The organism is Blastococcus sp. DSM 46786, assembly GCF_900109665.1.
Taxonomy (GTDB): Bacteria; Actinomycetota; Actinomycetes; order Mycobacteriales; family Geodermatophilaceae; genus Blastococcus; species Blastococcus carthaginiensis.
In genome coordinates this window covers 1-113,380 of record NZ_FOAO01000013.1, presented here as the reverse complement: position 1 = coordinate 113,380, position 113,380 = coordinate 1, and the positions used below count along the sequence as shown (strand labels likewise).

Annotated in this window: 110 protein-coding genes, 1 pseudogene and 1 riboswitch (1 of these 112 cut by a window edge); of the genes and pseudogenes, 51 read left to right on the top strand and 60 right to left on the bottom strand. The window is 74.4% G+C overall.

Going from position 1 to position 113,380, the window contains the following annotated elements:
- Positions 1-897, top strand: the 3' portion of a protein-coding gene (locus BMW62_RS13420) for a methyl-accepting chemotaxis protein (RefSeq protein ID WP_091931357.1). The gene continues 1,254 nt to the left of window position 1, outside the view; the window shows 897 of its 2,151 coding nt (coding positions 1,255-2,151); its start codon lies beyond the left edge, outside the window; its stop codon occupies positions 895-897.
- 78 nt (positions 898-975) lie between these two features.
- Here the strand turns inward: BMW62_RS13420 and BMW62_RS13415 are convergent, their stop codons facing one another.
- From BMW62_RS13415 to BMW62_RS13405, 3 genes are all read right to left on the bottom strand, one after another.
- A complete protein-coding gene (locus BMW62_RS13415) occupies positions 976-1,461 on the bottom strand; it encodes a polyadenylate-specific 3'-exoribonuclease AS (protein WP_091931400.1) in 486 nt (161 codons plus the stop codon).
- 55 nt (positions 1,462-1,516) lie between these two features.
- Positions 1,517-2,803: a cation:proton antiporter domain-containing protein gene (locus BMW62_RS13410; RefSeq protein ID WP_091931356.1), complete on the bottom strand. Its 1,287-nt coding sequence runs from the start codon at positions 2,801-2,803 to the stop codon at positions 1,517-1,519.
- A 77-nt stretch (positions 2,804-2,880) separates the two neighbouring features.
- A complete protein-coding gene (locus BMW62_RS13405; protein WP_091931355.1) occupies positions 2,881-3,795 on the bottom strand; it encodes an SDR family oxidoreductase in 915 nt (304 codons plus the stop codon).
- A 102-nt stretch (positions 3,796-3,897) separates the two neighbouring features.
- On the opposite strand from BMW62_RS13405, the gene BMW62_RS13400 reads away from it, so the two are divergent.
- The 3 genes from BMW62_RS13400 to BMW62_RS22960 are packed head-to-tail and all read left to right on the top strand — an operon-like array spanning position 3,898 to position 7,008.
- Positions 3,898-5,445, top strand: a complete 1,548-nt coding sequence (locus BMW62_RS13400) for a flavin-containing monooxygenase (RefSeq protein ID WP_244524026.1) — start codon at positions 3,898-3,900, stop codon at positions 5,443-5,445.
- Entirely contained in the window at positions 5,442-6,395 is a 954-nt protein-coding gene (locus BMW62_RS13395) for an alpha/beta fold hydrolase (RefSeq protein WP_170852368.1), read from the top strand. Before BMW62_RS13400 ends, BMW62_RS13395 begins: the two co-directional genes overlap by 4 nt.
- Positions 6,396-6,411: 16 nt before the next feature.
- Positions 6,412-7,008, top strand: a complete 597-nt coding sequence (locus BMW62_RS22960; protein ID WP_091931353.1) for a TetR/AcrR family transcriptional regulator — start codon at positions 6,412-6,414, stop codon at positions 7,006-7,008.
- Here the strand turns inward: BMW62_RS22960 and BMW62_RS13385 are convergent.
- Complete coding sequence (locus tag BMW62_RS13385; protein ID WP_244524025.1) at positions 7,005-7,766, bottom strand: lysophospholipid acyltransferase family protein; 762 nt, start codon at positions 7,764-7,766, stop codon at positions 7,005-7,007. The two genes, BMW62_RS22960 and BMW62_RS13385, sit on opposite strands and share 4 nt — an antisense overlap.
- A gap of 110 nt (positions 7,767-7,876) precedes the next feature.
- Between BMW62_RS13385 and BMW62_RS13380 the strand changes: the two genes are divergently transcribed.
- From BMW62_RS13380 to BMW62_RS13370, 3 genes are read left to right on the top strand one after another with little or no spacing between them, the layout of a single operon-like run.
- The gene (locus BMW62_RS13380; RefSeq protein WP_091931352.1) at positions 7,877-8,695 is read left to right on the top strand and encodes an alpha/beta hydrolase; all 819 of its coding nucleotides are present in this window, start codon (positions 7,877-7,879) and stop codon (positions 8,693-8,695) included.
- Positions 8,692-9,372, top strand: a complete 681-nt coding sequence (locus BMW62_RS13375) for a hypothetical protein (protein ID WP_091931397.1) — start codon at positions 8,692-8,694, stop codon at positions 9,370-9,372. Before BMW62_RS13380 ends, BMW62_RS13375 begins: the two co-directional genes overlap by 4 nt.
- Before the next feature lies 1 nt (position 9,373).
- Positions 9,374-10,615 (top strand): ornithine cyclodeaminase, nickel-pincer nucleotide-dependent, encoded by a 1,242-nt coding sequence (locus BMW62_RS13370; RefSeq protein ID WP_091931351.1) that lies wholly within the window; start codon positions 9,374-9,376, stop codon positions 10,613-10,615.
- 163 nt (positions 10,616-10,778) lie between these two features.
- On the opposite strand, the gene BMW62_RS13365 is transcribed toward BMW62_RS13370, so the two are convergent.
- From BMW62_RS13365 to BMW62_RS13350, 4 genes are read right to left on the bottom strand one after another with little or no spacing between them, the layout of a single operon-like run.
- Entirely contained in the window at positions 10,779-11,777 is a 999-nt protein-coding gene (locus BMW62_RS13365) for an ROK family glucokinase (protein ID WP_091931350.1), read from the bottom strand.
- The gene (locus BMW62_RS13360; protein WP_091931349.1) at positions 11,774-12,097 is read right to left on the bottom strand and encodes a hypothetical protein; all 324 of its coding nucleotides are present in this window, start codon (positions 12,095-12,097) and stop codon (positions 11,774-11,776) included. Before BMW62_RS13360 ends, BMW62_RS13365 begins: the two co-directional genes overlap by 4 nt.
- Positions 12,094-13,242, bottom strand: coding sequence for an ArsA family ATPase (locus BMW62_RS13355; RefSeq protein WP_091931348.1), 1,149 nt, complete (start codon positions 13,240-13,242; stop codon positions 12,094-12,096). Before BMW62_RS13355 ends, BMW62_RS13360 begins: the two co-directional genes overlap by 4 nt.
- 6 nt (positions 13,243-13,248) lie before the next feature.
- Positions 13,249-13,680 (bottom strand): SRPBCC family protein, encoded by a 432-nt coding sequence (locus tag BMW62_RS13350; RefSeq protein WP_091931347.1) that lies wholly within the window; start codon positions 13,678-13,680, stop codon positions 13,249-13,251.
- Positions 13,681-13,837: 157 nt separating this feature from the next.
- On the opposite strand from BMW62_RS13350, the gene BMW62_RS13345 reads away from it, so the two are divergent.
- Positions 13,838-15,631, top strand: a complete 1,794-nt coding sequence (locus BMW62_RS13345; protein ID WP_091931346.1) for an AMP-dependent synthetase/ligase — start codon at positions 13,838-13,840, stop codon at positions 15,629-15,631.
- A 72-nt stretch (positions 15,632-15,703) separates the two neighbouring features.
- On the opposite strand, the gene BMW62_RS13340 is transcribed toward BMW62_RS13345, so the two are convergent.
- The 5 genes from BMW62_RS13340 to BMW62_RS13320 all read right to left on the bottom strand — a co-directional run bounded on the left by BMW62_RS13340 (position 15,704) and on the right by BMW62_RS13320 (position 21,858).
- Positions 15,704-16,840 (bottom strand): glycosyltransferase family 4 protein, encoded by a 1,137-nt coding sequence (locus BMW62_RS13340; protein ID WP_091931345.1) that lies wholly within the window; start codon positions 16,838-16,840, stop codon positions 15,704-15,706.
- A complete protein-coding gene (locus BMW62_RS13335; protein WP_244524024.1) occupies positions 16,837-18,102 on the bottom strand; it encodes a M48 family metallopeptidase in 1,266 nt (421 codons plus the stop codon). The genes BMW62_RS13340 and BMW62_RS13335 overlap by 4 nt, the downstream gene beginning before the upstream one ends.
- Before the next feature lie 148 nt (positions 18,103-18,250).
- On the bottom strand, positions 18,251-19,198 hold the full coding sequence (locus tag BMW62_RS13330) for a C40 family peptidase (protein WP_244524023.1): 948 nt from the start codon (positions 19,196-19,198) through the stop codon (positions 18,251-18,253).
- A 142-nt stretch (positions 19,199-19,340) separates the two neighbouring features.
- A riboswitch (cyclic di-AMP (ydaO/yuaA leader) is annotated at positions 19,341-19,509 on the bottom strand.
- A gap of 194 nt (positions 19,510-19,703) precedes the next feature.
- Positions 19,704-20,024, bottom strand: coding sequence for a hypothetical protein (locus BMW62_RS13325; protein WP_091931343.1), 321 nt, complete (start codon positions 20,022-20,024; stop codon positions 19,704-19,706).
- A gap of 88 nt (positions 20,025-20,112) precedes the next feature.
- Positions 20,113-21,858, bottom strand: coding sequence for a D-alanyl-D-alanine carboxypeptidase family protein (locus BMW62_RS13320; protein WP_091931342.1), 1,746 nt, complete (start codon positions 21,856-21,858; stop codon positions 20,113-20,115).
- Between the two features lie 209 nt (positions 21,859-22,067).
- Between BMW62_RS13320 and BMW62_RS13315 the strand changes: the two genes are divergently transcribed.
- Together BMW62_RS13315 and BMW62_RS13310 are read left to right on the top strand one after the other, a co-directional pair.
- Positions 22,068-23,849: a DEDD exonuclease domain-containing protein gene (locus tag BMW62_RS13315; protein ID WP_091931341.1), complete on the top strand. Its 1,782-nt coding sequence runs from the start codon at positions 22,068-22,070 to the stop codon at positions 23,847-23,849.
- On the top strand, positions 23,846-24,133 hold the full coding sequence (locus tag BMW62_RS13310) for an Lrp/AsnC family transcriptional regulator (protein ID WP_091931340.1): 288 nt from the start codon (positions 23,846-23,848) through the stop codon (positions 24,131-24,133). Before BMW62_RS13315 ends, BMW62_RS13310 begins: the two co-directional genes overlap by 4 nt.
- A gap of 57 nt (positions 24,134-24,190) precedes the next feature.
- Here BMW62_RS13310 and trpD read toward each other — a convergent pair whose 3' ends face one another.
- Both trpD and BMW62_RS13300 read right to left on the bottom strand, forming a co-directional pair.
- Entirely contained in the window at positions 24,191-25,252 is a 1,062-nt protein-coding gene (gene trpD / locus BMW62_RS13305) for an anthranilate phosphoribosyltransferase (protein WP_244524022.1), read from the bottom strand.
- Complete coding sequence (locus BMW62_RS13300) at positions 25,249-25,677, bottom strand: helix-turn-helix domain-containing protein (protein ID WP_170852367.1); 429 nt, start codon at positions 25,675-25,677, stop codon at positions 25,249-25,251. The genes trpD and BMW62_RS13300 overlap by 4 nt, the downstream gene beginning before the upstream one ends.
- A gap of 123 nt (positions 25,678-25,800) precedes the next feature.
- Between BMW62_RS13300 and BMW62_RS13295 the strand changes: the two genes are divergently transcribed.
- The 4 genes from BMW62_RS13295 (at position 25,801) to BMW62_RS13280 (ending at position 30,145) form a co-directional block, all read left to right on the top strand.
- Positions 25,801-26,424, top strand: coding sequence for an aa3-type cytochrome oxidase subunit III (locus BMW62_RS13295; protein ID WP_244524021.1), 624 nt, complete (start codon positions 25,801-25,803; stop codon positions 26,422-26,424).
- Between the two features lie 7 nt (positions 26,425-26,431).
- On the top strand, positions 26,432-27,274 hold the full coding sequence (locus BMW62_RS23490) for a cytochrome bc1 complex diheme cytochrome c subunit (protein WP_091931337.1): 843 nt from the start codon (positions 26,432-26,434) through the stop codon (positions 27,272-27,274).
- 73 nt (positions 27,275-27,347) lie between these two features.
- Positions 27,348-28,460, top strand: a complete 1,113-nt coding sequence (locus BMW62_RS13285) for a cytochrome bc1 complex Rieske iron-sulfur subunit (RefSeq protein ID WP_091931336.1) — start codon at positions 27,348-27,350, stop codon at positions 28,458-28,460.
- Positions 28,460-30,145, top strand: a complete 1,686-nt coding sequence (locus BMW62_RS13280) for a cytochrome bc1 complex cytochrome b subunit (RefSeq protein ID WP_091931335.1) — start codon at positions 28,460-28,462, stop codon at positions 30,143-30,145. Before BMW62_RS13285 ends, BMW62_RS13280 begins: the two co-directional genes overlap by 1 nt.
- 728 nt (positions 30,146-30,873) lie before the next feature.
- Here the strand turns inward: BMW62_RS13280 and BMW62_RS13275 are convergent.
- Together BMW62_RS13275 and coxB are read right to left on the bottom strand one after the other, a co-directional pair.
- The gene (locus BMW62_RS13275) at positions 30,874-31,278 is read right to left on the bottom strand and encodes a cytochrome c oxidase subunit 4 (RefSeq protein WP_091931334.1); all 405 of its coding nucleotides are present in this window, start codon (positions 31,276-31,278) and stop codon (positions 30,874-30,876) included.
- Positions 31,279-31,329: 51 nt separating this feature from the next.
- On the bottom strand, positions 31,330-32,229 hold the full coding sequence (gene coxB, locus BMW62_RS13270; protein ID WP_091931333.1) for an aa3-type cytochrome oxidase subunit II: 900 nt from the start codon (positions 32,227-32,229) through the stop codon (positions 31,330-31,332).
- A gap of 291 nt (positions 32,230-32,520) precedes the next feature.
- On the opposite strand from coxB, the gene BMW62_RS13265 reads away from it, so the two are divergent.
- From BMW62_RS13265 to asnB, 3 genes are read left to right on the top strand one after another with little or no spacing between them, the layout of a single operon-like run.
- Positions 32,521-32,886, top strand: coding sequence for a metalloprotease (locus BMW62_RS13265; protein ID WP_091931332.1), 366 nt, complete (start codon positions 32,521-32,523; stop codon positions 32,884-32,886).
- Positions 32,876-33,232 (top strand): DUF3817 domain-containing protein, encoded by a 357-nt coding sequence (locus tag BMW62_RS13260; RefSeq protein WP_091931331.1) that lies wholly within the window; start codon positions 32,876-32,878, stop codon positions 33,230-33,232. Before BMW62_RS13265 ends, BMW62_RS13260 begins: the two co-directional genes overlap by 11 nt.
- Before the next feature lie 42 nt (positions 33,233-33,274).
- Positions 33,275-35,206, top strand: coding sequence for an asparagine synthase (glutamine-hydrolyzing) (gene asnB / locus BMW62_RS13255; protein ID WP_091931330.1), 1,932 nt, complete (start codon positions 33,275-33,277; stop codon positions 35,204-35,206).
- 268 nt (positions 35,207-35,474) lie between these two features.
- Here the strand turns inward: asnB and BMW62_RS13250 are convergent, their stop codons facing one another.
- Positions 35,475-35,822 carry a HesB/IscA family protein gene (locus tag BMW62_RS13250; RefSeq protein WP_091931329.1) on the bottom strand — a complete coding sequence of 116 codons (348 nt, stop codon included), beginning with the start codon at positions 35,820-35,822 and terminating at the stop codon, positions 35,475-35,477.
- Positions 35,823-35,972: 150 nt separating this feature from the next.
- Between BMW62_RS13250 and BMW62_RS13245 the strand changes: the two genes are divergently transcribed.
- The 3 genes from BMW62_RS13245 to BMW62_RS13235 are packed head-to-tail and all read left to right on the top strand — an operon-like array spanning position 35,973 to position 38,425.
- Positions 35,973-36,587, top strand: coding sequence for a DUF3043 domain-containing protein (locus BMW62_RS13245; protein ID WP_091931328.1), 615 nt, complete (start codon positions 35,973-35,975; stop codon positions 36,585-36,587).
- Between the two features lie 33 nt (positions 36,588-36,620).
- On the top strand, positions 36,621-37,430 hold the full coding sequence (locus BMW62_RS13240; protein WP_091931327.1) for an MBL fold metallo-hydrolase: 810 nt from the start codon (positions 36,621-36,623) through the stop codon (positions 37,428-37,430).
- Between the two features lie 11 nt (positions 37,431-37,441).
- A complete protein-coding gene (locus tag BMW62_RS13235; protein WP_091931326.1) occupies positions 37,442-38,425 on the top strand; it encodes an aldo/keto reductase family protein in 984 nt (327 codons plus the stop codon).
- 37 nt (positions 38,426-38,462) lie between these two features.
- Here BMW62_RS13235 and BMW62_RS13230 read toward each other — a convergent pair whose 3' ends face one another.
- The gene (locus BMW62_RS13230) at positions 38,463-38,675 is read right to left on the bottom strand and encodes a hypothetical protein (RefSeq protein ID WP_091931325.1); all 213 of its coding nucleotides are present in this window, start codon (positions 38,673-38,675) and stop codon (positions 38,463-38,465) included.
- A gap of 123 nt (positions 38,676-38,798) precedes the next feature.
- On the opposite strand from BMW62_RS13230, the gene BMW62_RS13225 reads away from it, so the two are divergent.
- From BMW62_RS13225 to BMW62_RS13210, 4 genes are all read left to right on the top strand, one after another.
- Entirely contained in the window at positions 38,799-39,245 is a 447-nt protein-coding gene (locus tag BMW62_RS13225; protein ID WP_091931324.1) for a phage holin family protein, read from the top strand.
- Positions 39,242-39,700, top strand: coding sequence for a DUF3618 domain-containing protein (locus BMW62_RS13220; protein ID WP_091931323.1), 459 nt, complete (start codon positions 39,242-39,244; stop codon positions 39,698-39,700). The genes BMW62_RS13225 and BMW62_RS13220 overlap by 4 nt, the downstream gene beginning before the upstream one ends.
- Entirely contained in the window at positions 39,697-39,969 is a 273-nt protein-coding gene (locus BMW62_RS13215; protein ID WP_091931322.1) for a DUF4235 domain-containing protein, read from the top strand. Before BMW62_RS13220 ends, BMW62_RS13215 begins: the two co-directional genes overlap by 4 nt.
- Positions 39,970-40,050: 81 nt before the next feature.
- Complete coding sequence (locus BMW62_RS13210; protein WP_091931321.1) at positions 40,051-41,193, top strand: YihY/virulence factor BrkB family protein; 1,143 nt, start codon at positions 40,051-40,053, stop codon at positions 41,191-41,193.
- 21 nt (positions 41,194-41,214) lie between these two features.
- On the opposite strand, the gene gcvT is transcribed toward BMW62_RS13210, so the two are convergent.
- Positions 41,215-42,333 carry a glycine cleavage system aminomethyltransferase GcvT gene (gene gcvT / locus BMW62_RS13205; RefSeq protein WP_091931320.1) on the bottom strand — a complete coding sequence of 373 codons (1,119 nt, stop codon included), beginning with the start codon at positions 42,331-42,333 and terminating at the stop codon, positions 41,215-41,217.
- A gap of 288 nt (positions 42,334-42,621) precedes the next feature.
- On the opposite strand from gcvT, the gene BMW62_RS13200 reads away from it, so the two are divergent.
- Positions 42,622-44,136 (top strand): leucyl aminopeptidase, encoded by a 1,515-nt coding sequence (locus tag BMW62_RS13200; protein WP_091931319.1) that lies wholly within the window; start codon positions 42,622-42,624, stop codon positions 44,134-44,136.
- A 118-nt stretch (positions 44,137-44,254) separates the two neighbouring features.
- On the opposite strand, the gene BMW62_RS13195 is transcribed toward BMW62_RS13200, so the two are convergent.
- Positions 44,255-44,599: an oxidoreductase gene (locus tag BMW62_RS13195; RefSeq protein WP_091931318.1), complete on the bottom strand. Its 345-nt coding sequence runs from the start codon at positions 44,597-44,599 to the stop codon at positions 44,255-44,257.
- 151 nt (positions 44,600-44,750) lie between these two features.
- On the opposite strand from BMW62_RS13195, the gene lpdA reads away from it, so the two are divergent.
- The 3 genes from lpdA to BMW62_RS13180 all read left to right on the top strand — a co-directional run bounded on the left by lpdA (position 44,751) and on the right by BMW62_RS13180 (position 49,021).
- The gene (gene lpdA, locus BMW62_RS13190) at positions 44,751-46,130 is read left to right on the top strand and encodes a dihydrolipoyl dehydrogenase (RefSeq protein ID WP_091931317.1); all 1,380 of its coding nucleotides are present in this window, start codon (positions 44,751-44,753) and stop codon (positions 46,128-46,130) included.
- A 47-nt stretch (positions 46,131-46,177) separates the two neighbouring features.
- Entirely contained in the window at positions 46,178-48,031 is a 1,854-nt protein-coding gene (gene sucB, locus BMW62_RS13185; protein WP_091931316.1) for a 2-oxoglutarate dehydrogenase, E2 component, dihydrolipoamide succinyltransferase, read from the top strand.
- 84 nt (positions 48,032-48,115) lie between these two features.
- On the top strand, positions 48,116-49,021 hold the full coding sequence (locus BMW62_RS13180) for a TIGR01777 family oxidoreductase (RefSeq protein ID WP_091931315.1): 906 nt from the start codon (positions 48,116-48,118) through the stop codon (positions 49,019-49,021).
- A gap of 13 nt (positions 49,022-49,034) precedes the next feature.
- Here the strand turns inward: BMW62_RS13180 and BMW62_RS13175 are convergent, their stop codons facing one another.
- Positions 49,035-50,720, bottom strand: a complete 1,686-nt coding sequence (locus BMW62_RS13175) for a serine/threonine-protein kinase (RefSeq protein ID WP_091931314.1) — start codon at positions 50,718-50,720, stop codon at positions 49,035-49,037.
- Between the two features lie 93 nt (positions 50,721-50,813).
- Here BMW62_RS13175 and BMW62_RS13170 point away from each other — a divergent pair, with 93 nt between their 5' ends.
- The 3 genes from BMW62_RS13170 to BMW62_RS13160 all read left to right on the top strand — a co-directional run bounded on the left by BMW62_RS13170 (position 50,814) and on the right by BMW62_RS13160 (position 53,773).
- Positions 50,814-52,058 carry an NAD(P)/FAD-dependent oxidoreductase gene (locus tag BMW62_RS13170; protein ID WP_091931313.1) on the top strand — a complete coding sequence of 415 codons (1,245 nt, stop codon included), beginning with the start codon at positions 50,814-50,816 and terminating at the stop codon, positions 52,056-52,058.
- A 61-nt stretch (positions 52,059-52,119) separates the two neighbouring features.
- Positions 52,120-53,154: a lipoyl(octanoyl) transferase LipB gene (gene lipB / locus BMW62_RS13165; protein ID WP_244524020.1), complete on the top strand. Its 1,035-nt coding sequence runs from the start codon at positions 52,120-52,122 to the stop codon at positions 53,152-53,154.
- A 25-nt stretch (positions 53,155-53,179) separates the two neighbouring features.
- Positions 53,180-53,773, top strand: a complete 594-nt coding sequence (locus BMW62_RS13160; protein WP_091931312.1) for a carboxymuconolactone decarboxylase family protein — start codon at positions 53,180-53,182, stop codon at positions 53,771-53,773.
- A 50-nt stretch (positions 53,774-53,823) separates the two neighbouring features.
- Here BMW62_RS13160 and leuS read toward each other — a convergent pair whose 3' ends face one another.
- Positions 53,824-56,745 (bottom strand): leucine--tRNA ligase, encoded by a 2,922-nt coding sequence (gene leuS / locus BMW62_RS13155; protein WP_091931311.1) that lies wholly within the window; start codon positions 56,743-56,745, stop codon positions 53,824-53,826.
- Positions 56,746-57,070: 325 nt separating this feature from the next.
- Here leuS and BMW62_RS13150 point away from each other — a divergent pair, with 325 nt between their 5' ends.
- Both BMW62_RS13150 and BMW62_RS13145 read left to right on the top strand, forming a co-directional pair.
- A complete protein-coding gene (locus BMW62_RS13150; RefSeq protein ID WP_244524019.1) occupies positions 57,071-59,353 on the top strand; it encodes a putative bifunctional diguanylate cyclase/phosphodiesterase in 2,283 nt (760 codons plus the stop codon).
- A 105-nt stretch (positions 59,354-59,458) separates the two neighbouring features.
- On the top strand, positions 59,459-60,967 hold the full coding sequence (locus tag BMW62_RS13145; protein ID WP_139206262.1) for a GGDEF domain-containing protein: 1,509 nt from the start codon (positions 59,459-59,461) through the stop codon (positions 60,965-60,967).
- Positions 60,968-60,971: 4 nt separating this feature from the next.
- Here BMW62_RS13145 and BMW62_RS13140 read toward each other — a convergent pair whose 3' ends face one another.
- Positions 60,972-61,673, bottom strand: a complete 702-nt coding sequence (locus tag BMW62_RS13140; protein WP_091931308.1) for a winged helix-turn-helix transcriptional regulator — start codon at positions 61,671-61,673, stop codon at positions 60,972-60,974.
- A gap of 182 nt (positions 61,674-61,855) precedes the next feature.
- On the opposite strand from BMW62_RS13140, the gene BMW62_RS13135 reads away from it, so the two are divergent.
- Complete coding sequence (locus BMW62_RS13135) at positions 61,856-62,923, top strand: class I SAM-dependent methyltransferase (RefSeq protein WP_091931307.1); 1,068 nt, start codon at positions 61,856-61,858, stop codon at positions 62,921-62,923.
- 16 nt (positions 62,924-62,939) lie between these two features.
- Here the strand turns inward: BMW62_RS13135 and BMW62_RS13130 are convergent, their stop codons facing one another.
- Entirely contained in the window at positions 62,940-63,869 is a 930-nt protein-coding gene (locus tag BMW62_RS13130; protein WP_091931306.1) for an LLM class F420-dependent oxidoreductase, read from the bottom strand.
- A gap of 115 nt (positions 63,870-63,984) precedes the next feature.
- Here BMW62_RS13130 and BMW62_RS13125 point away from each other — a divergent pair, with 115 nt between their 5' ends.
- From BMW62_RS13125 to BMW62_RS13115, 3 genes are all read left to right on the top strand, one after another.
- Positions 63,985-65,121 carry a hypothetical protein gene (locus BMW62_RS13125; protein WP_139206261.1) on the top strand — a complete coding sequence of 379 codons (1,137 nt, stop codon included), beginning with the start codon at positions 63,985-63,987 and terminating at the stop codon, positions 65,119-65,121.
- A gap of 83 nt (positions 65,122-65,204) precedes the next feature.
- Positions 65,205-66,191, top strand: coding sequence for a lipoyl synthase (gene lipA, locus BMW62_RS13120; protein ID WP_091931393.1), 987 nt, complete (start codon positions 65,205-65,207; stop codon positions 66,189-66,191).
- 87 nt (positions 66,192-66,278) lie between these two features.
- Positions 66,279-67,124 (top strand): DUF4191 domain-containing protein, encoded by an 846-nt coding sequence (locus tag BMW62_RS13115; protein WP_091931304.1) that lies wholly within the window; start codon positions 66,279-66,281, stop codon positions 67,122-67,124.
- 57 nt (positions 67,125-67,181) lie between these two features.
- On the opposite strand, the gene BMW62_RS13110 is transcribed toward BMW62_RS13115, so the two are convergent.
- Both BMW62_RS13110 and BMW62_RS13105 read right to left on the bottom strand, forming a co-directional pair.
- Complete coding sequence (locus BMW62_RS13110) at positions 67,182-67,727, bottom strand: GNAT family N-acetyltransferase (protein WP_091931303.1); 546 nt, start codon at positions 67,725-67,727, stop codon at positions 67,182-67,184.
- A gap of 229 nt (positions 67,728-67,956) precedes the next feature.
- Positions 67,957-68,376: an RDD family protein gene (locus BMW62_RS13105; RefSeq protein ID WP_091931302.1), complete on the bottom strand. Its 420-nt coding sequence runs from the start codon at positions 68,374-68,376 to the stop codon at positions 67,957-67,959.
- Between the two features lie 191 nt (positions 68,377-68,567).
- Here BMW62_RS13105 and glnA point away from each other — a divergent pair, with 191 nt between their 5' ends.
- Entirely contained in the window at positions 68,568-70,001 is a 1,434-nt protein-coding gene (glnA, locus tag BMW62_RS13100; RefSeq protein WP_091931301.1) for a type I glutamate--ammonia ligase, read from the top strand.
- A 244-nt stretch (positions 70,002-70,245) separates the two neighbouring features.
- On the opposite strand, the pseudogene BMW62_RS13095 reads toward glnA, so the two are convergent.
- The 5 genes and pseudogenes from BMW62_RS13095 to BMW62_RS13075 all read right to left on the bottom strand — a co-directional run.
- Positions 70,246-70,479, bottom strand: a pseudogene (locus BMW62_RS13095) (OsmC family protein); the annotation flags it as partial.
- Positions 70,480-70,500: 21 nt separating this feature from the next.
- The gene (locus tag BMW62_RS13090; RefSeq protein ID WP_091931299.1) at positions 70,501-70,701 is read right to left on the bottom strand and encodes a hypothetical protein; all 201 of its coding nucleotides are present in this window, start codon (positions 70,699-70,701) and stop codon (positions 70,501-70,503) included.
- Between the two features lie 271 nt (positions 70,702-70,972).
- Positions 70,973-71,647, bottom strand: coding sequence for a TVP38/TMEM64 family protein (locus tag BMW62_RS13085; RefSeq protein ID WP_170852365.1), 675 nt, complete (start codon positions 71,645-71,647; stop codon positions 70,973-70,975).
- 201 nt (positions 71,648-71,848) lie between these two features.
- On the bottom strand, positions 71,849-72,850 hold the full coding sequence (locus BMW62_RS13080; protein ID WP_091931297.1) for an SDR family oxidoreductase: 1,002 nt from the start codon (positions 72,848-72,850) through the stop codon (positions 71,849-71,851).
- 46 nt (positions 72,851-72,896) lie between these two features.
- A complete protein-coding gene (locus BMW62_RS13075) occupies positions 72,897-74,717 on the bottom strand; it encodes a glycoside hydrolase family 15 protein (protein ID WP_091931296.1) in 1,821 nt (606 codons plus the stop codon).
- A gap of 631 nt (positions 74,718-75,348) precedes the next feature.
- On the opposite strand from BMW62_RS13075, the gene BMW62_RS13070 reads away from it, so the two are divergent.
- Complete coding sequence (locus tag BMW62_RS13070; protein ID WP_170852364.1) at positions 75,349-77,406, top strand: GDSL-type esterase/lipase family protein; 2,058 nt, start codon at positions 75,349-75,351, stop codon at positions 77,404-77,406.
- 10 nt (positions 77,407-77,416) lie between these two features.
- On the opposite strand, the gene BMW62_RS13065 is transcribed toward BMW62_RS13070, so the two are convergent.
- Complete coding sequence (locus BMW62_RS13065; protein ID WP_091931294.1) at positions 77,417-77,956, bottom strand: DUF1353 domain-containing protein; 540 nt, start codon at positions 77,954-77,956, stop codon at positions 77,417-77,419.
- A gap of 100 nt (positions 77,957-78,056) precedes the next feature.
- Between BMW62_RS13065 and BMW62_RS13060 the strand changes: the two genes are divergently transcribed.
- Complete coding sequence (locus BMW62_RS13060; RefSeq protein WP_170852363.1) at positions 78,057-79,070, top strand: iron-containing redox enzyme family protein; 1,014 nt, start codon at positions 78,057-78,059, stop codon at positions 79,068-79,070.
- 9 nt (positions 79,071-79,079) lie between these two features.
- Here the strand turns inward: BMW62_RS13060 and BMW62_RS13055 are convergent, their stop codons facing one another.
- The 7 genes from BMW62_RS13055 to BMW62_RS13025 form a co-directional block, all read right to left on the bottom strand.
- Positions 79,080-79,973 carry a bile acid:sodium symporter family protein gene (locus BMW62_RS13055; protein WP_091931293.1) on the bottom strand — a complete coding sequence of 298 codons (894 nt, stop codon included), beginning with the start codon at positions 79,971-79,973 and terminating at the stop codon, positions 79,080-79,082.
- A 162-nt stretch (positions 79,974-80,135) separates the two neighbouring features.
- Positions 80,136-80,441 carry a CDGSH iron-sulfur domain-containing protein gene (locus BMW62_RS13050; RefSeq protein ID WP_244524017.1) on the bottom strand — a complete coding sequence of 102 codons (306 nt, stop codon included), beginning with the start codon at positions 80,439-80,441 and terminating at the stop codon, positions 80,136-80,138.
- A 77-nt stretch (positions 80,442-80,518) separates the two neighbouring features.
- On the bottom strand, positions 80,519-81,580 hold the full coding sequence (locus tag BMW62_RS13045; protein ID WP_091931292.1) for an AMIN-like domain-containing (lipo)protein: 1,062 nt from the start codon (positions 81,578-81,580) through the stop codon (positions 80,519-80,521).
- Between the two features lie 115 nt (positions 81,581-81,695).
- Positions 81,696-84,791 (bottom strand): bifunctional [glutamine synthetase] adenylyltransferase/[glutamine synthetase]-adenylyl-L-tyrosine phosphorylase, encoded by a 3,096-nt coding sequence (locus BMW62_RS13040; RefSeq protein WP_091931291.1) that lies wholly within the window; start codon positions 84,789-84,791, stop codon positions 81,696-81,698.
- Positions 84,788-85,519 (bottom strand): type 1 glutamine amidotransferase, encoded by a 732-nt coding sequence (locus BMW62_RS13035; RefSeq protein ID WP_091931290.1) that lies wholly within the window; start codon positions 85,517-85,519, stop codon positions 84,788-84,790. The genes BMW62_RS13040 and BMW62_RS13035 overlap by 4 nt, the downstream gene beginning before the upstream one ends.
- Positions 85,520-85,596: 77 nt before the next feature.
- The gene (locus BMW62_RS13030) at positions 85,597-86,937 is read right to left on the bottom strand and encodes a glutamine synthetase family protein (RefSeq protein ID WP_091931390.1); all 1,341 of its coding nucleotides are present in this window, start codon (positions 86,935-86,937) and stop codon (positions 85,597-85,599) included.
- 123 nt (positions 86,938-87,060) lie between these two features.
- Complete coding sequence (locus BMW62_RS13025; protein ID WP_091931389.1) at positions 87,061-87,492, bottom strand: MarR family winged helix-turn-helix transcriptional regulator; 432 nt, start codon at positions 87,490-87,492, stop codon at positions 87,061-87,063.
- An 86-nt stretch (positions 87,493-87,578) separates the two neighbouring features.
- Between BMW62_RS13025 and BMW62_RS13020 the strand changes: the two genes are divergently transcribed.
- The 3 genes from BMW62_RS13020 to panB are packed head-to-tail and all read left to right on the top strand — an operon-like array spanning position 87,579 to position 91,259.
- On the top strand, positions 87,579-88,547 hold the full coding sequence (locus tag BMW62_RS13020) for a universal stress protein (protein ID WP_091931289.1): 969 nt from the start codon (positions 87,579-87,581) through the stop codon (positions 88,545-88,547).
- A 49-nt stretch (positions 88,548-88,596) separates the two neighbouring features.
- Positions 88,597-90,432 (top strand): NAD+ synthase, encoded by a 1,836-nt coding sequence (locus BMW62_RS13015; protein WP_244524016.1) that lies wholly within the window; start codon positions 88,597-88,599, stop codon positions 90,430-90,432.
- Entirely contained in the window at positions 90,429-91,259 is an 831-nt protein-coding gene (gene panB, locus BMW62_RS13010; protein ID WP_091931288.1) for a 3-methyl-2-oxobutanoate hydroxymethyltransferase, read from the top strand. Before BMW62_RS13015 ends, panB begins: the two co-directional genes overlap by 4 nt.
- Here panB and BMW62_RS13005 read toward each other — a convergent pair.
- Entirely contained in the window at positions 91,216-91,608 is a 393-nt protein-coding gene (locus tag BMW62_RS13005) for a DUF2784 domain-containing protein (protein ID WP_091931287.1), read from the bottom strand. The genes panB and BMW62_RS13005 overlap by 44 nt on opposite strands.
- A gap of 63 nt (positions 91,609-91,671) precedes the next feature.
- On the opposite strand from BMW62_RS13005, the gene BMW62_RS13000 reads away from it, so the two are divergent.
- Positions 91,672-92,277 carry a hypothetical protein gene (locus BMW62_RS13000; protein ID WP_091931286.1) on the top strand — a complete coding sequence of 202 codons (606 nt, stop codon included), beginning with the start codon at positions 91,672-91,674 and terminating at the stop codon, positions 92,275-92,277.
- Between the two features lie 7 nt (positions 92,278-92,284).
- Here the strand turns inward: BMW62_RS13000 and BMW62_RS12995 are convergent, their stop codons facing one another.
- The 3 genes from BMW62_RS12995 to BMW62_RS12985 all read right to left on the bottom strand — a co-directional run bounded on the left by BMW62_RS12995 (position 92,285) and on the right by BMW62_RS12985 (position 93,981).
- The gene (locus tag BMW62_RS12995; RefSeq protein WP_091931285.1) at positions 92,285-92,974 is read right to left on the bottom strand and encodes a helical backbone metal receptor; all 690 of its coding nucleotides are present in this window, start codon (positions 92,972-92,974) and stop codon (positions 92,285-92,287) included.
- A gap of 58 nt (positions 92,975-93,032) precedes the next feature.
- The gene (npdG, locus tag BMW62_RS12990; protein WP_091931387.1) at positions 93,033-93,728 is read right to left on the bottom strand and encodes an NADPH-dependent F420 reductase; all 696 of its coding nucleotides are present in this window, start codon (positions 93,726-93,728) and stop codon (positions 93,033-93,035) included.
- 70 nt (positions 93,729-93,798) lie between these two features.
- Positions 93,799-93,981 (bottom strand): hypothetical protein, encoded by a 183-nt coding sequence (locus BMW62_RS12985; RefSeq protein WP_091931284.1) that lies wholly within the window; start codon positions 93,979-93,981, stop codon positions 93,799-93,801.
- 174 nt (positions 93,982-94,155) lie between these two features.
- On the opposite strand from BMW62_RS12985, the gene BMW62_RS12980 reads away from it, so the two are divergent.
- Both BMW62_RS12980 and BMW62_RS12975 read left to right on the top strand, forming a co-directional pair.
- Positions 94,156-95,277 (top strand): GGDEF domain-containing protein, encoded by a 1,122-nt coding sequence (locus tag BMW62_RS12980; RefSeq protein WP_244524014.1) that lies wholly within the window; start codon positions 94,156-94,158, stop codon positions 95,275-95,277.
- A gap of 65 nt (positions 95,278-95,342) precedes the next feature.
- Positions 95,343-96,653, top strand: a complete 1,311-nt coding sequence (locus tag BMW62_RS12975) for a M24 family metallopeptidase (RefSeq protein WP_244524013.1) — start codon at positions 95,343-95,345, stop codon at positions 96,651-96,653.
- 46 nt (positions 96,654-96,699) lie between these two features.
- Here BMW62_RS12975 and BMW62_RS12970 read toward each other — a convergent pair whose 3' ends face one another.
- On the bottom strand, positions 96,700-97,128 hold the full coding sequence (locus tag BMW62_RS12970) for a ChaB family protein (RefSeq protein WP_091931282.1): 429 nt from the start codon (positions 97,126-97,128) through the stop codon (positions 96,700-96,702).
- A gap of 165 nt (positions 97,129-97,293) precedes the next feature.
- A complete protein-coding gene (locus BMW62_RS12965; protein ID WP_211435115.1) occupies positions 97,294-98,502 on the bottom strand; it encodes an endo-1,4-beta-xylanase in 1,209 nt (402 codons plus the stop codon).
- A 221-nt stretch (positions 98,503-98,723) separates the two neighbouring features.
- On the opposite strand from BMW62_RS12965, the gene BMW62_RS12960 reads away from it, so the two are divergent.
- Complete coding sequence (locus BMW62_RS12960; RefSeq protein ID WP_244524012.1) at positions 98,724-99,761, top strand: LacI family DNA-binding transcriptional regulator; 1,038 nt, start codon at positions 98,724-98,726, stop codon at positions 99,759-99,761.
- Positions 99,762-99,880: 119 nt separating this feature from the next.
- Positions 99,881-100,429 carry a DUF4240 domain-containing protein gene (locus BMW62_RS12955; protein WP_091931279.1) on the top strand — a complete coding sequence of 183 codons (549 nt, stop codon included), beginning with the start codon at positions 99,881-99,883 and terminating at the stop codon, positions 100,427-100,429.
- Here BMW62_RS12955 and BMW62_RS12950 read toward each other — a convergent pair.
- From BMW62_RS12950 to BMW62_RS12935, 4 genes are read right to left on the bottom strand one after another with little or no spacing between them, the layout of a single operon-like run.
- A complete protein-coding gene (locus tag BMW62_RS12950) occupies positions 100,414-100,809 on the bottom strand; it encodes an acyl-CoA thioesterase (RefSeq protein ID WP_091931278.1) in 396 nt (131 codons plus the stop codon). The two genes, BMW62_RS12955 and BMW62_RS12950, sit on opposite strands and share 16 nt — an antisense overlap.
- 1 nt (position 100,810) lies before the next feature.
- Positions 100,811-101,041, bottom strand: a complete 231-nt coding sequence (locus BMW62_RS12945; RefSeq protein ID WP_091931277.1) for a hypothetical protein — start codon at positions 101,039-101,041, stop codon at positions 100,811-100,813.
- Position 101,042: 1 nt separating this feature from the next.
- Positions 101,043-101,300, bottom strand: coding sequence for a DUF2795 domain-containing protein (locus tag BMW62_RS12940; RefSeq protein WP_091931276.1), 258 nt, complete (start codon positions 101,298-101,300; stop codon positions 101,043-101,045).
- Between the two features lie 29 nt (positions 101,301-101,329).
- Positions 101,330-102,463, bottom strand: a complete 1,134-nt coding sequence (locus BMW62_RS12935) for a baeRF2 domain-containing protein (RefSeq protein WP_091931275.1) — start codon at positions 102,461-102,463, stop codon at positions 101,330-101,332.
- A 170-nt stretch (positions 102,464-102,633) separates the two neighbouring features.
- Between BMW62_RS12935 and BMW62_RS12930 the strand changes: the two genes are divergently transcribed.
- Positions 102,634-103,002, top strand: coding sequence for a DUF8129 domain-containing protein (locus BMW62_RS12930; RefSeq protein WP_091931274.1), 369 nt, complete (start codon positions 102,634-102,636; stop codon positions 103,000-103,002).
- An 82-nt stretch (positions 103,003-103,084) separates the two neighbouring features.
- Here BMW62_RS12930 and BMW62_RS12925 read toward each other — a convergent pair whose 3' ends face one another.
- From BMW62_RS12925 to BMW62_RS12885, 9 genes are all read right to left on the bottom strand, one after another.
- Positions 103,085-103,987 carry a type II secretion system F family protein gene (locus BMW62_RS12925; protein ID WP_091931273.1) on the bottom strand — a complete coding sequence of 301 codons (903 nt, stop codon included), beginning with the start codon at positions 103,985-103,987 and terminating at the stop codon, positions 103,085-103,087.
- Positions 103,987-104,928, bottom strand: coding sequence for a type II secretion system F family protein (locus BMW62_RS12920; RefSeq protein ID WP_091931385.1), 942 nt, complete (start codon positions 104,926-104,928; stop codon positions 103,987-103,989). The genes BMW62_RS12925 and BMW62_RS12920 overlap by 1 nt, the downstream gene beginning before the upstream one ends.
- A gap of 2 nt (positions 104,929-104,930) precedes the next feature.
- A complete protein-coding gene (locus BMW62_RS12915; RefSeq protein WP_091931272.1) occupies positions 104,931-106,400 on the bottom strand; it encodes a CpaF family protein in 1,470 nt (489 codons plus the stop codon).
- Entirely contained in the window at positions 106,397-107,590 is a 1,194-nt protein-coding gene (locus BMW62_RS12910; RefSeq protein WP_091931271.1) for an AAA family ATPase, read from the bottom strand. The genes BMW62_RS12915 and BMW62_RS12910 overlap by 4 nt, the downstream gene beginning before the upstream one ends.
- The gene (locus tag BMW62_RS12905) at positions 107,587-108,333 is read right to left on the bottom strand and encodes a Flp pilus assembly protein CpaB (RefSeq protein WP_091931270.1); all 747 of its coding nucleotides are present in this window, start codon (positions 108,331-108,333) and stop codon (positions 107,587-107,589) included. Before BMW62_RS12905 ends, BMW62_RS12910 begins: the two co-directional genes overlap by 4 nt.
- A 12-nt stretch (positions 108,334-108,345) precedes the next feature.
- Positions 108,346-109,317, bottom strand: a complete 972-nt coding sequence (locus BMW62_RS12900; protein WP_091931269.1) for a TadE/TadG family type IV pilus assembly protein — start codon at positions 109,315-109,317, stop codon at positions 108,346-108,348.
- Positions 109,305-109,718 carry a TadE/TadG family type IV pilus assembly protein gene (locus BMW62_RS12895; protein ID WP_091931268.1) on the bottom strand — a complete coding sequence of 138 codons (414 nt, stop codon included), beginning with the start codon at positions 109,716-109,718 and terminating at the stop codon, positions 109,305-109,307. Before BMW62_RS12895 ends, BMW62_RS12900 begins: the two co-directional genes overlap by 13 nt.
- 92 nt (positions 109,719-109,810) lie before the next feature.
- The gene (locus tag BMW62_RS12890; RefSeq protein WP_211435114.1) at positions 109,811-110,044 is read right to left on the bottom strand and encodes a Flp family type IVb pilin; all 234 of its coding nucleotides are present in this window, start codon (positions 110,042-110,044) and stop codon (positions 109,811-109,813) included.
- Positions 110,045-110,221: 177 nt separating this feature from the next.
- Positions 110,222-110,881, bottom strand: coding sequence for a prepilin peptidase (locus tag BMW62_RS12885; protein WP_091931267.1), 660 nt, complete (start codon positions 110,879-110,881; stop codon positions 110,222-110,224).
- Between the two features lie 181 nt (positions 110,882-111,062).
- On the opposite strand from BMW62_RS12885, the gene BMW62_RS12880 reads away from it, so the two are divergent.
- Together BMW62_RS12880 and BMW62_RS12875 are read left to right on the top strand one after the other, a co-directional pair.
- Complete coding sequence (locus BMW62_RS12880) at positions 111,063-112,259, top strand: flagellin N-terminal helical domain-containing protein (RefSeq protein WP_091931266.1); 1,197 nt, start codon at positions 111,063-111,065, stop codon at positions 112,257-112,259.
- 83 nt (positions 112,260-112,342) lie between these two features.
- Positions 112,343-113,047 carry a class I SAM-dependent methyltransferase gene (locus BMW62_RS12875; RefSeq protein WP_244524011.1) on the top strand — a complete coding sequence of 235 codons (705 nt, stop codon included), beginning with the start codon at positions 112,343-112,345 and terminating at the stop codon, positions 113,045-113,047.
- 18 nt (positions 113,048-113,065) lie between these two features.
- Here the strand turns inward: BMW62_RS12875 and BMW62_RS12870 are convergent.
- Positions 113,066-113,380: sortase domain-containing protein (locus BMW62_RS12870; RefSeq protein ID WP_139206259.1), on the bottom strand; the 315-nt coding region annotated here is incomplete at its 5' end.

The following is a 113,380-nucleotide window of genomic DNA, read 5'->3' as shown; positions in this document are numbered from 1 at the left end:
GAGGGCGACCTGACCCAGCGGATGGACGACTCCCGCGACGACGAGGTCGGGCAGCTCTCCGGCGCGTTCAACCGGTTCGTCGACAAGGTGGCCGGCACGGTGCGCGACATCCACCGCTGCGCCCAGGAGGTCGCGTCGTCCGCCGCCGGGGTGTCGGCCGTGGCCGACGGGCTGGCGCACCGCGCCTCCCGCAGCCGCGACCAGGCCCAGGGGGCGCACGGCGTCGCGTCGGAGATCAGCAGCAGCGTCTCGTCGGCCGCCGCCGGCGCCGAGGAGATGGGGGCCTCGATCACCGAGATCGCCCGCAGCGCCGCCGAGGCGGCGGAGGTCGGCCGTCAGGCGGCCTCGCTCGCGGAGGCGACCGAGACGACGATCGCCGCGCTCGGGGCGAGCTCTGCGGAGATCGGCGACGTCGTGAAGGTCATCTCCGGCGTGGCCGAGCAGACCAACCTGCTCGCGCTCAACGCCACCATCGAGGCGGCCCGCGCCGGCGATGCGGGCAAGGGCTTCGCCGTCGTCGCCAACGAGGTCAAGGACCTCGCCCAGGAGGCGGCGAAGGCCAGCGAGGAGATCGCCCAGCGGGTCCAGGGAATCCAGTCCGAGACCACGGAGGCGGTCCGGTCCATCTCGCGCATCGCCGAGGTGGTCCGGGCGATCAACGACCACCAGACGACGATCGCCAGCGCCGTCGAGGAGCAGACGGCGACCACCCGCGAGCTCAGCCGCAGCGTCGCCACCGCCGCGGAGGGCGCCGGCGCCGTCACCACCACCCTCACCTCGGTGAGCAGGGACGCCGACGACAGCGCCTCGGACGTCGAGCGGGCGCGCTCGGCGGCGCAGGAGCTCGACGGGCTGTCCAAGGAGCTCAACCGGCTGCTGGGGGCCTTCACCGTATGAGGACCCCGCTGCCCCCCACGCTTCGCAGGCTCAGCGCGGGGCCCTGCAGCGGGGCCGCGACCGAGGCCGTCCGCGGGATCAGCCGCGGGCGGCCTCGATCGCCTTCCAGCGCGCCAGGTTGAAGCGGGCGTCGACCAGCGCGTCGTGCGTGCCCTGCGGCTTGGGCGGCAGCGGCGGCTGCCCGCGGTCGTCCCAGCGCTGGCGCAGCTCCCGGGTGAAGCGCGGGATCGGGCGCGGGAGCGCCGGCATCGCGCCCCACAGCTGGCAGAGCGCCACGTGGTCGTAGGCGGCGATCCACGCCCACAGCTCGATCTCCTCCCCCGGCGCGGTGAGGAAGGAGAGCAGGTCCTCGCGGATCCGCTCCCGGCTCCGCCAGGCCCGGTCCGCCGGCGGGGGCAGTTGGTCGAGGACGTTCCGGCGCACCCACGGGATCGCCCGGTCCGGGTCGAACTCCGTGCTGACCGCGTAGAACTCCCGGCCGGTCTCGTCCACGACGCCGATGGAGACGAGGTCGATGGTGGTGCCGTCCTCGATGAACTCGGTGTCGTAGAAGAAGCGCCGCACGGCGTCCACCGTAGGCGGCGGCACCCGGAGGACCGGTCGACGGCCGGCCCGCCGTTCAGAGGTGCGTGGCCGGCGCCCGGTCGCGGTCGCCGTACTCCTTCTGCGCGACCGCGGCCCGGCGCCAGTCGAGCCAGTGCATGACGGGGCCGGCGGCGAGGCCGTGGACGACCACGGAGCCGACGACGACGAGCACCGTCGTCGCCCAGAGCTCCTCGGCGCCGGGGACGTCGGCCTCGCTGAGCCCGTAGGCCATGTAGTAGAGGGAGCCGATCCCCCGGACGCCGAAGAAACCGATCACCCAGCGCTCCCGGCGTCCGGTGGGGCTGCCCCACAGCGCCAGCGCGCCGACGGCCGGCCGGATCACCAGCAGGAGCAACACCGCGAGCAGGACGTGCTCCCAGCCGACCTCCGCAAGGATGCCCCGGGCCACCGCCCCGCCCACCAGCAGCAGGACGACGACGGTGAGCAGCCGCTCGAGCTGCTCGACGTGCGCGTGCAGCACCCGGTGGCGGCCGTGCGCACGCTCGGCCGCGCGCACGGTGCAGGCGCACGCGAAGACCGCGATGAAGCCGTAGCCCTCGATCAGCTCGGCGACGCCGTAGGCCAGGAAGATGCCGGTGAGGGCCACGAAGGCCTCCGCACGCTCGGCCAGGTGGACCCGCTCCGCGACACGGGAGAAGAACAGGACGCGCAGCAGCCAGCCGACGGCGATCCCGGCCGTGACACCGGCGGTGACCCGCCACAGCAGGTCGACGGCGACCCACTCCCCCAGCCAGCCGGCCGGCGCGGCCCCGGCGGCCGCGATCGCGATCGCGGCGTAGGTGAACGGGAAGGCCAGGCCGTCGTTGAGCCCGGCCTCGGAGGTGAGGGCGAACCGGGTCTCGTCCTCGCTCTCGTCGTCGTCGGTGGGCTCGCCCACCTGGACCTCGGTCGCCAGGACCGGGTCGGTCGGTGCCAGCGCCGCCCCCAGGAGGACCGCCGCCGCGGCGCCCAGCCCCAGCAGCCACCCGCCCAGGAGGGCGACCCCCGCCACGGTGAGGGGCATCGTCACCGCGAGCAGCCGCCAGGTCGACCCCCACCGCCGGAGCCCGATCCGCCGGTCCAGCGCCAGCCCCGCGCCCATGAGCGAGACGATGACCACCAGCTCGGTCAGGTGCACGGCGGTGGTCCCGTGCCGGATCGGGTCCGGCGAGGGCAGCTCGTCGAACAGCGCGAAGGCCGCGATCCCGGCACCGGTGAAGACCATCGGCATCGACCCCGGCGCCCGGTCGAGCAGCCGGGGCAGCAGCGCCGCCAGCAGGGTCGCGACGCCCGCGGCCGCGTAGAGGAGCCCTACCTGCACGGCTCAGGGGGGCGGGGGTCTCGTGCGGTCACCGCTCCATCCTCCCCGGCCCCGGCGGCGCCGGCCCGGCGGCCCGGTCAGGTGGCCGGTCCGCCCCTGCGCCGCGCACCGAGCGAGTGGGTGCCGAACTCGCGGCCGTCCAGCGCCGCGATGTCCCGCTCCAGCTGCGGCACCCGCTTCGCCGCGACCACCGTCGCCAGCTTCTCGGCGACGACGCCGGTGACCAGCTGGCGCAGCGCGGCCACGGTGCCCACCGAGCGCGGCACGAACACCCGGCGGCGCCGGGTCTCCAGGTTCTCCACCAGCGCCTCGGCGCAGGCCTCCACCGACGTGTACGCGCCCAGCGGCCCCGGCAGCTGCCGGCGGGTGGCGGCGAAGGTCGGCAGCGCGGCCTCGGTGTCGCGCACCAGGTCGGTGTCGATCCACGTGGGGTGGGCGCTGGCCACGGTGACGCCGCGGTGCGCGACCTCCAGCCGCAACGCGTCGCCGAAGCGCTCGACCCCGGCCTTCGACGCGCAGTAGGCGCTCATCCCGGGGAGGACGGTGAACGCCGCCGCGGAGCTGACCAGCAGCACGTGCCCCCGCCGCTGCGCGATCTCCGGCAGGGCGGCGTGCGCGGTCAGCATCGTCCCGATGAGGTTGACCTCGATGGTGCGGGCCAGCGCGTGGGCGGAGCTCGTCATCACCGTGGTGAGCGGCGCGATCCCGGCGTTGGCGACGACGACGTCCAGCCCGCCGAAGGTGTCCACCGTCCGCCGCACGGCCGCGGCCAGCGCGTCGGCGTCGGTGACGTCGGCCTCGACCCACAGGTGCTCGGGCCCCAGCTCGTCGGCGATCCGCGCCAGCTCCTCCGGCTCCAGGCCGACGAGGGCGACCCGTGCGCCGCGTGCGGCCGCCTTGCGGGCCAGCGCGGCGCCGATGCCCCGCGCGGCGCCGGTGATCAGGACCGACTTCCCGGCCAGGGGGGTGCGCGTGCGGTGTCCAGACGCCATGGGGCTGCTCCTCGGCTCGTCGCGCTCGTGTTGAGCACTGCTCAACGACTGTTGTAGCGTGTTGACCGTTGCTCAGCAAGCCGAGGGAAGGAGCCGACCGAGGTGACCAGCACGACGCGGACGCACGCCACTCCCTCCCCCGGCGCGGGCGCAGCCGCCCCGCGCGAGGTGCGGGTGGCCGTCATCGGGTCCGGCTTCGCCGGCCTGGCCATGGGGATCACGCTGCGGCAGCGCGGCGAGACCGACTTCGTCCTCCTGGAGCGGGCGGAGGACGTCGGGGGGACCTGGCGCGACAACACGTACCCGGGCGCCGCGTGCGACGTGCAGTCGCACCTGTACTCCTACTCCTTCGCGCCGAACCCCGACTGGCCGCGGTCGTACTCCGAGCAGCCGGAGATCCAGGCCTACCTGCAGGCCACCGCGGACCGGTACGGCGTGCGGGCGCACTGCGTCTTCGGGGCCGAGGTGACCGCCGCCCGGTGGGACGACGACGCGCGCCGCTGGCAGGTGTGGACCACCGCCGGCGAGTTCCGGGCCCAGGTGCTCGTCTCCGCCGCGGGCGCGCTCGCCGACCCGACCTACCCCGACATCCCGGGCCTGGACACCTTCGAGGGCACCGTCATGCACTCGGCCCGCTGGGACTCCTCGCACGACGTCAGCGGGAGGAAGGTCGCCGTCATCGGCACCGGCGCCTCGGCCGTCCAGATCGTGCCGGCCATCCAGCCGCAGGTGGAGAGCATCGCGGTCTACCAGCGCACCCCCGCCTGGGTGATCCCCCGCACCGACCACCCGGTGAAGCCGTGGGCCCGCCGGCTGTACCGCCTGGTCCCCGGCCTGCAGCGCGCCCTCCGCGGCGTGCTCTACGCATCCCGCGAGTTCCTCGTGATCGGCCTGGCCAAGCGGCGGGCGTTCCTGAAGCCCGTCGGCCGGCTGGCGCGCGCCCACCTGCACCGGCAGGTCCGGGACCCGAGGCTCCGCGCGGCGCTGACACCGGACTACACCATCGGGTGCAAGCGGATCCTCATCAGCAACGACTGGTTCCCCGCCGTCTCCGCCCCCAACGCCGAGCTCGTGACCGCCGGCATCGCCGAGATCCGGCCGCGCTCGATCGTCACCCGGGACGGCGTCGAGCGGCCCACCGACACCCTGGTGCTGGCCACCGGCTTCCACGTGACCGACCTGCCGATCGCCGAGCGGATCCGCGGCCGCGACGCCCGGGCCCTGGCCGAGGTGTGGGCCGGCGGCATGGTGAGCAACCGGAGCACCACCGTCGCCGGCTTCCCCAACCTGTTCCTGCTGGTCGGCCCCAACGTCGGCGTCGGGCACACGTCGATGGTCTACATGATCGAGTCGCAGGTGGCCTACGTCGACGACGCGCTGCGCACCATGGCGGCCGAGGGCCTGGCCGTCCTCGAGACCACGCCGCGGGCCCAGGAGGCCTACCGCGAGCTGATCGCGCGGAAGTCGCAGGGCACCGTGTGGCTCGGCGGCGGCTGCGCCAGCTGGTACCTCGACGAGCACGGCCACAACACCACGCTGTGGCCGGACTTCACCTTCCGGTTCCGGAAGCTCACCCGTGCCCTGGACCGGGAGAACTACGTCGGGATCCCGGCCGGGGCGCCGGTCCGCGAGCAGGGGGAGGCGGCGTGACCGGCACGCTGATCCGTACCGTCCGCAAGCGCACCGCGGCGGTTCCCACCACCGACGGCGCGCGGCTGCACGCCACCGTCGAGGGCGCCGAGGACGCGCCGGTGACCGTCGTCCTCGCTCACGGGTGGACGCTGTCGCAGGCCGCCTGGGACGACGTCGCCGGGCTGCTGGCCGACCGGGTGGCCGATGGCGCGCTGCGCCTGGTGCGCTACGACCAGCGCGGCCACGGCCGCTCCACCTGGTCCTCCCCCACCCACCCCGAGTCCGGGCTCAGCATCGACCGGCTCGGCGCCGACCTGGCCGGCGTGCTCGACCAGCTCGTGCCCACCGGCCCCGTCGTCCTCGGTGGGCACTCGATGGGCGGCATGACGATCATGTGCCTGTCCGCCACGCGGCCCGAGCTGTTCGGTGACCGGGTGCGCGGTGTCGCGCTGGTGTCGACGTCGGCCGGCGACCTGGCCTCCGACCCGCGCTCGGCCGGCGGTCGCATGGCCCGGATCCGCCCCGGGGTGCTCACCGCGGCCCTGACCGGCGCCGGGCTGCTCGAACGGCTGCGCGGGCTGGTGCCGCCGACCCACCCGCGGCACCGCACGGTGGTGCGGGACCTGCTCTACGGCGCCGACGCCACCGACGAGATGGTCCTGGAGGGTGCGCGGATCATGCACGCGTCCAGCCTCCGCGCCTTCATCGAGTTCCTGCCCGCCCTCGGCGACCACGACAAGCGGACGCAGCTCGACGCGCTCACGCGGGTCCCCGTCGAGATCTTCGTCGGCGACAGCGACAAGCTCACCCCGGAGCGGCACAGCGCGCACCTCGCCGAGGCGCTGCCCGCGGCCCGCCTCCACCGGGTGGAGCGCACCGGCCACATGCTGCCCCAGGAGCGCCCGGAGCTCGTCGTCGACGGTGTGCTGCGCCTGGTGGCTGGTGCCACCGGCCGGGACGTCGCGTGACCCGGGACGTCCGGCCGTGACCCCGCCCCCGCCCGGACCGGGTCGTGGCCGGCGGTCGGCGGACGACCGGCGGGCCCAGCTCGTGCAGATCGGTCTCGAGCTGCTGCCCACCACCCCGGTGCAGGAGCTGACCATCGACGAGGTGGCCCGCCGGGCCGGCATCAGCCGCAGCCTGCTGTTCCACTACTTCCCCAGCAAGCGCGACTACTACGCCGCCGTGACCCGGGCGGCGGCGGAGCTGCTCTGGACCCACCTGCTGCCCCGGCCGGGTGCACCCGACGAAGGCACGGGCGCCGCCACCGTCGACGGGATGCTGGACCGCTACGTCGGCTGGGTGGAGACCTTCCGGGAGACCCACCTGGCGTTCGTGCGCGGCGCCGCGGGCGGCGACCCGTGGGTGGCCGAGGTCTACGAGGAGACCCGCGGCCGGCTCGTCGAGGTGGGGCTGCGCACGCTGGGGCTCCCCGACGACGCCCGGCGCCGCCAGCTCGTGCTGGCGTTCTTCGCCTTCACCGAGGACCTCGTCGCGCAGTGGGTGCTGGAGCCGACGATGCCCCGCGCCGAGCTGCTCGCCCTGCTCCGCGACGTCCTCGACCGGCTGCTGCCGCGCTAGCCGGCGAGCGTCGTCGGCGCGCGGTCGGCGGCCTCGGTGACCGGCGGCTGGAGCGTGGCGACGACGTCGTTCGCGCTGGCGCCCGTGGCGTCCATCGACTTCTTCACGGTGGCGCCGTAGACGTCGACGTACTCCTGGCCCGAGAGCGTCATGATCTCGTACATGATCTCGTCGGTGATCGACCGCTCGACGAAGCGGTCACCGGCCAGCCCCTCGTAGCGGCTGAAGTCCAGCGGCTTCCCGATCCGGACCCGCACCTGGGTGAGCTTCCTGCCGAACGGCAACCGCCGGGTGCTGTAGACCATGGCCACCGGGACGACGGGCGCCCCCGTCTCCAGCGCCATGCGGGCGACACCGATCTTGCCGCGGTAGAGCCGCCCGTCCGGCGAGCGGGTGCCCTCGGGGTAGATGCCCAGCAGCTTCCCGTCGCGCAGGATCCGGATGCCGGTCCGGATGGCGCCCTCGGCGGCCGAGGCGCTCGACCGGTCGATCGGCACCTGCCCGGCACCGCGGAAGAAGGCCCGCTGGAGGAACCCCTTCACGCCCGTGCCGGTGAAGTACTCGGCCTTCGCCAGGAAGGTGACCCGCCGCTTGAGCTGCAGCGGCATGAAGATCCAGTCCGCCGCGGACAGGTGGTTGCTCGCGAGGATGGCGGCGCCCGTCGCGGGCACGTGCTCGATGCCTTCCACCTTCGGGCGGAAGGCGGCCCGTGCCGGCGGGCCGATCGCGACGAACTTGAGGAACCAGTAGAACAACACGCCTCCCTCGGGGACTGCCAGACTAGGGAGCCTGGGGCCGGGATCACAATCCGGGCCCCGCCGTGATCCAGCCGACACCGGCGCGACGCCGGTTGCCCAGGAGGAGCGCCGTGCCCGGACCCACCCCCCTCCCCGAGGTGATGCCCGGCGCCGAGCCCTTCGAGTTCCCCGGCGGCGACGGGCCCGAAGGCCGCACCGGGGTGCTGCTCGTCCACGGGTTCACCTCGACGCCGATGAGCATGCGCCCCTGGGGCGAGCACCTCGCGGCCGAGGGCTTCGCCGTCCGGTGCCCCCTGCTGCCCGGCCACGGCACCCGCTGGCAGGACTGCAACGCCAGCACCCACGACCAGTGGACGGCGACGGTCGAGGAGGCCTTCGACGAGCTGGCCGCCCGCTGCGACCGGGTCTTCGTCGCCGGCCTGTCGATGGGCGGGACGCTCGCCCTGCGGCTGGCCGAGGTGCGCCCCGACGACGTCGCCGGGTTGCTGCTGGTGAACCCGGCCCTGCTCACCCGGCGGCTGGACGCGAAGCTGTTGCCCCTGCTGGCCCGGGTGACGTCCAGCTGGGCGCCGATCGCCAGCGACATCAAGAAGCCCGGCACGACCGAGCTGGCCTACCCCCGGCTGCCGATCCGGGCCATGCTGCAGCTGCGCGGCCTCTGGGCCGCGACCCGCGCCGACCTGGGCCGGGTCACGGCGCCGGTCACCGTCTTCCGCAGCACCGAGGACCACGTCGTCGAACCGGTGAACAGCACCATCCTGCTCGCCGGGGTGGCGAGCGCGGACACCACCGAGGTCCTGCTGGAGGACAGCTACCACGTGGCCACCCTGGACAACGACGCCCCGCTGCTCTTCCGGCGCTCCGCGGAGTGGATCCGCGCGCGCGTGCCGGCCGGCGAACCCGACGCCTCGTCGGGCGGGCACCGGTGACCGACCGCCGCGGCCGGGGACGCCGCGACAACGGGCTGGACGCCGCGCTGTGGAGCCCGGTCCGCGACGTCGACCCGCGGGTGGGCGAGCACCTCCTCGACGTGCTCGAGGCGGCCGGTATCGCCGCCTACCTGGAGCCCGCCGCCGACGTCGGCCCCTACACCCGGTCGGTGGTCCTGCCCAGCCCCCCGTCGGACCGGCTGTTCGTCGACCGGGCGCGCCGGGTCGAGGCGCGGGGGCTGGTCGAGCAGCACGCCGACGACCACCCCGTCGAGCCGCGGGTCGCGCGCCGGCCCGCGGGGCGCGACCTGGACGAGGACGCCGAGTGGCGGCGCATCGTGGCCGCGTTCGAGGCCGAGCACGGTCGTCCCGCGGTCCAGGAGGGTCCCGCCGATCCGCCGCCGCCGACGCCGCACGAGGTGCCGGTGCTCGACCGTCCCGAGGAGCACTACGAGCCGCCGGCACCGCCGCCGCTGCCGGTCCCGGCGCCCGCGGTGCTGTACGCCCTGCTGCTGGTGGCCGCGGGCATCCTCCTCATCGGCGTCCCCTCGGTCATCGGCCTGTCGGCGGACGCCGGTCTCGTGCTGGGCGTGGCGGTCGTGGCCGGCGGGGTGGCGCTGCTGGTCTCCCGCATGCGCGACCGCTCCGACGACGGCGACGACGGGGCGGTGGTCTGAGATGGCGACCGTCACCGCGACCGTCACGGTGACCGGCCACCTCATGGACACCGGCATCCTCGGCCGGGTGCTCGACGACGTCCTGGAGTACGGCGGGGACTACCGGATCACCGACCTGGACCTGGGCCGCGAGCACGCCGACGAGTCGACGGCGCTGATCGAGATCCGCGCCGACGACACCGAGCGCCTCGAGCGGATCCTCATGCGGGTGCAGGTCCACGGCGCCAACGCCGTCGACCCGGGCACGGCGACGACCCGGCCCGCCCCCGCGGACGGCGTCTTCCCCGACGACTTCTACTCGACCACCAACCTGGAGACCCTCGTCCGGCTGGACGGGGAGTGGCTGCGGGTGCGCAACCCGGAGATGGACTGCGGCCTGGTGGTGACCAGCGAGGAGGGCGGGGCGGGCGGGCAGGTCACGGTGCGCACCGTCCCGGTGAGCGACGTGCGGGCGGGTGACGCCGTCGTCTGCGGCGCGCACGGCGTGCGGGTGGAACTGCCGGTGCAGGCGCCGCGCGGCGAGGAGGACGACTTCGGCTTCATGTCCTCGGCCGTCTCCAGCGAGAAGCCGCAGGCGTTGCTCGTCCGCCAGATCGCCGAGCGGATGCGCGAGGTCAAGGCCGCCGGGCAGCGGGTGCTGTGGGTGGGCGGGCCGGCCGTGGTGCACACCGGCGCCGCCCCCGCCATGGTGCGGCTGGTCCGCGCCGGCTACGTCGACGTCCTCTTCGCCGGCAACGCCCTGGCCACCCACGACATCGAGTCGGCGCTGTTCGGCACCTCGCTCGGCGTCGACCTGGCGAAGGGCTCGGGGGTGCCGCACGGGCACGAGCACCACATCCGCGCGATCAACACGATCCGGGCGGCCGGCTCGATCCGGGCGGCCGTCGGCTCCGGCGTCCTCACCGGCGGCGTCATGCACGCGATGGTGGAGGCCGGGAAGCCGTTCGTGCTGGTCGGCTCGGTCCGCGACGACGGGCCGCTGCCCGACGTGCACACCGACGTGATCAAGGGTCAGCGGGCGATGCGCGCCGAGCTGCACGACGTCGGCTTCGCGATCATGGTGGCGACGATGCTGCACTCGATCGCGACCGGGAACATCCTGCCGGCGTCGATCCCGCTGGTCTGCGTCGACATCAACCCGGCGACGGTCACGAAGCTGGCCGACCGGGGCAGCGCCCAGGCGATGGGCATCGTCACGGACATCGGCCTGTTCCTCGAGCAGCTGGCCCGCGAGCTGTCGTGACGAGTGGGGGCCGGAGGCCTCCGCGAGGAGCGACGGGGGCCGCCCAGGCATCGGCATGGTCGTCGCGAGTGGGGCCCGGAGGGTTCCGCGCAGCGACGACGAAACGGCTCGGCGCACCAGGGGTACGACACCTGGCCGCGGTGTCGTCCGGAGGACGACGGAGTCAAAGCGGTGCCGCCCGGAGGGCGGCGATGTCATTCCGCACCAGGTCGGCCGCGCCGACGATGCCGGCCTGGGCACCGAGCGCGGCGGCGACGACGCGGGGACCGGGGCGGAACCCGCGGCCGGGCAGGGCGCGCTCGAGCCGCTCGCGGGCCGGGCGCAGCACCATCTCGCCGAGCACGCTGACGCCGCCGCCGATCACCACCACCTCGGGATCGAGCACGGCGGCCAGGTCGGCGATCCCCTGGCCCAGCCAGCAGCCGACCTCGGTGACCAGCTCCAGGGCGAGCGGGTCGCCGTCGTAGGCCGCGCGGGCCACGTGCTCGCCGGTCAGCCGGTCGGGCTCGCAGTCGACCCGCTCCAGCAGCAGGGCGGCCGCGGCCGGCGAGGTGCGGGCCACCTCGCGCGCGGTCTGCCCCAGCGCCGTCCCGCTGGCGTACTGCTCCCAGCAGCCCCGGTTGCCGCAGGCGCACAGCCGGCCGTCGGGGACGACGCGCATGTGCCCCCACTCCCCCGCGACGCCGTGCGAGCCGCGCCGCAGCCGCCCGTCGAGGACGATCCCCCCGCCGATGCCGGTGCCGAGGGTGATCATCAGCGCCAGGTCGGCGCCGCGGGCGGCGCCGTAGCGGTACTCGGCCCAGGCCGCGGCATCGGCGTCGTTGCCCACCCACAGCGGGCGCTGCAGGCGCGCGGCGAGGTCCTTGCGCAGCGTCGAGTTGCGCCAGGCCAGGTGCGGGCTGAACAGCACGGTGTCCCCGGTGCGGTCGAACCACCCGGCGGCGCCCACGCCGACCCCGACGATCTCGCCCTCGTGCCCCTCGGCGAGTTCCGCGACGACGGCGGCGATGGCGTCCTCGGTGTCGCTCACCGAGGCCCCGGGCGTCGCCCGCCGGGCGGTGGCCATCATCTCGCCGTCGGGAGCCACCAGCCCTCCGGCGACCTTGGTCCCGCCGATGTCGATGCCGAGCGCCGGCAGGGCCGTCACCTCCGGCCCGGTCACGCGATGTCGATCCGCTGGACGGCCGGCTGCGCGGCCGCCTGCTCCTCGGGGCGCGGCCCGGCCGCCTCGCCGGCACCGTCGGCCGGCTGCTCGGCGAACGACCGCAGAGCGGTCGCGGCGGCGGTGAGGACGTCGGCCAGCGCGGCGGTCACCTCCGGGCGTTCACCGCGCAGGACGGCCGCCACCTGGCAGACCGGGCACCAGCGGCAGTCGTCGCCGCCGTGCTCCCCGGTACCGGTGGCGGGGGTCTGCCCGGCTCCGGCGCGGACGGCGTCGAAGAGACGGCGGGCCTGGTCGGCCCAGTCGGCACCGCTGGTCATCTGGTCCTCTCCTCGGCCGCCAGGAGGTCGGCCGGCCACTGCTGCGGATCCGGGCGGAAGCTGATCTCGAGGCGCGCGGCGGCGGCACCGGGGGCGAGCAGTCGTCCCCCGGTCACCTCGCACCGGCGCAGCAGCGAGTCCAGGCGCAGCGAACGACGATCCTGCCCCACGGACACCACGAGGTCATCGCCCCACCGGGTCAGCCCCACCTCCGGGCGCTCGGCGAAGGGCAGCGGCACGGCCAGTCGCCACCCGCCCTCCCCCCGCTGCGGGGCCGGCGGAACCGGCCCACCGGACGCGGGGAGCTCCAGCCCGCCCAGCAGCGCGGCGGCACCGGTCACGCCCACCGGCGGCACCGGCAGCTCGGGCACCTCGTGCACCGGCGCCACCTCCGCCAGGCCGCTCCGGGCGGCGTCCTGCTCGGCGGCACGGGCGCTCCACCACTCCCCTGTGCCGGCCGTGGGGAGCACGCGGGCGAGGACGGCCGCGACCCGGAGCCCGTGCAGGCCGAGGACGGTCGCCGCGCGTCGCACCGGCGGCACCGCGGACCGCTGCGCCGCCGTGGTCAGCCAGACGGCCGTGTCGGTGGGGTCGGCGAGCCGGTCCCGGGCGAGCAGCCCCTCGACGGCGGGCAGGAGGTCGAGCACGGTGTCCAGGGGGCCCCGACGGACCGCCCCGGCCGCCACCGACGCCGTCCGGACGGCGGCCAGCGCGCGCGCCGTCGGCGGCAGCGCCTGGTCCAGCCACCAGCGGAGCGAGCCGGGCAGGGCGGCGAGCGGGAGCCCGTCCGCCAGCGGTCCGGCGTCGACCACGACGAGGTCGGCGTCCGCCGCGCCGAGCGCCGCCAGGAGCGCGAGCTCACCCGCGCCGGGGACCGGCACCACCGAGGTCGCCGGCGGCAGGTCCAGGTGCGGGAGCAGCGCGCCCATGGCCCCGGCGTGGGCGGCCCACAGCTCCGCGACCGCCCGGCGGCCGTCCACCCGCCGGACGTGCAGGTCCGGCACCTCGTCGAGGCCGGGCACGGGTGCCGGCTGCCGGGAGAGCAGCAGCGTGCTCCGGCCCTCCCGGGCGGCGCGCACGGCGGCCGCCGCGGCCACCGTCGACGCCCCCGCCCCGCCGGAGCCGGTGACCAGGAGGGTGCGCACCGCGGCTCAGCCCTCGACGCGCTTCTTGAGCTCCTTGAGCGCGGTGTCGAGGATGACCTTCTCGGCCTTCCGCTTGATCATGCCGAGCATCGGGATGGAGAGGTCGATGGTGATCGAGTAGGTGACCTCGGTGCGGCCGCCGGTCTCGACGAGGGTGTAGGAGCCCTCCTGCCGCTTCTGCATCTGGCCCTTGACCAGGGTCCAGGAGACGCGGCGGTCGTCGTCCCACGTGTACTCCAGGACGTAGTCGTCCTTCACCGCCCCGGCGTCGAGCACGAAGTGCACGCGGCGGGCCCGGCCGTCCGCACCCGTCTCGAGCACCTCGACCTTCTTGGCGGCGGCGACCCACTGCGGGTAGGAGGGGAAGTCGGCGATCACCGCCATGACCTCGGCCGCAGGCGCCTCGACGACGATCGACTGGGTGGACTGGTCGGCCATGGGCAGCAGGCTAGCTGCTCGGGCCCCGACCGGCCCCGCGCACCACGGCACTCCGCTACTGCCGGGTAGCACCAGCCGCTAGATTGGCCCGGACGTTCCCGCACCGGGGCCGCGGGCGACGGAGCCCGGCGGGCGGTCGGGGAGGAGAGGACCGGGCGTGCGCGAGTTCAGCGTTCCTGCAACCCACGAGGTGGACCCCGACGAGGCGCTCACCGACATGCTGGCGGCCAATGTCGCCGGGCACGGTGACGAGGTCGGCCTCCGGCGCCGGGTGGACGGCCGCTGGACCGACGTGACCTGGCGGCAGTTCGGCGAGGAGGTCCGCGGCGTCGCCAAGGGCCTGATCGCCGCGGGCGTGGCCGCCGGCGACCGCGTCGCCCTGCAGGCCAGGACGCGCTACGAGTGGACGGTCTTCGACTACGCCATCTGGACCGCCGGCGCCGTCGTCGTGCCGATCTACGAGACCTCCAGCGCCGACCAGGTGGCCTGGATCCTCTCCGACTCCGGCGCCACGGTCGCCGTCGTCGAGCGCGACGAGCACGCCGCCGCCATCGAGTCGGTCCGCGACCAGGCGCCGGACCTCAAGGCCGTCGTCGTCATCGACGACGGCGCCGTCGAGCAGCTGACCGCCACGGGTTCGGGCGTGCCCGACAGCGAGCTGGACGCCCGCCGCGCCACCCTGCGCGCCGACAGCCTCGCCACGCTGATCTACACCAGCGGCACCACCGGGCGTCCCAAGGGCTGCGAGCTCACGCACGGCAACTTCCTGTTCGAGATCGGCAACGGCATCACGCTGCTCGACCGGTTCATGAACGTGCAGGGGTCGCTGCTGCTGTTCATCCCGCTGGCCCACGTCCTGGCCCGCGTCCTGCAGGTCGGCGCGATCAAGAACCGGACGGTCATCGGCCACACGGCGGACGTGAAGAACCTCGTCGAGGACCTCGGCGAGTTCAAGCCCACGTTCGTGCTCGCCGTCCCGCGGGTCTTCGAGAAGGTGTTCAACTCGGCCAAGGCGAAGGCCGAGGGCGACGGCAAGGGCAAGATCTTCGACCGGGCCGCCCAGGTCGCGATCGACTGGTCGCGCGCCCAGGACACCGGTGGCCCCGGGCTGGGCCTGCGCGCCCAGCACGCGCTGTTCGACAAGCTGGTCTACGGCAAGCTGCGCGCCGCCCTCGGCGGGCGCTGCCTGGGCGCCATCTCCGGCGGCGCCCCCCTCGGTGAGCGGCTCGGCCACTTCTTCCGCGGCATCGGGGTCACCGTCTTCGAGGGGTACGGCCTCACCGAGACCACCGCGGCGGCCTCGGTCAACCACGACGAGGCGATCCGCATCGGCACCGTCGGCCGCCCGCTCCCGGGCGTCGCCTTCTCGGTCGCCGAGGACGGCGAGCTGCTCATCCGCGGCGGCATCGTGATGCGCGGCTACTGGAAGAACGAGGACGCCACCCGCGAGGCGATCGACGCGGAAGGGTGGTTCCACACCGGCGACCTCGGCGAGATCGACGACCAGGGCTTCGTCCGGATCACCGGCCGCAAGAAGGAGATCCTGGTGACCGCGGGCGGCAAGAACGTCGCCCCTGCCGTGCTCGAGGACCGGCTGCGGGCCCACCGCCTGGTGAGCCAGTGCATCGTCGTGGGCGACCAGCGGCCCTACATCGCCGCGCTGGTGACCCTCGACGAGGAGGCCCTGCCGCAGTGGCTGGAGTCCAAGGGCAAGGACACCGGGCTGACGGCCGCCCAGCTGCGCGAGGACCCCGACGTGCTCGCCGCGATCGGCGCCGCGGTCGAGGACGCCAACAAGGCGGTGTCCCAGGCCGAAGCGATCAAGAAGTTCACGGTGCTGGCCACCGACTTCACCGAGGACAACGGGATGCTGACGCCGAGCCTCAAGCTCAAGCGGAACGTCGTGCTCAAGGAGTTCGGCTCCGACGTCGAGTCGCTCTACTCCCGCTGAGCACCGACCCCTACCAGGGGGCATAGGAACCACTACCTACGTCCGCAGGCCCCACGACGTGGGTGATGGTTCCTATGCCTGGTCGCAGCCGGGTTCGAGCAGCTGCGCGAAGTCGGCCGCGATGGTGGTCCAGGACCACCGCCGCTCCACCCAGGCGCGCCCGGCCGCCCCCATCGCCCGGGCGCGCACGGGGTCGTCGAGCAGCCCGGCCAGCGCCGTCGCCACCGCCCCGGGTGACCGCGGGTCCACCACGTGCCCGGTGACGCCGTCCTGCACCGCTTCCGGGGCCCCGCCGGAGGTGCCGGCCACCACCGGGCGGGCGCAGGCGGCCGCCTCGAGGAACACCATGCCGAGCCCCTCGACGTCCAGCCCACGGCGCCGGGTGCGGCAGGGCATGGCGAAGACGTCGCCGGCCGCATAGTGCGCGGGCAGCTCGTCGTGGTCGACCGGACCGGTGAGGACGACGGAGTCCTGCAGCCCGCGGGCCGCGACCGCGCGGCGGAGCTCCCCCTCGTCCGGCCCACCGCCGACCAGCAGCAGCCGCGCCGCCGGGTGGCGGGCGAGCACCCGCGGCCACCCGACGACGAGGACGTCCTGGCCCTTGCGGGCGACCAGCCGCGAGACGCAGACCACGACCGGTGCGTCGCCCAGGCCGTGGCGCGCGCGCACCGCCGCCCCGTCGACCTCCGGGGCGAAGCGGTCGACGTCGACCCCCGGCGAGAGCTGGGCCAGCCGGGTGCGCCCCCCGAGCGGTGGCGCGAGCCGGTCCCGCGTGTACTCGCTGATGTAGGTGAGGATGTCCAGCCCGGAGGCGATCCGCTGCATCACCTGCCGGCTCCCCGGGAGGGCCACCCAGCCGGTCTCGTGGCCGTGCGTGGCGCCGACCAGGTGCCGCACCCCGGCGGCCCGCAACGCGGGCGCGAGCAGCCCCAGCGGTGCGGCCGCGCCGAAGAACGCGGTGTCGCAGCCGTACCGCCGGACAAGGTCCACGGCCGCGCGTGCCGTCGCCCGCGTCGGGAGCAGCATGCCGGTCGGCCGGCGCACCACCGGGTACGGCAGCGCCGCGTCGTGCTCGGCCGAACCCGGGGCGTCCGAGGCGAGCACGACCAGGGAGTCCGGTGGCCGCCGGTCCAGCAGCGCGGCGACGAACGTCTGGATGCCGCCCTGCCGGGGCGGGAAGTCGTTGGTGACGACGAGGGTGCGCGTCACGGCCCCTCCAGCCGTGCCCAGTCCGCAGCCATCGCGATGCGCTGCGCGGTCGTGGGGTGGCTGCCGAAGAACCAGTGCCAGGCCGCAGGCGGGTCCGGGTCGCCGAGGTTGGTGCCGGCCAGCCGCTGCTGCATGTCGACGAACGCCTCCGGGTCGCGGGTGAGCTCGAGGGCGTGCAGGTCCGCGCGCTCCTCGATCTGCCGGGACACCAGGTTCTGCACGGGCGTGGCGAGCAGCCCGCCGGCGGACACGAGGAACAGCAGCAGCGGCACCACCCGCGGGTCACCGGGTCGTCCGGCGCCGGCCCGGCGGAGCAGCGGCGTCCAGCTCAGCAGCCAGCCGAGCAGCGCGGTGGCCGCGCCCGCACCCAGTGCGCCCATGAGCGTGCCGGTCAGGACGTCATCGGCGGCGACGTGCCCCAGCTCGTGCGCCACGATGGACTCGATCTCGGCGTCGGGCAGCTCGCCGAGCAGGGTGTCGTAGACGACGATCCGCCGGGTGGACCCGAACCCGGAGACGTAGGCGTTCAGCGCCGTCGTCCGCCGGGAGGCGTCGGAGACCAGCACGTCCTGCACCGGTGTGCCGCTCTCCTCGGCGAGGGCGAGCAGGTCGCTGCGGAGCTCCCCCGCCGGCAACGGTTCGAAGGAGTTGAACGCCGGCTCGATGACCACCGGGTAGAGGAACGACCCGACGACCACCAGGCCGGACGCGGCCGCGCCGGCCCAGGCCCACCAGGTGCGCGGGGCGCGGCGGGCGAGCCAGAGGAAGACCAGCAGCACGAGCACGGTCAGCGCCGCGCTGATCGCCAGGGAGACCGCGACGTCGCGCAGCCAGAGCCACCAGCTCCGCGTCGAGAGCCCGTAGCTGCTGCGCACCGACTCCGCGTAGGCCGAGATCGGGAGGGTGGCCAGGCGCCCCAGCAGCAGCAGGACCGGCACCCCCACCAGCACCTGGAGGGGCCACCGGCCGCCCACCCGCGCTCCCACGGCGCTCATCAGGCGGGCCCCCAGCGGGGTCAGCCCGAGCACCGCCGACACCCCCAGGCCGAGCACGAGGGAGAGCAGCGAGGCCGGCCGCAGCGCGTCCGCGAAGGCCTCGGCGCGTTCGATCCGGTCGGGGTCCAGCCCGGCGGTCGGATCCGGCTCGGTGTACCCCCCGGGCGGTTCCGGCAGCACGGTCCACGGGGTGCGGACGGCGATGACGACGACGACGGCGATCCCGAGCAGGGCCGCGGCCACCATGGCGACCCGGCGAGCGCTCACCCGGCCGATCCTAATGAGCCGGTCGCCGTCCCCCTCGCCGCCCGCGGGATCGGCGTCGATCCCCGGACGGGGTCCGGCGCGCCAGCCGGACGACGAGGGCCGGTGATCCCGGGTGGGATCACCGGCCCTCGTCGAGCACCTGCAGCTGTCAGCCCGCGATGCGGCGGGCGCCGTTGTAGCTGGGCATCGAGTCCAGGCTTCCCACCTTCACCGGCTGGCCGGAGGTGGAGGCGTGCACCATCTGGCCGTTGCCGATGTACATGCCGACGTGGCTGACCGGGCTGTAGAAGAACACCAGGTCGCCGGGCTGCAGCTCGCTGCGCGAGACGGGGGTGCCCATCTGGCTCTGCGACCGGCTGGAGTGCGGGAGCGTCACGCCCGCCGCGGCGTAGGCGTACGAGGTCAGCCCCGAGCAGTCGAAGGCGTTCGGCCCGCCGGCGCCCCAGACGTACGGGTCGCCGATCTGGGCGAGCGCAGTGTTGACCGCGACCTGGGCGGCCGAGCTCGGCGCGGTGACCGCGCTCGGCGCGGGCAGGGCGGCGCCCCCGTGCGCCTGCGCCACCTGCTCCTGCTGCGGCGCGGTGAGCGCCTCGTAGCGGCGCTGGTAGTCGGCGATCTTCGCCTCGAGCTCCTCCTGCTGGGCGGCGATCTGCTCCACCGTCCGCTCCGCGTCGGCGGCGGCCTCCTCAGCGGCGTCGCGGGACCGCTCCGCGTCCTCGGCCGCCTGCGACACCTCGGTGATCACCGCGTTCGTGTGCCCGGCGATGGCGTCGAGGGTGCCCAGCTGGTCGAGGAGGTGGTCCGCCGAGTCGCTGGTCAGCAGGGCGTGGAGCTGCGACATGCCGCTGCCGGTGTAGGCGCTGCGGGCCAGCCGGCGGATGTGCCCGTCGAGGGAGCCGATCCGGGCCTCCGCCTCGGCCGTGGCCTCGCCGGCGGCCCGCGCCTCGTCCTGGTGGCGGGCGAGGACGACGCGCGCCTCGTTGAGCTGCTCGGAGACCACCTCGAGCTCGTGGCTCGCCTCGGCCACCTGGGCGGCGACCTCGTCGGCCGTGCCCGGGACGGCCGACGCCGTCCCCGGGAGGATCGTGACGGTCACGGCCGTGACGGCGGTGACCAGGAAACCCGAACGGAGCGGACCGAGGCGACGGGCGCGCGAGCTGCGCCGGTCGGCGGCGTGGAGCTGTTCGGGGGCGTGCGTCAGGAGTGCGTGAGGGGTCGCCACGAGCGGCGGCTCTCCGTTTCTTCCTCTGCAACCGCCGACCGAGTTAGCTGACGGGTTCGGGCTGGGAAGACTGGCCCTATCCCCCGCGCACCGGCGGGCCGGCTGCGGGAGAACTCACCCCAGAACTGCGGTGGGTCCCCGGTACACCCCGGGCGCCAGTGGTGCGCGTCCGGCGGTGATTAGGCGGTGTCCGGTCGAGGCCATCCATCGACGGATGACGACCACCCGGCCGGACGGCGTGAACCCTAACGATCGTGATACCCCCGTGACAAATGATCGCTGGAGAAACCCGTGTGACGAGGATTCCCAGCTCACGGGCGCGCCTCCCCGCCCGACCTCCTGACCCGGGGTAGGGGTACCGGTCCACACGGGCCCGGGCTCACCCCGTGCGCCGGCCCCGGGAGCGGTCACCGTCGTGCCCCCCGGCCCCGTCCGGGTGGCGCAGCGGGGGCACCAGCCCGCCCTCGGCGAGCGCCCGCACGGCCCGGCGTTCCACCTCGTCGAACTCCACCACCACCCCGGGCGGCGGGACGACGACGTCCTCGGCGGCAGGTGACGGACCGCCGCGGGGGCGGCCGGTCATGGGCACGACCACCGGGTCGACCCCCTGCCATCCCGGCGGGGCCCCGAGCAGCACGGTCACGACGCAGTCGGTGCAGCCGGTCCCGCGGGCGGTGCAGGTGTCGCAGTCGATGAGCATGGCTTCTTCTCTCCTCCGTGAGTCGCTGCGCACGGTAGGAGCGGTCACCGACATTTCCGGCCGCGCCACCGGCGCCGGTCCGGCGTCGTCAGCTGCCGGCGTACTCCCAGTGCCACGGCTCCTCGCGCCCGTTGCCCGGATCGGCCCAGGTCGGGTGCAGGAAGCCGAAGCGGCCGGCGTTGGCCACCATCCAGGCGTACTGCGGCGTGCCGAAGGACTGGACGCCGCCGCACAGGTCCACCGCGAGCCCCCAGCCGTGGTTGCTCGTGCCCGGGACCGCCGCGAGCGCCGGCTTCTCCCCGTACAGCTTCACCTGGCCGGCGTAGGTCCGGTAGGAGTCGGTGATGCACAGCGGGCGCCCGAAGTCCGCCGCGTAGGCCGCCGCCATGGCCCGGTAGGCCGCGGCCGCGTCGCACCGCAGGGAGTGCCCGCCGACGCCCAGGGGGCACATCGCACTGGGCGGGATCAGACCGTTCGGGTAGCCGCCCCAGGCGCGGCCGCCGTCGTAGCTGGGCGGGTAGACGGTGTTGCCGCACTCGGTCCGCAGCGCCCCCGCGGTCGGCTCCGGGACGGCTACCGGGGACCGCTGGCCCAGGACCGGGCGGCCGATGCCCAGCACCTGGTCACCCGGGAGCGTCCGCACCACCACGGCACCGGCCCGGGCGTCGGCGGTGAGCATGGTCCTCGGGTCCAGCGCGATGCCCACGTGCCCCAGGCCGGACTCCGGGGAGCCGAGGAAGACGAGGTCACCGGGGAGCACGTCGGCGGGGGCCACCGGCGCGGTCCGCGCGAACAGCTCGCCCTGCGACGCCGGCAGGGAGACCCCGGTCCGGCCGTAGACCGCCTGCACCAGGGAGCCGCAGTCCCACGAGTCCGGCCCCGCCGTCCCGGGGGCGTAGGGCTGCCCCAGGGCCTCCATCGCGCCGCCGACCGCGGCGAGCGACTCCACGGGCAGCACGAGCAGCGAGGTGGGGCGACCGGGCAGCTGGGCCACCCCGCGCTGGGCACCACCCCCGCCCGCGCCCACCGGCACCAGGCGGTCGGGCAGGGCCTGCCCGGGGTCGCGCAGCGCGGACGCCGGCACCTCCGCCAGCCCTGCGGCGCGGAGCTGGTCGACGTAGGCCCGCCAGCTCGCCGCCGTCTGCTCGTTGACGGCGAGCTGCTCCCGCTGGAGCTGGGCGAGCTGACCGTCGACGACGGCGAGCGCGTCGCCGAGCTCGGCGGTGACCGCCTCGGCCGCCGCCTCGAGCTCGGCCACCCGGGCGCCCACCTCGTCCGCCCGCGTCCGGGCCTGGTCCAGCGCGGCCTGGGCGCGCGCCTGCTCGTCCAGCGCGGCGCGCCGGTGGCCCTCCGCGACGCCGATCACCCGGGCCGCGTGCGCGTCGACCACGTCGAGGAACCCCAGGCCGGCGAGCACCTCCCCCGGGTCGCCGCCGCTGAGCAGCAGGGTCAGCGGGGTGAGGGCGCCACCGTCCCGGTAGACGGCCGCGGCGTAGTCGGCCACCTCCCGCTGGTGCCCGGCCAGCACGCCCTGCGCCGCGTCGAGGACCGCCTGCGCCTCGTCGACGGCCCGCTGGGCCCCGGCGAGCGCCTCGCGGGCGGCGACGACCTCGGCCTGGCGGGCCCGCAGCTGGTCCTGGACCTCCGCGGCGCGCCGCTGCAGCCGGTCCAGGTCGGGGCTCTCCAGCACGCCGGAGGTGCCGCCCGGCTGGTCGCTGGGCGCGGCGGCGGCCGGTCCGCCCGGCAGCAGCACCAGCACGCACGCCGCGAGGGCCGCGACCGCCACCCGCCGCCGGAACCGGCCGGACGGGTGCGCCCAGGAGCGCGCGGGCATCGCCGACCACCTCCAGGCAACGGGCCGGTCGCGCGGGCGGCGACGGGCGCTCGTGCATGGTGACCCGTGCGGGGGCGGAAAGCCAGGTGGTCCGCGGACCCGGCGCCCCCGCTCCCCCTGGTCGGGCGGCCCACGGCCCCCCGCCCGGGTGGTGGCCGGCCCGGCGCGCGTCCCCCGGAGTGTCAGCACCCCGACCTAGCGTCCGCCCCGTGCCACCTCCCCCAGCACCGCCACGCTACGAGCAGGTCTCCATCGCCGACGTCGGGACGCCGCTGGCGCAGGTGACGTTCGTCGTCGTCGACCTGGAGACCACCGGCGGCTCGCCGAAGGACAGCGCGATCACCGAGATCGGCGCCGTCCGGGTCCGCGGCGGCCAGGTGCTCGGCGAGTTCCAGACGCTCGTGGACCCAGGGCACGAGATCCCGCCCTACATCAGCGTGCTCACCGGCATCACCTCGACGATGGTCGCCACGGCCCCGCGGATCGGCGCCGTGCTCCCGGCCTTCCTCGAGTTCGCCCGCGGTGCGGTCCTCGTCGCGCACAACGCCCCGTTCGACCTCGGGTTCCTCAGGGCGGCGTGCGCCGAGAACGGGATGGCGTGGCCCGCGGCGGCCTCCGTCGACACCGCCGTCCTCGCCCGTCGGCTGCTCAGCCGCGACGAGGTGCCCAACTGCAAGCTGGCCACCCTGGCCCCGTACTTCTCAGCCACCACCTCACCCACGCACCGGGCCCTGGACGACGCTCGGGCCACCGTCGACGTGCTCCACGGGCTCTTCGAGCGGCTCGGGCCGCTCGGCGTCACCACCCTGGAGGAGCTGACCGGGCTGACCCGGCAGGTCGATCCCGAGCGCCGGCGGAAGCGGCACCTGGCCGACGCCGTGCCGCACGGGCCCGGCGTCTACCTCTTCCGCGGCCCGAAGGACGAACCGCTCTACGTCGGCACCTCCGGCGACCTGCGCAGCCGGGTCCGCAGCTACTTCACGTCGGGCGAGCAGCGCAGCCGGATCACCGAGATGGTGGGGCTCGCGCAACGCGTGGAGGCCATCCCCTGCGCGCACGCGCTGGAGGCGGCGGTCCGCGAGCTGCGCCTGATCGCCCGACACAAGCCGCGGTACAACCGCCGGTCCCGCTTCCCCGAGCGGGCGCTGTGGGTCCGGCTCACCGAGGAGCCCTTCCCCCGGCTGTCGGTGGTGCGCCGGGTCCGTCCCGACGCCGGGGTGTTCCTCGGGCCGTTCCCCGACCGCCGCGCCGCCGACGCCGCCGTGGCCGCCGTCCACGAGGTGCTGCCGCTGCGGCAGTGCACCGCCCGGTTGTCGCCCCGCACGCCGGTCAACGCCTGCGCGCTGGCCGACATGGGGCGGTGCGGCGCCCCCTGCACCGGCGCCCAGTCGGTTCCCGAGTACGCCGGGGTGGCGGCGGTCTTCGCCGCGGCGGTCGGCCACGACCCCCGCCCCCTGCTCGGGCCGCTGCTCGAGCGGGTCGACCGGCTGGCGGGCGAGGAGCGCTACGAGGACGCCGCCGTGCTGCGCGACCGGGTGGCCGTGCTCGTGCGGGCCGTCCGGCGGCGGCAACGGCTGGCGTCGCTGGCCGCCGTCCCCGAGCTCGTGCTCGCCCGGCCCGACGGCGAGGGCGGCTGGGAGCTCTCCGTCGTCCGGTACGGGCGCCTCGCCGCCGCCGGGAACGCGCCGCGCGACAGCACCGTCCGCAGCGTGCTGTCCGGTCTGCTGGCGACCGCGGAGACCGTGCCCGGCACCGACGCCGAGCACCCCACGACGGTCGACGAGACCGAACTCGTCCTGCGCTGGCTGGAGAAGCCCGGCACCCGGCTGGTGCAGCTCACCGGCACCCTGGCCTGCGCGGCGCCCGGCACGGGGGCCTACAGCGGTTTCCTGGCGCGCGTGGAGGCCGGGCGCGACGCGAGCGATCCCTTCGCCGACGGACGGTCGCTGGGCACCCGCGCCCGTCCCGAGCGGATAGCATCCCCGGCGTGATCACCGCCATCGTGATGATCGACGCCGCCACCGACTCGATCGCCGAGGTCGCGCAGGCCGTCGCCGAGCTCGACGGGGTCAGCGAGGTCTACTCCGTCGCCGGCGAGGCCGATCTGATCGCCATCGTCCGCGTCCGCGAGTTCGAGCAGGTCGCCGAGGTGATCGCCGGCCGGATCAACAAGGTCCCGGGGGTCGTCGACACCGACACCCACATCGCCTTCCGCGCGTACTCGCGGCACGACCTCGAGGCGGCCTTCTCCATCGGGTTCGACACCGACGCCTGACGAAGCACCCCGTCCTCGCCCGCCCCTCGCGAACTCGGGGCAGCCTCGGGACGAGGCCTAACCGCGGGCGGCGCGGCTCACACCGATCCACCGGTCGAGCAGCGCCGCCGCGCGCCCGTCGTCGACCGCCGCGGCCGCCCGCTCCAGCCCGGCGGCGAGGCCGTCGTGCAGCCGCGCGGGCCGCTCGTCGAACGTGGCCAGCGCAGCGGCCGAGTTGAGCAGCACGGCGTCGCGCACCGGCCCGCGCTCGCCGTCCACGAATCGCCGGAACACCTCGGCGTTGACCCGGGCGTCGCCGCCGCGCAGGGCGTCCGGCGCGGGCGCCTCGATGCCGAGCGCGCCGGGGTCGACGCGGTCGGGCGTCACCTCGCCGTCGCGGACCACCCAGACCGACGACGTGGTGGCGGTCGTCAGCTCGTCGAGCCCGTCGTCGCCGCGGAACACCAGCGCCCGCGTCCCCCGGGCGGCGAGCACCTCGGCGAGCACCGGGGCCATGCGCGCGTTGGCGCAACCGATCGCCGCCGCCACCGGGCGCGCCGGGTTGGTCAGCGGGCCGAGGAAGTTGAACACCGTGCCGATGCCCATCTCCCGGCGCGGGGCGGCCGCGTGCCGCATGCCGGGGTGGAACACCGGCGCGAAGAAGAACCCGATGCCGGCCTCGCGGACGCACGTGGCCACGGCGTCGGCCGGCAGGTCGATGACCACGCCGAGCGCCTCGAGGACGTCGGCGGCGCCCGACGACGACGACGCCGCCCGGTTGCCGTGCTTGGCCACGGGGGCGCCCGCAGCGGCGGTCACCACGGCGGCCATCGTGGAGATGTTGACGGTGTGGGCGCCGTCCCCGCCGGTACCGACGATGTCGACGCAGTCCATCGGCAGCCGGACCGGCGTGGCCCGGGCGAGCATCTCGGCGGCCAGCCCGGCCACCTCCTGCGCGGCCTCCCCCTTGGCCCGCAGCGCCACGGTGAAGCCGGCCACCTGGGCCGGGGTCGCCTCGCCGGTCATCACCTCGCGCATCGCCCAGCGGGTGTCCTCGGCGGTGAGGTCCTGGCCGGCCAGCAGGCGGTTGAGCAACCCGGGCCAGGTGGGCGCGGCCGTCGGCGTTCCCAGGGCCGTCACCGGCGCGCCGCGGGCCGGCCCGCGCGGGCGCGGAGCAGCTCGGCTACCACCCCGGGGGCGACCAGCGGGTCGACCGGCAGGGCCAGCGTCGCCTCCGCGCGGGACCAGTGCGCCAGCCAGCGGTCGGACTGCCGGGCGACGAGCAGGCACACCACCGGCCGGTCGGAGACCTCCACCTCCAACTGCCGGGCGAGCGCCATCCCACCGGTGGGCTGCGCCTCGCCGTCGAGGACGCACAGGTCGATCCCGCCGGCGTCGACCGCGGCCACCACCTCGTCGCCCGTCGAGCACTCCAGCCAGCTCAGCGGGCCCACGTCGGGAGCCGGCTGCCGCCCGACCGCCGCGCGCACCGCATCGCGGACCTCGGGGCGGTGGCTGTAGAGCAGCACGGTGGCCGGCGCGGCGGGCTTCTCGGCAGCACTCACGCCGCCGAGCCTAGTGCCCGGATGCATCCGTGCAGGCCGGGCCGGTGCGTCGGTATCGACCTGATCACGACGACGCCACGCCGTCACCACCCGCAGTCGTGACGGCGCCCTGCCGATGCCATGATGACCCCCGTGACAACGGCCCCCGTCGCGAGCAGCACCTTCGACACCTCGCGGGTGCACTCCCTGACCCGACCGAACATGGTCAGCGTCGGCACGATCATCTGGCTCGCCAGCGAGCTGATGTTCTTCGCCGGGCTGTTCGCCATGTACTTCACCGCGCGAGCCCGGGCCACCGAGGGGTGGCCGCCGGAGCCGACCGAGCTGAACCTGCCCTACGCCACGTTCTTCACCGTGGTCCTGGTGCTCTCGTCGGTCACCTGCCAGTTCGGCGTCTTCGCGGCGGAGAACGGCAACGTCTACGGCCTCCGCCGCTGGTTCACGATCACCTTCGTAATGGGCCTGGTCTTCGTGCTGGCCCAGGCGAACGAGTACCGCGTGCTGGTCGTCGACCACGGGACGACGATCGCCTCGTCGACGTACGGTTCCGTCTTCTACCTCACGACGGGCTTCCACGCCCTGCACGTCATCGGTGGCCTCATCGCCTTCATCTACGTGCTCATCCGGTCCACCATGGGCCGCTTCACGCCGGCGCAGGCGACCTCGGCCATCGTGGTCTCCTACTACTGGCACTTCGTCGACGTCGTGTGGGTCGGGCTCTTCGCCACGATCTACCTGATCCGCTAGGGAACCGGTGTCCACCACGAACCCGCAGTCCGACGCACCGCTCGCCGACGCCGGCACGCCGGTCGACCGGGCGCGCGCACGCCGCCGATCCAAGCACCGCCGGCGGCTCGCCAACGTCGCGGGCCTCATGGCCTCGCTCGTCCTCACCGGCTCCCTGTACTCGGTGATCGCCCCCGCGCAGGCGGCCGACGAGGGTACGAGCGAGTCGGCGGCCGAGGCGGCCGGGCGCGAGCTCTACGAGCGCAGCTGCATCTCCTGCCACGGCGAGAACCTCGAGGGCGTGCCCAACCGCGGCCCGTCGCTGATCGGTGTCGGGGAGGCCTCGGTCTACTTCCAGGTGCACACCGGTCGCATGCCGCTGGTCCGCCAGGAGGCCGACGCCCCCGACAAGCCGGCCGTCTTCTCCGACGAGGAGATCGACCAGCTCATGGCCTACGTGCAGGCCAACGGCGGCGGGCCGACCCTCCCGTCGGGCGACCTGCGCGAGGGTGACCTGGCCGAGGGCGGCGAGCTCTTCCGGCTGAACTGCGCGTCCTGCCACAACTTCGTCGGGCAGGGTGGCGCGCTCTCCTCCGGCAAGGCGGCGCCGAGCCTGGAGAGCTCCAGCGACCTCGAGATCTACACCGCGATGCTGTCCGGCCCGGAGAACATGCCCGTCTTCGGCGACAACCAGCTCACCCCGGAGGAGAAGCGCTCGATCATCCTCTACGTCCAGACGATCGACGACATGGCCGACCCGGGCGGCGCCGGCATCGGCCGCATGGGCCCGGTCGCCGAAGGCCTGGTCATCTGGGTCGTCGGCATCAGCGCCATGATGTTCGGCATCTTCTGGATGGGGAGCAAGGCGTGAGCACGCTCGCGGCTTCATCGAAGGACACGGCAGCTGCGCGGTCACGGATCACGACCGCCGGCGAGGAGGAAGCGTGAGCACCCGCGAGACCCGCCCAGGCTCCACCGGCGGCGAGGCCACCCCCGGCCCGCTGCACGGCGGCCCGGACGAGGACTACACCCCCGAACAGCTCGCGGCCATGCGCCGCGAGGAGCTCGACCTCCTCGGGGCCCGGTACGACGGCGTGGAGATCCTCCACGTCGACCCGGGCCCGGAGCCGGGCTCGGCCACGGAGAAGCGGGCGGTGCGCCAGGTCGGCTGGACCTTCGCCCTCGCCGGCGTCTTCGCCTTCCTGTTCCTCGTCGTCTACGTCGGCTCGGGCTGGTTCCTGCCCGAGTGGTCCTGGGCCGAGGAGGGCACGGCCTGGAGCGCGCTCTTCACCCCGCTCCTCGGCCTGTTCATGGGGCTCTCCCTCGCCCTGGTCGGCGCGGGCTTGGTGCTCTACACGAAGAAGCTCCTCCCCCACGAGACCGCGGTGCAGGACAAGCACGACGGCTCGCACTTCGACCGCGTCACCACCGGCGCCACGCTGGTCGGTGGCTACCACAACAGTGGTCTCCCCCGGCGCAAGCTGATCACCCGATCGCTGGGCTTCATGGGCGTCGGCGTCGGCGTCATGCTGCTCGCTCCGCTCGGCGGCCTGATCAAGAACCCGAACACGGGCAACCCGCTGGGTCGCACGTCGTGGGCCGAAGGCGTCCGCCTCGTGCGCATCGACGGCAGCCCCGTCCGCCCTGGCGACCAGGAGCCCGGCTCGCTGGAGACGGTCTTCCCGGCCGTCCCCGGTGGCAACTTCGAGTCCGACGCCGCCACCATGCTCATCCGGCTCCGGCCCGAGCAGGTGCTGCAGGACGAGCCCCGCGAGGGCCAGGCGGACTTCTCCTACGGCGACTACGTCGCCTACTCGAAGATCTGCACCCACGCCGGCTGCCCGGTGTCGCTCTACGAGCAGGAGACCAGCCGGCTGCTCTGCCCCTGCCACCAGTCGCAGTTCGACGTCACACAGGGCGCCAAGCCGATCTTCGGCCCCGCCACCCGCTCGCTGCCGCAGCTCCCCATCACGGTCGACGACGAAGGCTTCTTCGTCGCCCGCAGTGACTACATTGAGGCTGTCGGCCCGACCTACTGGAACCGGGAGCGCATCTGATGGCAGCTCGCACCGCCACGGCGCCGGGCGCCCCGACCACGAAGCTCGGCAAGGCCGGGTACGAGATCGACGACCGTCTGATCGTCGCCGGGCCCGTCCGCCGCACGCTCAACAAGGTCTTCCCCGACCACTGGTCGTTCCTGCTCGGGGAGATCGCCCTCTACTGCTTCATCATCCTGCTGCTGTCGGGCACCTACCTCACGTTCTTCTTCCAGGCGTCGATGACCGAGATCATCTACGACGGGTCCTACGACCCGCTCCGCGGCCAGGAGATGTCGATCGCCTACGCCTCGACGCTGGACATCTCCTTCGACGTCCGCGGCGGGCTCTTCATGCGCCAGCTGCACCACTGGGCCGCACTGCTGTTCGTGGCCTCGATCGTCGTGCACCTGCTGCGCATCTTCTTCACCGGCGCGTTCCGGCGCCCCCGAGAGACGAACTGGATCATCGGCGTCGTCCTGCTGATCCTGGCGCTCCTCGAGGGTGCGACCGGGTACACGCTCCCCGACGACCTGCTGTCGGGAACCGGGCTGCGCATCATCAGCGCCATCATCCTGGCTATCCCGGTCATCGGGACGTGGGCGCACTGGGCGGTGTTCAACGGCGACTTCGTGGGCACGGAGATCATCGGCCGCTTCTACATCGTCCACGTGCTGCTCATCCCGGCGATCCTGCTGGCGCTGATCGCGGCGCACCTGCTCATCCTGGTGAAGCAGAAGCACACGCAGTTCCCCGGCCCGGGTCGCACCGAGCACAACGTGGTCGGCAACCGGCTCTTCCCGACCTTCGCGGGGAAGGCCACCGGCCTGCTGTTCGTGGTCTTCGGTGTGTGCGCCGCCCTGGGTGGTCTCGTGCAGATCAACCCGGTGTGGCTGTGGGGCCCGTACAACCCGGCGATGGTCTCGGCCGCGTCCCAGCCCGACTGGTACGTGATGTTCCTCGACGGGTCGACGCGGCTCTTCCCCGCGTGGGACATCAACCTCCCCGGTGATTACACGATTCCGGCACTGTTCTGGCCGACTCTCGTCCTGCCGGGGATCCTGTTCACCCTGCTGCTGCTGTATCCGGTGATCGAGCGCAAGCTGACCGGCGACACGGTGTCGCACCACCTGCTCCAGCGGCCGCGGGACGTCCCGGTGCGGACGTCGCTCGGCATGATGGCGATCGCCTTCTACCTGGTGCTGCTGATCTCCGGTGGCAACGACGTCGTCGCGGACAAGTTCGACATCAGCCTCAACGCGATGACGTGGGCCGGACGTATCGGGCTGGTCTTGCTCCCGCCGATCGCCTACGTGATCACCTACCGGATCTGCCTGGGTCTCCAGCAGCACGACCGGGAGGTGCTCGAGCACGGCATCGAGACCGGTGTGATCCGGCGCCTGCCGCACGGCGAGTTCATCGAGGTCCACCAGCCGATCGGCCCGGTGGACGAGCACGGTCACGGCCAGCTCGCCTACGGCGGTGCTCCGGTGCCCAAGAAGATGAACCAGGTCGGTGCTGCACGACGCGCGATCCGCGGCTTCTTCTCCCCCGTGGAGGAGCCGACCGCGGTCGAGATCGACCAGCGCGCGGAAGGCCGCGGGCTCTCCGCCGGCGAGTCGGACCGGGAGCTGACGACCTCCGGTCGTCCCTCCGAGGGTGGCCGTCCGTCCGACGGTGGTCGCCCGCAGGACCCGCGCGACTGATCGACGCCTGACAGAGGGGCCCCGGTGGAACATCCACCGGGGCCCCTCTGCATCTCCGACCGTTCCACCGCACCGGCTCGTCGGCGAGACCGCGGGGCCTGCGGCGCTCCCGCGGGCGGCGCGGGGACCCTGGCACCTGGCCGGTCCGGTCGCCGGCCCGAACGGCTGCGGGGCCGCCCGGGGCCCTCATCGGTGGTGCAGCACCGAGCCGCCCCGCTCCCCCGTGGTGGAGCCCGCTCCCCGGAGCCCGTCCGAAGCCCTCACCTCCGGGCAGCCACTGCGCCGCGACGACGTCGAGCCGGCACGGCGGCGCTGACGAGCCCTCCCCCGGTCCACCGGGCTCGTCGGCGACCTGCTGAGGCCGCTCCTGCACCTCGCGCTCCTCGCCGCCACCCCCGCCGCGGCCCGGCCGGCGCGGCCTGCCCGGCTGGTGCCGCCTCGGCCACGGAGCGCATGCGCCCGCCGTGACACGGTGCCACGGGCTGCGTCGATGCCCGCGAGCCCGTCTTCCGGTCCCCGGGCCCGCATCGCGCCGGACAGGACGTGGGGACCGTGGCGCCTGGGTGGATCGGGCCGCCGTCCATGATCCCCGCGAGGCCGCCCGTGTTCATCCGCGGGCTGCGGCCCGTCCGCACCCGGAGCCCGGGCAGGTCCCCGGGACGACGGAAGGCCCCCTCCGCCTGGCGGCGGAGGGGGCCTTCCGTGGATCCGGAGCGTGGTGCCGGGGCTCAGCTCTGCTGGGCGTTCTGCCCCACGTAGTACTCGAACAGCAGCCCGCCGACGGCGATCAGGATCGCGACCGTGGCGATGGCGATCAGCCAGAGGTACCAGAACGCGATGCCCAGCCCCATGAGGGCGGCGGTCAGCGCGAGGGTGAACGGCCAGTAGCTCGCCGGGCTGAAGAAGCCCAGCTCGCCGGCCCCGTCGGCGATCTCGGCGTCCTTGCGGTCCTCGGGGCGGGGGTCGATCCGGCGGGAGACGAACCAGAAGAACCCACCGATGAGGATGGTGAGCCCACCCGAGAGAGCCAGCGCCGTGGTGCCGATGGGCTCCCGGGCCCAGAAGCCGTAGACGATCGCGCAGACGAAGCAGAACACCGCGATGAGATTGAAGATCAGTGCCTCGACCTTCACGGCCGCGCCTCCTCGAGCATGTGGGGGATCCGGTTACCGGGAGCGGAGACCTCAGTCACCGGTCTGCTGAAGGTCCTCGACCTTGTCCAGGACCAGGTCCAGCGGGGTCGTGGTGCTGGCCTCGCCCGGCTGCCCGATCTCCTCGAGCGCCTCGTACGTGCCCAGCCCGGACTCCCGGGCGGCCAGGTAGTCGTCGTACTCCTCGCCGGTGACCGCACGGACCTCGAAGTTCATGTAGGCGTGGTACGTGCCGCACAGCTCGGCGCAGCGGCCGACGTAGGCGCCCTCCTCGCGGACGGTCACCTCGAAGACGTTGTCGCGGCCGTTCTCGTTGCCCGGGATCACATCGAGCTTGAAGAGGAACTCCGGCACCCAGAAGGAGTGGATGACGTCGGCGGAGGCCAGCTCGAACCGGAGGGTGCGGTCGGTCGGCACGACGAGGATGGGGATCTCGGTGCTCGTGCCCACGGTGTCGACCGGCTCGCCGTCGGGGCCCGCGGTCTCGGGGTACACGAACTGCCAGTTCCACTTGAAGGCGTTGACGGCGATGACCTCGTCGGGGTCCTCGCTGATCTGCCGCACCTGGTTCTGCGTGTTGATCGTGAAGAAGAAGAGGCCGGCGATGATGATGAACGGCAGGATCGTGTAGACGATCTCCAGCGGCAGGTTGTACGCCGTCTGCCGCGGCAGCTCGTCACCCTTCTTGCGGTGCCGGATCACCGTCCAGGCGATGAGCGCCCAGACCGCCGCGCCGATGATCAGCGCCGCGTAGGTGGAGCCGATCCACAGGCTCTGCATCGCCTCGGCCTCGTCGGTGATGCCCTCGGGCCATCCCCACCGGACGAAGTTGCGCTCCCACCATTCGGCCTCGCCGAGCTCGCATCCGGTGAGGGTCAGCGCCCCCAGGAGACCGAGCGCGGCCAGCCGCGCGAGCCTGCTGCCTCGAGCCACTGCTCGCTGCCTCCTCGTCCTCCGCCCGGCTCCCGGGCGGTCATTGCAACGGATCTCCACCGGTTCTCGGCAGACTGGAACCACGCCGAACTCAGTGTGGGCCGAGACTAGCCGACCCGCCTCAGGGGCTGACCACCGGAGACGTCCGGGCGGGTCGCAGCGGGAGGGCCCACGGTGCCGGGATGTTGGGGCGGCCTGCGCCGACCCCCGCCGCGGGCGCCGGCGCCCACCCGCCGCGGCACGCCCGCCGTCCCGGCCGCCGGCGCGGACGGGACGGTTAGAGTCGGTGCCGTGTTCTCCCGGCTGCTGACCCCGAAGTGGGTGCTCCTGCACCTGCTCGTGGCGGCCTTGTTCGTCGCCACGTTCTTCCTCGGCCACTGGCAGCTGTCGAAGGCCGAGGCCGGCGGCGGCGCGGTGAACTGGAGCTACGCCCTGCAGTGGCCGCTCTACGGCTTCATGGGCCTGTGGTTCTACGTCCGGATGGTGCGCGTCGAGCTGCACCGCTCCCCCGACGACGACCAGCCGGGCAACGCGGTGGTGCTGTACCAGCGGCCGCGGATCGACGCCAGCGGCGACCCGGAGCTCGCCGCCTACAACGCCTACCTCGCCGAGCTCAACGAGCGGGCCCTGGGACAACGGAGCACTGATGGCCGCTGAACGGACCGCGACCCCCACCGGCCGGGGCGACGACCGCAGCGTGGGCGCCGCCCTGCAGCGGTACCGGGCCATGGCACTGGTCGTCGGTGTGCTGCTCGTCGCGCTGTTCTTCGTCGCCGTCCCGCTCGAGTACATCTGGCACGTCCCGGAGCCGGCCACCGTGCTCGGCACCGCGCACGGCTTCCTGTACGGCCTGTTCCTGCTGGCGACGGTCGACCTCGCGCTGCGCGCCCGGTGGACGCTCCAGGGCACCGTCCTGACGCTGGTCGCCGGCACCGTCCCGGTGCTCTCCTTCTACGCCGAGCGGAAGGCGACCGCGAAGACCCGCGCCGGCGAGCGCGTCTGACCTCCCTGGCCCCACCCCCCGACCCCCGGAGTCCCCCGCCCCATGTGTGGCCTGCTCGCCTACTTCTCGACCGACGCCCCACGCGTGACCGACGGCGTCGTGTCCGACGTCCGCGACGCGCTGCACTGCCTGCGGCACCGCGGCCCGGACGAGAACGAGGTCTGGCACGACGACCGCGTCGTCTACGGCTTCAACCGGCTGGCCTTCATCGACATCGAGCACAGCCACCAGCCGATGCCCTACGCCGACGGCCGCTACCGGATCGTCTTCAACGGTGAGATCTACAACTACGTCGAGCTGCGCCAGGAGCTCGCGGCGGCCGGTGCGACCTTCGCCACCGAGGGCGACACCGAGGCGATCGTCGCCGGCTACCACCTGTGGGGCGAGGAGATCGTCGACCGGCTGCGGGGCATGTTCGCCTTCGTCATCTGGGACAGCGAGACCCGCACCGTGTTCGGCGCCCGGGACCCCTTCGGGATCAAGCCGCTGTTCACCACCCGCCTGGCCGACGGCGCGATCGCCTTCTCCTCCGAGAAGAAGGCGCTGCTGGAGATGCTGGGCGGCAGCACGGCGGCCGGCGGCGTCGACCCGGCCTCGCTGCAGCACTACCTGACCCTGCAGTACGTGCCGGAGCCGGCGACGCTGCACCGGGGCATCCGGCGCATCGAGAGCGGCACCCGCTTCCGCGTCGTCGACGGCGAGCTGTCCACCGAGCGCTACTTCCACCCCTCCTTCCCGATCCGGCCGGTGGCGAAGGACGAGCAGCAGGCGCTCTACGACCGGATCGCCGAGGTGCTGGACGACTCCGTGCGGGTGCACATGCGGGCCGACGTCACCGTCGGCTCCTTCCTCTCCGGTGGCATCGATTCCACGGCCATCGCGGCGCTCGCCAAGCGCTACAACCCCGACCTCCGGACCTTCACCGTCGGCTTCGAGCGGCACGGCTTCTCCGAGATCGACGTCGCCGCCGAGTCCGCGGCCGCGATCGGGGTCGAGCACATCACCAAGGTCGTCACGCCCGAGGAGTTCGCGGAGTCGATCCCGCTGGTCGTCTGGTACCTCGACGACCCGGTCGCCGACCCGGCGCTCGTGCCGCTGTACTTCGTGGCCCGCGAGGCGCGCAAGCACGTCAAGGTGGTGCTCTCCGGCGAGGGCGCCGACGAGCTGTTCGGCGGCTACAACATCTACCGGGAGCCGCTGTCCCTCGCCGCCTTCGACAAGCTGCCCGGAGGCATCCGGCGCGCTCTCGGCACGCTGTCCACCAAGCTGCCCGACGGAATGCGCGGCAAGGACCTGCTGCGGCGCGGCTCGATCCCGCTGGAGCAGCGCTACTACGGCAACGCGCGCATCTTCCGGGACGAGGAGCTGACCTTCCTCGAGAAGCGCGACCCGGACCTGTCGCACGTCGCCGTCACCCGCGAGCTGTACGAGCGCACCCGCGCGGCCGGCTACGACGACGTGACGGCGATGCAATACGTGGACCTTTTCACCTGGCTCCGCGGCGACATCCTCGTCAAGGCCGACAAGATGACGATGGCCAACTCGCTGGAGCTGCGCGTCCCGTTCCTCGACCCGGAGGTCTTCCGGGTGGCCTCGACCATCCCGGTCGGCCAGCGGGTCACCAAGGAGACGACGAAGCACGCCCTGCGGCGCGCTCTCGAGCGGGTCGTGCCGCCGCACGTGCTGAACCGCCGCAAGCTCGGCTTCCCGGTCCCCACGCGCCACTGGCTGGCCGAGGACCTCCACGACTGGGCCCGGCAGATCATCGAGGACAGCGGGACCGAGGAGTGGCTGGACAAGCAGCAGGTCCTCGCCATGCTCACCGCGCACCGGCAGAACCAGCGGGCCGGCTCACCCGTCGACCACTCCCGCAAGTTGTGGACGCTGCTGGTCTTCATGGTCTGGCACGGGATCTTCGTGGAGCAGCGGATCACCCCCGACGTCCCGGAGACGGTCTACCCCGTACGGCTCTGACTCGCGATCCCCCGGATCGCACCGCGGCCAGGTGCCGTCCCCCAGGGCCGCGGAGCCGTTTCGTCACTCCTCACGGAGACCCTCCGGGCCATGACACCGCGATCCTCCGGATCGCACCGCGGCCAGGTGCCGTTCCCCTGGTCCGCGGAGCCGTTTCGTCACGCCTACGCGGACCCTCCGGGCCCACTCGGCGCGACCGGGCAGCAGACGATGCAAAGACGACGAGGCCCGGTTCCCCCACGGGGAACCGGGCCTCGTCGGCTGGGACTCAGTTGAAGGAGTCACCACACGCGCAGGAACCCTGCGCGTTGGGGTTGTCGATCGTGAAGCCCTGCTTCTCGATGCTGTCGACGAAGTCGATGACTGCGCCACCGAGGTACGGGCCGCTCATCCGGTCCACGATGACCTCGACGCCACCGAAGTCGTAGGTCTGGTCACCGTCGAGGAACCGCTCGTCGAAGAAGAGCTGGTACCGCAGGCCGGAGCAACCACCGGGCTGGACGGCGATGCGCAGCCGCAGGTCGTCCCGACCCTCCTGGTCCAGCAGAGCCTTGACCTTGGCGGCCGCGGGGTCGCTGAGCACGACGCCGGTGGCCGCGGTGTCCTGCACCGTCATATTCCTGTCCTCTCCCTCCGAGGTGTCCGCGCGCACGCGTTCCGTGACGGACCAACGCCGCCGGAACGGCTCCTCTTCCCGTGCGTCCACTGTACGGCTCCCCGCGCGAGGTCCGTGGCCTCGTTGCTCACACACGTAGACTTCCTGGCCGTGAAGCTCCGCCTGCCCGGCCGCCGTGACCCCGCCGAGACGACCACCGCCTCCAGCGAGGACGGCGAGCTGACCGCGCAGCTGGTCAAGTCCGGCGGCAAGGGCCGGCCGACGCCGCGGCGGAACGAGGCGCAGGGCCGGCGTCAGGGCCCTCCCCCGCCGCCGCCGACCACGCGCAAGGAGGCCTACAAGCGCATGCGCGAGCAGCAGGCGCTGCGCCGCGCGGATGCGCGTCAGGGCATCTCGCGCGGTGATGCCGACTACCTTCCCGCCCGCGACCGCGGGCCGGAGCGCAAGCTCGTGCGCGACCTCGTCGACAGCCGCCGCAACGTCGGCAGCTTCTTCCTCGCCATCGCCGCCCTGGCCCTGATCGGCACGTTCGTGCCCAGCATGGCGGTGAAGAGCTACACGAGCTTCCTGCTCCTCGGCTTCTTCCTGCTGCTGATCATGGATTCGGTACTGCTGGGGCGGAAGATCAAGAGCACCGTCCGCGCGCGGTTCCCCGACGGGAAGCACAAGATGAAGGGCCTGGTCTGGTACGGCATCAGCCGCTCGACCATGATCCGCCGGTGGCGGTTCCCGAAGCCGGAGGTCCCGCTGGGCGCCGACGTCTGACCGGGGCGCCGGCAGCGATCGCGGGAGCGGCACGTGCGCGTCACCCTGCTCGGCACCGGCGCCGCCGACGGCTGGCCGAACCCCTGGTGCACCTGCGGCTCCTGCACCGAGTCACGCAGCCGGGGTGAGCTCCGCCGGCCGACGTCGGCACTCGTCGACGGCACGCTGCTGCTCGACCTCGCCCCGGCCCCGCCCCCGGACGGCATCTCCCTCGCCGGCGTGCGCACCGTCCTGGTCACCCACGACCACGCCGACCACTGCGCACCGCTCACGCTGCTCGCCCGGCAGTGGGTGCGCCGCGCCGAGCCGCTCACGGTCATCGGCCCCTCTCCCGTCCTGACGACGCTGCGCCCCTGGCTCGGCCCGGACGACCCGGTCGAGCTGGTCGCGGTGGAACCCGGCAGGACGCTGCACCGCGCGGGCTACCGGATCCAGGCGCTGGCCGCCGAGCACGAGGTGCCGACGGTGCTCTACGACGTCACCGGGCCCGACGGCGCCCGGCTCCTCTACGCCACCGACACCGGGCCGCTGCCCGCCGGCACCGTCGCGGCGACCCGCGGCGCCGCGTACGACGTCGTGCTGTTGGAGGAGACGTTCGGCGACGTCCTGGACCACGGCACCGGCCACCTGGACCTGCGCACCTTCCCCGACCAGCTGGCGCGGCTGCGCGCCGCCGGGGCGGTCACCGGCGACACCGACGTCGTCGCCGTCCACCTGGGGCACCACAACCCGCCGGCCGCGGTGCTGGCCGAGCGCCTGGCCGGGCTCGGTGCGCGGCTGGTCGCCGACGGCGCCACCGTGGAGGCCCGGGCCGGGCGGGCGGCGCTCCGCACGGGCGCCTAACGTCGCGCTCCGTGGAATTCAGACGCCTCGGCCGCTCCGGCCTGACCATCTCCGAGATCGCGTACGGCAACTGGCTGACCCACGGCGGCCAGGTGGAGGAGGATGCCGCGCACGCCTGCGTCCGCGCCGCCCTCGACGCCGGCATCACCACGTTCGACACCGCCGACGTCTACGCCGGCACCCGCGCCGAGACCGTGCTCGGCGCCGCGCTCGCGGGTCACCGCCGCGAGTCGATCGAGCTGTTCACGAAGGTCTACTGGCCCACCGGACCGGGCCGGAACGACCGCGGACTGGGCCGCAAGCACGTCATCGAGAGCTGCCACGCCTCGTTGCGCCGGCTGCAGACCGACTACGTCGACCTGTACCAGGCCCACCGCTACGACCCCACGGTGCCGCTCGAGGAGACGATGACCGCCTTCGCGGACCTCGTCCGGGCGGGCAAGGCCCTCTACATCGGCGTCTCGGAGTGGAACGCCGAGCAGATCGCGTCCGGCGCTGCGCTGGCCCGCGAGCTCGGCATCCAGCTGATCAGCAACCAGCCGCAGTACTCGATGCTGTGGCGGGTCATCGAGGCCGAGGTCGTGCCCACGTCGGAGCAGGAAGGGCTGTCCCAGATCGTCTGGTCGCCGCTGGCCCAGGGCATCCTGACCGGCAAGTACCGGCCGGGCGAGCAGCCGCCGGCCGACAGCCGGGCCGGCCACCCCGAGGCCGGCCGGTCGATGCAGGGCTTCATGACCGACGACATCCTCGCCCGGGTGCAGCAACTGCGGCCGATCGCCGGTGACCTCGGCCTCTCGATGGCGCAGCTCGCCGTGGCCTGGGTGCTGCAGAACGGCAACGTCGCCGCGGCGATCATCGGTGCGACCCGCCCCGAGCAGGTGCACGACGACGTCGCCGCCGCCGGCGTCCGCCTGGACGACGACGTGCTCACACGGATCGACGCGATCCTCGGGGACGTCGTCGAGCGCGATCCCTCGAAGACCGCCCGCGGGTGAGCGTCCCGCCACCTGACCCTCGACCTCGAGTAGAGGGTCAGGTGGCGGCGAGCCCCATGGGCCCGTAGGCCTTCTGGTCGCCGTCGAACAGGGTCACCGTGGCGACGCCACGGTCGAGCAGCTCCCGCCAGTTCTCGCCCAGCCACGACTCCGCGTCGCCCTGGTTGTCGTGCGCCGGCACCTCCACCCCCACCGCCGCGGGGTCGAGGGTGGATCCGGACGGGTCCTCGAGACGCCAGTGCCAGCTCATGCAGGCAGGTTAGTGGCGGGGTGCACAGCGGGCGCACCGTTCCCCGGCTGTGATCACGGCGCCGGTTACGGCCCGGCCGCGGGGGGCATGGACCTCCATCGACGCCGTCCACCCGGAGGACCGATGAGCACACCCCGTCCCGACACCACGGCGGGCGCGACCCGCGCAGCCGTGGGCGCCGAGCCCGAGAACGCATCCACCGGCGAGCTGATCAGCCGGCTCACCGAGCAGCTGAGCACCCTTGTCCGCGACGAGGCCCGGCTCGCCCAGGCCGAGATGACCCAGAAGGCCAAGAAGCTCGGCCTCGGCGCCGGCCTCTTCGGGGCCGCGGGCCTGGTCGCCTTCTTCGGGCTCGCCACCCTGATCACCACGGTCATCCTGGCCCTGGCGCTGGTGATGCCCGCCTGGCTCTCCGCGCTGATCGTCACCGTGGTCCTCTTCGCCATCGCGGGCGTCCTCGCCCTCGTCGGGAAGAAGGACGTCCAGCAGGGGGCACCGCCGGTGCCGACCGAGGCCATGGCCGGTGTCAAGACCGACATCGCCACCGTGAAGGAGAGTGCGCGCCGGTGACCACGCCCCAGGACGACGGCCAGGCCTCGAGCGGTCCGACCGACCCCGACGCCATCCGCGCCGAGATCGAGGAGACCCGCGACCAGCTCGGGCGCACCGTCGACGAGCTGAGCCAGCGGCTCGACGTCCCCGCCCGGGCGAAGGAGAGCGCCGCCCGCGCCAAGGACACCGCCGTGGAGACCTACCGCGAGAGCCCCCCGGCGTTCGCCGGTGCCGGCGCGGCGCTGGCCGGCCTCGTCGGCCTGGTCCTGTGGCGGCGCCGCCGCGCGCGGCGGCGGGCCAGCACCGAGGAGCTCATCGTCGGGGCGCGGGTCGGTCGCAAGCGCGAGGCGAAGCGGGCACGCAAGGAGCTGGCCGCCCGGCGGAAGGCCACCCAGAAGGCCGTCAAGGACGTGCGGAAGTCCACCGAGCGGGCCGAGAAGAAGGCCCGGCGCAGCAGGAGGAGGAAGCGTTGAGCAAGGGAGCCAAGCTCGCCTACCGGCCGATCGGCCTGACGGCGGGCATCCTGGCCGGTGCCGTGTCGGGGGCGGTCTTCAAGCAGGTGTGGAAGCGCATCAGCGGCGAGGACGACGCACCTGACGCGCTCCAGACCGAGTACCCGATGTGGGAGATCATGGTCTCCGCCGCGCTCCAGGGCGCCATCTTCGCGGCCACGAAGGCGGCCATCGACCGCCTGGGCGCGCAGGGCTTCACCAAGCTCACCGGGGCCTGGCCGGGCGACTGACGCCCGTCCGGTGGCCGGGACGCCGGTCCCGGCCACCGGTACCCCCTTCCTCAGACGACGGCCCAGCACCAGGGAGACCCCGTGACCGGCACCCGCCCCCGCGAGAGCGCCGCCGACCGCATCCGGCAGCGCGTCGAGGAGAAGGCTGCGCGCCGAGCGGCAGCGGCCCGGGCGGCGGCCGAGGGCGGGCCGGCGCGCGACCCCCACCGGCTCCCCCCGGACGCTCCCGCCCCGGAGCAGCTGCCGGGGATCGACGCCGGCTCCCCCACGCAGATCCCGGCGCGCGGCTGGAAGCAGGTGCTCAAGCGCGCGTGGGCGGAGAACAACGCCGACAACATGCCGATCATCGCCGGCGGGGTCGCGTTCTTCGGCTTCCTGGCGATCTTCCCGGCGCTGCTGGCGCTGATCTCCATCTACGGCCTCATCGCCTCCCCCGACGAGGCCGCCGCCCAGGTCGAGGAGTTCACCACCGGCCTGCCCGAGACCGCGCAGGCGCTGATCCGCGACCAGGTCACCGCCGTCACCGAGAACGCCGGAGGGGCCCTCACCCTCAGCCTGGTGCTCTCGATCCTCGCGGCGCTGTGGAGCGCCTCGGGCGGGGTGAACAACCTGGTCAAGGCGGTGAACATCGCCTACGACGAGGTCGAGACGCGCAACTTCGTCAAGCTCCGGGCGCTCTCCCTGGCCCTGACGCTCGGCGCCATCGTGTTCATCGTCCTGACCATCGGCCTGGTCGCCGTGCTGCCGATCGTCATCGACCTGCTGCCGCTGGGCTCGGTCGGCACCGTGCTCGCCGAGATCGGCCGCTGGGTGGCGCTGCTCGCCGTCGTCGCGGGCTCGCTGGCGGTGCTCTACCGCGTGGCCCCCGACCGGGATGCGCCGAGGATCCGCTGGGTCAGCCTCGGCTCGATCGTCGTCACCGTCGTCTGGGCGCTGGTCAGCCTCGGGTTCACCGTCTACGTGAACAACTTCGGCAGCTACGACAAGACCTACGGCGCGATCGCCGGTGTCATCGTGCTGATGCTGTGGCTGTACCTCACCTGCTACCTGGTCCTCCTCGGGGCGGAGATCAACTCCGAGGCCGAGCACCAGACCGGCCACGACACCACCGCCGGCGATCCCCTGCCGATGGGCGAGCGCGACGCCGTGAAGGCGGACACGCTCCCGGCCAAGGCCGAGCCCGAGAAGGGCGACAGCGACCCGACCCGGAAGAACGCGCCCTGACCGGCTCCCCGCCGCGCTGTCTCAGCGCACGTGCGAGGGGACGAAGGGCGGCCGCACGACCTCGACGGGCTCGCGGCGGCCCCGGACGTCGAGCGTCAGCGGAGCACCCTCCTCCACGCCGGCGGCGACGTCGAGCAGCGCCAGGCCGATGCCGGTCCGCAGCGTGGGCGAGAAGGTCCCGCTGGTCACCTCGCCCACCTGTGCACCGTCGCCGTCCAGGACGGCCATGCCCGGCCGGGGGATGCCGCGGCCGGACGCCCGCAGCCCCCACAGCAGGCGCACCGGCCCGGCCTCCTTCTCCGCCAGGAGCGCCTCGCGCCCCCAGAACGCCGGCTTGCGCCAGCCGACGGCCCAGCCCGCCCGGGCCTGGACGGGGCTGATCTCCCGGGAGAGCTCGTGCCCGTGCAGCGGGTAGCCCATCTCGGTGCGCAGCGTGTCGCGGGCGCCCAGTCCGCACGGCCGGATGCCCAGGTCCTGCCCGGCCTCCAGGACGGCGTCCCACATCTCGCCGGCCCGGTCGGCGCCCACCAGCAGCTCGTAGCCGTGCTCGCCGGTGTAGCCGGTGCGGCACAGCGTCACCTCGGCGCCGGCTCCCCCGGTCCCCGTCACGAACGACATGTAGCCGATCTCGCCGGGCACCCCCAGCAGCTCCAGGACCTGCAGCGACCGCGGCCCCTGCACGGCGAGGACGGCGACCTCGGTGTGCCGGTCGGCCACCTCGATGCCGGGCGGGGCCGCGTCGGCCAGCCGCGCCAGCACCTCGGCGGCGTTCGCGGCGTTGGGCACCAGCAGGACGTCGTCGGGCCCGTGCAGGTAGACGATCAGGTCGTCGACCACACCTCCGGCACCGGCCTCGCCGTCGGGCAGGCAGCACATCGTGTACTGCGCCTGCCCCGGCCCGATGCGGGAGAGGTCGTTGGTGAGGCAGGAGTCGACGAAGGCGGCCGCCCCGGCGCCCCGGACCGTCCCGGTGCCCAGGTGGGAGACGTCGAACAGGCCCACCCCGTCGCGCACCGCGGCGTGCTCGGCCAGCACGCCACCACCGGCGTACTCGATCGGCATGGACCAGCCGCTGAAGTCGGCGAGCTTGGCCCCGGCCCCGAGGTGCCGGTCGTGGAGGGGCGAGGTGCGCGAGGTCACGCGGCCACGCTAACGGGTCCCGCACCAGGTGGAAGAACCTGCTGGACCGACCCGCCCGGACGCCTGCCCCGGCGTGGCGACGTCCTGGAACGGCCCCGCTGCAGGAGCCCGGCGAAGTGCTGGAACGGCCCCGTCGCAGGGACCCGCCGCGAGCCCGGTGACGTGCTGCAACGGCCCCATCCGGAGGCTCGTCCCGAGCACGGTGAGATCCTGGAACGGCCCCGTTGCAGGGGCCCGCCGGGAGCCTGCGAGCGGTGGGGGGCAACGGGGTCCTTCTAGGATCGTCCGGTGCCGCCGACGATCTCCGCCACCGACCACCCGCTCGAGAAGCTGACCGGCGACGCCGTCGTCGTCGCCGTCGGCAAGGGGCCCGACGGCCCTCTCCCCACCCCCGGCGCGGAGGCCCTCGACCGCCTCCTCGGCGGCCGGCTCCTCCCCGCGCTGACCGACCTCGGCGCCCGCGGTGCCGAGGACGAGGTGACCCGCCTGCCGTCCTTCGGCCAGGGCCCCTTCCCGGTCGTCGCCGTCGTGGGGCTGGGCGCCCCGGAGCCGTCCGGCGGCTACCGCCCCGAGAGCCTGCGGCGCGCCGCGGGGGCCGCCAGCCGCGCGCTCCGCGGCCGCCGCTCCGTGGTCAGCCTGCTCGCCGCCGTGGGCGGCACGCCCGACGCCGAACGGCTGCACGCCGTCGGCGAGGGGTCGCTCCTGGGCGCCTACGAGTTCACCGCCTACAAGTCCCACCTGCCCGCCGACCGCCCGGCCCCGCCGAGCGAGTTCACGATCGTCGTGCCCGGCGCGGGTGCGGCCGAGACGGCGCTGCGCCGGGTGCGGGCGGTCGCCGACGCCGTCGCCCTGGTGCGCGACCTCGTCAACACCCCGCCGAACGACCTCCACCCCGCCGAGTTCGCCGCCCGCGGTGCGGCCGCCGGCGAGAAGCTCGGCCTGACCGCGGAGATCCTCGACGAGGACGCGCTCGCGGCCGGTGGCTACGGCGGCATCCTCGCGGTCGGCGGCGGCTCCACCCGCAAGCCGCGGCTGCTGCGCCTCAGCTACGCCGGCACGGGCGCGCGCAAGAAGGTCGCGCTGGTCGGCAAGGGCATCACCTTCGACAGCGGCGGCATCTCGATCAAGCCCGCCGCGAAGATGGAGGACATGAAGAGCGACATGGCCGGCGCCGCGGCCGTGATCGCCACCGTGTGCCTCGTGGCCCAGCTCGGGCTGCCGGTCGAGGTCGTCGCGACCGTGCCGATGGCCGAGAACCTGCCCAGCGGGACCGCCTACCGGCCGGCCGACGTGGTCACCTTCCGCAACGGCAAGAAGGCGGAGATCACCAACACCGACGCCGAGGGGCGCGTCGTGCTCGCCGACGCCATCGCCCGCGCGGCCGAGGACTCCCCCGACGTGCTGCTGGAGACCTCCACGCTCACCGGCGCCCAGATGGTCGCGCTCGGCGCTCGCACCGCGGGTGTGATGGGCAGCGACGACCTGCGCGACGCCGTGATCGCCGCCGCCGGGCGCAGCGGCGAGCTCATGTGGCCGATGCCGCTGCCCCCCGAGCTGCGCAAGGGGATCGACTCGACGGTCGCGGACTTCGTGAACGCCAACACCGACCGGATGGGCGGAATGCTCGTCGGCGGCCACTTCCTCGCCGAGTTCGTGCCGGCCGGGCTGCCGTGGGCGCACATCGACATCGCCGGGCCGAGCTACAACACCTCGGCGCCGTGGGGCTACACGCCCAAGGGCGGCACCGGCGTCCCCGTGCGCACCCTGCTGGCGACCATCGAGGCCCTCATCGCCGAAGCCTGAACCGATGCAGTTGTCGTCCCGAGTGGGCCCCGGAGGGGTCCGCGCAGGGACGACGAAGCGGCTCCACCGCGGCCGGGGGACGGCACCTGGCCGCGGTGCGATCCGGAGGATCGCCGTGTCAGAGCCGGTTCTGCTTCTGGCGGGCGCTCCAGTCGCGCATCCGCTGGGGGTAGCCGGTCACCTGGGCGTCGTACACCGGGATCGCCAGCTCCTTCGACAGCCGGCGGGCCACGTCGGGGCCGTCGATGCGCCGGCGGGTCCACTCGCCGTCGGCCGCCACCAGCACGATGGTCGCCTCGGTGACCGCCGTACGCGGCTCCACGAAGCCCTCGACGCCCCGGCGGCCGGCCACGAACTCCTCCAGGTGCTTCAGGTCCCCGCGCTGCGACGCGCGGTCGAGGGTGGGCCGGCCGACGCGCCCCGGAGCCCCGCGGCGGGCGCGCCACCGTCCGAACAACCCCATCCACCTTCTCCGTCCTGCCGGGGCGCGTGATCACCACGACGCTCGCGAGAGCAACGGTGGTCCGGGCCAGGTCGTTCCCGGAGTGGCAGGATGGGCAGCAGCCCCCGCCCGCTCGAGCGGGGACGCCGCCCGTCGCATTCGAGGAGCACCCGTGAGCGCACCCACCTCCCCCGCCGACCTGGTCATCCTCGGCGGTGGCTCGGGCGGATATGCCGCGGCGTTCCGCGCCTCCGAGCTCGGCTTGAACGTGGTCCTGATCGAGAAGGACAAGGTCGGCGGCACCTGCCTGCACCGCGGCTGCATCCCGACCAAGGCGCTGCTGCACGCCGGCGAGGTCGCCGACCTGGCCCGCGAGGGCGAGCAGTTCGGCGTCAAGACGTCGCTGGCCGGCATCGACATGGACGGCGTCAACAACTACAAGAACGGCGTCATCTCCAAGCTCTACAAGGGCCTGCAGGGCCTGGTGAAGGCCCGCAAGATCACCTATGTGGAGGGCGAGGGCCGGCTCACGTCGCCGACCACCGTCGAGGTCGACGGCCAGACCTACGAGGGCAAGCACGTGCTGCTCGCCACCGGCTCCTACCCCCGGTCGCTGCCGGGCCTGGAGATCGACGGCACGAAGGTCATCACCAGCGACCACGCGCTCGACCTCGACCGGGTACCCAGCTCCGCGATCATCCTGGGCGGCGGCGTCATCGGCTGCGAGTTCGCCAGCGCGTGGAAGTCCTTCGGCGTCGACGTCACGATCGTCGAGGCGCTGCCGCACCTGGTGCCGCTGGAGGACGAGGCCGCTTCGAAGCTGCTGGAGCGCGCCTTCCGCCGCCGCAAGATCGGCTTCGAGCTGGGCAGCCGCTTCTCCGGCGTGCAGAGCACCGAGAACGGCGTCAAGGTCTCCCTGGAGAACGGCAAGGAGATCGAGGCCGAGCTGCTCCTCGTCGCCGTCGGCCGCGGGCCGGTCAGCTCCGGGCTCGGCTACGAGGAGGTGGGGGTCGCCATGGAGCGCGGCTACGTCCTCGTCGACGAGTACATGCGGACCAACATCCCCACGATCTCCGCCGTGGGGGACCTGGTGCCCACCCTGCAGCTGGCCCACGTCGGTTTCGGCGAGGGCATCCTCGTCGCGGAGCGCGTCGCCGGCCTCGAGCCCGCGCCGATCGACTACGCCGGCGTTCCCCGCATCACCTACTCCGACCCCGAGGTCGCGTCGGTCGGGCTCACCGAGGAGCAGGCCAAGGAGCGCTACGGCGAGGTGAAGACCCTCACCTACGACCTGGCGGGCAACGGCCGCAGCCAGATCCTGAAGACGACGGGCGCGGTGAAGCTGGTGCAGGCGCCCGACGGGCCGGTCGTGGGCATCCACATGGTCGGCAGCCGCGTCGGTGAGCTCATCGCCGAGGCTCAGCTGATCTACAACTGGGAGGCCGAGGCCGACGACGTCGCCAGCCTCATCCACCCGCACCCGACGCAGAGCGAGGCCCTCGGCGAGGCGCACCTCGCGCTCGCCGGCAAGCCCCTGCACCTGCACGGCTGATCCCGCTCTACCCCCACCCACCCAGCGCCAGAAGGAGCACTGCCCCGATGCCGACGTCCGTCACCATGCCCGCCCTGGGCGAGAGCGTCACCGAGGGCACGGTCACCCGCTGGCTCAAGCAGGAGGGTGACCAGGTCGAGGCCGACGAGCCCCTCCTCGAGGTGTCGACCGACAAGGTCGACACCGAGATCCCCTCCCCGGCCGCCGGTGTGCTCACCAAGATCCTCGTGGCCGAGGACGAGACGGTCGACGTCGGCGCGGAGCTCGCGGTGATCGGTGGTGGCGACGGCGACGAGGGCGCCGGCAGCCCCCCGGCCTCCGCGGAGGACACCGACACCACGCCGCAGACCCCCGACGAGCAGGTCGACGACGCCGGCGGCGAGCCGGAGCAGCCCGCCGCGGAGCCGGAGCCGCAGCCGGCGCAGGCCTCGGACTCCGGCGACGGGGGCGGCTCCGGCGGCGAGGGCACGCCGGTCACCATGCCGGCGCTCGGCGAGAGCGTCACCGAGGGCACCGTCACCCGCTGGCTGAAGGCGGTCGGCGACGAGGTCACCGCCGACGAACCCCTCCTCGAGGTCTCCACCGACAAGGTCGACACCGAGATCCCGGCGCCGGTCAGCGGCACGCTGCTGGAGATCACGGTGAACGAGGACGAGACCGTCGACGTCGGCGCGCAGCTCGCGGTGATCGGCACCGGCGCAGCGGGTGGCGGCGCCGCCCCGCAGCAGGAAGCACCGGAGCAGGAAGCCCCGGAGCAGGAGGCACCGAAGCAGGAGGCACCGGCCCAGCCCGAGCCCCAGGCGGCCCCGAAGGCCAAGCAGGCCGATGCGGCCAGCGAGCAGCCCGGTGGCGACTACGGCGCGAGCGGGGCCCAGCCCTCGGACTCCCCCACCTCCGCCCCGGCGCCCCAGGTGGCCCCGCAGGCCCCGCCGGCGCAGTCCTCGTCGGGCGACGGCGGTGGCGGGCAGTACGTGACCCCGCTGGTGCGCCGTCTGGCCGCCGAGCACGGCGTGGACCTGAACTCGGTCTCCGGCACAGGGGTCGGCGGGCGGATCCGCAAGCAGGACGTGCTCGCCGCGGCCGAGCAGGCCTCGCGCCCGGCCCAGCCCGCTGCCGCTCCGGCGAGCACGGGTGCCGCACGCACCCCGTCGCCGGCCGCGACCCCGGACACCTCCGTCCGCGGTCGCACCGAGAAGCTGTCCCGCCTGCGCGGCGTGATCGCCCGCCGCATGGTCGAGTCGCTGCAGGTCAGCGCGCAGCTGACCACGGTGGTCGAGGCCGACGTCACCCGCATCGCGCAGCTGCGGCAGCAGGCGAAGAAGGACTTCGAGGCCCGCGAGGGCGTCAGGCTCTCCTTCCTGCCGTTCTTCGCCAAGGCGGCGGTGGAGGCGCTCAAGCAGCACCCGTCGGTGAACTCCTCGATCGACCTCGAGGCCGGCACGGTGACCTACCACGACAGCGAGAACCTCGGCGTCGCCGTCGACACCGAACGCGGCCTGCTCGTGCCGGTGATCCACGAGGCCGGTGACCTGAGCCTCGGCGGGATCGCGCGCAAGATCAGCGACCTGGCCGAGCGCACCCGCACCAACAAGGTCACGCCGGACGAGCTCGGCGGCGGGACGTTCACGCTGACCAACACCGGCAGCCGCGGCGCTCTGTTCGACACCCCGATCATCAACCAGCCGCAGGTGGCCATCCTCGGCACGGGCTCGGTCGTGAAGCGGCCGGTCGTGGTGCAGGACGCCGAGCTGGGCGAGGTCATCGCGGTCCGGTCGATGGTCTACCTGGCGCTCACCTACGACCACCGGATCGTCGACGGTGCCGACGCCGCCCGCTTCCTCACCACGGTGCGCGAGCGCCTGGAGGCCGGCCAGTTCCACGGCGAGCTCGGCCTCGCCTGAGACACCAGCGCTCGGGGCCCCGGTGACCACCGGGGCCCCGAGCTCTCTCTGCCGTCAGCACCCGTGCCCGTGGGGGAGCGCCGCATGAAGGTCGCCGTGTCCGGTGCGTCCGGGATGATCGGCAGCGCCCTGCTGCCCGCGCTGCGCGCCGACGGCCACGAGATCCTCCAACTGGTGCGCCGCACCCCGCGGACGGCCGACGAGCACCGCTGGGACCCGCAGCACCGGCGCATCGACCCGGCGCTGCTCCGGGACGTCGACGCGGTCGTCAACCTCTCCGGCGTCGGCGTGGGTGACCGGCGCTGGAGCGAGCGGCACAAGCAGGCGGTGCTCACCAGCCGGGTGGACAGCACGGCGACGCTGAGCGAGGCGCTGGCCGAGGCCGCCACGGCCGACCCGGACCGGACCCGGGTGCTGCTGAACGGGTCGGCGGTCGGCTGGTACGGCGACACCGGCGACCGCGTCGTCGACGAGTCCGAGCCTGCCGGGGACGACTTCCTCGCCCGCGTCTGCGCGGCGTGGGAGGGCGCGACCGCGCCGGCCGCCGACGCGGGGGTGCGCGTGACCACCCTCCGCACCGGCCTGGTGCTCGGCCGCGGTGGCCTGCTCGCGCGGATCCTGCCGATCGTCCGCGCCGGGCTGGGTGGGCGGCTGGGGTCCGGCCGGCAGTACGTCCCCTGGATCAGCCAGGAGGACGAGGTCGGCGCGATCCGGTTCCTGCTCACCCACCCGGTGCCCGGTCCGGTGAACCTGTGCGGCCCCGAGCCCGTCACCAACGCGGAGTTCACCGCCACGCTGGGCCGCGTCCTCCACCGGCCGACCAGGCTGCCCGTGCCCGGGCCGGCGCTGTGGGTGGTGCTCGGTGAGTTCGCCCAGGTCGGTGTCCTGGCCGGGCAGCGGGCGGTGCCGGCGAAGCTGACGGAGGCCGGGTTCCGGTTCACCCACGGAGACGTCGAGTCCGCGGTGCGCGCGGCGGTGGCCCGGGACTGAGCCCGCCGTCCGGTCAGGCCACCCGTTCCGCGCGGTCGATCCGCCAGCCCTCCGGGGTGCGAACGAGCAGCATCCGCACCTGGGCCTCGGGCCGGCCCGGGACCGTGCGCACCGCCGGCCCGCCCGGGTCCTCGGCCGGGACCACGCGGTAGTCCGGCCAACGGTCGGTGAGCAGCAGCTCGGCCCGGTCGGCCGATGCCTCGACGACGGCGACGTCGACCACCACCGGCGCGAAGCCGTCCAGCACCTCGCCGGCCTCGGCCAGGGCGCGCGCGTGCGCCTCGTCGGCCGCCAGGAGCGGGCTGCCGGGCAGGTGCACCGTGCGCAGCCGATCCGGTGACCCGCTGAGCCCCTCGGCGCGCCGGCCGTAGAGGTCGGCGACCAGCGCACGCCATCCGTCCGGGCTGGTGGGCGTTCCGGCCGCGTCGGCTGCTGGTTCCGCGACCTGGGTCGGGGGGCCTGAGGCCGGGGTCGGGCTCACGCTCGGGGCCGGGCTCACGCTCGGGGCCGGGCTCACGCTCGGGGCCGGGCTCACGCTCGGAGTCGGGCTGCTGCTCGGGGTCGGGCTGCCGTGCGCCGCCTCGCTCGCGGCGACGGCCATGCCCGGGGCGTCGGTCCCGCCACCCCAACGGGTGCCCAGCCAGGCGGTGACGGCGAGCGCCGCGACCACCAGGGCGGTGACGAGCAGCCCGCGGGCCGGCGGGGCCGAGCCGCTGACCGCACGGGCGGACCACCGCCGCCGCCCCGGCGGCGCCTCGGCGACCGGCCCGGGCCGGGGCCGGCGCCCCGGTACGACGTGGGTGAGCACCGCGCGGTCATCGGGGCGGCCGTGGCCGCCGGCGGGCGGCGCCGCACCCAGCACCACGGGCTCCGCCCGGCAGGCGTGCCGCAGATCGAGCGCGAACTCCGCCGCCGTGCCGCGCGCGTGCGGGTCGGCCGCGAGGCCCCGGGAGATGACCTCGACCAGCCGCGGGGGCGCGCCGGGGGCGAGCTCCGCCAGCGCGGGCAGCTGCCCGGACGCCGCCACCGTCAGCGTGCCCGCGGGCGTCGCGGCGTTCCACGGCGCGATGCCGGTGAGCGCGTGGAAGGCCGCGGCGGCGACGCCGAACACGTCCGAGGCGGGGCCGGGGGCGCCACCCCGGGCGACGGCCGGGTCGACGTAGGCCGGCGTCACCTCCGCCGCCGCCGTCTCCCCCAGCACCCGGGCGACGCCCAGATCGGTGAGCACCGGACGCCCCTCGGCGGTGAACACGATGTTGCCCGGGGCGAGGTCGCCGTGGACGACGCCGTGGTCGTGCGCGTGCGCCAGGGCCGCGGCCACCGGCGCGATCGCCGTGACGACCTCCCCGGGGCGCAACCGGCCGCGGCGGGCCAGCAGCGCGGCGAGGCTGCCGCCGGGCAGCAGTTCCAGCACCAGCGCGACCCGGGCGACCCCACCCCGGCGCGGCTGGTGCACGACGTCGACCAGGCGGACCAGGTGCGGGTGGTCGAGCTCCCCCAGCAGGACCGCCTCGCGCGCCTGCCGTGCGGGATCCCCGGCCACGAGCACCTTCACCGCCACCGGGTCGCCGCCCTCCCTCGGGACCGCCTGCCACACCTCCCCCGAGGCGCCGCGGCCCAGGAGGGCCTGCAGGACGTAGCCCGGCACGGCCGGGGGCGGTGGAGTCTCCGGCGCGGCGGGCGGGACGGCGGTCGGCACGAGGCAGGACGCTAGGCGCACCCGGCTCCCCCGCGCTCCCGCCGTCCACAGGCACCGGCCGCGCGGGCGTCCGGTGCCCGTTACCGTCGGGCGGTGTCCACGTCGACCCGTGCCGAGGTCCTCGTCGTCGGAGCCGGCCTGGCCGGGCTCTCCGCCGCCGTCCGGCTTGCTGCGGCCGGCGTCGACGTGCACGTGCTGGAGGCCGGGGACCACGCCGGCGGCCGGCTGGCCACCGAGCGCATCGACGGCTTCGTCGTCGACCGCGGCTTCCAGGTGTTCAACACCGGCTACCCGCGGGCGGCCGACCTGGACCTCGCGGCGTTGGAGCTCGGGTGGTTCGAACGGGGTGCGGTGATCCGGGTGGAGGGACGCGCCCACCGGGTCGTCGATCCCCGCCGCCAGCCGACCGCCGTCGTCGGCACCGCAGCGGCGCCGCTGGGCTCGGTTCGCGAGAAGGCGGCCCTGGTCGCCTTCTCGCTCCGCGCCGGCTACGCCCCCGTCGGCCGGCTGCTCCGCGCTCCCGAGACGACGGCGGAGGGGGCGCTGCGCGCCGCGGGCGTGGGTGAAGCGGCGCTGGAGCGCTTCCTCCGCCCCTTCCTCGCCGGGGTCCTCCTCGAGGACGAGCTCGCCACCTCCAGCCGCTACGTGGACCTGCTGTGGCGCAGCTTCGTGCGGGGCTCGACCGGGCTGCCGGCCGCCGGGATGCAGGCGATCGGCGAGCAGCTGGCCGGGCGCCTGGACAGCGGGCGGGTGCACCTGCGCACCGCGGTGCGGTCGGTGTCCCCCGGGTCCGCGACCACCGACGAGGGCACCTGGTCGGCCGGCGCCGTCGTCGTCGCCACCGAGCCGGCGACGGCGTCGCGGCTGCTCCCCGCGGTCGAGGCGGACGCACCCCGGGAGGTGACCACCCACCTGCACGTGCTGCCCGCGTCGCCGTGGCCCTCACCGCTGATCGTCCTCGGCCAGCCGCGGGGCCGGCTGGTGAACAGCGCGGTCGTCTCCGACGCCCAGCCCCGGTACAGCCCGGACGGCCGGGCGCTGGTGGCCAGCTCCACGCTGGACCGCAGCCGCGAGGCCGACGTCCGCGACGAGATCGCGGCGGCGCACGGCGTCTCCCCCTCGGAGCTCGAGCACCTGACGACGGTCACCGTGCCGGGCGCGCAGCCCGCCGCGCTCCCGCCGCTGCAGCTGCGCCGTCCCGTCGACCTCGGGGACGGGCTGTTCGTCTGCGGCGACCACCGGGACACGCCGTCCATCCAGGGCGCGATGGCCAGCGGCGCACGGGCCGCCCGCGCGGTGCTGCGCCGGTTGCGTCCCGGAGACGGAGGGGCCGCCTGATGCCCGCGACCGCGCCGACGATCCTGGCGACGAGCACGGGCTTCGCCTCCCGTGGCGGCACGTGGGCGGCACCACCGACTCCTACGGCCCCGGGCTGCGGCCGGTCACGAACGGCCTCGGCCCCATCCCCACGTCCAACGCGGTGCACCACGACTCCGAGGAGCAGCGCCGCCCGCTGTACCACCGGCCGGTGGCCGACGGCACGCTGCCCGGGGGCCACGCCACCGACGACGGGGCGGGCCTGGTCCACCGGCGCACCGCGCTGGTGGAGGCGGTGAGCGACCGCCCCGGCGCCGCCGCCTGCCGCGTGGAGCGCGGCCCGGACGGCACCGCCGTGGAGACCCGGTGCGAACCGCGACGCCTCGCGTGGCACGGGCATAGGCTGGCGGCCGTGAGCGAGCTGCGGATCATCCGGGCGGGCACCGTTCCCTACGAGGAGGCCTGGGCGCAGCAGCGCGAGCTGCACGCCCGGCGGGTCGCCGGCGAGGCCCCCGACACGCTGCTGCTGCTCGAGCACCCGCCGGTCTACACCGCCGGCAAGCGCACCGAGCCCCACGAGCGCCCCTTCGACGGCACACCCGTGATCGACGTCGACCGCGGCGGGAAGATCACCTGGCACGGCCCCGGCCAGCTGGTCGGCTACCCGATCGTCGCGCTCCCCGACCCGGTCGACGTGGTCGCCTACGTCCGCCGGCTGGAGGAGGCTCTGATCGAGGTCTGCGCCGGCTTCGGCCTGGCAGCCGGGCAGGTCGAGGGGCGCAGCGGCGTCTGGGTGCCCGCGGAAGAGCCGGGTCAGGGGCACCGGCCGGAGCGGAAGGTGGCCGCGATCGGCATCCGCGTCGCGCGCGGCGTCACGATGCACGGCTTCGCGCTCAACTGCGATCCCGATCTGACCGCGTTCGCCAACATGGTCCCGTGCGGCATCCCCGACGCCGGCGTGACCTCGCTGTCGGCCGAACTGGGCCGGGACGTGACGGTGGCCGACGCGCTGCAGCCGGTCGAGGACGCAATGCGCGCCGTCCTCGCCGTCGGGACCACCGCGGCGCGTTCGCCGTCCGTCACCGACCGCCCCGGAGTTGCCTCAGCGCTAAGGTAAACCTCCTCACCCCGAGGAGGACGCCATGCCCAGGATCGAGCCGTTGCCGCGCGAGTCGCTGCCGCAGTACGAGGACACGTTCCGTGCCGTGGAGGCCGCGCTGGGGGTCCTGCCCAACAGCACGCTGACCATGGCCCGGCGGCCTGAGATCATGGAGGCCTTCGCTCGCCTCAACGCGGTGGTCATGGCCGAGGGCACGGTCGGAGGCGTGCTCAAGCAGTTGGTCGCGACCGTCGTCTCCGGTGCCGCCGGCTGCGCGTACTGCCAGGCGCACACCTCGCACGTGGCGGAGCAGCGGGGCGCCGACGCGCGCAAGCTGGCCGCGGTCTGGGACTTCGAGGCCAGCCCGCTCTTCACGGAGGCCGAGCGGGCCGCCCTGCGCGTGGCCCGTGGCGCGGGGCTGACCCCCAACGCCGTGACCGACGACGAGATGACCGACCTGCGCCGGCACTTCGACGACGACCAGATCGTCGAGATCGTCGCTGTCATCGCCAACTTCGGCTTCCTCAACCGGTGGAACGACACCATGGCCACGCAGCTGGAACGCTCGCCGCTGGCCTGGGCCACCGACCGCCTGCAGGACGCGGGGTGGGAGGCCGGCAAGCACGCCGGCTCCTGAGGAGCCCGCCCCGGTGGGCGGTGCGGCGAGGCCGCACCGCCCACCTGGGTTCAGCCGAGGACGAAGTTGACCAGCCGGCCCGGGACGGCGACGACGCGGCGGATCGTCGCCCCCTCCAGGTGGCCGGCGATCTTCTCGTCGGCCCGCGCGGCGGCCTCGAGCGCCGCCGCGTCGGCGTCCGCGGGCACCTGCACCTGCGACCGCACCTTGCCGTTCACCTGGACGGCGACCTGCACCGTGTCCTCGACCAGCCACCGCTCGTCGGCCACCGGGAACGGTGCCCACGCCGAGGAGCCGTCGTGGCCCAGCCGGGACCACAGCTCCTCGGCCAGGTGCGGCGCCAGCGGGGCCACCAGGAGCACCAGCGGCTCGGCGACCGATCGCGGCACCGGCCGGTCGGATCCGTACGCCTGGGTGAGGTGGTTGGTCAGCTCGGTGATGCGGGCGATCGCGATGTTGAACCGCAACGTGGCGTAGCCGTCGCGGACGCCGTCGATCGCCTTGTGCAGCGCGCGCAGCGTCTCCTCGGCCGGCTCGACGTCGGCGGCCCGCACCGCGCCGGTCTCCTCGTCGACGACGACCCGCCAGATGCGCTGCAGCAGGCGCTGGGAGCCGACCACGGCCTTGGTCTCCCACGGCCGCGACTGCTCCAGCGGGCCGGTCGACATCTCGTAGACCCGGAAGGTGTCGGCACCGTAGGCGCCGATCATCTCGTCCGGCGTCACCATGTTCTTGAGGCTCTTGCCGATCTTCCCGTACTCGCGGTTGACCTCGGCGCCCTGGTAGAGGAACCGCCCGTCCTTCTCCTCCACGTCGGCCGCGGGCACGTAGAAGCCCCGCTCGTCGGTGTAGGCGTGGGCGGAGATGTAGCCCTGGTTGACCAGCCGGCGGAACGGCTCCTCGCTGCTGACGTGGCCGAGGTCGTGCAGCACCTTGTGCCAGAAGCGGGCGTACAGCAGGTGCAGCACCGCGTGCTCGACGCCACCGACGTAGAGGTCCACGCCGCCGGTGTCGCCGGGCTCGCGCGGGCCCATCCAGTACCGCTCCAGCTCCGGGTCGACCATGCGCTCGTCGTCGCCCGGGTCCAGGTAGCGCAGGTAGTACCAGCACGACCCGGCCCAGTTGGGCATGGTGTTCGTCTCGCGGCGGTACTTCTTCACGCCGTCGCCCAGGTCCAGCTCGACCGTCGTCCACTCCGATGCGCGCGACAGCGGCGGCTCGGGGGCGGAGTCGGCGTCGTCGTCGTCGAACGTCTTGGGCGAGTAGTCGTCGACCTCGGGGAGCAGCACCGGCAGCATCGACTCCGGGACGGCGACCGGGCGGTCGTGCTCGTCGTAGACGATCGGGAACGGCTCGCCCCAGTAGCGCTGCCGGCTGAACAGCCAGTCGCGCAGCTTGTAGGTGGTGGTCGCCTCGCCGGAGCCCTTCGCCACCAGCCACTCGGTGACCCGGGCGATCGCCTCGGCCTTGTCCAGCCCGTCCAGCGAGATCTCGTCGTTGGCGGAGTTGATCATCCGGCCGGGGCCGGTGTACGCGCCGCCCTCGAAGTCCGCGGGCGGCTGCACGGTGCGGACGACGGGCAGCCCGAAGGCCTCGGCGAACTCGAAGTCGCGGGTGTCCTCGCCGGGCACGGCCATGATCGCGCCGGTGCCGTAGCCGGTGAGCACGTAATCGGCGATGAACACCGGCAGGTCCCGGCCGTTCACCGGGTTGACGGCGGTGGCGCCCAGCCAGACGCCGGTCTTCTCCCGGCCGGCGTCCTGGCGGTCCAGCTCCGACCGGCGCGAGGCCTGCCGCTGGTACTCCCGCAACGCCTCGGCCGGGGTGGCGGCGCCGCCGGTCCAGCGCGGGTCGGTGCCGTCGGGCCAGGCGTCCGCGGTCAGCTGCCCGACCAGCGGGTGCTCCGGCGCCAGCACCATGTAGGTGGCGCCGAACAGGGTGTCGGGCCGGGTGGTGAAGACCTCGATGGGCGCTCCGTCGCCAACCCGCCCCGCCAACCCGGCCACCGCGAATCGGATGCGCGCACCCGTGGACCGCCCGATCCAGTTGCGCTGCATCAGCTTGAGGGAGTCCGACCAGTCCAGCCGGTCCAGGTCCGCCAGCAGCCGGTCGGCGTAGGCGGTGATCCGCATCATCCACTGCTTGAGCGGACGCCGGAAGACGGGGAAGTTGCCGCGCTCGGACCGGCCGTCGGGCGTGACCTCCTCGTTCGACAGCACGGTGCCCAGGCCGGGGCACCAGTTGACCGGCGCCTCGTGCAGGTAGGCCAGCCGGTGCGCGTCGACGACGACGCCCCGCTGCACCTCGTCCAGCTCGGCCCAGGGGCGGCCGTAGGGGTTGGTGCCCTCGCCCGGCTCGCGGGTGCCGGCGTCCAGCTCGGCGACCAGCTCCTCGATGCGCCGCGCCCGGCCCGCGTCCGCGTCGAACCAGGAGCCGAAGATCTGCAGGAAGATCCACTGGGTCCACTTGTAGTAGCCCGGGTCGATCGTCGCGAAGGTGCGGCGCTGGTCGTGGTCGACGCCCAGCCGCCGCAGCTGGGCGCTGATCGCGGCGATGTTGGCCTCGGTGGTGATCCGGGGATGCTGCCCGGTCTGGACGGCGTACTGCTCCGCCGGCAGGCCGAACGCGTCGTAGCCCATGGGGTGCAGCACGTTGTCGCCGTCCATGCGGCGGAACCGGCTCGTGACGTCGGTGCCGAGGTACCCCAGCGGGTGACCGACGTGCAGGCCCGCGCCCGAGGGGTACGGGAACATGTCCATCGCGAAGAACTTCGGCCGGTCGGCGACCCGCTCGAAGCCCGCGCTCAGCCGCCCGACCGGGTTGGGCGTGTGGAAGGTGCCCTCGGCCTCCCACCGGTCCTGCCAGGCCAGCTCGATCTGCTGGGCCAGCGCCGGGGTGTACCGGTGCCGGGGAATGTCCCCGCCCACCCCGCCGCCCGTGGCCTCGGTGCTGCGGCTGTCGGTCTGGCTCATCGTCTCGTGCTCCCGGATCGTCGTGCGCGCGGTGCGGTACCGGTGGTGGGCAACAAAAAACCCCTCACGCAGGAGGGGTCGCCGTGCTGGGAGAGGGATGTCTGGTCAGCACGGCCGGAGAAGCAGGAGCCGCCCGGTCACGCGCCCGAGCGTACCGCCTGGCCGCCCGCGACGATCTCCGCCTAGCGGACGAGGATCTCCGCCGAACGGACGACGGCGGCCTCTCCCCCGATCGGGGGTGGGGCGGCGGGCCGGGATCAAACGGGCATGCCCGGCGGCCGATGTCCTCGATGTGGCCTCAGCAGAACAGCACCGGCTCGGTCCCGTGCCCGCGACCGGTCGGGCGACCTTCGCCTGCGTCGCCACCGTCGCTGCCTACGCCACCGGTGTTCTCGGGCGGCCGGAGGGCACCGCCGTGTTCTACGACCTGGTGCTCTACAACGCCGTCTACGTCCTGGGCGCGGTCGTCTGCCTGCGGACGGCGGCCCGCCACCGACAGGAACGCACGGCCTGGTTGGCCCTCGCCTTCGCGCTCGGGGCCGCCGCGGCCAGCACGGTCCTCCACACGGTGGTGCTGGCGCCGTCGTTCGGCGAGGTCCCCTCCTGGATGATCATGCTGCTCTGGCTGCCGTCGTACCCCGCCCTGGCCGTCGCGCTGGCCGGGCTCATCCGGTCCCGCGCGCCCGCCACGCACCCGAGCATGTGGCTCGACGCCCTCATCGGCGCACTCGGTGCGGTCGCGCTCGCGGTGAGCGTCTTCCCGCTGATCGCCGCCGGTCCGGACGACGGCCTCGTCACCGCCGCCCTGCTCTACCCCCTCGCCGACACGCTCTTGCTCGCCGCCCTGTCGGCCGCCGCCGCCATCATCGGCCTGCGCCGCGACTGGCCGCTGCTGCTGCTGTCGACCGGGTTGCTCTGCAACCTCGCCGGTGACGGCCTCTACCTGGCCCAGGTCGTCGGGGATGCCGTAACCGTCGACGGGGGGCTGAACCTGACCTGGCTGGCCGGGGCCGCGCTCACGACGGTCGCCGCCCACGTGACCGGGTGCACGCCGCGCACCGTCCCCGCCGACGTGGATCCGCTCGCCCGCATCGGCTGGCGGATCCTCTTCGTGCCGCTGATGGCCAACGCGGTCAGTCTCACGGTCCTCGTCGGCACGTGGGGTGACGGCGTCCTCGGTCTCGCCGGCTGGGCCGCCGTCGGCTGCCTGCTCGCCACCCTGGCGCGGATGGCGATGTCCTTCCAGGAGCTGCGCGGGCTGCACGAGATCCGCGAGCAGGCCCGCACCGACGAGCTGACCGGCCTGCCCAACCGGCGGGCGCTGCTCGAGCACGCCCGGACGGCGCTCACCCCGGGCACCGGCCGGCCGGTCGCCCTGCTGCTGCTCGACCTCGACGGGTTCAAGGAGGTCAACGACAGCCTGGGCCACGCCGCCGGTGACGACCTGCTGCGGCAGATCGGCCCGCGGCTGCGGCCCGCGCTCGGTCCCGGCGAGCTGATCGCCCGCCTCGGCGGCGACGAGTTCGCCGTCCTCCTGCCCGGCACCGGGGTCGACGGCGCCACCGCGCGCGCCGAGCGGCTGCGCGCCCGCCTGCTGGAACCGTTCGTCGTCCTGGGCGAGCGGCTGCACGTCGGGGTCAGCGTCGGCATCGCCACCGGGCCGGTGCCCGCCGCCACCGTGACCGAGCTGCTGCGCTGCGCCGACGTGGCGATGTACGCGGCGAAGAACGCCCGCGAGGGGGTGCGCTCCTACGTGCCCGATCCCGGCAGCGGCTCCGGCGACCGGCTGCGCACCATGGAGGACCTCCGGACCGCCCTCGCCGAGGGGCAGCTGGTCGTGCACCTGCAGCCGCAGGTGGCGCTGGGCGGCGGGGAGGTGGTCGGCGTCGAGGCGCTCGTGCGGTGGGAGCACCCCGTGCGCGGGCTGCTCTCGCCCGCCGTCGTCCTGCCCGCCGCGGAGCAGGCCGGTCTCATGCGGCCGCTCACCGACGCCGTCCTCGGGCTCGCCCTGACCGCGGCGACCCGGTGGTGGCCCGAGCGGGCGGTGCCGGTGTCGGTGAACCTCTCGGCCGCCAACGTGACCGACCCCGATCTCCCGGCCACCGTCTCGCGGCTGCTCCGCGCGCACGGCCTCCCGGCCGAGGCGCTCACCCTCGAACTGGTCGAGGACACGCTCATGGCCGACCCCGACCGCGGCCGCACGGTGCTGGGCGAGCTGCGCCGGCTCGGCGTCCGCACGTCGATCGACGACTACGGCACCGGGTACAGCTCCCTGGCCTACCTGCGCCACCTGCCGGCCGACGAGCTCAAGCTCGACCGCAGCCTCACCGCCGACCTGGGCCGCGACCACCGGGCGACGGCGATCGTCCGGCACACCGTGGCCCTCGCACACGACCTGGGCCTGACCCTGGTCGCCGAGGGCGTGGAGGACGACGAGACGAAGGTGGTGCTCGCCTCGCTCGGCTGCGACGTCGCCCAGGGCTGGGCGGTCGCCCGGCCCATGCCGGTCGAGCAGTTCCTCGACTGGCTGGCCGGCCGCACCCGGACGGGCACGGCCCGCCCGGCGCTCCCCGCTCCCCGCGGGCCGGCGGAACGGACCCGCGCCTGAATGCGCGCGTCGGGCCGGGGTTCACCGCGACCGCAGCCGTCGATGTGCCAAGGTGCGCGCGTGCGCGCCGATCGACCGGATACGACTGAAACCGGCTGGTCGGAGGTGGGTTGGCGGCTGGTGGTGGCGGCCACCTTCGTCTGCACGGCCGTCTTCGCCCTGGGCGTGTGGCAGTCCCCGGGGACGCCGGCGGCGAACCTCGTCGACTCGGGTGCGCTCGCCGTCGCGGCCCCGCTGCTGGCGGTCGCGGTCTGCCTGCGGGCGGCCCGGCGGGTGCCCGCGGAGCGGTTCGTCTGGTGGGCCGCCGGCGCCGCCTGGCTCTGCAACCTGGCCGGCGACCTCGTCCACCTGGCGCTGTTGGCCGGGAACCCGGACCCGCCGTTCCCCTCCGCCGCCGACGCCTTGTGGCTCGCCGCCTACCCGGCGCTGTTCGCCACCCCGGTGCTGATGGTGCACGCCCGGCTCGCCCGCCCCCGTCCCGGCACGTGGCTCGACGGCCTGGTCGGCGCCCTGGGTGCCACCGCGGTCGCCGTCGCGGTCCTCGACCCGGGCGTCGGGGCCGCGGACATGTCCGCACTCGGCGTGGCCGTGAACCTGGCCTACCCGGTCGCCGACGTGCTGCTGCTGGCGCTCGTCGGCGCGGTCCTGGCGATGATCGGGCACCGGGCCGACCTCGTTCTCACCACCGTCTGCGTCATCGTGGCCGTGAAGTTCGCCGGCGACCTGCTGCTGGCCCGGGAGCAGGCAGCCGGCGGGTACGTCCCGGGCGGCCCGCTGGACCTCCTCTGGATGGTCAACGCCAGCCTGACCGCTGCGGCCGCGTGGCTGACCCGGCCCCGCCGGCGCGCCCCGGACGTGCCGGAGCACCGGGTCCGCTGGCGGTCGTTGGCGATCCCCCTGGGGTGCGCGGTGGGCTCGCTGGCGGTGCTCGGCGCCCGGTGGGGCGACGGCCGCACCGGGCCCGACGAGATCTGCGCCCTGGCCTGCCTGGCGGCCTTCCTCGTGCGCAGCGCGGTGACCTTCGCGGAGAGCCGGGCCCTGCACGAGGCCGGCCGCCAGGCCGGCACCGACGACCTGACCGGCCTGCCCAACCGCCGGTCCCTGATGCGCCGCCTGGAGGCGGACCTGGGCGCCGCCCGGCCCACCGGCGTGCTGCTGCTCGACCTCGACGGGTTCAAGGCGGTCAACGACGGCCTGGGGCACGAGGCCGGCGACGAGTTGCTGCGCCGGTTGAGCCAGCGGCTGCAGGAGGTGCTGCGGCCCACCGACCTGGTCGCCCGCCTGGGCGGCGACGAGTTCGTGGTGGTGCTGGACACCACGGACCCCGACGTCGCCCCCGAGTGCGCCGAGCGGCTGGCCGAGGTCGTGCGCCGCCCCGTGACCGTCGCCGGCGTACCGGTGCGGGTGGGCGTGAGCATCGGCCTCGCCCTCGCCCCCCGGGATGCCGCCGAGCCCGCCGCGCTGCTGCGGTGCGCGGACGTGGCCATGTACGCCGCGAAGGGCGCCGGCGGCGGGGTGCGGCACCACGCCCCGGGGACAGGCGACCAGGTGCCGTCACCTCGGTCCCCGGCCACGTCGCCGGCCGCCGAGGCCGACGTCGCCCCCTCCGGCTGAGAGGTCACCGGGCGGCGACCGGTTGCGGGCTGCCGCCCGGCCGTGGCGTCAGGGCGACCGAGGACAGCCGCAGCCAGCGCGGGAGCGCCCGGCAGGCCTGCGGCTCCCCGCCCAGCACCAGGTCTCCGGAGCGGAGCGCCTCGGCCCACCCGATGTCGCCTCGCCACACCCGCGTGAGGGTCCGCAGGTCGGCCTGCACGGTCACCCGCACCGGGAAGCCGGGGTCGACGTCGCAGACGTCGACCCCGTCCGCGGCGATCACCAGCCACCAGCGCCGCGCGGTCGCCAGTTCGGGGAAGGAGAAGACGATCACCGTGCGGCCGTCGGGCACCGCCTCGGTGTCGACGTTGCGGTGGATGTCCCACAGCAGCAGGTGCGGATCGAGGTCGGCGTCGCCGAGCTCGGGGACCCAGCGGATCCCCCAGCGGCCCAGCGCGTCCACGATGGGCTCCAGCTCCCGGCCGGACTCGGTGAGCCGGTAGGTGACCCGGTTGCCGTCCTCCCACCGCTCCACCACGCCGGCGCGGACCAGCGTGTGCAGCCGCTTCGAGAGCAGCGCGGGCGACATCCGGGGCAGGCCCCGGCGCAGGGCGTTGAAGTGCCGGCTGCCGAGCATCAGCTCGCGGACGACGAGCAGCGTCCACCGTTCGTCGAGCAGCTCCATGGCCTTGGCCACCGGGCAGAACTGGCCGTACTGCGAGGGCATGGCGGGATCCCTCCCGACGTCCCCGTGCGGTACGAACGGTAGGACCGCCCGCGGCTTCCCGGAAGGGCCGCGGGCCGCGGTACAGACCGAGTACCGGTGCGGTTCACATCCAGCACTGGAGCCGGGGAGCGGGACGGCGGGACGGTGACGGGGCCACCGTCCCCATCCCCCAGGAGGCCACCATGACCACCACCGCGCCGAGCCCGGCGACCCCGGCGACCCCGACCGCCGTCGCTCCGGGCCCCAGCCTGGCCGACACCGCCCCGACCGTCCTGTCGCTGATCGCCGGCTACGTGGGCCACCGCACCGTGGCGATCGGGCTGCGCTCGGGCCTGCTGAGCAGGCTCGCCGAGCACCCGGGGTCCACCGCCGACGAGCTCGCCGGGGCGCTGGAGCTCGATCCCTTCTACGTCTCCGTCTGGTGCCGCGCCGCCGTGGGGGCGGGGATCCTGGACCGCGCGGGCACCGGCTTCCGGCTCGCGCCGCACATGGCCACGCTCCTGCTCGACAGCACCTCGCCGGCCTACGTCGGCGGGGTCTTCGGCGTGCTGGAGGCGCACGAGGTCTTCGGGCGGTTCGAGCAGGCCTTCGCCAGCGGCGAGCGCATGTGGTGGGAGGACACCAGCCCGGCGTGGATCGCCGCGGTCTCGGGCACCGGGACGCCCTTCTACACCCGGCTGGTGCCCGGCGGGCTCGACCGCGTGCCGGGCCTCGCCGACGCGCTGGCTGCGGGCTGCCGGGTGGTCGACACGGCGTGCGGCGCGGGTGCCGGTCTGGTGCGGCTGGCCACCACCTACCCGCGCTGCGCGGTCGTCGGCGTCGACGGCGACCGGCACTCGCTCGACCTCGCCCGGGCACGCGTGGACGACGCCGGGCTGGGCGGCCGGGTGGAGCTGGTGCACAGCGCCCTGGAGGACATGGCGCTGGAGACCCCGGCGCGCGTCGTCGTCAACAACATCTCGATGCACGAGTGCCGCGACATCGACCGGGTGGCCGAGAACGTGCAGGCCGCCCTGGAGCCGGGGGGCTGGTTCGTGATCTCCGACTTCCCGTTCCCCGGCACCGACGAGGGCCTGCGCACGGTCCCCGGCCGGATCATGAGCGGCATCCAGTTCTTCGAGGCGCAGATCGACGACCAGCTGCTCCCCCGCGCGGCCTACGACGAGCTGCTCACCCGCCACGGGTTCACCGACCTGGGGTCGGTGCAGCTGACGCCGATGCACGCGCTGACGTACGGTCGCCGTCCGTAGGTGGGCGGGTGGCGCCTCAGGCGAGCTGGGGCGCCACCTCGCTCGCCATCAGGTCGAGGTGGTCGAGGTCGGAGAGGTCGAGGACCTGCAGGTACACCCGCTGGGCTCCCGCCTCGGCGTAGCGGCCCAGCACCTCGACCGCCTCCGCCGGGGTACCGGCGACGCCGTGCTCACGGAGCTCGTCGACGTCGCGCCCGATGGCCGCGGCGCGGCGGGCGAGCTCGGCCTCGTCCCTGCCGACGCAGAGCACCAGCGCCGAGCTGAACACCATGGACGACGGGTCGCGACCGGCCTCGTCGCATGCCTCCCGCACCCCGGCGAACAGGCGGGCGTTCTCGTCGGCGGGCATGAACGGCACGTTGAACTCGTGCGCGTACCGGGCCGCCAGCCGCGGGGTGCGCCGCTTCCCCCTGCCGCCGACGAGGACCGGCACGCCGCCCTCCTGCACCGGCTTGGGCAGCGCCGGCGAACCGGAGAGCTGGTAGTGCCGCCCGTCGAAGTCGAAGGTCTCGCCCACGGGCGTGGCCCACAGCCCGGTGATGACGGCGAGCTGCTCCTCGTACCGGTCGAACCGCTCCCCCAGCGGCGGGAACGGGATGCCGTAGGCGGTGTGCTCGGCCTCGAACCAGCCGGAGCCGATCCCGAGCTCCACCCGTCCACCGCTCATCGCGTCGACCTGCGCGACCGAGATCGCCAGCGGGCCGGGGAGCCGGAAGGTGCCCGCGGTCATGAGCGTGCCCAGCCGGATGCGGCTGGTCTCCCGGGCGAGCCCGGCCAGCGTGATCCAGGCGTCGGTGGGCCCGGGCAGGCCGTCGCCCCCCATGGTCAGGTAGTGGTCGGAACGGAAGAAGGCGTCGAAGCCCGTCTCCTCCGTGCGCCGGGCGACGGCCAGCAGGTCGTCGTACGTGGCGCCCATCTGCGGCTCGGTGAAGATGCGCAACTGCACCGCCGGACCGTAACCAGCACCACGTCCGGGTGTTCATCCGGCTGCCCCCTCGGGGTGTGCGGACCGGCCGGACCGGGCAGGATGATCGCCAGACGTCAACTCGGAGGTGCAGCACGTGTTCCGGAAGAAGACGCGCGGCGAAGTCATCAGCGCCGAAGTGCAGGAGGGCCTGGCCCACCTGGGGACGGCGGTGACCGAGGCAGGTCGCGCCGCCGCCGAACAACTCGCTCCACGCGTGGAGGCAGCCCAGCGCGCCGTGGCACCGAAGGTGGCCGCCGCGGCCGCCGTCGCCGCCCCGGCCGTCGCCTCCGCGCGCGACACGCTCGGGCCCCGCGTGGACGCGGCGCGGGAAGCCTTCGGGCCCCGCGTGGACGCGGCCCGCGAGGCCCTCGGACCCCGCGTGGACGCGGCGCGGGACGCCCTCGGACCCCGCGTGGACGCGGCCCGCGAGGCAGCGGCGCCCCGGGTCGCCGCCTCCCTCGCCGCGGCCCAGCTGGCGGCCAACCGGGCCGCGACCGACCTCGCCCCACGGGTGGAGGCCGCCCAGAAGGCCCTCCGGGAGGACGTCGGCCCGCGCCTCACCGCCGCGCAGGCCGCGGCGCTGGCCTACGCCACCCCGCGGGTGGTCGCGGCCCGCGAGGCGGTGTCGCCGGCGCTGGAGAGCGCGCGCGGCACGCTCGCCGCCGGGGTGGACAGCGCCCGCAGCGAGCTCGACGCGCGCCGCGCCGAGCTGGCCGCCGCGGCCGCCGAGTCCACGCGGAAGGCGCGCAAGAACGCGAAGAAGGCGCGCAAGAACGCCGCGAAGAAGCGCCGCGAGTTCGAGACGGCGGCGCTCGCCACCGCCACCGCCGTCAAGCGCCGGGCGGGCGTGGAGCCCGAGCCGCGCCGCTGGCCGTGGGTGTTGGCGCTGCTGGCCGCGGGTACCGCCGCCTTCGTCCTCCTCCGGCGCAGCAAGCAGGAGTCGTGGACGCCCGCTCCGGCCGGCGACGGCCCGGTGCCCAGCTACCGAGAGGACCCCGTGCCCAGCTCCCCCAGTTCCAGCGACTCCGGCAAGACGGTCTCCGACGCGCAGTTCACCGCCGGTGACTCCTCGCCGAACGAGTCGGACATGGGCGTCCGCGACGCCCAGTTCGTCGACGGCGACGGAGCCGACAGCGCCAGCGAGGACATCAAGAACACGCCGGAGCCCTTCTCCTCCGGGGGCGGCGCCCAGGAGGGCCCGACCGCCGGGCCCGACGACAAGCAGGTCTGACCGCTCACACCGGTCCCCCACCGCAGCCCCCGCCGCCTCGAGCGACGGGGGCTGCGGTGTCTGTCGCGAGTACGGTGGGGATCATGAGCGAGGCACCGGCGAGGAACCCTGAGCAGCCCCCCGTCCAGGACTCCCGGATCGAGCCCGCCGGCCGCAAGCTGCTGCGTCTCGAGGTGCGCAACAGCCAGGTGCCCATCGAGCGCAAGCCGGACTGGATCAAGACCCGGCTCAAGACCGGCCCGGAGTACACCGAGCTGAAGTCCCTGGTTCGGCGCGAGGGCCTGCACACGGTCTGCGAGGAGGCCGGCTGCCCCAACATCTACGAGTGCTGGGAGGACCGGGAGGCGACGTTCCTCATCGGTGGCGACCAGTGCACCCGACGCTGCGACTTCTGCCAGATCGACACCGGCAAGCCCGCGGACTTCGACGCCGACGAGCCCCGCCGCGTGGCCGAGAGCGTCGCCACGATGGGCCTGCGGTACGCCACCGTCACCGGCGTGGCCCGCGACGACCTGCCCGACGGCGGGGCGTGGCTGTACGCCGAGACGGTGCGCCAGATCCACGCCCATCTCCCCGGCTGCGGGGTCGAGCTGCTGATCCCCGACTTCAACGCCGACCCCGAGCAGCTGGCCGAGGTGTTCTCCTCCCGGCCCGAGGTGCTCGCCCACAATGTCGAGACCGTGCCGCGGATCTTCAAGCGCATCCGCCCCGGCTTCCGGTTCGAGCGTTCGCTGTCGGTCCTCACCGCCGCGCGGGAGGCCGGGCTGGTCACCAAGTCCAACCTCATCCTCGGGATGGGCGAGGAGCCGCACGAGGTCGTGGAGACGATGCAGGCCCTGCACGACGCCGGCTGCGACCTGCTGACCATCACGCAGTACCTGCGCCCCTCGCCCCGGCACCACCCCGTCGTCCGCTGGGTCAAGCCCGACGAGTTCGTGCAGTTCCAGAAGGACGCCGAGGCGATCGGTTTCCCGGGCGTGCTGGCCGGGCCGCTGGTGCGCAGCTCCTACCGCGCCGGGCGGCTGTACCAGCAGGCGATCGAGGCGCGAGGTCTGACGCCGACGGTGTGACCTCGCCGCCCCCGGTTCTCCGGCAGCGTCCCGACGCGAGCGAGCGAGCCTCGGGAGGCACGAGGGTCCTTCTTCTATCCTGGGGACATGGCGCGCAGCAAGTCCTCTGACCCCACCGCTCCGGGCGGCGATGCCGGACGCACCCCGAAGGACGGTGGCCGGACCTCGGGCGCGACCGCCACGGGCTCGGGCAAGTCCGGCCGGACCGGCAAGGCCCCCAAGCTCGACAAGAACGGCCAGCCGAAGGTCGGCCGTCTGAAGAAGATGCGCAGCCAGGGCAGCATGATCAAGCAGGCCTACGGCCTGACGCGGCGCAACGACCCGAAGCTCCCCTGGATCATGCTGATCTGGTTCGTCGCGGCCGCCGCCGTGGTCGAGCTGATCGGCATCCTGCTCGGCGCGCCGTTCCTCTTCATCCCGCTCGCGCTGCTCTTCGGCGCGCTCGCGGCGCTCATCGTCTTCGGGCGCCGCGCCCAGCGCTCGGCCTACACCCAGGTCGAGGGCCAGCCGGGCGCGGCCGCGTGGGTGCTGGAGGGCATGCGCGGCGACTGGCGGGTCACCTCCGGCGTGGCCGGCACGCCGCAGCTGGACGCCGTCCACCGGGTGCTCGGCCGCCCGGGCATCATCCTCGTCGGTGAGGGCTCCCCCGGCCGGGTCCGCGGTCTCATCGCGCAGGAGAAGAAGAAGATCGCCCGCGTCGTCGGCGACACCCCCATCTACGACGTCACCATCGGCGACGCCGAGGGGCAGGTGCCCCTGAAGAAGCTCAGCACCCACGTGATGAAGCTGCCCCGCAACCTCAGCGCCGCCGAGGTCAACGCCCTCGGCCGGCGGATGAGCGCGCTGGGCGGCCCGCGCATGCCGGTGCCCGGTGGCCCGCTCCCGGGCGGCCGGCAGATGTCGGTCAGCCAGCGCCAGGTCCGCCGCCGCTGAGAGGACCTCCCTGCCCCACCGCTCGCACGTTCGCGGCGGGTCCCTGCAGGGAGGCCGTCACGTGCGGTCGAAGGGGGCGGCGTAGCGGAAGGTGCCCTCGACCGGAGGACCGGCCGATCGTCGGGCCTGGAAGTGCTTCCCCCAGGCGGGGTCGGACGGGGTGACACCCAGGTCGGTCGATGGCCGGAACCCGGTTCTCCGGTAGTAGGACGGGGCGCCGAGCAACGCGACCACCCCCTCGCCTGCTGCCTCGGCCACCGCGAGCAGAGCGTGCACCAGGACGGTGCCGATCCCGCCGCCCTGCCGGTCGGGGCGGACGCCGAGCGGCCCCAGCCCCAGCACCGGCGTCCGGAGCGGCTCGAGCCAGGCTCGGGTCGCGATCACGTGCCCCACGACCTCGTCCCGGTCCACCGCGACCAGCGAGAGGTGCGGTAGGAACGCGACGTCCTCCCGCAACTCGTCGACCAGACGCGCCTCCGGGACGTCGCTCTCCGCGCGGACGGCGCCGGTGGCGGGGTCGGCGGCGGGGTCGGTGGCGAAGGCTGCGCGGTGCAGCGAGCGCACGGCCGCATGGTCCTCGAGGCGCTCGCGGCGGACGATCACCGGCGCAGTCTGCTGCCCTCGGTCACCGGAGGTCCACCGGGTTCCGCGGCTCCGGTCGAGGATGGTTCGGCAGGGGGGTGATCCCCGGTCGGGAGGCCCCCCGGGGGTCGAGCCGCGCCGCCGGATGTCAGGCCGCGCCGTCACGCGGCTCGACGTCCGGTGGTGCGGCTGGACGTGCCCTTCTGGGCGCGATGCCGTTCCCCGCCCCTACGTCACCGTGCTGCCCAATTCAGTCGAGGACGACGGCGGTGCCGGTGAGCCGGTCGTGCAGCCCGCGGCCGTCGGCGTCGACCAGCAGCGCCGGCACCAGGAGCATGAGCAGGGCGGTCCGGGCGACGGCCCGCCACGGCGCGAGCCGGACCCCCGGCGTCGGGTGCGCCAGGCGCATGCCGAGCACCCGGTGCCCCGGGGTCTGGCCGAACAGGACCAGCGTGACGACGGTGAGGACGCCGAACACCAGCAGGCTCCAGTTGCCCGGTCCCGCGGGTGCGGTGAAGGCCCAGGCGATCAGCGCGGAGGCGACGGCGTCGACGAGGTAGCCGCCGACCCGCCGGGTGAACGGGGCGAGGGAGCCCGGCCCGCTGGACGGCAACCCCAGGGAGGCGCCGCGGGCGGGGGCCTGAGAGGGTTGTCCGGCATCACTGACCATGACCGCCAGCGTAGAGAAAGGACCACCCTTCCCCCCACGCCTCGCTCCGCTCGGCGTGGGCCCCTGAAGGGTGGCCGTGCCCGGCGACCACGCCCAGCGCGTTGTTACCGCCCCGAAACACTCGGGACACGGCGGGGCAACTCCCCGCTCGTAGCGTGCCGTCCGGCAGTCCGCCCACACCCGGAGGATCGATGTTCACCAGTCCCGACGAGGTCGCCGCCTACATCCGCGACAACGACGTCGAGTTCGTCGACGTCCGCTTCTGCGACCTGCCCGGCGTCATGCAGCACTTCACCATCCCGGCGTCGACGTTCGGCGAGGACACGTTCAGCGAGGGCCTCGGCTTCGACGGCTCCTCGATCCGCGGGTTCCAGGCGATCAACGAGTCGGACATGCTGCTCCTGCCGGACGCCAACAGCGCGTTCGTCGACCCGTTCCGCAAGCACAAGACGCTGAACGTCAACTTCTTCATCCACGACCCGATCACGCGCGAGGCCTACAGCCGCGACCCGCGCAACGTGGCGAAGAAGGCGGAGGCCTACCTGGCCGCCAGCGGCATCGCCGACACCGCGTTCTTCGGCCCCGAGGCGGAGTTCTACGTCTTCGACTCGGTCCGGTACGACACCTCGATCAACGAGGGCTACTACCACATCGACTCGGACGAGGGCTCCTGGCGCAGCGGGGCCCGCACCGAGCTCGACGGCAGCCCGAACCGGGGCTACAAGGCCCGCGCCAAGGGCGGCTACTTCCCGGTCGAGCCCTACGACCAGCAGAGCGACCTGCGCGCCGACATGATGAAGAACCTCATGGGCGTCGGCCTCGAGCTCGAGCGCGGGCACCACGAGGTGGGCACCGGCGGCCAGGCCGAGATCAACTACAAGTTCGACACGCTGCTGCGGTCGGCCGACAGCCTCATGCTGTTCAAGTACGTCATCAAGAACACCGCCTGGGCCCACGGCAAGACCGCCACGTTCATGCCCAAGCCGCTGTTCGGCGACAACGGTTCCGGCATGCACTGCCACCAGAGCCTCTGGAAGGACGGGCAGCCGCTCTTCCACGCCGAGACCGGGTACGCCGGGCTGTCCGACATGGCCCGCCACTACATCGGCGGCCTGCTGGCCCACGCCCCGTCGCTGCTGGCGTTCACCAACCCGACGGTGAACAGCTACCACCGCCTGGTGCCCGGCTACGAGGCCCCGATCAACCTCGTCTACTCGGCCCGCAACCGCTCGGCCTGCCTGCGCATCCCGATCTCCGGGGACAGCCCGAAGGCCAAGCGCATCGAGTTCCGCGTGCCCGACCCCTCGGCCAACCCCTACCTCGCCTTCTCGGCGATGCTGATGGCCGGCCTCGACGGGGTCAAGAACAAGATCGAGCCGCCGGCCCCGGTGGACAAGGACCTCTACGAGCTGCCGCCCGAGGAGGCCCTGGGCATCGAGAAGGTCCCCGCGTCGCTGGACGCCGCGCTGGACAACCTCGAGACCGACCACGAGTACCTGATCGACGGCGGGGTGTTCACCCCCGACCTGATCGAGACGTGGATCGACTACAAGCGGGCCAACGAGATCGACCCGATCCGCCTCCGCCCGCACCCGCACGAGTTCGCGATGTACTACGACATCTGAGTCAAGGGGGCGGCACCGCCCCTGACCTGCACGTCCGCGCAGCCCCCGCCAGGCTTCCCCCGGGTCCCCCTGGAGGGGGCTGTGCTGCGCCCGGCGCCATTCCTGCACACCCCCGTGACGGGCGCGACGGACTGGCCACGGCCTGGGTCGACCGCGCAGGTACCCCGTACCCGCAGTCGTCCAGGTCACCGGCGTTGCGCGCCGGTGACCTGGACGAACTCGCCAGCAGCTGGGCTGACCCGGGTCAGCCCAGCTGCGTGGTGATCTCGATCGCCCCCTCGAGGCTCCGCGCGACCGGGCAGCTCTTGGCATGGACCGCCAGCACCCGTTCGACCTTCTCGGCGTCCTCGTCCGCGACGCTCAGCCCGCGGTAGGTGACCGCGATCCGTCTGATCACGAGCACCTTGCCGTCCAGCTCGACCTCACCTCGGGCGTGCCCCACCAGACCGGTGGGGTCGATCCGCCGAGCCGCCAGGGCTCCGGCGAACGTCCCGGTGAGCTAACCGAGCGCCGCGCCCACCAGGTGGTCGATCGTCGCCGCGTGGCTCTCGAACTGCCCGGGCTGGGCGCCGTAGTGCTCGGCGATCGCACCGTGCATGCCGTAGATCGTCGGCTGCTCGTCGCCCGGCAGGTAGGCCGCCCGCAGCGACCCCCCGATGCGTTCGACCCTCACCTCGGACACGTACGCGATGTCACCCATCGAATCCTCCCTGCTGCTCGCCGGCCATGCCGCTCCCCACCATCCCGCTCGGCACGGGTGCCCGCGAGGCGGGATGCCGTCGGCCGTGGTGCCGGGTCGGGCCGGCGGATGACCAGGCGGCATGGCTCCGGTGCTCGGCAGCGGGCCTTCCGGCCCTCCGCTGTCCGGCGCGGGTCCGGTGCACGATGCCGAGGCAGTCGGCGGGGCTGCTGTGTCCGCACCTCGACCTCCGGGTGGACGCAGCGCGCGTGAGCGTTCCAGCCGGCTCGGCTCAGCCCTCCCGCGGCTGCCCCGATCCCTCGGATGTCCGCTCGTCCTCCGGCTTCGTCTCCCTGCGGCGGTAGCGGTGCACGGCGGCTGCGCCTCCGGCCGTCAGCGCGACGAGTCCCAGCACGGCCGCCACGAACGGCCACGACCCCGGGGAGGTCCCGTACGCGCCGAGAGCGACGTAGGCGACGGTGCCCGGGACGATGCCGAGCGCGGTGCCGATGACGTAGTCGCCGAGGCGGACGGCGGTCAGCCCGGCCGCGTAGTTGATCGCGGTGAAGGGCAGGACCGGCACCAGCCGCACGCCCAGGACGGCGAGGAGACCGTGCCGGCCGAGGAGCGCATCGACGTGAGCCACCCGGCTGCCGGTCATCCGTTCGACCGCCTCTCGACCGAGCGCACGCCCCAGCGCAAAAGCGCCCAGCGCACCGAGCAGCGCCGCCAGCAGGACGATGCCGATGCCCTCGACGAGGCCGAACAGCAGGCCGGCCGCCACGCTGAACACGTTCTTGGGCACCGGAGCGAGGGTGGCCACTGCGTAGAGCAGCCCGAACAGGGCCGGAGCGGCCGGCCCCACGGCGGCGACATCGGCGCGCAGCTGCTGCGCGTCCGGCACCCCGACCACGACCGTGACGACCGCGGCGAGCGCGATTAGGAGCACCAGCACGGTCAGCCGCACCCACGCCCACCGCCGGGCACGCCGCTGACGGGCCGACAAAACCTGCCGTCCGACTGCGACCGAGGAATCGGGGGGCCGGGCGGCTCCTCCAGGTTCGCCCGATGGCCGACGCATCAGCGCGCCGGCCGGACGACCCCGGCGGAACCGGACACCCGCGACCGCCGGGCGACGTCCGCCATCATCCACCGGGGCCCCGGTCGGTCACGATCGCCGGGCGAGTGCAGCGCCGGCGGCAGCGCCCAGCAGACCGAGACCGGCGGCGAGGGCACCGCGGTGCAGGCTCAGCGGCAGCTGAGCGCTGCGGGCGTGCGCCCGGTCGTCGAAGGGGCCGTGCGTCCCGTGGTCGCCGGGCACCGGGGAGAACAGGTAGTCGGGCGAGTCCGGATCGGCAGGCTCACCGGTCTGCTGCGAGGAGTAGCCGGTGCGGCCAAGGTAGTGGTCCAGCAACCCCCCGGCCAGGCGGCTGCCCAGGATCGTGGCGACGGTGGAGGCGCCCACCCAGACCTCGCGACGCCGGTGCTCGCTGGCCCAGACCACGGCGCGCGCGGCGACCTCGGGCTGGTAGATCGGCGGCACGGGCTGCGCTTCGTGCGGCATCCTGGACAGGCCCAGCCGGAACTGCGGGGTGTTCATCGCCGGCATGTGGACCGAGGTGACCTGCACCCGGCTGCCGTCGTGCAGCAGTTCGGCGCGCAGCGAGTCGTAGAGGCCGTTGAGCGCGTGCTTGGACGCGCAGTAGACGGACTGCAGGGGGATCCCGCGGAAGGCCAGCGACGAGCCGATCTGGATGAGGTGGCCGGCGTCGCGTTCGGTCATCCGGCGTAGGGCGGCGCGGGCGCCGTTGACCGAGCCCAGGAAGGTCACCTCCACGCCCCGTCGGTACTCCTCGGGAGCGACCTCCAGGAAGGGGGCGAACACGGCGGCCATCGCGTTGTTCACCCAGACGTCGATCGGGCCCAGCTCGCGCTCCACCCTCGCCGCGGCGGCCTCGACCTGGTCGTCATCGGCGACGTCGGCCTCCACGGCGAGCGGCTGCCCGCCACGGGCGCGGACCTCCTCCGCGGCCGCCTCCAGCCCTGCCCGGTTGCGAGCCAGCAGCGCCACGCGGTCACCGCGCTGGGCGAACGCGTGCGCGATGGCCCGCCCGAGCCCGGCGCTCGCGCCGGTCACCACGACCACTCTCGGATGGTCTCGTCCCGTCATGCTTCGTCTCCTTCGTTCGGACGGCGGGAGCCGTGCCCGGGGTGGGTCACTGCACGTCCTCGAGGTCCTCCCCGGACGTGCACTCGGTCAGTCGCCAGGCGGCGTTGACCAGGCCGACGTGGGAGAAGGCCTGCGGGTAGTTCCCGAGCTGTTCCCCGGTGGCCGGGTCGACCTCCTCGGCGAACAGACCCAGGTCGTTGCCGCAGCCGAGGAGGTGGGTGAACCATTCGTCGGCCTCGTCGACCTCCCCGGCCAGCGCCAGGCACTCGACCAACCAGAAGCTGCAGATGACGAACCCGGCGGTGTCGCCGGCCCAGCGGCGCACCAGCCGGCCGTCGCCCAGCCGGTCGCGGACCGCCTCGATGGTGGCCAGCATCCGGGGGTCGTCGGCCGGCAGGAACCCGACCAGCGGCATCAGCAGCACCGAAGCATCCAGGTCGTCCGAACCGAAGGCCCCGGCGTAGGCACCGGCCTGCTCGCTCCAGGCCTGCCCGAGCACGGCGTCGCGGATCTCCTCGCGGGCCCGCGCCCACTCCCGGGGCCGGGCACCGTCCCCGAGGTCGTCGGCGAGCGCGATCGCCCGGTCGAGCGCCACCCAGCACATCACCTTGCCCGACGTGTAGTGGCGGGGTTCGTCCCGGGCTTCCCACATCCCGGCACCCGGAAGTCGCCAGTCCCGGACGGCCTGATCGGCCAGGGTGAGCAGCAGATCCCGGATCGACTCCGACAGTGGCGCGAGCTGGTCGCGCAGCAGATGGGCGGCGAAGAGGATCTCGCCGAGGACGTCGAGCTGGCGTTGCTTCCATGCGTCGTTGCCGACCCGCACCGGGCGGCTGCCGCGATAGCCGGCAAGGTGGTCGAGGTCGTGTTCGGTGAGGTCACGCTCCCCCTCGACCCCGTACATGATCTGCAGCGGCGCCTCGCCGACGTGCCCCACCGCCGAGGCCAGCCAGTCGAAGAACCGGTCGGCTTCGTCCGGGCAGGCGGCCACCCACAGCGCTTGCAGGGTCAGGCTGATGTCGCGCAGCCACACGAACCGGTAGTCCCAGTTGAGCTCGCCGCCCAGTTGCTCCGGCAGCGACGTGGTCGCCGCGGCCGCCACCGCGCCGGTCTTCTGATAGGTCAGCCCCTGCAGGACCAGGGCGCTGCGGCGCACCGCCGCCAGGTGCCGCCCCTGGTAGCCCCGGTGCTCCGCGGCCCACGACTGCCAGCCGACGACCGTGTCCCGCAGCCCGCCCTCGGGCTCGATCGCCGGGCCGTCGTCGTCCTCGTACGGGGGTGTGCAGGCCAGGCAGAACCCAGCCCGCTCTCCCGGCCGGACGACGAAGGCGCCGGTGAGATCGCCCGCCTCCGCGGCCAGCTCGACGTCGCCGGTCAGCCGGAGGGCCACCGGCCCGACGTGCGCCGACCAGGCGTCGTCGTCACTGCGCCAGCGCGGGACGGTCAGCCCGTACTCGAAGCGTGGGGCGACCGTCGTCCGCAGGTCGACGCTGCCCTCCAGGCCCTCGACGACGCGCAGCAGAACGTGCGGCGAGCGCAGCCCGATGTCGTGGCCCCGGGCTCCCGGTTGCAGAGCGAGTGCGTCGGTGACGGCGACCGCGCCGGACCCGGTCCGGAACACCGTTCGCAGGACCAGTGAGTCCTCCACGTAGTCGCGTTCCGCGGAGAACTCGCCGTCCGGCGCCAGCTGCCAGTACCCGGCATCGGGATCGAGCAGCCGCCCGAACACAGACGGTGAGTCGAAGCGCGGCAGGCACCACCAGTCGACCGATCCGCCGGTGCTCACCAGCGCAGCGGACGAGCAGTCGGACAGGAAGCCGTAGTCCCCGATGGCAGGTGCGTGCCCGCCCGGTGTGGGTGCGGTCATGGAGCCTGCTTCTCCGTTCCTTCGTACCTGGTGCGCCGCCTCCGGAGCCGGCCCGGTGTCCCGGGTTCCCCGAAGAGCACCGACGGAACACTCAGGTCACGATGAGACCGTGCACCAGGCCGACGAGCGGCGTACAGGCCGCCACTCCCACGGGATGTCCTGACAGGGAAGTCGGGAACGCAGATGGTCAGTCGCGTGACAGTCCCCGGCTCGCGAAGAGACACCACGACACGCGCGCGCAAGTGGTCGGGTCGCTCACTCTGCGTGATCAGCGGCCCCGTCGTTCTTCACCGGACCGGACGCGGAGTCGAGCGCGCCATCCCTCGGCACGCCGCCGAGCCGAGATGACCACGCGCCGAACGGCACCGGGAGTCGAAGCCGCACGTTCCTGAGACGCTCGCCCATGTGGCAACGCCCGAGGCCGATGTGCAGGACGTGCGACGGCGATGCCGCCCGGCTGCTCGCCTCGGGCGGACGGAACGCCAGCAGTCCGGCAGCCGCAGGTCTCCTCGTTCCCGGAGCGTAGCCGGGGGCCGCGCCGCGGCGTAGCGTCCGCAACCTCAGGCGGATGCGCACCCGGCGGGCCTCGCCCGCCGTGCGGTGCCCATCCCGGTCACGGGGGGAGCCTGTCGTGGGCCTTGCACGCCGGAGCGCGCTGACGGCCGTGGGGGTCGTCGCGCTGCTCACCTCGTCCGCCGTCGTCACGCTGGCCGCCGGTTCGGCGGCCGACGACTGCCCGGACGTCGTGGTCGTGGGGGCACGCGGCTCCACGGATCCGGTCACGACGACCAACCGCGGCATGGGGACGAACGCCGACTACTTCGCCGACTCGCTCGAGCGCGAGCTGACGGCCCGGTACGGCGGCGCGCTGGTGGTGCAGAGCCTGGCCGTCGCGCACTCCCCCACCTCGATCGGCGTGCTGACGCCGTCGCGGAGCGAGCTCTCCGCGCTGGCCGATCCCGCCCGGCGGGACGCGGCGATGGAGCGCTACCGGACCGGGAACCTGGCGACCTACACCCGCAGCGTCGACCAGGGCGTGGTCTCCGCCGTCGAACAGATGTCCGCGCTGCACGCCCGCTGCGCCGGCGCGAGCTTCGTCCTGGCCGGCTACTCGCAGGGCGCCATGGTGCTGCACGGGGCGCTCGCCCGGCTGACGGACGACGGCCGCGCCGGCCTGCTCGCGCGCGTCGCCGCCACCGTGCTCGTGGCCGACGGCGACCGGGTGGCGCAGACCGCCGCCACCCGCCGCGGCACGGCGCCGGCGGCCGCCCAGGGGGTGCGCACCGCGCTGCTGCCGGGCGGGCGGGACGTGGCGGCGGCGCCACCGGTCCTCGACCTCTGCCTCGCCCGGGACCTCGCCTGCGACTTCGACCCCGTGCGCCTGCTCCAGCGCGGCGTCAGCCCGTCCCTGTCGGCGCTGAAGGAGGCGTCGCGGATCCACACCGGCACCGGCTACCGCTCCCTGCTCCTGCAGGCGGCGCGGGAGATCGCCGCCTCGCCGGCCCTCGCGCCCGCGCCGGCCACCACGGCACCGACCACGACCACCCCCGCGCCCACCACCACGACGGCACCCACCACGACGGCACCCACCACGACGGCATCCACCACGACCACCGCACCGACCACCACCGCACCGACCACCACGCCGCCGCCGGCCGGTACCGCGGCGCTGGCCGCCTACCGCGCCGCCCGCGCCGACAGCGCCGCCGGCCGCGGCCCGCTCGACGTCGTCGTCGTCGGCGACTCGGTCACCGAGGGCCGCGACGTGGGCAAGGGCAACCGGTGGGTGGACCAGCTGCTCCACCTGCTGCGCGACAGGTACCAGCCGGCCGGCGTCCCCGGTGGTGAGGGCTACGTCCCGGCGTACTACGCCGCCGGCGGCATGGCCGATCGCTTCACCTTCGGCGGGACGCCCACGCTGGGCTCCCAGTACGGCTTCGGCATGCGTGCCAACCACATGCCCTCCGGAGCCGGCAACTCCATGACCACCACCTTCACCGGCACGTCGTTCGAGCTGCACTACGCCGGCAGCCGAAACACCGGGACGATCACCGTCTCCGTCGACGGCGGGCCGGGCACCCCGGTGCTGACCACGGGCGGGGACTACACGCCGAGCGACGGCGGCAGCTGGACCTCGCCCCCGCTCCCCCGCGGGACGCACACGGTCACGCTCACCAACACCAGCGGCCGGACCGTCCTGGTCGAGGGCATCAGCGTGTACGACGGCGACGAGGCCGCCGGGGTCCGCCTGTGGGAGGCCGGCCACTCCGGCTGGCAGGCCGAGGACTACGCCCATCGCCCCACCGCGCCACAGCACGGCCAAGCCGTCGCCGCCGCCGCGCCCCACCTGGTCGTGGTGGCGCTCGGCTACAACGACGTCGTCGCCGGGTTCAGCGCCGCCCAGTTCCGCGAGTACCTGACCGCGACGATCGGGCACCTGCTCCGCCCGGACGCCGGCCCCGACCCGTCGGTGCTGGTCGTCGGCTACCCGCCGCGCACCGACGTGCCCGCGGCGGCGTGGGAGGCCTACCTCGAGACGATGGCCGGCGTCGCGGCCGAGCAGGGGTACGCCTTCGCCGACCTCTCCGCGATTTCGGACTTCGGCATGTCCGGTGACGGGGTCCACCCGACCGCCGTCGGCCACGCGCAGATCGCCGCGGCGCTCGACCGGTTCCTGGCCGCCGGCTGACGGCGCCGTCTCAGGTCCGCATCGAGCCGGCGTCCTCCGGCGGGCGGCCGGTGACCAGCCCCACGGCGGTCTCGGCCAGGCCGTAGACCGTCAGCGCCACCGCGATGAGCACGGCCGGCGGCACGACCACCGGCGCCGCGAGCACCGAGATGCCGAGCACGCCCGGCGCGCTGCGCCACCACCCCTCGCCCCGGACCGGGTCGCCGAGGGCGCCCCACCGCACGGCGCACCACATGAGCCAGCGGCGCAGCACCGGCACCCCGCTCTCCCGCAGCACCCGCCGGAAGATGCCGTCGGCCTCCCGGGCGTTCACCGCGCCGCTGGTGATGCCCGCGGTGACCAGCCAGTCGTGCAGGATCGCGGCGGCCGTGTACCGCCCGAAGCGCGGCACCAGCCACACCACCACGCGCGGCACCGTCGCGAAATCGGTGGGGAAGCCGGCCGGGACGACGAACCGGTCGCGCTTCCCCCGGTAGACCAGCGGCTCGACGACCGTCCAGCGGACGTCGTCCAGCCGCCGCACGACGACGTCGTCGGACTCGAACGGCACTGCTCCCCCTCCGTCGGCGCCCCGGCGTCCTCGTGGCCGGCCGGGTGACATCGCACCCACCGGCGCATCGAACCGGCCCCCGGTGGGCATGCTGGCGATCATGCGCCTGCCCGAACCACGGGGACCCCTCGGGGACGCCCTCGCCCGCGACCTCACCACGCGCTCCGACCTCTCGGTGGCGACGCGGGAGTGCGCCGAGCGACTGGACGCCGGTCCCGCCGGGGCGCTCGCCGACGACGACCTGCAGCTGAGCCTCGCCGTCTGCTACGAGCTCCACTACCGCGGCTTCGACGGCGTGCCGGAGGACTGGGAGTGGAACCCCGAGCTGCTCCGGCTGCGCGCCGGTCTGGAGCGGGCCCACCTCACCGCGCTGCGCGATCTCGTGGGCGAGGTCGCCGTCACCGGTGACCCGATCGACCAGCAGCTGACCGCCCTCATCGCCGCCGACGACGGCCCCTCGCTGTCGGCGTACATGGCCAAGCAGGGCACGCTCGAGCAGTGGCGGGAGTACCTCGTCCTCCGGTCGGTCTACCACCTCAAGGAGGCCGACCCGCACACGTTCGCCGTCCCCCGGCTCTCCGGGCGCGCGAAGGCGGCCATGGTGGAGATCCAGGCCGACGAGTACGGCGGCGGCTCGGCCGAGCGGATGCACAGCGAGCTGTTCGCCGGGCTCATGCGCGACCTGGGGCTGGACGCCGGCTACGGGGCCCTGTGGGACGACGCGCCCGCGGTGGCGTTCGCGTCGGTCAACACGATGTCGCTGTTCGGGCTGCACCGCCGCTGGCGGGGGGCCGCGCTGGGGCACCTGGCGACGGTGGAGATGACCTCCTCCGAGCCCAGCCGGCGGTACTCGGCCGGGCTGCGCCGGCTGGGCTTCGGCGAGCGGACCACCGTCTTCTACGACGAGCACGTGGAGGCCGACGCGGTGCACGAGCAGATCGCCTCGGTGGACATGTGCGGCTCGCTCGTCGCGGACGAGCCGGAACTGGTGCCCGACGTGCTCTTCGGGGCCGCCAGCTCGCTGGCCATGGACGGCCTGGCGGCCCACCGCCTGCTGGGCGCGTGGGCGGCCGGCGCCTCGGGGCTGCGCCGCCGGCCCGCCCTCGCGGCCTGAGCGCGCCGGCTACCCGGCCGGCACCGCCTCGTCGCGCTCCGCGGCGACGGTGCGGTTGCGGGTGATCAGCCAGCCGAACGACGCGGCCACGGGGAACATCAGCACGCCGTAGACCGCGGCGGGCACGGCCAGCTCGACGCTGTCGAGCACGCTGATGGCGACGGCGATCGCCAGCGTGCTGTTGTGGATGCCGATCTCGAAGGAGCAGGCGATCGCCTGCCGCTGCCCGATGCCGAGCAGCCGGGGCACCGTGTACCCGACCGCCAGGCTGGCGAGGCAGAAGGCGAGCGCCGGCAGGCCGACGTCGCGCAGGTAGCCCCCGACGTTCTCCCGCTCGGCCACCATGGTCCCGACGATCACCAGGGCGAGGACCACCGCCGACAGGATGCGCACCGGCTTGTCCGACCGGTCGGCGAATCCCGGCGCCGACCGGCGCACCAGCATGCCGAGCGCCACGGGGACGAGCACGATCGCGAACACCTGCAACGTCTTGCCGAACTGCAGCCCCAGGCTGCCGGCGTCCGCCGGGTCGAACCACCCGATCGCCAGGTTGGTGACCACCGGCAGCGTGACGACGGCGATGACGGAGTTCAGCGCGGTGAGGCTGATGTTGAGCGCCACGTCCCCCCGGTAGAGGTGGCTGAACAGGTTGGCGGTGGTGCCGCCGGGCGAGGCCGCCAGCAGCAGCATGCCGACCGCCAGCAGCCGCGGCAGGTCGAACAGCAGCACCAGCCCGAAGCAGATCACCGGCAGGACGAGCAGCTGCAGCGCCAGGGCGATCACGACCGCCTTGGGCTGCCGGGCGATGCGGGTGAAGTCGCCGGTGGTGAGCGAGAGGCCCAGCCCGAACATGACGACGGCCAGCGCCAGCGGCAGCGCGACGGCGGTGAGCGCGGAATCCATGGATCCTCCGATCGGGCACCGGCCGGGGAGCCCGCCGGGCAGGGCGTCCTGCGCATCCTGTGCGATGCGGGTCGCATCGGGCAACCGACCCGCCGGGGTCGTCCCCCACGGGGCGGGCCCGGCCCGCTCGAGGCCGCCGCTGAACCGCGATGCGGCGTCGGGTCAGCTCTCCCGGCGCCCGTCCCGCAGGATCTGCGCGGCCGGCCGGGGCCGGCTCGGTGCGCTCGGCGCCGAGAACCCGGACCGCTTGTGCGAGCCGTCGCAGAACGGCTTGATGCCCGACCTGCCGCACCGGCACAGCGCGATGGTGTCGCGCCCCGGGTCGATCTCGACCCCGTCCTGGTCCTGCAGGCGGAAGCTGCCGCGCACGATGAGCGGTCCGTCGCGGTAGGGCGTGATCGTGGCGCCGTCCGCCCGGCCCTCACCGGGGTCGGTCCCGGCGGCGGGCTCCTCGGACGGCTCGGGCACGGCCGACGGTGATGGCGACACGCCCCCCAGCATGCCCCGCCGCTCCCGCGGCGAACCCGGCGGTCGCCGGCAGGGGGTCAGCTGCCGCCCGGGAAGGTCAGCGTCGCCACCATGCGGTCCAGGACGTCGACGTTGCGCGGGTAGTCGAACCGCGGGAGCCCCACCGTGTCGAGGACGAGCGTCCGGGGCTCGCCGTCCTCGGCCGCGAGGTCGACGACGTAGCTGGTGATCGGGACCCCTCCGGGCCAGAGCCCCTCTCCCGCGGTCACCCGCTCGATGCGCACGGCGGGCCGGCCGTCGATCGTGGTCTCGCCCCGGCTCAGCACCTCACCGCTCCCCGTCGTGGCCACCCGGTCGAACGGGATGCCCTCCACCCGCACGCTCACCGGCGCCACCCGGGCGTCCGAGGCCGGCGGCACGGTGAACGAGTCGGGCGCGAAGCGGGTGCAGGCCGGCACCTCCGTCCCCGCGTTGACCGACCACGCCTCCGGATAGGAGACGGCGAAGCCCGCCGGGCTCTCGCAGCGCTCCGCGAGGGCCTCCGGTTCCACCGGCTCCTCGGCGAGGAGGTCGACCACGATGCGCTGCGGTTCATCGAGCGCGGCGACGGCGAACGGCCGCCGCGCGTCCAGCCCGGCGAAGAAGGTGTAGCGCCCCTCGAACAGGGTGTCCTCGACCAGGGCGTCCAGCACCGTGGCGTCGGCGACCGTCAGCCGCGAGGCCCCCTCCCACGCCGCCACGTCCTGCGGTGCGTCGCCCGGGAGCGCGATGTTGGTCAGCGTGATGCCCAGGACCGCGTCCCCGGGGACCTCGACCGGAGCTCCGGACCCCTGTGCCCGCGGATCCCCGGTGTAGGCCACCCGCCAGCCGGCCTCGCCCTCGCCGGCCAGCTCGAACACGACCCGGTCGAACTCCCCGTGGGCAGCCAGCCGCACGTCGGTCAGGGTCACCGGCGGCCCGTCGCCCGCCGCGACGGACTCGTCGGCGCTGCCCTCCCCGACGGGCTCCACCGCCTCCTCGACATCGGGCGCGGTCGTGGTCGCCGACGTCGTGGACCCGGCGCCGGCGGGTGGGGCCTCGTCGGTCCCGCACGCGGTGAGGAGCACGGCCGCGCAGAGCCCGATGGGGAGGAGGCGCATCGAAGATCCTGACTGTGTCTCTGGGACGTCGGGCCCCCGTCCCCATTGCCAGCACCGCCCGGGCCGAACCCTCCGGGCGGTGCGTTGCCACCCGATCGTCATGGGCTCCGGTGGCTCAGCCCGGGGCCGGCTGCCCGTAGAAGACCTGCTCGACGACCGTGCGCGCGTGCCGGGTGGTGCGCCGGTAGTCGTCGAGGAACCGGCCGGGTTCGTCGTCGGCGCCGTACCCGCAGGCGCGGGCGACCCCGCCCAGCTCCAGGCCCGGCCGGGGCAGCTGGTCGCTGGGGCGCCCGCGCACGAGGAAGATCGCGTTGCGCGACCGGGTGGCCAGCTCCCACGCCGCGGTGAGGGCCTCGGCCTGGTCCCCGTGCAGCAGGCCCTCCTCGGCGAGCGCGGCCAGCGCGTCCACGGTGGAGGGGACGCGCAGCGCCGGCACCCGCGCGGCGTGCTGCAGCTGGAGCAGCTGGGCGGTCCACTCGACGTCGGCCAGCCCGCCGCGGCCGAGCTTGGTGTGGGTGGCGGGGTCGGCCCCGCGCGGCAGCCGCTCGCGCTCCACCCGTGCCTTGATCCGGCGGATCTCGGCGACCTGCTCCGCGGAGAGCCCGTCGGCCGGGTAGCGGACCGGGTCGACGAGTGCCACGAACTCCGCGCCCAGCTGCTCGTCGCCGGCGACGGGGACGGCGCGCAGCAGCGCCTGCACCTCCCACACCGACACCCAGCGCTGGTAGTACTCCCGGAAGGCGGGGAGGCTGCGCACCAGGGCGCCCTGCCGGCCCTCGGGCCGCAGGTCGGCGTCGATCTCGAACGCCGGGTCGGGGGCCGGTTCCGCGAGCAGCCGCCGCAGGGTGTGGGCGACGGCGTTCGCCGCCGCCGAGGCCTTCGCCTCGTCCGAGCCCGGGCGGGGCCGGTGGACGAAGAGCACGTCGGCGTCGGAGCCGAACCCGAGTTCCCCGCCCCCGAGGCGCCCCATGCCGATGACGGCGAGGTCCATCGGCAGGTCGTCGACGTCGACGTGGGCCTCCTGCGCGTGCGCCCGCAGGGCGGCATCGAGCCCGGCTCGCAGCGTCGCGGCGGCGACGTCGGTGAGCGCCCGGCCCACCCGGTGCACGTCGAGCCGGCCGAGCAGGTCCGCGGCGGCGATGCGCAGCAGCTCCTGCCGGCGCAGGCCGCGGATGACCCGCACCCCGGCCTGCGGATCGGGCGCGCGGCCGGCCGCCTGCCGCCACGCCCTGGCCAGGGTGTCCGCCGACCGCGGCTCCAGCTCGGCGTCGTCGGCGAGCAGGCGCAGCGCCTCCGGCGTGCGGGTGAGCAGCGAGGCGACGTACTGGCTGGAGCCCAGCAGCTGCGCCAGCCGCTCGGCGACCTGCCCCTCGTCGCGGAGCAGGCGGAGGTACCACTGGTTCCCGCCGAGCGCCTCGCTCACCTGCCGGTAGGCCAGCAGCCCGGCATCGGGGTCGGGGCAGGAGGCGAAGGTCTGCAGCAGCACCGGCAGCAGGTACTTCTGCATCGACGCCGACCGGGAGACGCCGCCCGTGAGGGCCGCCAGGTGCCGCAGCGCCCCCTCCGGGTCGGCGAAGCCGAGGGCCCGCAGCCAGTCACCGGCCGCCTTCGAGCCCAGGTGCAGGTGCTCCCCGGGCACGCGGGCGACGGCGGAGAGCAGCGGCCGGTAGAACAGCTTCTCGTGCAGCCGCCGCACCTCGCGGGTGTGCAGCGCGAGCTCGGCCCGCAGCACGTCGACGGCGCCACCCCGGTGGTCGGGCTTGTACCCCAGGGAGCGGGCCAGCCAGCGCAGCTGCTGCTCGTCGGTGGGCAGCAGGTGGGTGCGCCGCAGCCGCAGCAGCTGGAGCCGGTGTTCGACGGTGCGCAGGAAGCGGTAGGAGGCGATCAGCGTGGCGGCGTCCTCCCGGCCGACGTAGCCCCCGGCCGACAGCGCCAGCAGCGCCGGCAGGGTGCCCCCGACCCGCAAGGTCGGATCGGCCCGGCCGTGCACCAGCTGCAGCAGCTGGACGGCGAACTCGACGTCGCGCAGCCCCCCGCGGCCGAGCTTCAGCTCGCGCTCGGCCTGGGCCGGCGGGATGTTGGCCTCCACCCGGCGGCGCATCGCCTGCACCTGGCCGACGAACCCGGGACGATCACCGGCCTTCCACACCAGTGGCCACAGCGCCTCGACGTAGCCGCGGCCCAGGTGCGGGTCGCCGGCGACCGGGCGCATCTTCAGCAGCGCCTGGAACTCCCAGGTGTCGGCCCACTGGTCGTAGTAGGCGGAGTGCCCCGCGATCGTGCGCACCAGCGCGCCGGCCTTGCCCTCGGGGCGCAGCGCCGCGTCCACCTCCCAGGCCGCCTCGTGGCAGATGCGCATGAGCGACGCGGCGACCCGGGTGGCGCCGGCCAGCGCCGGCGGCTCGGGGTCACCGGGGTCGACCGGCTCGGCCACGAAGACGACGTCGACGTCGCTGACGTAGTTCAGCTCCCGCCCGCCGGTCTTGCCCAGGGCGACGACCGACAGCCGGCAGGCGGCCGTGTCCTCCGGCTGCTCGGCGACGGCGAGCGCCAACCCGGCGGTGAGCACGGCGGCGGCGATGTCGGCGAGCTCCGCCGCGGCCTCCTCGGCCGGCACGCCGTCGGCCAGGTCGCGCCCGGCGAGGGACAGGATCGCCCGGCGGTAGGCGTGCCGGAGGGCGGCGATCCGCGAGGGCCCGGCGTCGGGCGCGGCGGAGCCCAGCCGGACCCCCCACGGCGGGTCGTCGGGGTCGGCGCCGACCGCCGCGAGCAGCTGCCGCTCCAGCGCGTGCGGGGTGGGCCGGCTCGGCCCGTTCGCGTCGTCGAGCACCTCCCAGTCCAGCGGGTAGGCGGCGAGGTGGTCGGCCAGCCCCGAGCTCGCGCCCAGGACGGCGAGCAGCCGGGCGCGCAGGGGACCGGAGCCGCGCAGCCGGGCCAGCAGCGTGGCGGCCGCGCCACCGGTGTCGTCCTCGGCGTCCAGCGCCTCGACCAGCCGGTGCAGCGAGCGGACGGCGAGATCGGGATCCCCCGCCCGCGCCAGGGCGGCGACCACCGGCCCCGCCTCGGGGTCGGCCGGTTCGTTGCGGTCGAGGTCCCAGAGCCCCAGCGACGGGTCCGACAGCAGCCGGGCCGCGCGCTCGCCGTCCTCGAAGCCGAATCGGACGAGGCGGACCACCGCCCGCCGCGGGACCTCCGCCTGCGGCAGGCTCACGCGCGCACCTGCGCCCGCGACCGGACCAGGTCGGCGAACCGCCCGGCGAACGGGCGCCACACCTCGGCGAGGTCGTCGTGCGCCGCATCGGCCCGGGCGCACAGCATCTCGACGTCCAGCGGGCTCGCCGCCACGCCGACGGGGTCGCTCGCGGCCCAGGCCCGCACCATCTCCGCCGTCGTCTCGATGTGGAACTGCAGCCCGTAGACGGCGGTGCCCACCCGGTAGGCCTGGTGCGGGTAGTGCGGGTTGCCGGCCAGCAGGGTGGCCCCGGCCGGCAGCTCGGAGATCTCGTCGTGGTGCCACTGGATCACGTCGGGGGACAGCGGCAGCGGCCGGAACACGGGGTCGGCGTCGGCGGCGTCCCGCTTGGCGACCAGCGTCGCGCCGACCTCGGGCCCCTCCGCGCCGACCCGCGTGCGGCCCCCGCCGACCTGGGCCAGCAGCTGGGCCCCCAGGCAGACGGCGAGCGTCGGCAGGTCCGCGGCGAGCGCCTGCCGGAGCAGCTCCCGCACGCCGACGAGCTCGGGGCTGGTCGCCTCGTCGTCCATCGACGACTGCGGCCCCCCCAGCACGAGCAGCCCGCCGTACCCCTCCAGGGTGGCGGGCAGCTCGGCGCCGAGGCCCAGCCGGCGCTCGTCGAGCTCCAGGCCCGCCGCGCGCAGCCACTCCCCCAGCCGGGCCGGCGGATCGGTCTCGCTGGGGACGACGACGAGCAGGCGGGTCACGTAGGTGAGCTTATGGAACGGCCCCCTCGCAGGGACCCGCGCCGAGCCTGCGAGGCGTGGGGGGCGACGAGGTCCTTTCAGAGCCCGGGCAGGTAGCGGCGCAGCTCGAACGGCGTGACGTTCTGCCGGTAGGAGTTGAACTCCTCCCACTTGTTGCGGAGGAAGAACTCGAAGACGTGCTCCCCGAGCGTCTCGGCGACCAGTTCGCTGCCCTGCATCGCGGTGAGCGCCTCGCCGAGGCTGACCGGCAGGTCCTCGTACCCGGCCGCGCGCCGCTCGGTGTCGGTGAGCGACCAGACGTCGTCCTCGGCCTCCGGCGGCAGCTCGTAGCCCTTCTCGATGCCGCGCAGCCCGGCGGCCAGCAGCACCGCGAAGGTGAGGTAGGGGTTGCAGGCGGAGTCCGGCGAGCGCACCTCGACCCGGGCCGACTGCGCCTTGCTGGGCTTGTAGCTCGGCAGGCGGACCAGCGCCGAGCGGTTGGCCCGGCCCCAGGTGGCCGCCGTCGGGGCCTCGGTGCCGGCCAGCAGCCGCCGGTAGGAGTTCACCGTCTGGTTGGTGACGGCGGTGACCTCGCGGGCGTGGGTCAGCAGGCCGGCGATGAACTGCTTGCCGGTCGTCGACAGCCGCATCGGGTCGGCCGGGTCGTGGAAGGCGTTGCGGTCGCCCTCGAACAGCGACAGGTGGGTGTGCATCGCCGAGCCGGCGAGCTCGGTGAACGGCTTGGGCATGAACGTCGCGTGCACGCCCTGGGCCAGCGCCACCTCCCGGACGACGTGCCGCAGCGTCATGATGTTGTCGGCCATGGAGAGAGCGTCGGCGTAGCGCAGGTCGATCTCCTGCTGCCCCGGGGCGACCTCGTGGTGGCTGAACTCCACCGAGATGCCCATCGCCTCCAGCGCGAAGACCGCCTCGCGCCGGAAGTCGTGCGCCACGTTGTGCGTGGAGAGGTCGAAGTAGCCGCCGGTGTCGGCCGGCTGCGGCGGAGTCCCGTCGGTGGGCAGGTCCTTGAGCAGGAAGAACTCGATCTCGGGGTGCGTGTAGAAGGTGAACCCCATGTCGCCGGCCTTGGCCAGCGCCCGGCGCAGCACGTGGCGCGGGTCGGCCCACGACGGCGAGCCGTCGGGCAGCGTGATGTCGCAGAACATCCGCGCGGTGTCGCTGGCCCGCCCCTCGCGCGCCGGCATGACCTGGAAGGTGCCCGGGTCGGGCTTGGCCAGCATGTCCGACTCGTAGACCCGGGCGAAGCCCTCGATCGCCGATCCGTCGAAACCGATGCCTTCGGCGAACGCCGCCTCGATCTCCGCCGGGGCCACCGCGACGGCCTTGAGGTAGCCGGAGACGTCGGTGAACCACAGCCGCACGAAGCGGATGTCGCGCTCTTCCAGGGTCCGCAGGACGAACTCCTGCTGTCGGTCCATGCCGGCCATGATCCAGTCCGCTCGTTTCGGGGGTGTGACGTCGACGCAAGCCTGCCCCGTCCGGGCGATCCGCACACCGTCCCGCGCACCCCATGACGACGTGTCGCGGTGGACCGCGACCGGTCAGCCGGGCGAGTGCCACTCCGGCGGGCTCAGCACGGCGGCCATCCGGCCGAGCTCGGCCCGGTGCAGCGAGGCGAGCCGGCCCAGGACCTCCTCCCCCGCGGCGGTGAGGACCACCCGCACCGCACGGGCGTCGTCCGGGTGCGGCGCTCGCTCCACCAGGTCCTGCTTCTGCGCGCGGTCGACGAGCTCCACCACGCTGTGGTGGCGCAGCTGCAGCCGGTCGGCCAGCTCCCGGACCGTGGCCCACTCCCGCTCCGGGAAGCCCTTGAGCGCCAGGAGCAGCTGGTACTGCTGGGGGGTGAGCCCGTGGCGGCGCACGATCTCCTCGCTGAAGCGCAGGTAGCGCCGGATGCCGAACCGGAAGCGGGCCAACGCCTCGAAGTCCTGCTTGTCCAGCGGCGCTGCGGCCTGGTCGTCGGGCGGTGCCACCGCCACATCCCACCACGGCGCGCGGAGTTCCCGTCCGCGATGTATCGCACTACGATACGGCGACGGACCGTCCCGAGGAGGGGCTCGTGCTCAGCGACGCCGAACACCGCACCATCGAGGCCCTCGAGGCCGGCCTGCTCGCCGACCGGCACTTCTCCCGCGCGGTCGACCTCGTCGCGCGGCGCCTGCGGCCCCGGGCCGCACCCGTGGTGCTCGGTGTGGGCGCCGCGATCCCCACCGGTGCGCTGGTCTGGGCGGTCGCCGAAGCGCAGCGGCGGCGGTGCCCGCTGCAGGTCGTGCACGCGGTCCGCCCTTCCCTCACCGGGGCGGCGGTCCTGGACGGGGCGGTCGCCCTGGCCGAGACGCTGGCACCGGATGTCGACGTGAGCGCCCACCCGGTGCCCGGCCCGGTGGACCAGGTCCTCCTGCAGGCCGGCCGCACCGCCCGCCTCCTCGTCCTCGGCACGCGGGAGCACGCGCCGCGACCAGGGCTCGGGCAGGCGCTCTGGCGCAGGCCGCTGGCCTGGCGGGTGGCAGCGGCCGCGCACTGCCCGGTCGCCGTCGTCCGGACGTGGCCCGGTGGCGGGGCCGCGGACGCGGGCTGCGGCATCGTGGTCGGCGTCGACGGCGGGCCGGGTTCGGAGGCCGCCCTCCTCTTCGCCCTGCGGTGTGCGCAGGAGCGCCGGACGAGCCTCACCGCGGTCCACGCCTGGACCGCCGACTGCCCGGCCGACCTCGAGGGGATGGCCGCCCCGGTCGCCACCTCCGAGGCCCACGCCCACCGGCGCGCGGCGGTCGCGGTGGAACGCTGGCGCGCCCTCTGCCCCGACGTGCCGATCGTGGTCGACACCGTGCGGGGGGACCCGGCCGCCGCGCTGGTGGAGAGCGCGGCGGGGGCGGCGCTGGTGGTGGTCGGGACCCGCCGTCGCGGACCGACCCGCGCCGCGGCCCTCGGATCGGTGAGCCGGGACCTGATCCAGCGGGGAACCGCACCGGTCGCCGTCGTCCCACCGGCCCCGGTCGCGGGCCGCACCCACCTCGCCGCCCGGAGGTAGCTCCACCCCCACCTGGCCGTCGCAGCCGGCGGACGACGAGACTGGCGGCGTGAGCGATCAGCAGCCGGTGCAGATGCGGGTGTCCCTGGCCCAGGTCGACACGCGCGTCGGCGACCTCGCGGGCAACAGCGACCTCGTCGTCCACCGGGCGGCGGAGGCGGCCGCGGCGGGGGCCCACCTCGTCGTCTTCCCCGAGATGACGCTGACCGGCTACCCGCCGGAGGACCTGGTGCTCCGGGAGTCCTTCGCCCGCGCCAGCGAGCAGGCGCTGGTCGGCCTCGCCGCGCGGCTGGCCGCGGAGGGGCTGGGCGGGCTGGCCGTCGTCGTCGGGTACCTGGCGCACACCGAGGGCAGCGGGCCTGCCCCGGTCGACGAGCCGCCCACGGACGACGACCGGCCCAGCGACGCCAACCCCCGTCGGGGCGCCCCGCGCAACGCCGCGGCCCTGCTGCACGGTGGCGACGTCGTCGTCCGCTACTACAAGCGGCACCTGCCCAATTACGGCGTCTTCGACGAGGCGCGCTACTTCGTGCCCGGCACCGAGCTGCCCGTGGTCCGCCTGCACGGGGTCGACGTCGCGCTGACCATCTGCGAGGACCTCTGGGTCGAGGGCGGGCCGTGCGGCGTCGCCGGCCAGGCCGGGATCGACCTCGTCGTCTCCCCCAACGCCTCCCCGTACGAGCGCGCCAAGGACGACCTGCGGCTGCCGCTGGTGCAGCGCCGCGCCGCCGAGGCGGGGGCGGCGATCCTCTACTGCAACCAGGTCGGCGGCCAGGACGAGCTGGTGTTCGACGGCGACTCGATGGTCGTCGCCCCCACCGGCGAGCTGCTGGCCCGGGCGCCGCAGTTCGTGGAGCACCTGCTCACCGTCGACCTGGCGATCGACCGGGACCGGGTCCCCCAGCGGCGCGCGGGCCGGATCGGGTCGATGACCGTCACCCGGCACGTGCTGGGCGAGGAGCCGGTGCCGGCCTACGAGCCGCGGCCGGCCACGGTCGCCGAGCCGCTCGGCGAGTGCGAGGAGGTCTGGCGGGCGCTGGTGCTGGGGCTGCGCGACTTCATCGACAAGAACGGCATGCCCTCGGTGGTGCTGGGCCTGTCCGGCGGCATCGACTCGGCGGTCTGCGCCGCCCTCGCCGTCGACGCCCTGGGGGCCGACCGGGTGCACGGCGTCGGGCTGCCGTCGAAGTGGTCCAGCGAGCACTCGCTCGCCGACGCCGAGGACCTCGCGCGCCGCACCGGACTGCAGTACTCGGCCGTGCCGATCGCGCCGATGGTCGACGCGTTCGAGGCCTCGGTGGAGCTCTCCGGCGTCGCCGCGGAGAACCTGCAGGCGCGGGTGCGCGGCACCCTGCTCATGGCGCTGTCCAACCAGCACGGGCACCTGCTGCTGACGACGGGCAACAAGAGCGAGGTCGCCGTCGGCTACTCCACCCTCTACGGCGACTCGGCCGGCGGCTTCGCCCCGATCAAGGACGTGCCCAAGACCCTGGTGTGGGAGCTGGCCCGCTGGCGCAACGCGCACGCCGCCGAGCGCGGGGAGACCGAGCCGGTCCCGCGGAACTCCATCGACAAGCCGCCGTCGGCCGAGCTGGCGCCGGGCCAGGTGGACAGCGACTCGCTGCCGTCCTACGAGGAGCTGGACGCGGTGATCGCCGACTACGTCGACCGCGACCTCGGCCTGGCGCAGCTGCTCGAGCGGGGGCACGACCCCGATGTGGTGGCCCGCGTCCTCCGGTTGGTGGACGCCGCCGAGTTCAAGCGCCGCCAGTCGGCCCCGGGTACCAAGATCAGCCTCAAGGCGTTCGGCCGCGACCGGCGGCTGCCCATCACCAACCGGTGGCGCGAGACCCTGCCCACCGTCGTCGAGGGAGCCCAGGCATGACGGAGTCACCGCTGTACGGAGGTACCTCCACCGCGCGGGTGCGCGTCCACCACCTGCAGCAGGCCAAGGAGCGCGGCGAGAAGTGGGCGATGCTCACCGCCTACGACACCTACAGCGCGGCCGTGTTCGAGGAGGCCGGCATCCCGGTGATGCTGGTGGGCGACTCCTCCGGCAACGTGGTCCTCGGCCACACCAGCACCGTGCCGGTGACCGTCGACGACATCCTGCTGATGACCAAGGCGGTCACCCGCTCCACCACCCGGGCGCTGATCGTCGCCGACCTGCCCTTCGGTAGCTACGAGTCCGGCCCGCAGCAGGCCTTCGAGACCGCCGTCCGCATGATGAAGGAGGGCGGGGCCCAGGCGGTCAAGCTCGAGGGCGGGCTGCGGGTGGCGCCGCAGATCAGGCTGCTGCACGACGCCGGCATCCCGGTGATGGCGCACATCGGCTTCACGCCGCAGAGCGAGCACGCGCTCGGCGGGTACCGGGTGCAGGGCCGCGGCGCGGGGGCCGAGCAGCTGCTGACCGACGCGCACGCCGTCCAGGAGGCCGGCGCGTTCGCCGTCGTCCTGGAGATGGTGCCGGCCACGATCGCCGCGCAGGTGACGAAGGAGCTCGCCATCCCGACCATCGGCATCGGGGCCGGGGTCGACTGCGACGCCCAGGTGCTGGTGTGGCCGGACATGGCCGGGCTCAACGGCGGCCGGGTGCCGAAGTTCGTGAAGAAGTACGCCGACCTGCGCGGCGAGCTGCTGCGGGCGGCGCAGGAGTTCGCCGACGACGTCAGGGGCGGGACCTTCCCGGGGCCGGAGCACTCGTTCGACTGAGGGCGTAGCGGAGGGTCAGCACGGCGTAGCCGAGGGCGTTGAGGCCGGACGCGGTCGCGTAGATGCCGAGCTGGGTGCCGGTCGCGTCGACGTCCAGCCCCAGCGGCTCGAACAGGTAGTGGCCCAGGAAGCCGCCCTCGTAGCCGGGGACGCCGGCGCGCTCCCGCAGCCAGAGCTCGAGGTCGGTGAGCGGGCAGTCGGCGCCGGCCAGGTTGACGCCCAGGATTCCCAGGGCGACGGGGGCGTGCAGCAGCACCAGCCGGGGCCACCGGAGGGCGAGCAGGGCGCCGACCAGCATGAACAGGACGGCGGCGGCGTGCACGAGCGCCACCGCCTGCGCGAGCAGCACTCCCCCACTGTGCCACCCGGTCCCGGCTTGAGCGGTGCACCCGGCCCGCCTAGGGTCCCGGCGGTGATCATCTCGGCCGGCACCGTCGAGCTGCGCCCGTCGCTGCGCACGATGGGGCGGGCGGTGGTCGCGCCCACCCAACTCCTGCTCCTGGCGCTGCTGGCTGTCAACGGAGCCTTGCTGGCGGCCGACGACGATGCGGTCGTGCTCTGGGTGCCGGCCGCCGCGCTCGGGCTCGCGGTCCTGGTGGTCGCGGTCTGGCGGCTCGTGGGCCGGTTCCAGGTCACCGGCCAGGAGCTGCGCTGCCGGAACCTCCTCCGCACCCGGGCCGTGCCGCGGTCGCGGGTCGCCGAGGCGGTGCTGCTCCCCGCGTTCCGAGATGGTGCCGGCGCACGCCCGTCCGGCTTGCTGGTCGTCCTGGACGACGCCCGGCGCCCGCTGCTGCGGCTGGACGGGCTGTGGTGGGGCCGGGACCGGCTGGCCGCCATCGCCGAGGCCGTCGGCGCCCCGGTGCGGCTCGTCCCCGAGGAGCTCACCCCCGCGGACCTGGCCTGGCGCAACGTCTACGAGCTCCCGTGGCGGCACCGCCACCCGTACCTGGTGCAGGTCCTGACGACGATCGCGATCCTCGTCGGCGCCTTCGCCGCCGCCCGGCTGGGCGGAAACTGAGCGTCGGTCAGCCGGCGAGTTGGGCCAGCAGCACCCCGGGCGCCTCGGCGAGCGAGGGGCCGTACCAGGTGAGGTGCCGCCCGCTCACGAACGCCGGCCGCGCCTGGGGCCACGCCTCCGGACCGTCGTCCGGCGTGAACGCGTAGGGCTCGTCGGGGAGGACGACGAGCTCCGCCGGCACCGTCGCGGGCTCGTCCCGGCCCAGCTTCGGGTACCGGTCGGCGTGGCGCGCGAAGACGTTGCGGACGCCGAGCCGGGCCAGCACGTCGCCGGCGAAGGTGTCGCGGCCCAGCACCATCCAGGGGCGGCGCCAGATCGGGACGACCGCGGCGACGTCCGGCAACCGCGCCGGCGACGCCCAGGCCGCCCGGGCGTCGGCCAGCCAGGCCGGGTCCGCGTGGCCGAGCACGGCGCAGAGCCGAGCGAGCGAGTCCAGCGCCTGCTCGACGGTGGCCGGGGCGGTCACCCACACCGGCACGCCGGCGGCGCGCAGCGCGGCGACGTCCTCGTCCCGGTTCTCCTCGGCGTTGGCGACCACCAGGTCCGGGGCGAGGTCGAGCACCCGCCCGACGTCGGGCCACTTGGTGCCGCCCACCCGCGGGAGGTCGAGCCCCGCCGGGTGGGTGCACCAGTCGGTCGCCCCGGCCAGCAACCCGGCGTCGGTCGCGGCGATCGCCTCGGTGAGCGAGGGCACCAGCGAGACGACCCGCCGCGGCGGCGGCCCCGCGTAGGGCCGCCGCTGGTCGTCGCGCGGCTCAGACGTCGGTGATCCGGACGCCCGCGTGGACCTTGTACCGGCGGTTGACCGACACCAGGTTGATCGTCAGCGCCTCGACCTGGCGGGCGTTGCGCAGCCGGCCGGCGTAGATGCCGCGCATCCCCGGGAGCCGGCCGGCGAGCGCCTGCACGGTGTCCATGGACGCCCGGTCGTCGCCGACCACCATGACGTCGCCGTCGATGGTGGGCTGGGAGAGGTCCTCGAGCAGCTTGGCCGAGAGGTGGTGGAAGGCGCCGACCACGTGCGAGTCGGGCAGCAGGGTGGCCGCCTGCTGGGCGGCGCTCCCCTCCTCGACGTCGAGCACGTAGGCCCCGAGCTCGTCGAAGCCCATGGGCACGACGCAGTCGACGACGATCTTCCCGGCCAGCGGGGTCGCGAGCTCGGCGAGCGTCGCGGCGTGCCCGGCGAAGGGGACGGCGACGATGACCAGGTCCGCCGCGCCCGCGACGTCGACGTTCGAGCCGCCGGTGACCGAGACCTCCACCCCGCCGGCCACCGCGGCTGCGCGGTCGGCGACCTCGGCGGCCACCTCGGCGGCGCGCTCGGCGTCCCGGGAGCCCAGCAGCACCCGCTGCCCCTGGGCGGCCAGCCGTACGGCCAGCCCGCGCCCCTGCGGACCGGTGCCGCCCAGCACACCCACGACCAGTTCCTCGACCGCGCGACCGTCCGTCACGTCCACCCCTTCCGCGGCGCCGGACGACCCGGCGGCTGGCACCGATCATGCCTGGCCACCGGGACGGAGCTCAGCGCTCGTCCCACTCGCGGTCCTCCGCGTCGAGCTCCTCGTTGCGCTCGGCGACGGAGGCCAGCGCGTGCTCGGCCTCCTCGCGGGTCTCGTACGGGCCGAGCCGGTGCCGCTCGGCGCACCCCTCGCGCGGCTCGACGGTGTGGTGCCTGAGGCAGAAGAACCAGGACCCCTCGCTCATGCGCGACCTCCTTCGTTCGTCGGACGTGCCCAGCCTTCCACCGGTCACGCGGACCCGCGCGGACGGCGGCGGCGTCCGCTCCCGGGACCTCCCCCTCACCCGGACGGGCGCCGGTCGGTGACGGGAGAGGCACAGGGGGTGTCGGATCACCGGTTCGTGCTGCATCCTGCACCGGTGACCGGCCCGGACGTGCGAGCCCCTGACCTGGCCACCGTCACCCCGGAGCCGGTGACCGGGCACGGCCAGGAGCACCGCGTCGCCGCCCTGACCCTCGCGGTGCTGCTGGCCACGGGCGCCCTGATGGGCTCGGTCAACCTCGTCGTGGACGGCGTGCTGCGCGAGGGCACGGCCCGGTGGGCCTACGCCGGCACGATGCTGCTGCTGCTCGTCCTCGCCGCCTCGCTGGTCGTGCGGGGGAGGCTCGGGCCGGCGCACACGCTCGCCCTGGTCCTGCTGGGCGACCTGATCTACCTCGTCGTCGTCCTCTGCATCGAGGACCCGCTGCGGTACGCCACCCCGCTCATGCTGCTGTTCCCCGCCCTCGCGGCCGCCTGGTTCCTGGAGCCCCGGGCGCTCACCGTGCACATGGCCGTGACGACCGGCGTCTGCCTTGCCGCGCTGTGGCCGAGCTACGACAGCACCGCCGCCCTCGCCGTCCAGGTCGGGGTCAGCACCGGCATGCTCAACGGCGCGGCGACGTCGGTCTACCTGCTGCGCCGGCGCGTGCAGCGCCTGCTGGCCGAGACCGAGACGCTCACGCACCTCGACCCGCTCACCGGGCTGCACAACCGCCGCTACCTCGTCGAGCAGGCCGACCGCGTCTGGCGGCAGGCGCGGCGCGACGGCACCCGGGTCTGCGCCATGGTGCTCGACCTCGACCATTTCAAGCGGCTGAACGACGAGTTCGGGCACGCCGTCGGCGACGCCGTCCTCAGCGCCGTGGCCGCGTCCCTCGCGGTCGCCGTCCGCCCCGCCGACGTGCTGGCCCGCATCGGGGGTGAGGAGCTCGTGGTCCTGGGGTCGGTGAACGACGCCGCCGAGGCCGGCCGGCTGGCCGAGCGGCTGCGGTCGGCCGTCGCCCGGGGTCAGGGCGCCGGCGGGCACGGCGTCACCGCCTCGATCGGGCTCGCCGTCACCCGGCCGGTCGACGGGGAGGACCCCGTGGCGGCGCTCTGGCGGCTGGTCGACGAGGCCGACGGGGCGATGTACCGGGCCAAGCGCGAGGGCCGGGACCGGGTGGCCACCGCGGGGGTCCCGCGCGCCCGCAGCCCCCGCGCGGAGGAGACCAGCTCCTAGCTAGACCGGTGCGGCCGGCGCCCCACGGCCGGGTCGCTCGACCGGTGGTTCCGGCGGTTCTCTGCTTGGCTGAGGGCATGTCGCTGGTCGCGCCCGGTCCGACGCGCACGGTGCCGCCTCCGCTGCGCGTGCAGGCCGACGTGCGCGACCGGTGGCTGACCCAGCGGCTGCTCGACGTCCTCCCCGGCCTGATGGACCGGGCGGGCATCGACCTGTGGATCGTGGCCGGCCGCGAGTACAACGAGGACCCGGTCCTCGCCACGCTGCTGCCGGCGTCCTGGTTGTCCGCCCGGCGGCGCACGATCCTGCTGCTGCACCGCAGCGACGACGGCGTCACCCCCGCGGCGGTCTCCCGCTACCCGGTGGGCCAGTTCCTGCCCGCGTGGACCGTCGACCCCCGCGAACCCGCGGGGCGGGGCCAGTGGGCGGAGGTCCGCCGCTTCGTGGAGCAGGCCGATCCCCGCCGCATCGGCATCGACGTCTCCGAGGACTTCGCGCTCGCCGACGGCCTCTCCCACACCGAGCACCGGTTGCTCACCGAGGCGCTGGGCCCCTACGCGGAGCGGCTGGTCTCGGCCGAGCGGCTGGCGGTGAGCTGGCTGGAGACGCGCCTCCCGGAGGAGATCGACGCGCTGCGCGGGATGAACCGGCTGGTGCACCAGGTGATCGCGGAGGCCTTCTCCCCCGCCGTCGTGCGGGTGGGCGAGACGAGCCCCCTCGACGTGGCGTGGTGGATCCGGCAGCGCTTCCACGACCTCGGTGTGGAGCCGTGGTTCCAGCCGTCGGTGCTGCTGCAGCGGGCCGGGGTGCCGCTGGCCGAGGACGGCGGCACGCTGCTCCCCGCCGTCCCCGGGGACGCGGTGGTGCAGCCCGGTGACCTGCTGCACTGCGACGTCGGCCTGAGCTGCCTGGGCCTGCGCACCGACACCCAGCGCAACGCCTACGTCCTGCACGCGGGCGAGACCGACGCCCCCGCCGGGCTGCGCGCCGCCCTGCAGGCGGCCAACCGGCTGCAGGAACTCACCACGGCCGCGCTGGTGCCGGGCCGCACCGGCAACGAGGTGCTGGCCGCCGCCCGCGCCGGGGCGGCGGACGAGGGCCTCGACGGGGACGTCTACTCCCACCCCATCGGCTACCACGGGCACGGCGCCGGCCCGGCCATCGGCCAGTGGGACCAGCAGCAGGGCGTGCCCGGCGCCGGCGACTACCCGGTCCACCCCGACACCGCCTACGCCCTGGAGCTCGCCGTGCGTCGCACGGTGCCCGAGTGGGGTGGCCAGTGCGTCCGGCTGGGGCTCGAGGAGGGCATCGCACTCACCGATGCCGGCGTCGAGTACCTCGACGGGCGGCAGACCGACTTCCTGCTCATCGGCTGACGGCCGCGCCGCTCCCGCCGGGGACGGGAGCGGCGCGGCGGGGCGCTCACTTCTTCCGCGAGCTCGCGGTCTTCTTGTCGTTCGCCTTCTGAATGGCGTCGACCAGTTCCTTCTTCTTCATCTTCGACCGGCCGGAGATGTCGAGCTTCTTCGCGACCTTCTTGAGGTGGTCCTTGCTGGCGTTCGCGTCCACGCCGCCCTTGGTCTTCTTGCCCGTGTCCCGGCCGCCCTTGGCCTGCTCGTCGGAGGGACCCTTCTTGCCCCCCTCCTTGGGCTCCCAGTGGTCGCCGACCTTCTCGTGCGTGTGCTTGAGCGCGGAGTAGGCGGTCTGGTGCGCCCGCCGCCCCTCGCCGTAGGACTCCACCGCGGAGTCGTGGGCCTTGGCGTAGGTGCGCTGCGCCTTCTTGTCCGAGCGCTGGATGGTGCTCGGCAGCTCTTCCTTCTTGGCCTTGCCGTCCTTCGTCGCCTTGGGCACGATGGCTCCTCCTTCGTCGGTGTCGGAGCGCCCCTACCCCGGCCGGCGCGGATGATCACCTGATCGGCCCGGCATCCCACCGGACGGGGACCAGGCGGCCGCTCCCCCGGGTCGGGGAGCGACCGCCCGGCGCTCAGGCGGGTCCGGCGAGCCGGACCGGACCGGTCACCGCCCGGCCTCCGCCTCCCCCTCCGCGAGCGTCTCGTGCAGGGCCCAGTACGCGGGCTTGCGCTCGTAGTCCTCGAACATCACGGTCGCCGCCCCCTGGCCGGGCGAGAAGCTCGGCACCCACGAGTACCTGTCGTTGAAGCCCCAGATCGTGAAGGAGTTGCAGTCGTCGACCGACAGGCAGGCCTCGAGGACCCCCCGGTAGGTGTCCGCCTGCTCGGCGAGCTGCTCCGCGGTGGGCACCCCGCTCTCCGGGAGGGTGAACCGGACGTCGAGCTCGGTGATCGCGGTCTCCAGCCCCAGGTCGTCGAAGCGCTGCATGTTCTCGTCGAGGGTCTCCGGGAAGGGGTACTGCAGGTCCAGGTGTGCCTGGAAGGCGAACCCGTGCAGCGGGACGCCGTCGGCGAGCAGCTCCTGCGCGAGCTCGTAGTAGGCGTCGCTCTTCGGGCCCATGTCCTCGACGGCGTAGTCGTTGAGGAAGAGCTCGGCCTCCGGGTCGGCCTCGTGCGCCCAGCGGAACGCGTCGGCGATGATCCCCGGGCCGAGCCGCTGGATGAAGATGTTGGCAGTCGCGCCCGTCGAACCGTCCCGCAGCCGCACGCCGCCGTCGTCCCACGTGTCGGCGAAGATCTCGTTGGCGACGTCCCACTGCTGGATGCGGCCCGCGTAGCGGCCGACCACCGTCTGGATGTGGTCCTTGAGGATGGCCCGGAGCTCCTCGTCGGAGTAGTCCCCCTCGGTGACCCACTCGGCCAGCTGGCTGTGCCAGAGCAGGGTGTGCCCGCGGACGACCTGCCCGTGGCGCTCGGCGAAGGCGACGATCGCATCCGCGGGCCCGAAGTTGTAGACCCCGGGCTCGGGGTGGATGAACTCCCACTTCATCTGGTTCTCGGGGGAGACCGAGTCGAACTCCGTGGCGAGGACCTTCCGGTACCGGGGGTCGCGGGTGAACGGATCGGGGTAGTCCGCGTTCACGTGGTGCCCCCCGCCGGCGACCGCGGTCCCGATGACCAGGTCGTCGGGGGTGACGGTGCGCAGGCCGTTCCGGATGGCCGGGCCGGAGGACCGGTCCTCCCGGGCCTGGGCCGGCGGTGCCGCCTGGTCCTGCGGCGCCGCCGCGGCGGGCAGGACCGCGGCGGAGATCGCGACCGGGACCAGGGCCACCCCGACCGCGCAACGGGCTGCCGCCCGCGAACCGAACCTCACAGAGCGCATGCTGTGCCTTCCCTCGAGACGTCGGAGCAGCTTCCGGAAATTTCCGGAAGCCGTGTCGCGGACGTTACGTAGATCACATGTCGGCGTCAACAGGAGCGCAGGACGCCACGACGGAGGCCGCCCCCTCGCCCGTCGGGAGGAGCTCCGCCGCGCACCCGCCCGGGGCCGTGCAGCCGGCCGTAGGCTGGCCGCCCCGACCAGGAGGAGGTCCGTTGGCCGACGAGCAGACCGGCGCGGTGACCATCGCTGCCATCGCCGCGGCGGCCGGGGTGTCGGTCCCGACGGTCTCGCGCGTCCTGAACGGGCGGTCCGACGTGGCCCCGCAGACCCGCGAGCGCGTGGAGCAGCTGCTCCGCGATCACGGCTACCAGCGCCGGGGCGGCCGGGCCCGGGCGCGGCTGATCGACCTCGTCTTCAACGACCTCGACAGCCCGTGGGCGGTGGAGATCATCCGCGGGGTCGAGGACGCCGCCCACGCGGCGGGCGTCGGCACCGTGGTCACCGCGATCCACCGCCGGGCCAGCGCCACCCGGGGGTGGCTGGACAACCTCAGCGCCCGGGCCAGCGACGGTGCCATCCTGGTCACCAGCGAGCTGGACCCCGAGCTCGACGCGGAGCTGCGCAAGCTGCAGGTCCCCGCGGTCGTCGTCGACCCGGCCGGTGTCCCGGGGCTCGACGTGCCGACCATCGGTGCGACCAACTGGGCCGGCGGCCTCAGCGCCACCGAGCACCTGACCGGGCTCGGCCACCGGCGCATCGGCTTCGTCGCCGGTACCCCCGATCTCTGGGCCAGCCGCGCCCGCCTGGCCGGGTACCGGGCAGGCCTGGAGGCCGCCGGGCTGCCGTTCGACGCCGACCTGGTGGTCGAGGGCGACTTCGGCTACGCCTCGGGAGCTCGCGCGGCCGACCGCCTCCTGGCCCTGCCCGACCCGCCGACCGCCGTCTTCGCCGCCAACGACCAGATGGCACTGGGGGTCTACGAGGGGGTCCGGCGCCGGGGCATGCGGGTGCCCGAGGACGTCAGCGTCGTCGGGTTCGACGACCTGCCGGAGGCCCGCTGGTCCTCGCCGCCGCTCACCACGGTGCACCAGCCGCTGACCGAGATGGGTGTGCTGGCGGCGCGGACGGTGCTGCGGATGCTGGACGGCGAGACCATCGAGAGCCCGCGGCTGGAGCTGGCCACGCGGCTCGTCGTGCGCGACAGCACCACCCCGTCACGGCTGCGCCCCGCCGAGCCGGTCTCCTCCTAGGAACGGGAGCAGCTCACCGGCTCCGCCCCCCACGCGCGGCGCCGTGCTGCCGGATCCTGGCCGCGCGTGGCGGGCTCGGCAACCGTCGCGCAGCACCTCGGCGCCGGTAGGTTCCGGCCGTGGACGCGAGCACCTTTTGGACGCTGGTCGAGGACACCCGCGCGGAGGCGGTCGAGACCGCGAAGGACTCGGTGGTGGCCGAGCACGTCGTGACCCTCACGGCCGCGCTGGAAGAGCTCTCTGACGACGACGTCCTGGGCTTCTACCGCCAGCTCATGGCCGCCCGCACCCGGGCCAACCGCTGGGACCTCTGGGCCGCGGCGTACGTCGCTCTCGGCGGGGCGGGCGAGGACGCCTTCCTCGACTTCCGGAACTGGCTGATCAGCCACGGGCGGGACGCCTACGAGCGGGTGCTGGCCCAACCCGACGCGCTCGTCGACCTCGAGTGGGACGAGGACGAGGACGACTTCGGCTGCGCCGAGGAGTGGGCCTACGCCCCGCTCGAGGTGCTGGAGGACCGCGGTTTCGCCGAGGAGGACCTCGACCCGGGCCCCGACGAGGTCGACGACCAGTTCGGCGAGCCCTCCGGCGAGCCGTTCCCGGAGGACGACGACGAGTGGTTCGCCGCCCGGTTCCCCCGGCTGTGGGCCGCCTACGGCCAGGTCTGACCGTCCAGGTACCGCGTCCAGTGCGCCCGCTCGGCGTCGGTCATCGCGCGGCTGGCGTTCGCCGCGAAGTCGAACACCACGAGCACGCAGTCGGCCCGGATCGCGACCTCGCTGTCCTGCGCGAGCTCCTGCCGGACGGTGAAGGACTTCGTGCCCAGCCGGGTCACCCAGCTCTGCACGCAGAGCTCCTCGCCCACCCGGTAGTAGAGCTGGCGGAGGTAATCGACCTCGAGACGGGCGAGGATCAGACCGCCGCCGGCGTGGTCGTCCCCGATCGCCAGCCGGGCGTCCTCCAGGAGAGCCAGCGCACGGGCGTGGTTGACGTGGCCCAGCATGTCGGGGTCCGACCAGCGCAGCCGGACCGGGTGCTCGTGCCGCACGTCAGGGCAGGTCGGCGGTGTCGGAGGACTGCCGGTGCGCACCCTGCGCGTCGTCGGGGTCGGGGTGGACCGTCCGCTCCTCCGACTCGGCGAGGATCACCTCGGCGGCGACCTCCTCCATGCCGCTGCCCTGGACGCCCTTCTCCTCGGGCAGCAGCTGCGAGCGGGTCTCGATGTTGCCCTCAGTGACGTTGTCCAGCGCCTGCGGGCTCGGCTTCTTCTGCGTCGTCACGTCAGAACCGCTGCTGCTCGGTGCCGAGCCCGAGGGCCTGGGCGACCTTCTGGACGTTCTCGAACCGCTGCCCGGCGGGCAGCCGCCGCAGGTCCGCCAGCACCCGGTCGGTGCCGCCGCCCTCCTGCGCCTTGGCGACGAGCTGGTCGCGGTCGGCCGGCCACACCTCCTTGCCCAGGGCCTCGGCCAGCGCGGCGCGGTGGTCGAGGTCGGCCTGGTCGGTGCCGGGTGCGGTGGCGGCCTGGTGCGGATCGGTCACGGGGAACTCCTCGGTCGGGACGACGCGCGTCAGTTGCCGGCGTCGGTGGAGGCGTCGGTGTAGCGCAGGAGCGCAGCCACCGGGTCATCGCCGGGCAGCGCCGCCTTCGGGACGACGAGCACGCCGGCCGCGCTGGCCACAGCCGCTTCCAGCAGCGCCGGACCGGCCGGGGCGACCCCGCCGTGCACCCCGAGCGCGTCCATGTCCTGCTGCTTGACGCCGAGCTCGAGCGGGCTGCCGCCGACCAGCAGGGTCGCGTCGGCGTCCCGCTCGTCGGTGACGACGAGGGTCTCGACCTGCCCCTTGCGCAGTGCCTCGACGACGGCCGCCGTGCCGGTGACGGCCAGCCCGTGGGCGCCGGCAGCCTGCACCTGGTCGACGGCGGTGGCGATGTCGCGCGCCTCGTGCTCGGCGACCAGCTCGTTCGTCCGCCGCTCGATCGGCTCGCGGTCGGCTCCGGCCGCGCGCCCACCCTCCTCCATGGTGACGACGAGGTCGGACCACACGCCGCTGGCGCGGTCGGAGAGGATCTGCCGCGCCCGCACGTCGCCGGCCAGCAGCACGAAGCGGGGGCCCAGCCGCCGGACCAGGGAGGCGATCTCCTCGGCGACCTTGTCGGCGTTGTCGATCCACTGGTTCTCGGCCGTCTCCATGTACCGCCGCTGGGACCACCCGCCGACCCCGAGCTTGCGCATGTGGAAGGTGTCGCCCTCCACCTGCCGCTCCTCGTACTCCTGGCCCGGGAGCCCGGCAGCGGTGATGTCGGCACCGACCCGGTCGGCGACGACCACGACGTGCGGCACCCGGCCGGCCAGCTGGCGCAGCACCGGGAGCAGGTCGGGGTGCGCCGCCCACTCGGCGGTCTCGCGGGCGGGGCTGTCGGCGAGCACCTCGTCGAGCACGACCGACCCGTCGGCGGCCACGATGACGGCGCGGCCCTTCAGCGTGCCGGCCTCGCCGCCCTCGTTGCCCTCGATAAGCCGGGCGCGCACGGCCTCGACGACCGTCTCCGGCGCCCCCTGCTCGGTCAGCTGCTCGCAGATCGCACGCACGCGGAGCTCGAGCTCGGTGTCGGCGGACTCGGTGGTGTGCGTGACGTCGGCGCAGACCGTGGCGTAGGGACCAGCGGCGGCGAACACCGGCTCCAGGAAGGACACGTCCATGTCGGGGGGACAACTCCTCGGTCGATCGGGGGTGTTCGGTGGGCGGGGTGGCGCTGGGCCGTGACTCCCGCCGTCGCCGCCTACCCACCGACCGGAAGCTCACACCCGGTGTCGAACGCGGAGGACGGGGTAGGCGGTCGGTCGACACGGAACCGCAGAGAGGACGAGGGATGACCGAGCACGACCAGCTGCCCCTGCCCGACTACGACCACCTGCCCGTGGAGGGTCTGGCCTCGCGGATCCGGACGCTGGACGCCCGGGGTCTGGAGACCGTGCTCGAGTACGAACGCGCCCACGCCAACCGCGTGCAGGTGGTCACGATCATGGAGAACCGCCTCACCGCGCTGCGCGAGGGGGCGCAGCCCTCCGGTGGCGACCCCGCCGCCTCGGCCGCCGACGACCCGTCGCACGCCGCGGGCGGCTCCAAGGTCTCCGGGGCGACCACCGGCCCGGCGATCAATCCGTCGTCGCAGGGCGACCCGACCAACCCGTCGCAGCCGCGCGGAACCGGCTCCGCGGGCCCGCAGCCCACGCACTGAGCCGGCCTGCCGAGCAGGCATAGGAAGCGTTGCATGCGGAATGGGGGCCGAATCCGCATGCAAAGCTTCCTATGCCTGGGGGTCAGGGACCGCTGAAGGTGGCCACGATGTCCATGACGGCGGGCCCGAGCAGCACGATGAACAGCGTCGGCAGGATGCACAGGATCAGCGGGAAGATCACCTTCACCGGGATCTGCATGGCCTTCTCCTCGGCCCGCTGCCGCCGCTTGAGCCGCATCTCCGCGGCCTGGGTGCGCAGCACGTCCGCGATCGAGACCCCGTACTGGTCGGCCTGCACGACGGCCCGGATGAACCGGCGCAGGTCGGGGACGCCGGTCCGCTCGGCGAGCGCCAGGTAGGCGTCCCGCCGCGGCTGGCCGACGGCGATGTCCTGCAGGGTGCGCACCAGCTCCTCGGCGAGCGCCCCCTTGCCGTTGCTGCCGGCCCGGGCCATGGCGGACTCGAAGCCGAGCCCTGCCTCGACCGCGATGGTCATCTGGTCGAGCGTGTCGGCCAGCTCGAGCGCGATCGCCTCCTGCCGTTCCTGACCGCGGCTGTGCAGCAGCAGTTCCGGCAGGAAGTAGGCCACGACGGTGCCCAGCACCGCGGCTCCAGCGGTCACGGGACCGGGCGAGGACGTCGCCAGGAGTAGTCCGAGCACGCCCGCGACCGGACCGAGGACGAGCTTCGCCGCGACGAGCCTGAGCACCGGCCAGGCGGCGGGCCGCCCGGCGCGGCCGGCCAGGCGGTCGAGCCGCGCGACGGTCCCCCGCGGCGTCAGCCCTCGGGCGGCCCGGGAGAGGACGCCGGGACCGGTACGGCCGCGCGCACTGGTCATCGCGGCGGGGTCGATGCCCCGCAGCAGGTTGTCGCGGATCTGCACGCTCTCCCCGCCGGCGCCGGAGAGCAGCGACCAGCCCAGCACGGGGAGGGCCGCAGAGAGGGCGAGCGCGGCCAGGATCACGGGGACGGGGACGGTCGTCATCAGAACCTGATCGCCACGGTCTTCTTCAGCCACAGGCCGCCCACGAGCAGCATCACGGCTGCGCCGGCGAGCATGCCGTAGCCGACGAGGCTCTGCGTGAACTTGGCCAGGTACTCCGGGTTGCTCACCGAGAGGAACCCGGTCACACCGAAGGGCAGGGCCATCAGCACGATCGCGGACAGCTTCCCCTCGGCCGACAGCGCCTTGACCTGACGCCGGATGGCGTTGCGCTCGCGGATGGTGTTCCCGACGGCGTCGAGCACCTCGGCGAGGTTGCCACCGACCTCCCGGTGGATGGCGATGGCCTGCGCGACCCAGGTGAAGTCGTCGCTGCCCATCCGGTCGGCGACCTCGTCGAGCGCGTCGTTGAGGTCGCGACCGACGCGGGTCTCGTTGACGATCCGGGCGAACTCCTCCGACGTCGGCGCCTCCGCCTCGTGCGACACCGAGTCGACGGCGCGCAGCAGGCTGTGCCCGGCTCGCAGGCTGCTGGCCATGAGCTGCAGAGAGTCGTCCAGCTGATCGGCGAACGCGGCCTGCCGGCGCCCGGCCAGGAAGCCGAGCATCAGTTTCGCGCCGAAGGGCACCACGACGACCACGAGCACGGCCAGCAGGGGGCCGCCGAGCAGGCCGCTGATCACCCCGCCGACGAGGGCGGTCAGCCCGACGGCGAGGACGAAGTTCGGCAGCGTCGTCGACAGGCCGGCGCGCTCGAGGGCCGCTGCCCAGGCGGCGAGCCGGCCGCGCTTGACCAGCACCTTCTCGACCGCGGCCCCGGCCGCCGCCCCCGCGCCCGCCAGCGCCGAGGTGGGCGGCGCCACGGAAGGGTCCAGCCGGGCCAGCGGCACGCGCGCGGGGCCGGCCGGGAGGACGACGAGGGCGAGGACCAGCAGCGCCGCGGCGATCGCGCCGACGCCGAGGGCCAGGAACGCAGCGGACACGGTCACCACCGCCTGGGGGCGGCCGGCTCGACCGCGCCGAAGACGCGGGGCGAGAGCGTGATGCCCAGGTCGTCGAACTTGTCGGTGAACCGCGGCCGGACGCCGGTCGGCACGGGCTTGCCGAGGAAGGTGCCGTGCGCGTCGACCCCGGCGGAGTAGTCGAAGAGGAAGGCGTCTTGGAGGGTCACGGTCTCCCCCTCCATGCCCTGCACCTCGGTGACGTGGGTGACGCGGCGGCTCCCGTCGCGCAGCCGGGTGATCTGGACGACGAGGTCGACGGCGGAGGCGATCTGCTCACGGATGGCCCGCAGCGGCAGGTCCATGCCGGCCATCAGCACCAGGGTCTCCAGCCGGGCGATCGCGTCGCGCGGGGTGTTGGCGTGCACGGTGGACAGCGAGCCGTCGTGGCCGGTGTTCATGGCCTGGAGCATGTCCAGCGACTCCCCGCCACGGCACTCCCCGACCACGATCCGGTCGGGCCGCATGCGCAGTGAGTTGCGGACCAGGTCGCGGATGGTGATCGCGCCTCTGCCCTCGATGTTCGGCGGCCGCGACTCCAGCCGGACGACGTGCTCCTGCTGGAGCTGCAGCTCGACCGCGTCCTCGATGGTGACGATCCGCTCGCCGTCCGGGATGAACGACGACAGCACGTTGAGCAGCGTCGTCTTCCCGGTGCCGGTGCCGCCGGAGACGATGATGTTGAGCCGGGCCTCGACGCAGGCGTGCAGCAACTCGGCCATCTCAGGCGAGAGCGTCCCGAAGCCGATGAGGTCCTGGACCCCGAACGGCTCCTTCGAGAACTTGCGGATGGTCAGCGTCGAACCGCTGAACGCCAGCGGCGGGATGATCGCGTTCACGCGCGAACCGTCCGCCAGCCGGGCGTCGACCAGCGGGGAGGACTCGTCGATCCGCCGCCCCACCCGCGAGACGATGCGGTCGATGACCCGCCGCAGGTGCTCCTCGGACGTGAACCGCGTGGCGGTTCGCTCCAGCCGGCCGCCTCGCTCCACGTAGATCGCGTCCGGCCCGTTGACCATGATCTCGCTGACCGCGGCGTCGTCGAGCAGCCGCTGGAGGGGGCCATAGCCCAGCACGTCGTCGGCCAGTTCGGCGGTGAGCCGCTGGCGCTCCTCCGTGCTGAGCGGGACGTTCTCCTCCTCGACGACCTCGTCGAGCTCCTTGAGGACCACCGCGCGCAGCGCGTCCTCTGCCATCGAGGGATCGTTCATCCGGCTGCCCATGCGCTCGAACAGCGCCTTGCCGACGCGGTCCTTGAGCCGGGCCAGGGCGTCGGTCGGCGGCGCGGGGCTCGCGGCGGCGGCCGGCCGGGGCAGGGTCCGGGTGGCCGGGGGCGCGGCAGGCGACGCCGCGCGTGGCGCCGCCGCCTGCGTGGCAACGGATGCGGGCTGGGCGGTCGCGGGTGCCACTGCTCCCCCGCCCCGCGCCGCCTGCAGCCGCTCGGCGAGGTTCACGACGCCGCCCGGTGCTTGGCCCGGTAGCGACCGGACTTCGCGAGCGGGGTGGCCGAGAAGCGGGACACCAGTCGGCGCAGCTCGCGCACCATCGGGTCGCGGCGGCCGCCGCTGGACAGGATGGGGACGCCCTGGTTGGTCGTGGCGGGCACGGCCTTCGACCGGGGCAGGACGACGTCGACGCCGGTGCCGATCGTCGTCTCGACGTCGCGGACGGTCAGCCCGCCCTTGGGGTCGGCGAAGTTCATGACGACGTGCCGCCCGGCGGGGATCATGGCCAGCTCGCGGAGCACGTCGAGCTCCTTGCGCAGCCCGCGCACACCGGGCACGTCCATGCTCGTGAGCATGACGACGTCGGACGCCCGGTCCAGCGCCGCCAGAGTCTGCTCGGACAGGCCGGGGGCCGTGTCGACGACGACGTAGCGGAACTCGCGCGCCAGGGAGGCCAGCAGCCGGGTGACGTCCTCACCGCTGACCGTGTCACCGGCCGCCGGCGACTCCGCGCCGCAGACGGCGAACAGCCCGCTCGGGTGCTGGGTCAGGAAGGTCTTGAGGACCATGGTGTCCTCGGCCGCCGGCCCGTGGACGGCGTCGGGCAGGGTGTACTCGGGGACCAGTCCCAGGGCGGAGGCCACGTCGCCGAACTGCACGTCCAGGTCCACCAGCACCGTGGACTGGGGGGCGGCCTCGGTGAGCCCGATGGCCAGGTTCGTGGCGACGGTGGTCTTGCCGACCCCGCCCTTGGGCGAGGCGATGGTGATGACCCGCCCGGCGTAGCGGTCGGTCTCGCTGGTCGGGCGCAGCACCCGGCGCCGGCCGGCGGCGGCCCGCCCGGCCCGCTCGACGGCGGCGGCGATCTCCTCGACCCCGGCGTCGGGCGGCAGCAGGTCGCGGATGCCCGCGCGCATGGCCGCCTGCCACATCTCGGGCGACGGCTCGGCCATGAGGACGACGGTGATCCCGGGCGACTGCACGTCGAGCCGGCTGGCCAGGCCCAGCACCTCGGGAGCCGGCGCGTGCGGACCCACGAGCAGCACGTCGGGCAGTTCGTCGTCCACGAGCTGCTCGAACAGCCGGGCCGGGTCGCTGGGCAGCCGGCCCGGAGGGAGCACGTGGACGTCGCCGCCGGTGGCCTCCTTGACCCGCAGGACGAGGTCCTCCCCGGCTCCGGCCAGCACGACGCGGCTCATGAGTAGGCCTTTCCGTAGATGGTGTCCGGCGTGAGCACCTGGGTGCGGGAGACGTCGGGGTCGGCGGGCTCGAGCGACAGCCAGATGCTGGCGTGCTCGGCGGCGAAGACGATCGCCTCGGCCTGGGCCGCGGGAACGGCGAACGTGATCATGAGGCTGCCCGAGGGGGCGGGCGCCGCGGCGGGCGCCGCCGTCCCGTCGGCGGGCGGGGCCGGCGGGGCGGGCGCCCCCTGCACCTGGCTGACCAGCACCTCGTGCAGGACCGAGTGGGTGGTGCCCCCGGCGTCCCCGGTCATGGAGACGAAGACGCCGACGGTGTCACCGGCCGCCAGCCGGCCGCCCACGGCGCGCTGCGGCTCCAGGACGATGCTGACCTCCTGCATCCCGTCGGGCACGGGCACCGTGCCGGCGGCCTGCCGCGCGTCGGGCCGCACGAACCGGCTGTCGAGCAGCTGCTCCCCCGGGGCCAGCGCCACGTCGGCGACGCGGTCGGCCAGCGTGGCCAGGTCGGTGACCCGGCCGGGCATCGCCGCCTTCGCCGGCAGGAGCTCGACGCCGACCAGTTCGGCCAGGGCGCTGCCGGGGGTGCCGGCCGGGATGGCGGCCTCGGCCACCAGCACCTCCACGGCCTGGACGCCGGCGAGGGCACGCTGCTCCGCGCCGCGCACGTAGCCCACGAGGACCACGGTGCCGACGGCGATCAGCACGAGGGCCGCCACGGCGGCCAGGAAACGACGTCTCACGAGTGGGCGCCCCTATCGGATCAGTCGGAGGATCGAGGCGCCCGTCTGCGGGGCGTCCGGGCTGTAGTTCCAGTCGTCGGAGAGCTCGACGAAGCGCGTGTAGTAGCCCGTGACGCACCGGTCGCTGGAGTTGGTGCCGGGCCCGCAGACCTTGTTGCCGCTCTTGATCGAGCCGTTGACGGCATAGCCGGTGAGCGTGAAGGCGGCGTAGCCGTAGACCCGGTACCAGCCGTTGCTGCCGCCGTCGCCGAACTCGTCGAAGAGCGGCAGCAGGACCGTCCGCCCGAGCCAGCCCTGGAGGTCGGCCTCGGAGCAGCCCTGGGGCAGCGAGACGCCGGTGTCGGAGTCCAGCCGCTGACCGATGGCGGAGGTGGCGTGGCAGCGGCCCTGGTCGGGCACGACCCACCCGAAGCCACCGGGCACGAAGTTGCCCGACGGTCCGGTGCAGCCGCCGACGTCGTCGGACTTGCTGAACATGATCGTCTGCAGCGTCTCCGTCGACGGCAGCCCGCCGCCGGTCTGGGCCTTGAAGGAGCACCAGGAGAAGGTGAGGGGCAGCACGGCGGTGCCCTGGCTCGGGGCACCCCAGCCGACGGTCGCGCTGGCCGAGACCTGGCTGCTGTCGTGGCCGATCACCGGCGCGAACCAGTGCTCCTTGGGGGCGCCGCCGGTGACTGTGACGCTGAGCGGGTCACCGCTGAGGACGGGCTGGGCAGCGGTGCCCGTCGGGTCGTTGTGGCTGATCAGCTGCTGGGCCGTGGAAAGCATGTCGCCGCAGTTGCCGCGCGAGCAGTCCTGCGCGACGGCGATGGCGGCGGCGTCGGCCGCGACCTGGAGCCGGGCGCGCTCGGCGTAGAGGGCGCCGAGGTCGACGGCGATGGCCGTGAAGCCCAGCATCGGGACCAGGAGCAGCGAGAAGACGACAGCGCTGGCGCCGCGCTCGCCGGCCAGCCGGCGGCGGAGCCGCGAGGTCAGCCGTTGCATCGCATGACCCCCGTTCCGGTGAGCTCGATCTCGGAGCCGAAGAAGCCGGTCAGGTACGGCTTCGGGTACGTGACGGTGAGGCGGACGGCGGTGTCGCCGGCGCCGGTGGTGGGACAGGACTCCGCCGTCCCGCCGACGATCACGATGTCGATCTGGTCGTCGGTGATCGCCGGGTGCAGCGAGGCGGCGGCGTTGCGGACGACGGCCCGAGCGTCGGCGGGGTCGTTGCGCAGGGCCATGGCCCGCACGCCCTCGCGGGCGGCCGCCGAGAGCGTGCCCTGCACCTGGAAGGCGTGGCCGAACTCGGCGATGCCGATGACCAGCAGGACCAGCAGCGGCACGATGAAGGCGAACTCCACCGCGGTCGCGCCGCGCTCGTCACGCACCCGTCGCTCGCTCATCCCGCCCACCTCCTCTCGTGCAGCGGCGCAGCGGCCCCCGGGACGAGGGCCGCTGCGCCGGAACCGCTACGGCGTCGCGCAGCAGCGAGCGATCAGGGGGTGGTGGTCGTCGTGGTGCCGCCGCCGACGGCCGGCAGCTGGCCCTCGACGTCGGAGAAGAGGTCGCTCAGGCCGCCACCGAGGGCGGTCACGGCGACGATGATGGCGACGGCGATGAGGCCGACCATGAGGCCGTACTCGACGGCGGTGGCGCCCTTCTCGTCCCGGCGCAGGCGCTCCTGGGCGACCGCGACGAAGCTGGCGATGGTGGCGTAGGCGTTGATCACGTGCACTCCCTGAGGTGTCGGCCGTCCGGCAGGATCGGGTGACCCGGCCTGTGCGGCTGCTGGGGAGAGTTGTCGTGCAGGACACGCCGCGGCTTGAGCGGGCTTCACCCCTTCCAGCGACACCGGCCCGTCGGACGGGCGACGTGGCGGCGGGGTAGATCACGCTCCGTCAGCGGATCAGCCGAGCAGGGCGCCGCCCCACCCGACCGCGATCGCCGCGCCGATCAGCATCGCCGGCCCGAAGGGCAGCTCGCTCCGCCGGCCGACCCGCCGGCCCACGAGCAGTGCCAGCGCCACCACGGCCTGCACCACGAATCCCGCCACCGCCCCCAGCAGCACCGCGTCCCAGCCGAGCCAGCCCAGCGGGAGGCCGATCAGGGCGGCCAGCTTGACGTCGCCCATGCCGAGGCCCGCGGGCGAGATCAGCGCCATGACCAGGTAGCCGCAGAACAGCACGGCGGCCGCCAGGCCGGCGCGCAGCAGTTGCTCCCACGCGCCGTCCGCCGCGGCGGCCACGGTGAGCAGGGCAGCCGTGCCCGCGACCGCCGGTCCGGTGACGCGGTTGGGCAGCAGCCGGTGGCGCAGGTCGACCAGCGCGAGGAGCACGCCCGCCCCGGTGACGACCAGGAACGCCGGCAGCGCCCAGACCGCGCCGAGCCGCAGCGCCACGAGGGCGAACAGCGCGGCCGTGAGCAGCTCCGTCAGCGGGACGGGCAGCATCCGCCGGGCGCGCGGCGCCTCCCCGCCGTCCCACGGGAAGGCCGCGGCGAGCCGGTCGGCCAGCGCTCCGGCGAGCACGCCCAGCAGCGCGGACACCGCGACCGCCGCGGCGGTCACCGGCCGGCGGGAGGGAGCTCGGGGATCACGGCGCACACCCTGGCACAGCCCGATGGCCTCGCTGCGCAGGCGCCGGTGGGGCCGCGGAGGATCGGCGGCCGGTTCGGCTGAAGACCGGCCCACCACCCGCCGTTGAGAATCACGGTCGCGGGCGCGGGCGCGGGACGGACAGGGAGGCGGCGTGCGGATCAGCACGAACGTCGCGGCGCTCAACACCCACCGGGTCCTCGCGGGGAGCGACCGGGCTGCAGGGCGGTCGCTGGAACGCCTGGCGTCAGGGCTGCGCCTCAACCGGGCCGCCGACGACGCCGCCGAGCTGGCGGTCGCGGAGGGCCTCCGGTCGCGCATCGGCGGCATGCGCCAGGCGGTGCGCAACACCCACGACGGCATCAGCGTCGTCCGCACGGCCGAGGGTGCCCTGGCGCAGTCGACGTCCGTGCTGCAGCGCATGCGCGACCTGACGGTGCAGGCGGCCAACGACGGAGCGCTCGACGCCTCCGCGAAGGCAGCGGTCCAGCGCGAGATCGACCAGCTCGCCGCCGAGCTGACCCGGATCGCCACGGTCACCGCCTTCAACGGCACCCCGCTGCTCGACGGCTCCTACCGCGGCACCTTCCAGGTGGGCTCGGAGGTGGGCGAGACGCTCACCGTCGTGATCGGCGGGGCCGGTAGGGGGATGGACGCCGAGGGGCTCGGCATCGGAGGCATCGACGTAGCCCGCACGGCGGCCGTCTCCGCGGCCCGGGCCACGGCGACCCCGGCCGTCTCCGACGAGGAGGGCGTGCCGACCTCCGGCCGGCTGTCCCTCGCGGGGGACTTCATCACACCCGGCAGCCTGGAAGCCGCCTACCGGGACCTCACGGGGACGATCAGCTACGCCGGCCGGACGTTCGACCTCGGCACCGTCGACTACACCGGTGACGTCACCGCCCAGGACCACATCGACACGATCAACCTCGCGGCGCGGGCGGCCCTGGGCACCGCCGGCATGCCGGTGGTGGCCACCTCCGGCGAGCTGGTCTTCACCGGTGACAACCCCGGCCCCGGGTCGACGACCGCCGACGGGCAGCGGCTGAGCCTGCGGTACGACCCCCAGCTGGACACCGGGACGGCGGTACGCGCCCTCGACACCGCGATCCGCCGGGTCGGTTCCGCGCGGGCCGATCTCGGCGCCATCGAGAACCGGCTGGCGCACACCGCGGCCCGGCTCGACGTCGCGGTCGAGAACACGACCGCGTCCTGGTCGCGGATCCGCGACACCGACATGGCGGCCGAGATGAGCACGCTGACCCGCGCCCAGGTGCTCTCCCAGGCCGGGACGGCGATGCTCGCCCAGGCCCAGCAGTCCCCCCAGGGCATCCTCCGCCTGCTGGGCTGAGGCCTGCCCGCTACGGCCGGAGCGACGACCGGGCACCGCACGACGGGCGCGCGGGCTGCCCGCCGGTGGGCCACACTCCGGACGTGACAGTGGACGAGGGCTCGACCCATCGCACGGCGGCGGTCTGGTCCTACCAGGGGCACGGCGTGCACGCCGCCCCGGGCGTGCACGAGTACGCGCTCGACCTGGTCCGGCAGCAGCTGCCCGAGGGCGGCCGGATCCTCGAGGTGGGCGCCGGCTGCGGCGCGCTGGCGTGCCGGCTGCGGGAGGCGGGCTTCGACGTCGTCCCCACCGACCTCGATCCGCCGCACGACTGGATCCACCGCCTCGACCTCGACGACCCGCAGTGGACCGGGGAGACCCGCGGCCCCTTCGACATGGTGCTCTGCGTCGAGACGCTCGAGCACGTGGAGAACCCGCGGAAGGTGCTGCGCTCGATGCGGTCGTTGCTGCAGCCGGGCGGCAAGCTGCTGGTGAGCACGCCGAACGTCGGCCACCCGCACTCGCGGCTGAAGATGTTCCTGCGCGGCGCGCCGTTCATCTTCGGGCCGGGTCACTACTACCAGCCCGGCCACATCTCGATCCTCCCCGACTGGCTGCTCGTCGAGCACGTGCGCACGGCGGGGTTCGAGGACATCACCGTCACCAGCGGCGGGTCGACCTGGTTCGTCGGGGCACGGCGCGTGGCCCACCGGGTGGAGACGGCGCTGCTGTGGGCGATCGGGCTGCGGCCACGGGCCCAGTCCGGCGAGGGGATCTGCACCTTCGTCACCGCCGTCGCCGTGTGACGGGAACGGCCGGACCGGTCAGGCGGGTCGGGTGCCGGCCAGGGTGGCGTAGGCGACGACGTTGTCCTCGTAGCTGCGGGCGACGGGGTCGAACTCGCCGCCGCAGGTGATCAGCCGCAGCTGGGGGTCGGGGGTGTTGCCGTACACCTGCAGGGTGGGGAACCCGGTCTTGGTGTAGCGCTCCACCCGGTCGACGGTGAAGACGGCGACGGTGCCGTCCCCGCGCTCGACCTCCACCTCCGCACCCGGTGTCAGCGCGCCGAGTTCGAAGAAGACGCCGGGGCCGTGCTCGGCGGAGTCGACGTGCCCCAGCAGCACGGCCGGGCCGACCGC

What these genes read in the sequence shown, in the direction of transcription:
- BMW62_RS13405 (WP_091931355.1), bottom strand. Translation starts at nt 3,795, where the DNA reads ATGGCGTCTGGACACCGCACGCGCACCCCCCTGGCCGGGAAGTCGGTC.
- BMW62_RS13370 (WP_091931351.1), top strand. Translation starts at nt 9,374, where the DNA reads ATGGCGACCGTCACCGCGACCGTCACGGTGACCGGCCACCTCATGGAC.
- BMW62_RS13360 (WP_091931349.1), bottom strand. Translation starts at nt 12,097, where the DNA reads ATGACCAGCGGTGCCGACTGGGCCGACCAGGCCCGCCGTCTCTTCGAC.
- BMW62_RS13350 (WP_091931347.1), bottom strand. Translation starts at nt 13,680, where the DNA reads ATGGCCGACCAGTCCACCCAGTCGATCGTCGTCGAGGCGCCTGCGGCC.
- BMW62_RS13325 (WP_091931343.1), bottom strand. Translation starts at nt 20,024, where the DNA reads ATGCTCATCGACTGCGACACCTGCACCGCCCGCGGGACCGGCTGCACC.
- BMW62_RS13320 (WP_091931342.1), bottom strand. Translation starts at nt 21,858, where the DNA reads ATGCCCGCGCGCTCCTGGGCGCACCCGTCCGGCCGGTTCCGGCGGCGG.
- BMW62_RS13295 (WP_244524021.1), top strand. Translation starts at nt 25,801, where the DNA reads ATGACCCCCGTGACAACGGCCCCCGTCGCGAGCAGCACCTTCGACACC.
- BMW62_RS13280 (WP_091931335.1), top strand. Translation starts at nt 28,460, where the DNA reads ATGGCAGCTCGCACCGCCACGGCGCCGGGCGCCCCGACCACGAAGCTC.
- BMW62_RS13260 (WP_091931331.1), top strand. Translation starts at nt 32,876, where the DNA reads ATGGCCGCTGAACGGACCGCGACCCCCACCGGCCGGGGCGACGACCGC.
- asnB (WP_091931330.1), top strand. Translation starts at nt 33,275, where the DNA reads ATGTGTGGCCTGCTCGCCTACTTCTCGACCGACGCCCCACGCGTGACC.
- BMW62_RS13250 (WP_091931329.1), bottom strand. Translation starts at nt 35,822, where the DNA reads ATGACGGTGCAGGACACCGCGGCCACCGGCGTCGTGCTCAGCGACCCC.
- BMW62_RS13230 (WP_091931325.1), bottom strand. Translation starts at nt 38,675, where the DNA reads ATGAGCTGGCACTGGCGTCTCGAGGACCCGTCCGGATCCACCCTCGAC.
- BMW62_RS13225 (WP_091931324.1), top strand. Translation starts at nt 38,799, where the DNA reads ATGAGCACACCCCGTCCCGACACCACGGCGGGCGCGACCCGCGCAGCC.
- BMW62_RS13195 (WP_091931318.1), bottom strand. Translation starts at nt 44,599, where the DNA reads ATGGGGTTGTTCGGACGGTGGCGCGCCCGCCGCGGGGCTCCGGGGCGC.
- sucB (WP_091931316.1), top strand. Translation starts at nt 46,178, where the DNA reads ATGCCGACGTCCGTCACCATGCCCGCCCTGGGCGAGAGCGTCACCGAG.
- BMW62_RS13180 (WP_091931315.1), top strand. Translation starts at nt 48,116, where the DNA reads ATGAAGGTCGCCGTGTCCGGTGCGTCCGGGATGATCGGCAGCGCCCTG.
- BMW62_RS13160 (WP_091931312.1), top strand. Translation starts at nt 53,180, where the DNA reads ATGCCCAGGATCGAGCCGTTGCCGCGCGAGTCGCTGCCGCAGTACGAG.
- leuS (WP_091931311.1), bottom strand. Translation starts at nt 56,745, where the DNA reads ATGAGCCAGACCGACAGCCGCAGCACCGAGGCCACGGGCGGCGGGGTG.
- BMW62_RS13140 (WP_091931308.1), bottom strand. Translation starts at nt 61,673, where the DNA reads ATGCCCTCGCAGTACGGCCAGTTCTGCCCGGTGGCCAAGGCCATGGAG.
- BMW62_RS13135 (WP_091931307.1), top strand. Translation starts at nt 61,856, where the DNA reads ATGACCACCACCGCGCCGAGCCCGGCGACCCCGGCGACCCCGACCGCC.
- lipA (WP_091931393.1), top strand. Translation starts at nt 65,205, where the DNA reads ATGAGCGAGGCACCGGCGAGGAACCCTGAGCAGCCCCCCGTCCAGGAC.
- BMW62_RS13115 (WP_091931304.1), top strand. Translation starts at nt 66,279, where the DNA reads ATGGCGCGCAGCAAGTCCTCTGACCCCACCGCTCCGGGCGGCGATGCC.
- BMW62_RS13105 (WP_091931302.1), bottom strand. Translation starts at nt 68,376, where the DNA reads ATGGTCAGTGATGCCGGACAACCCTCTCAGGCCCCCGCCCGCGGCGCC.
- glnA (WP_091931301.1), top strand. Translation starts at nt 68,568, where the DNA reads ATGTTCACCAGTCCCGACGAGGTCGCCGCCTACATCCGCGACAACGAC.
- BMW62_RS13090 (WP_091931299.1), bottom strand. Translation starts at nt 70,701, where the DNA reads ATGGGTGACATCGCGTACGTGTCCGAGGTGAGGGTCGAACGCATCGGG.
- BMW62_RS13080 (WP_091931297.1), bottom strand. Translation starts at nt 72,850, where the DNA reads ATGACGGGACGAGACCATCCGAGAGTGGTCGTGGTGACCGGCGCGAGC.
- BMW62_RS13075 (WP_091931296.1), bottom strand. Translation starts at nt 74,717, where the DNA reads ATGACCGCACCCACACCGGGCGGGCACGCACCTGCCATCGGGGACTAC.
- BMW62_RS13060 (WP_170852363.1), top strand. Translation starts at nt 78,057, where the DNA reads ATGCGCCTGCCCGAACCACGGGGACCCCTCGGGGACGCCCTCGCCCGC.
- BMW62_RS13055 (WP_091931293.1), bottom strand. Translation starts at nt 79,973, where the DNA reads ATGGATTCCGCGCTCACCGCCGTCGCGCTGCCGCTGGCGCTGGCCGTC.
- BMW62_RS13045 (WP_091931292.1), bottom strand. Translation starts at nt 81,580, where the DNA reads ATGCGCCTCCTCCCCATCGGGCTCTGCGCGGCCGTGCTCCTCACCGCG.
- BMW62_RS13030 (WP_091931390.1), bottom strand. Translation starts at nt 86,937, where the DNA reads ATGGACCGACAGCAGGAGTTCGTCCTGCGGACCCTGGAAGAGCGCGAC.
- panB (WP_091931288.1), top strand. Translation starts at nt 90,429, where the DNA reads ATGACGGAGTCACCGCTGTACGGAGGTACCTCCACCGCGCGGGTGCGC.
- BMW62_RS12985 (WP_091931284.1), bottom strand. Translation starts at nt 93,981, where the DNA reads ATGAGCGAGGGGTCCTGGTTCTTCTGCCTCAGGCACCACACCGTCGAG.
- BMW62_RS12935 (WP_091931275.1), bottom strand. Translation starts at nt 102,463, where the DNA reads ATGGACGTGTCCTTCCTGGAGCCGGTGTTCGCCGCCGCTGGTCCCTAC.
- BMW62_RS12930 (WP_091931274.1), top strand. Translation starts at nt 102,634, where the DNA reads ATGACCGAGCACGACCAGCTGCCCCTGCCCGACTACGACCACCTGCCC.
- BMW62_RS12925 (WP_091931273.1), bottom strand. Translation starts at nt 103,987, where the DNA reads ATGACGACCGTCCCCGTCCCCGTGATCCTGGCCGCGCTCGCCCTCTCT.
- BMW62_RS12910 (WP_091931271.1), bottom strand. Translation starts at nt 107,590, where the DNA reads ATGAGCCGCGTCGTGCTGGCCGGAGCCGGGGAGGACCTCGTCCTGCGG.
- BMW62_RS12900 (WP_091931269.1), bottom strand. Translation starts at nt 109,317, where the DNA reads ATGCAACGGCTGACCTCGCGGCTCCGCCGCCGGCTGGCCGGCGAGCGC.
- BMW62_RS12895 (WP_091931268.1), bottom strand. Translation starts at nt 109,718, where the DNA reads ATGAGCGAGCGACGGGTGCGTGACGAGCGCGGCGCGACCGCGGTGGAG.